Raw genomic sequence first — 85,612 nt, forward strand, 5'->3', positions numbered from 1 at the left:
CAGAAATCGCGCTTTATCATGCACTTGGAAAACTACCCGAGCCTCCGTCGACCCACAGTTTTTACTGACGAACCAAAGTTCTGTGAGGGCAACACTTAGGCGCTGGGCCAATCGCTATTGCCAGTGCGTTGCCGTCCTAAGACTGTTGCCTGAAAAAGCTGCTTTCTTTGGTTACTTTCTTTGCAGCAGCAAAGAAAGTAACTGCCGCCCCGCACAGGGGCGAGCTAATAGACCAAGGCAAAGCAAGTTCTATAGAAGCGTCAGGAACATCGGTCGGTGCAGCCCAGCTGCACCTTAATCGAGCGTCTTGCCGCGAGTCTCGGGCATCCGTGCATAGACCACAAAGCCGACCGCACACACCGCAGCGACATAGACCCACACGTACTGCGACAAGCCCGACGTCGACATGGCCGTCATGATGTAGGGCAGCGTGCCGCCGAACACCGCCGCCGATATCGCGTACGGCAACGCCACGCCGGTCGCGCGCACGTGCGCCGGGAACTGCTCGGCCATCACGGTCGCGCAGGTCGCCGCGAAGCCCGACGAGAGCAGCATGCCGATCGTGACGATGGCGGTCGCGGTCCAGAAGTCGCTGGAGAGGAAGTGCAGTGCAGGCCACGCGAAGAGCGCGGAGCCGCCCGCGAACACCAGCAGCACCGGCTTGCGTCCGATGCGGTCCGACAGCATCCCGATCAGCGGAATCGCAACGAGCGATGCGACGATCGAAATGACGCTAGCGCTGAACGCATCGCGCAATGCGATGCCCGTACGCAGGTGAGCGAAGGTCGGGAACAGCACGAGCCAGAGATAGACGCAGAGATTGCCAGCCATAGCGATGCCGATCACGCGCAGCGCTGCACGCCGGTGATCGCGCAGGATCACGAGCAACGGATGGCCGCCCTGCCGGTGCGACGCGGCAGTGCGCTTGAACGCATCGGTCTCGGCGACGGAGAGGCGCACCCACAGCGCGACGAAGCCCATCAGCCCGGCCACTGCGAACGCAATGCGCCAGCCCCAGCTCGCCATGTCCGGCGCGGCGATAGTCGAGGTCAGGATGTAGCCGATCAACGCGGCGACGAGCACGCCCGCATTCACGGCGAAGTGCTGCCATGAGCCGGCGAAACCACGCCGCGATGGCGCCGCCGATTCGATCAGGAACGTCGAGGCCGAGCCGAACTCGCCACCCGCTGCGAAACCCTGCACGAGCCGCGCGAGCACCAGGATCAGCGGCGCCGCGATGCCGATCGTCGCGTAGCCGGGACACATCGCGATGACGAGCGAGCTGCCCGCCATCAGCGCCACCGACAGCGCGAGGCCGTTCTTGCGGCCGTGCCGGTCCGCGTAGGCGCCAAGCAATGCACCGCCGATCGGCCGCATCACGAAGCCAACCGCGAACACGGCGAACGCGGAGAGCAGCGAGACACGGTCGTTGTGAGCGGGAAAGAAGTGGCGCGAGAAGAGGGACGCGAAGGTCGCGTAAATGATCCAGTCGGTGAATTCGACGATGGTGCCGAGCGTCGCCGCGACGATGGCTTTTCGCTGCGCTCGCGTGAGCGGTGTCGCCGATGCCTCGACGATGCCTTCAAGGGTGCTTTCCATTGCTGTCTCCGGTATGTGTTTGTCATGCATGAGGCGGTGTGCGTGCTCCGGCGCGAATACACGCGCAGATGAAGCGAAGCTCGTTGCATGAACGCATCGTAGGTAGGCACACGGCCCGCGCGCAAACGACTTTTTCTGCGTTCTCGATTGATTTTTTATGCGGTCATCGCGCGGCGCGTTCCTGCACTAGGGCGCGTTCCTTCGATTGAGCACAGGTCAATCGAACGCGTCGAAAAAGTCGTTTGAGCGGCGGGCAAGGGCGCCCTAGCATCGAAGCGTCCAAGTCATTCATTCCACCGGGAAACGCCATGAACACGTCCGAACAGCATCGTTCCGCCGAAGTCGCCATCGTCACAGGGGGCGCAAAAGGCATCGGCCTGGGCATCGCCGCGGCGCTCGCGCGCACGGGCCGCCGCATCGCACTGTTCGATCTGGACCGCGCGAGCCTCGACGAAGCCTGCAGCACGCTCGCCGCGGCGGGCAGCGAGGTCGTTGGCCTGGCGGTCGACGTGACGAAGAGCGACTCCGTCAATCAGGCGGTGGCGGCGGTCGTCGAGCGCTTTGGCCGCGCGGACCTGCTCGTGAACAACGCGGGGATCGTGCGCGACAAGCGCATCACGAAGATGAGCGACGAGGACTGGGAGGCCGTCATCGACGTGAACCTGAAATCGCAGTTCCTGTGCTGCCGCGCGGTGCTCGCACACATGAGCGAGGCGCGCTACGGGCGCATCGTGAACATCTCGTCGCGTGCGTGGCTCGGCGGCGCCGGGCAGTCGAACTATTCGGCGGCGAAGGGCGGCGTGGTGAGCCTCACGCGCAGCCTGGCGCTGGAATGGGCGAGCGCCGGCGTCACGGTCAACGCGATTGCGCCGGGCATCGTCGACACGCCGCTCTTTCGCGCATTCGACGACGCTCTTCAGGAGCGGCTCAAGAAATCCGTGCCGGTGCAGCGCATCGGCACGCCCGAGGACATCGCGCAGGCCGTGCTGTTCTTCGCGCAGCGGGAGGCGTCGTACATCACCGGGCAGACGCTCTATGTGTGCGGCGGCCGGTCGCTGTCCTCGGCAAGCGTTTGAGGGAGACGACGATGACCATCCACTACGCGGTATCGAATCACATTGCCACCATCGCGCTCGATCGTCCGGAAGCGCTCAACGCGCTCGATCTGGACAGCCTGCGCGAACTGCGCGCCGCACTCTCGGCGGCCCGCGACGATGACGACGTGCGCGTGATCGTGCTCACGGGCGCGGGACACAAGTCATTCTGCGTCGGCGCGGATCTGAAGAACACGCTGCCGCCCGCGACGAGCTTCAGTTCGTCGTTCGTCAAATCGATCGATCGCGCGGCGGCCGAGGGCGTCTATGTCCGGATGATGGACCTGAGTTCGCTGCGCATTTTCAAGCCGGTCATCGGCGCGATCAACGGCTATTGCCTCGGCGGCGGACTGGAACTGGCGCTGCAGTGCGACTTGCGGATCGCGTCGGGCAACGCGGTATTCGGATTGCCGGAGGCCGTCGTGGCGAGCATTCCGGCCGTGTGCGGTATTCAGGCGCTGCAGAAAGCCGTGCCTTCGGCCATCGCGATGAAGATGCTCCTCAGCGGCAGCAGGATCGACGCGGCCTACGCGGAGCGCATCGGTCTGATCTCCGACGTGACCGAGCCAGAAGCGCTGATGGACAAGGCGCTCGAACTGGCGGCGGCAATCGCGGCGAACGGCCCGCTCGCGGTGCAGATGATCAAGAAGATCGCGGAAACGAGCAGCAACGTGCCGCTCACGCAGGCGATCGAATTCACCGAGCTTGCCTGGGGTGCGATGCGCGAATCGGAAGACCGGGTCGAAGGACGCAAGGCGTTCGCGGAGAAGCGCAAGCCGCATTTCAAGGGGCGTTGAAGCGACCGGCGAAAAGCGTCACGAACGCTGGTCGCAGGTCGAGAGCAGCCAGGTGCGGAACGCCGCGAACTCGGGATTCGCGAGATGGGCGGGCGGATAGACGAGGTAGTAAGTGTACGTGCCCAGATCCAGGACGAAGGAAAAGGGCATCACGAGCGTGCCGGCCGCAAGCTGGTCGGCGACCAGCACGCGTTGCGCGATGGCGATGCCGTGTCCCTGCGTCGCGGCGAAATACGCGAGGATCGAGCTTTCGTAGCTTAGGCCAGAGAGCGGATTGACGCCGCGCACGCCCGCGGCATCGAGCCATTTCGCCCAGTCTTCGCGGCGCGCGAGCGAATGCAGCAGGGACACCTTGCGCAGGCTTTCGGGCGTCGCATCGTTGAGATCGGGATGGGCGCGCAGGAACTCGGGGCTGCACACCGGCACGAGTTCGTTCGGCACGAGCCGGTCCGCGCCCACATCGGACGAGGGCGCGTGCGAAAGCCGGATCGCGGCGTCGACGTGGTCCACGTTGAAGTCCACCGGTTGCAGCGAGGTCGTCAGGCTCACTTCGATGTCGGGATGATCGCGATGAAACGTCGAGAGCCGCGGCAGCAGCCAGTTCATGGAAAAGGTGGTGTAGGCGCGGATTTTCAGCGTGCGGCGGCGGCGCGCCTCGGTGAGATTGATGGTCGCGGTGCGCATCGTTTCGAAGCCGCGCACGATGTCCGTCAGATAGCGCTCGCCCATCGGCGTCAGCGTGATCGCCCGATGTCCGCGCTCGAAGAGCATAACGCCGAGCTGGTCCTCCAGCAACTTGATCTGCCGGCTGACGGCAGCGGGCGTGACGTTCAGCTCGTCAGCCGCGAGCTGAACGCTCAAGAGACGCCCGCAGACTTCGAAGGCGCGCAGCGCGTTGAGGGACGGGAGCGTTCGCATTCGAAAATGGTAGCACGGGCGTCGTGCGCCGCGACCGGGAAACGAACAGGATGCTCCGCCGGCGTCGCTTGAGCAAAACTCAATCGAGTGCCGAGGAAATGTCGTTTGTCCGGCGCTGCCTTGCGACGTATCGTTGATTCAAGGGTCGGGCGCAACGAGCAGCGTGAGTAACGCGAGCGTGGCGCATCCCGCGATACTCAAGGAGACGGCAATGCTGGACGGTGTGCGAATTCTCGCGTGGGGTGCACGCAGTGCGGTGAAACTGAGCGCGACGCTCTTCGAACGGTCCGGCGCCGAGGTCCACGTCACCGATGCAGCGCACATCGGCGATTTCGGCTACGACGCGATCGTCGTTTCATCGGATGTGGGCACGGCGGCGCAGCGAGGCGTCATCGCCGAACTGAAGGCGGCGGGTGAGCACGTGATCTGCGACATCACCGCGACCGGCGCACAAGGATCGCGCGCCGGCGTGCGCTGGTCCGATGCAGAGATTCAGGCGATGACCGGCCTCATGGACACGACCGGATTCGCAAGCGGCCAGCCGGTGCGCATCGGCGTGCCGTTCACGGAGATGTCGGCGGCGATGTATGCGTGCGCTGGGGTCGCATCGGCGATTCGCGTTGCGCGGCTGCGCGGCATCCGGCAGAACATCGACGTGACGCTGTTCGGCTGCGCGGCGAGCGCGCTGACCACGTTCCTGCCGGCCGCGTTCACGCAGGGCACGGCGGGACGCGTCGGCAACCGGCATCCGGCCTGCGCGCCCTGGAACGCCTACCGGACGCTCGACGGCTGGATACTCATCTGCACGAGCACCGAAGAGCAATGGCGCAAGATCAGGAGCGTCGCCGGCGTGCCGCAACTGGACGACGGGCGCTTCGCCACCCTTGCCGACCGGGTTCGCCATGTCGATGAACTCGACCGCCTGATCGAAGCATGGACCACGACGCTCACCACCGAAGCATGCACGCGTCTTTGCGAGCGAATCGGCGTGGCGGCCGGGCCGATCGTCGGCGTAGCGGACCTGTCGCGCGAGGCCAACTTTCGCCTGCGCCACGCGTTCGCGGCGAAGCAGATCGAGGCGCATGGCATCGGGCGCGACACCTATCGCGACGTTTCCGTGTTCCGGACGCAACCGCTGACGGCCGATGCAGCGGGCGCGCTTCCCGCTGTGTCGTCGAACGTCGAGCGTGACGACGATGCCGGACCGCTCGCCGGTGTAAAGGTCGTCGAGATCGGCCAGTACACGACGGCGCCGCTCGTCGGCAAGCATCTCGCCGCGCTCGGTGCTCAGGTCGTCAAGATCGAGCCCCCCGATGGCGAGATCGCGCGGGCGTGGGTGCCGGGTCAGGGCGGCACGAGCTATTTCTTCGCGCTCAACAACACGGACAAGCAGACCCTCTCGCTCGACCTCAGGCACGAGCGCGACCGCGCGTATCTGCGCACGCTGCTCGCCTCGGCGGACGTGCTCGTCGAAAACCTTCGGCCCGGCGCGGTTGCGAAGCTCGGCTTTGATCGCGCAGCGCTCGCTGCGATCAACCCGAAGCTGATCTATTGCTCCATCTCGGGCTTCGGCACCGAGTCTGCATATCCGGGCCGTCCCGCATTCGACACCGTGATCCAGGCGATGGGCGGACTCATGGACCTCACCCGCAGCGAGGGCGAGCCGGTGAAGCTCGGCGCATCCGGCGCGGACATTCTCGGCGGACAGGCCGCGCTCTTCGCCATCGTCGCGAGCCTCGTCGAGGCATCGCGTGAAGCGGGATCGTTCATAGAGATTTCGATGCAGGACGTCGCCGCGTGGTGTGCGCTCTTTGCGACGGGCAATCCGGAGCCGCAAGGCGTAGCCGTCGCATGCGCGGATGGTCACGTCTGGCTGGAATGCGACAGTCATCACGCACCAGAATCATTGAAGGCGCACGCGATGGAAGCGAAGTGCAGCGCTCTCACGAGACAGCGCGCCGTCGCGAGCCTGCGTGCAGCGGGGGTACGCGCGGTGGCGGTCGCGCGGGTGAACGAACTGGTCGAAGACGGCGACTTTCTCGCCGATGTGCTGAGCGTCGCACGCGATGCGAACGGTGCGTTCTGGCCCGTCCTCAAGGTTCCCTACCGGCTCTCGCGCACGCCCGCCCGGGTTCGCGCGGTGCCGGGCGCGCCCGAGTGCGTGTGCGCGCCGGCGGTTGTTACGCCGCAGTAGTTGCAGGCTCCTTTGCGGAGTCCCTTTCACTGACCGAACTGAAGGAGACATCGATCATGTCCCAATCGAATACTGGCAAGGTGTGGTTCATCACGGGTGCCTCGCGCGGCTTCGGCGCGCTCGTCGCAAAACAGGCGCTCGACCGGGGCGATCGCGTTGTCGCGACGGCGCGCAAGCCGCAGACAGTGACCGAGCGCCTCGGCGAACAGCCGAACCTGCTCGCGGTGAAACTCGACGTCACGAACGAGGCCGACGCGCAGCAGGCCGTGCAGCACGCGGTCGAGCGCTTCGGACGCATCGATGTGCTCGTCAACAACGCGGGCTATGGGTTGCTCGGCGCCGTCGAGGAATCGAGCGACAGCGAAGTGCGAGCGGTCTTCGGTACGAACGTGTTCGGTCTCTTGAACGTGACACGTGCCGTGCTGCCGCAGATGCGCGCGCAACGCAGCGGTCACGTGATCAACATTTCGTCGATCGGCGGCTATTCGTCGTATCAGGGCTGGGGCGTCTACGGCGCGACGAAGTTCGCCGTGGAAGGCCTGAGTGAAGCGCTGTCTCGCGAGCTGGCGCCACTCGGCATCTTCGCGACGGTTGTCGAGCCGGGCTTCTTCCGTACGGATTTCCTCAACGACAATTCGCTGGTCTCGACGAAACTGCATATCGACGACTACGCAGAAACCGTGGGCGCGATGCGGGATTTCGCGGCCGGTGCGAACCATCAGCAGCCGGGCGATCCGGCGCGGCTCGCGGCGGCGATGATGAAACTCGCCGACAGCCCGAAGCCGCCCGTGCGTCTGCCGCTCGGCACCGACACAATTGCGCGTATCGAGGAAAAGAACCGTTTTGTCGATGCCGAACTGAAGGCATGGCACGACGTCGCGATCTCTACCGATCACGCGTGAGCGGCACGGGACCGGTGGCCGGGGCGTCCGACGCCCACTCGCACGCTCCGCCGCGCTATGATTCGGCTAATCGATCCAACGCGACCAACTGGCCATGCCCAAGCAAGACAAGCAGCAAGAGGGGACCCGCATCACCGATTCGTCCGATGACGACGCGGGCGCGTCCGCATCGACCTACCTCGTGCCGGGGCTCGAACGCGGCTTGCGCATCCTCGCTGAATTCTCCGCGCGCGAGCCCGTGCTCGGCGCGCCGGAATTGTCGAAGCGTATCGGCATTCCGCGCACGACGACGTTTCGCCTGCTGCAGACGCTCGAAGCGCTCGGTTTTCTCGAACGCGTGAACGGCGACCGCAACTTCCGGCTGGGCGTCGCGGTGTTGCGGCTCGGCTTCGAATATCTGAGCTCGCTCGAACTCACCGACTTCGGCACGCCCGTGCTCCAACGCCTGCGCGCTGTAACCGGCCTCACCACGCATCTGCTGATCCGCGATCAACGCGATGTCGTGTTCGTCGCGAAGGCGCAGAGTCACGAGCCGATGTTCAGCTCGGTGAAGGTTCACGTCGGCACTCGGCTGCCCGCGCACGCGACGGTGCACGGCCATGTGCTGATGGGCGACCTCACGCTCGACGCGCTGCGCCAGCTTTATCCCGAAGGCAAGCTCGAACAGTTCACCGAGCGCACGCCATCGACGGTCGAGGAACTGGATCTGCGCGTGCGCGAATGCGCGGCGGCTGGCTTCGGACTGAGCGAGGCATCGTTCGAACGCGGTATCTCCGTCGTGACCGCGCCGGTGCGCGACGGCGCGGGCGCGATCGTCGCGGCGATCACGGCGACCGTGCCGCGTTCCGAGATCGGCGCGACGGAGGACGAGAAAAACCGGCTGATCGAAGCGGTGTGCGGCGCGGCGATCGAACTCTCGGCGCGCCTCAATCATCGCCCGGACGCCGACGATCCGACCGCCCGCCTCGCGCGCCGTCACGCGGCCGCCGCGCACTAAAGCCCGGCCCCCGCTCAGAACGAGTGGTGGATGCCCGCGAGCACGATCACCTGATTGGCCGTGCTCGACACCCCGGCCGTGAAGAACGCGCCCTTCGCGCCCGAGCTGCCGTGCTCGTAGAGCGCGTTCACATAGAGCTGCGTCGACTTCGAGAGCAGGTAGATATCGCCGATCTCGAACTGCGTCCAGCGCTTGCCTTCGAGGGTTGTCGTGGCCGCGCCGCCCGCAATCCAGTTCGTCGGGATCACCTTCCAGGTCGCGCCGACGTCTTAGCTCTGGAACGTATCGGAGAAGCCGTTCGATTCGAGCTTCACACGCGTATAGAGCCCATGCACGAGCACGTTGCCGATCTCGTATGAGAGGCCTGCGCCCATGTTCTGCAGCTTGTCGGCGACGTAGGTCGCGGCCGGCTGGCCCTGGAACGTGGTGATGCCGGTCGTCGCGATCGCCGGCGTGCGGTTGTGCTCGTTGGAATAGGTCGCGGCCGCCCTGAATGGACCATTCGCATAGCTCACACCGAAGCCGAGCGTCTTGCCGAACGAAAAGTTCGTCGTGTTGCCGAGTCCCATCATCGCGCCGAACGTGAACCCGCCGAAGCTCGCCGAACGGAACTTGGCGGAGTTGTCGTAGGGCACGACGCCGGTGTCCGCCAGCGCGTCGATGTTGCCCGGGTGGAACGCGTACCAGCTCGCGGCCTGATAGGCCGTCGATAGCGGACCGAGCATGTCGAAGCTAAAGGGCGTCTGATGGCCGAAGGTCACCGTGCCGATATCGTCGTGGCTCAGGCCCACGTACGCCTGCCGGTTCCATAGCACGCCGCTCTTCGCCATCATGCCGGTGTTCGTATAGAACCCGTTCTCCAGTTGCGCGACGGTCTTCAGCTTCCCGCCCAGATCCTCAACGATCCGCAGACCCCAGCGGTCGGGCTGCATGTTGCCCTGTTCCTCGATCCACTTCGGATGGCCGCCCGCGTTGTTGATGTACGCGATGCCGGCATCCAGACTGCCGTACAGCGTCACGCTGCTTTGCGCCCACGCGCCCGATGCGACTGCGGCTCCGATCAGCCCGGCTGCAATGATGTGCTTCACCCTTCGCTCTCCTAACCGTGTGGTACATGAGCGGGACCGTTTCCCGCCGCTGTCTTGCTCTTCTGTTCGCTTGCCGGGACCACTTCCGTCCGCAGCGGCAGTCGTCTCTTCGTCTGTTCCATATATGGATCGACGTACTGCCTATGGAAAAGTATAGTGAGTTTGCAGCAGGAAAAAATAAAGTTTTGAGACGGGAAAACGGGAGGCCTTGAGGCCTGCGGTGGGCGCGCAATATGCGTCACTGCCTTATTGGTAAAGCCTTTGGGTGCACTTTGCCGGTACCTGTTGGTGTCGATGGCGGACATTTTTGGGACGTCGCGTCGGTGTTTTCACCTATCGGGCAAGTTTTTATTTTCTCCCGGCAAAACGGCTCCTATAATGACCATACATAAACTATCGTTCCTTATGTGGAACATAGTCGAACCAGAGAAAGGGTGAAAGATGTCTGAACAATGGCGCTGCGCCGGACATGCCGGTGACCTGTCGGAAGACGCTCCGATCGAGTTCAAGCTCGGTGACGGAGTGGAAGTCGGGATCTACAAGGTGGGCGACGAGGTATATGGGCTCGAGAACGTCTGTCCGCACGCGTATGCGCTGCTGACGCAGGGCTTCGTCGATGGCGACACGGTCGAGTGCCCGCTGCACGAAGCCGTGTTCCACATCCCGACAGGCAAATGCCTGAAAGAGCCCGGTGGCCGCGACCTGAAGATGTATTCGGTGCGGCTCGCCGGTGAAGAAATCCAGATCAAGGTGGAATGACATGAGAGAGGTCGTCGTGAACTTCAATCCCTTCCTCAAGCCGTGGCTCGCGCCGCAGCCGAACAACGTCGCCGGCAAGGGCGTGATCGAGAAGCCGGGCGAAACCGAAAACTTCATCTGGCAGACGCGCCGTGCCGAGCCGACGCAGTACGAGAACGACTTCGGCGATGCGCTCGAACAGGTGTTCGAAGCGGGCGCGCTGGAGCTGGAGCAGGTCGTCGAAGGCCTGAACCGCATCGGCTTTCGCACGCCCGAGGGCAGCGCGTGGACGTCCGACCGGCTCGCGACGGAACTGCGCACGCTTGCCGAATGAACGCGGCCACATCAACGAAAACGCATTCGGAGTTTGTTCATGACGTCCCCCACTATGAATACCGCCCCGGCCGATGAAGTGCAGGCCTATCTCGACCGCGGTCTGCGCAACTACTGGTATCCCGTCGCGCCGAGCTGGCAGGTCGCGAATGCGCCGATCGGCCTGACGCGTCTGGGCGACCAGATCGTGCTGTGGCGCGATCAGGAAGGCAAAGTCCACGCGCTCGAAGACCGCTGCCCGCATCGCGGCGCGCGCCTGTCGCTCGGCTGGAATCTCGGCGGCAGCGTCGCATGCTGGTATCACGGCATCGAAGTCGATGGCAGCGGTACCGTGCAGAAAGTGCCGGCGGTGTCGGCCTGTCCGCTCGAAGGGCAGAAGTGCGTGAAGTCGTATCCGGTCGAAGAGCGCGCGGGCGCGATCTTCCTCTGGTTCGGCGACGACGCGAACAAGGAACCGGCGCCGCTCGTGCTGCCGGTAGAACTCGCCGGCGACGAATACGCGAGCTTTCTCTGCATGTCGCACTGGAAGTGCAATTACCAGTACGCGATCGACAACGTGATGGACCCGATGCACGGCGCGTATCTGCATGCCACCTCGCATTCGATGGCAGAAGGCGACAAGCAGGCCGACATGCGAGTGCGCAAGACCGATACGGGTCTGATGTTCGAAAAGGTCGGCCAGCGCGACGTCAACTTCGACTGGGTCGAACTGGGCGAGACAGGGTGCCTCTGGATGCGCCTCGCGATTCCGTACAAGAAGAAGTTTGGTCCGGGCGGCAACTTCGGGATCATCGGCTTTGCGGTTCCCGTCGATGAAGACAACTGCCAGGTCTACTTCTGGCGCACGCGCAAGGTTTCGGGCTGGCAGCGCGATGCATGGCGCTTCATGTACCGCAACCGGCTGGAAGGCCTGCACTGGGCCGTGCTCGAACAGGACCGCTACGTTCTGGAAAGCATGGCGCCGCATGCGCGCGATCACGAATTCCTCTATCAGCACGACGTCGGCATGACGCGCGTGCGCCGCATGCTCAAGCAGCGCGGCCAGCAGCATCTCGCGGCGCTGGCAGCGCACCGAGAGGAACAAGCCAGGGCCAAGGCGCAAGCGGAGCAATCCCATGCATGACGCGCTTGCAGGCCGACGCGTATTTGTGACGGGCGGGGCGCGCGGACTCGGCGTCGCGTTCGTGACGACGTTAGCCGGGCGCGGCGCGAAGGTCGCATTCGGCGACGTGCTCGAAGCCGAAGGCCGCGCGCTTGCCGCGACGCTCACCGAAGCGGGCCATGCCGCGCATTTCATCCCGCTCGATCTCGCCGATCCGGCCAGCATCGAAGCGTGCATCGCGATGAGCGTGGAGAAGCTCGGCGGCCTCGACGGGCTCATCAACAACGCGGCGATCACCAACTCGGGCGGCAAGTTCGCCGACGAGCTGACCACCGAAACGTGGGACGCCGTGATGAACGTGAACGTGCGCGGCACCTGGCTCGCGAGCACGGCGGCCATGCCGCATCTGCGCGACTCGGGGCGCGGCGCGATCGTCAACATCGCCTCCGATACCGCTTTGTGGGGCGCACCGAAGCTGCTCGCCTACGTGGCGAGCAAGGGTGCGGTGATCGCGATGACGCGTTCGCTCGCGCGCGAGTTCGGCGCGTACGGCGTGACGGTCAATGCGATCGCGCCCGGCCTCACCGAAGTGGAAGCGACGGCGTATGTCCCGGCCGAGCGCCACGAGTACTACCTGAAGGGCCGCGCGCTCAACCGCGCGCAGGTTCCCGACGACGTGAACGGCCCGGTGCTGTTCCTGTTGTCCGATGCGGCGCGCTTCGTGACCGGCCAGTTGTTGCCGGTCAACGGCGGCTTCGTGATGAATTGAATTTGTCTGGCTGACTAGGAGAAACAGATGGCGGATGCAGATATCGAACGCAAGTCGTGGGATCAACCCGCAGGCGCGAGCTTCGCGCAGTGGATGGAATCGCGCGTCGCGCGGCTCGAAACCCGCAAGTACGACTGGGACGCACTGAAGTTCCAGGCCGACTACGATCCGAAATATCGCCGCGCGCAGATGCGCTATGTCGGCACGGGCGGCACCGGCGTCGCGAAGGATGTGAACACGGTCCCGGCCGGCGGCTTCACGTTCTCGACGATGGTCATCCCCGCCGGCAACATCGGCCCGAGCCACATCCACATGGATGTCGAAGAGATCTTCTTCGTGATTCGCGGAAAGATGAAGGTGATCCTCGAGAAAGACGGCGACACGTGGGAGACGATCGTCGGCGAGCGCGACCTGATTTCCGTGCCGCCGGGCGTGTATCGCACGGAAGTGAACATCGGCGAGGAAGACGCGCTGATGTGCGTGATGCTCGGCGCACCGAAGCCGGTCACGCCGACGTATCCGCCCGATTCGCCCCTCGCCAGGCTCAAGCGCTAAGCCATGTCCACGCCTACGCTCACTCACGCCGACGCGCTCGCCTCGTTCCCCGAAGCGCGCATCGACACTGCGCATCGCACGATCGGTTATCGCGAGGCAGGTGCAGCGCATCTGCGCACCATGCCGGTCGTGCTGCTGCACGGGATCGGGTCAACCGCGGCTTCGTGGGTGCGGCAGATGGAATCGCTCGGCGCGACACGGCGCGTGCTCGCATGGGACGCGCCGGGGTATGGCGCATCGAGTCCGGTCGAACCGGTGTCGCCGGCTGCATCGGACTACGCGGCAGCGCTCGTCGACTGGCTCGATGCGCTCGATCTCGAACGCTGCTTGATCGTCGGGCATTCGCTCGGCGCAATCGTCGCGGGCGCGTTCGCGGCGGAGCATGCATCGCGCGTCGCGGGCCTGATGCTCGTGTCGCCGGCGGGCGGATACGGCGCGGCATCGATCGAGGTGCGCGAAGAGAAGCGCGATGCACGTCTCGCGATGCTTGCCGAACTCGGTCCGCGAGGACTCGCGGATAAGCGCAGCGCCAACATGCTCTCGGCGCACGCAAGCGAAGATGCCCGAGCCTGGGTGCGCTGGAACATGGCGCGCATCGTCCCGGCCGGCTACGCGCAGGCGACCCATCTGCTAGCGAACGCGGATCTCGCGTCGGACCTGGCGCGCTATCGCGGACGCATCGCGGTGGCCGTCGGCGCCGACGACACGATCACGCCGCCCGCCGCGTGCGAGCGCATTGCAGAAGCCGCGCGTGTGAGCCTGCGGGTGATCCCGCATGCGGGACACGCGGGCTACGTCGAATCACCCGCCGCCTACACGACGCTGATCGAAGCGTTCTGCCGGGCGAGCGGAGCACCACGGAGCATTTGAATGACACCCGACACGATCAGCGCGACATCCGACGATGCCGATAAAGCCGACACGAACTACATGGTGCCGGGCCTCGAACGCGGTCTGAAAATCCTGACCGAGTTTTCGCCGCGCGAGCCGGTGCTCGGCGCGCCCGAGTTGTCGAAGCGCCTGAAGATTCCTCGCACGACGGTGTTTCGCCTCTTGCAGACGCTCGAATCGCTGGGCTTTCTGGAGCGCGCCGACAAGGACCGCAATTACCGGCTCGGCGTCGCGGTGCTGCGGCTCGGCTTCGAGTACCTGAGTTCGCTGGAACTCACCGACCTTGGGCTGCCAATCATCGAAGGACTGCGCGATTCGACCGGACTCACGAGCCACATTCTGATTCGTGATGGCCGCGATGTCGTATTCGTCGCGAAGGCGCAGAGCCACGCGCCGATCTTCAGTTCGGTGAAGGTGAACGTCGGCACGCGCCTGCCCGCGCATGCGACGACTCACGGCCACGTGCTGATGGGCGATCTCACGCTCGATGAACTTCGCGCGTTGTATCCCGAGAAGCCTCTGGAACGCTTCACGAAGCTCACGCCGGAAACGGTCGAGGAACTCTACGAGCGCGTGCGCGAGGACGCCGAGCGTGGCTATGCGATCAGCCAGTCGTCGTTCGAACGTGGCATTTCGGTCGTCACGGCGCCGGTGCGCAACGACACGGGACGCATCGTCGCCGTCATCACGACGACGATCCCGCGCCCCGAGATCGACGCGACGCTCTTCGACAGCGGTCTCGTCGACAAGGTGCGCCATGCGGCGGCCGAACTCTCGCGGCGCCTGAACTACCGGCCCGCCGCGGAAAGCAAATACATGAAGTCCTTGGGGTTGCAATGATCCAGATCGATCTCTCAGGCCAGATGGCGGTGGTGACGGGCGGCTCGTCCGGCATCGGTCTCGCAACGGCCGAACTGTTTCTGCGCGCGGGCGCATCGGTCGCGATATGCGGTCGCGACGCGGGACGGCTCGAAGCGGCAGAGGCCGCGCTGAAGGCGAAGTTTCCAGAGGCGCAACTGCTCGCCGCGCGCTGCGACGTGCTCGATGCCGACGATGTCGCCGCATTTGCCGCGCAGGTGCAGAAGCGCTTTGGCCGCACCGACATGCTGGTGAACAACGCAGGCCAGGGCCGCGTCTCGACCTTCGCCGATACCACCGACGACGCCTGGCGCGAGGAACTGGAGCTGAAGTACTTCAGCGTCATCCGCCCGACGCGCGCATTCCTGCCGATGCTGCGCGAATCGCAAACGCCGTCGATCGTCTGCGTGAATTCGCTGCTTGCGTTGCAGCCCGAGCCGCACATGGTCGCGACCTCGTCGGCGCGCGCGGGCACGCTGAGCCTAGTGAAGTCGCTGGCGGTGGAACTCGCGCCCGAGCGCATCCGCGTGAACTCGATTCTGATCGGCATCGTCGAGTCGGGGCAATGGCGGCGGCGCTTCGAGACGCAGGCGGCGCCCGGCCAGAGCTGGGAAGACTGGACCAGCGAACTCGCACGCAAGAAAAACATTCCGCTCGGCCGCTTCGGACGTCCCGAAGAAGCGGCGCAGGCGCTTTTTTATCTGGCCACGAGCCTGTCGTCCTACACGACCGGCAGCCATATCGATGTCTCTGGAGGCGTTGCTCGACATGTCTAACACCACCACCGTCGGCGAACTGATCGCCGCCTTCCTCGAACAATGCGGCGTGCGCACGGCGTTCGGCGTGATCTCGATCCACAACATGCCGATCCTCGACGCGATCGGCCGGCGCGGCAACATCCGCTATGTCGGCGCGCGCGGCGAAGCGGGCGCGCTCAACATGGCCGACGGCCTCGCCCGTGTCTCGGGCGGTCTCGGCGTCGCGTTCACGTCGACGGGCACGGCCGCGGGCAACGCGGCAGGCGCGATGGTCGAGGCACTGACCGCCGGCACCGCGCTCCTGCACGTCACCGGGCAGATCGAAACCGAATACCTCGATCAGGACCTCGCCTACATCCACGAAGCGCCGGATCAACTGTCGATGCTCTCGTCGATATCGAAGGCCGCGTTCCGCGTGCGCTCGGTCGAGACCGCGCTGCCGACGATCCGCGAAGCCGTGCGCGCTGCGCAAGCCGCGCCGAGCGGTCCGGTGAGCGTCGAGATTCCGATCGACATTCAGGCGGCGCAAATCGAATGGCCCGCCGATCTGGCCGCGCCGCACGTCACGCGCCTCACGCACGACAGCGCGCGCATCGAGCAGCTTGCCGAAGCGTTGGCGCGTGCGAAGCGGCCGCTCCTGTGGCTTGGCGGCGGCACGCGTCATGCGCGTTCGGCGGTCGAGCGGCTCGTCGCGCTCGGCTTCGGCGTGGTGACGAGCGTGCAGGGACGCGGCGTGCTGCCGGAAGACCATCCGGCGACGCTCGGCGCGTTCAACGTGCATCCGTCGGTGGAAAGCTTCTACAAGACCTGCGATGCGATGCTCGTGGTCGGCTCGCGTTTGCGCGGCAACGAGACGCTGAAGTACAAGCTCGCGCTGCCGCAGCCTTTGTATCGCATCGACGCCGACGCTCTCGCGGACAGCCGCGGCTATCGCAACGAACTCTTCGTGCATGGCGACGCGGCATCGGCCCTCGATGAACTTGCGACGCGCCTCGAAGGGCGCCTGAAGGTCGACCCGAAGTTCGCGGGCGATCTCGCCGCAGCGCGCGAGACGGCCGGCGCCGATGTCGCGAAGGGACTCGGGCCGTACAAGCGCCTCGTCGAAGCGCTGCAGCGCGCGGTGGGCCGCGACTACAACTGGGTGCGTGACGTCACGATTTCGAACAGCACGTGGGGCAATCGCCTGCTGAAGGTGTTCCAGCCGCGCGCGGGCGTGCATGCGCTCGGCGGCGGCATCGGGCAGGGCATGCAGATGGCGATTGGCGCGGCGCTCGCGCATTCGGCTGCGAAGACCGTATGTCTCGTCGGCGATGGCGGGTTGATGGTGAACGTCGGCGAACTCGTCACCGCCGTGCAGGAAAAGGCCAACGTGATGATCGTGCTGATGAACGATCAATGCTACGGCGTGATCCGCAACATTCAGGACGCGCAATATGGCGGCCGCCGCATGTTCGTCGACCTGCACCAGCCGGATTTCGCGCAGTTCTGCGCAAGCTTCGGCCTTGCGCACCGGCGCATCGCGTCGCTCGATCACGCCGACGACATCATCCGCGAAGGTCTCGCGGTGGATGGCCCGGTGCTCGTCGAAGTGGACATGCTGTCGGTCGGCTCGTTCGCGACCGCGTTCGCCGGTCCGCCCGTCAAGAAGGAAGAACCGAAGGAGCCGGAATATGCATAACGGACAGCATCGGCCGCATGCGGCGATCGACGTCGCAATGATCGGCTTCGGCGCGATCGGCTCGGCGGTGTATCGCGCGGTCGCGGCCGATCCGCAGGTTCACGTCTCGCATGTGATCGTGCCGGAGCGCTACATGGCGCAGGTGCGCGCGACTGTCGGCGCGGAAGTGGACGTCGTGTCGTCGGTGGCGGCGCTGTCGAGCCATCCGCAGTTCGCGCTCGAATGCGCGGGCCACAGTGCGCTCGTCGATCACGTTGTGCCGCTCCTCAAGTCGGGCACCGACTGCGCGGTGGCATCCATCGGCGCGCTCTCCGACATGAGCCTGCTCGACGCGCTCTCGAACGCAGCGGGCGAAGGCGCGGCCACGCTCACGCTGCTGTCGGGCGCGATCGGCGGTGTCGACGCGCTTGCCGCAGCGAAAGAAGGCGGCCTGGACGAAGTGCTGTACACGGGCCGAAAGCCGCCGACCGGCTGGCTCGGCACGCCTGCGGAAGACGTGTGCGACCTGCGCGCGCTGACCGAAGCGCGCGTGATCTTCGAAGGCAGTGCGCGCGATGCGGCACGGCTCTATCCGAAGAACGCCAACGTCGCGGCGACCATCGCGCTCGCGGGCCTCGGCCTCGATGAAACCATCGTGCGCCTGATCGCCGACCCGGCTGTCGAGCGCAACGTGCACCGGATCGTCGCGCGCGGCGCGTTCGGCGAGATGTCGCTGGAAATGAGCGGCAAGCCGTTGCCCGACAACCCGAAGACCTCCGCATTGACCGCGTTCAGCGCGATCCGGGCGCTGCGCAATCGCGCCGCGCGCTGCGTGATCTGAACCAAGCTGAGCATTGAAGGAACCTGAGAGATGAATCAACCCGAATCCAGTCTGCTCGCATCGAGCGACATCTTCATCGGCGGCGAGTGGCGTGTGGGCAAGGGCACGCCGTACGCGAGCCTCTATCCCGCCGATCAGTCGATCAACGCCGAGATTACCGCGGCCAACGCCGATGACGCGCGCGAAGCCGTCGAAGCCGCCGATGCCGCGTGGCGCAAGCCGAACTGGTCGGGGTTGAAGCCGCATCAGCGCGCGGCCGTGCTTCATCGCATCGCGGACCTGATCGGCTCGCGTCACGAAGCGCTCGCGCAACTGCAGCGGCGCGACAACGGCAAGCCCATCAGCGAAACCCGCGGACTCGTCACGAGCGCGGCGAACACGTTCCGCTATTTCGCGGCGTGCGTCGAGACCTTCGAGGAGACGCTGACGCCCTCGCGCGGCGACTTCATGACGATGAGCGTGCACGAACCGCTCGGCGTTGTCGCGGCGATCACGCCGTGGAATTCGCCGATTGCATCGGACGCGCAGAAGCTCGCGCCCGCGCTTGCCGCCGGCAACGCGGTCGTGCTGAAGCCCGCCGAAGTGACGCCGCTTGCGTCGCTCGCACTCGCTCGCATCTGTGAGGAAGCGGGCGTGCCGCGCGGCGTGATCAGCGTGCTGCCGGGCAAGGGCTCGATCGTCGGCGATGCGCTCGTGCGTCATCCGCTCGTCAGGAAGATTGCGTTCACGGGCGGTACCGAAGTAGGGCGCGGCATCGCGCGGTTAGCGGCTGACAAGTTGATGCCGGTGTCGCTGGAACTCGGCGGCAAGTCGCCGACCATCGTCTTCGCCGATGCCGATCTCGATCATGCGGTGAACGGCGTGCTGTACGGCATCTTCAGTTCGTCGGGCGAATCGTGCATCGCGGGCTCGCGGCTCTTCGTGCAGCGTTCGGTCTACAAGGAGTTTGTGTCGCGTCTCGCGGATGGCGCGCGCAAGCTGCGCGTCGGCGATCCGTCGCGCGAAGACACGCAGATGGGGCCGCTAATCACGGGACAGCATCGCGAATCGGTGGAGCGCTATGTCGCGCTCGGTCTCGAAGAAGGCGGCAAGCTCCTGTGCGGCGGCGAACGTCCGACCGGCGACGGCCGCGAGCAGGGCTTCTTCTATCTGCCGACGATCCTCGACGGCCTCACCAACGACGCGCGCATCTGCCAGGAAGAGATCTTCGGACCGGTGCTGGTCGTGCTGCCTTTCGACGACGAAGCGTCGCTGCTGAAGGAAGCGAACGACAGCGTGTTCGGCCTCGCCGCCGGCATCTGGACCGCCGACTACAAGCGCGCCTGGCGCATCGGCCGCGCGCTCGAAACGGGCACGGTCTGGATCAACACGTACAAGCAGTTTTCGATTTCGACGCCTTTCGGCGGCTGGAAGGACAGCGGCATGGGCCGCGAGAAGGGGCGCCTCGGCATCTGCGAGTACATGCAGCAAAAGAGCATGTACTGGGGCCTCAATGACGCGCCGCTGCCGTGGGCGAACTGAAGGAGCATTCATGACGATTCTGGGCATTGAACAGATTACCTACGGCGTGACCGACCTCGCGACCTGCCGGCGCTTCTTCGCCGACTGGGGCCTGACGGAAGTCGCGCATGACGAGACGCAAGCGCGCTTCGAGTCGCTCAACGGCTGTACGATCCTCGCCGTCGATGCGAACGATCCGTCGCTGCCGCCCGCTTTCGAACCAGGTCCGACCTTGCGTGAAGTGACATGGGGCGTGGCGACGCGCGCGGAACTCGATGCGCTGCGCGGGCGCTTCGCGGGCCAGCCGGGCCACTTCGAGAACGACGAGGCCGTCGGCTGCATCGATCCGAACGGCATGGCGATCCGCGTCGAAGTGACAAGAAAGCGTGCCATCGACGTGAAGGGTTCGCCTTCGAACGTCTGGGGCCAGACGCTTCGCATCGATACGCCGAGCCCCGTGTACGAACGTGCGCAGCCGGTTGAAGTGGGACATGTGGTGTTCTTCACGAACTGCGTCGCGGAGCAGGAGAAGTTCTATCACGACCTGCTCGGCTTCGAGACCTCCGACCGCTATCCGGGCCGAGGCGCATTCATGCGCTGCGCACCGCACGGCGGCCATCACGACCTGTTCCTGCTGCAACTGCCGGACGGCAAGCGCGGCCTGAACCACGTCGCGTTCACCGTGCGGGACATCCATGAAGTGTTCGGCGGCGGCCTGCACATCAGCCGCTGCGGGTGGACGACGCAACTCGGGCCGGGCCGGCATCCGGTGTCGTCGGCGTACTTCTGGTACTTCCAGAATCCGGCGGGCGGCCTGATCGAGTACTACGCGGACGAGGACATCCTCACGCCGGACTGGCAGCCGCGCGACTTCGAACCGGGTCCGACCGTGTTCGCGGAATGGGCGGTCGATGGTGGGCTCGATGGCAATACGCGGCGGCAGAAGAACGCCAGGGCGCCGGAGGGCAAGTTCATGACGGAGCGTAAAAATGACTGATGAACGCGTTGAGGATGCGCCGCGCACGATCGTCGTGATCGGTGGCGGACAGGCGGCGGGATGGATCGTGAAGACCTTGCGCAAGGAAGGTTTCGACGGGCGCCTCGTGATGATCGCCGACGAGATCCATCTGCCTTACGAGCGTCCGCCGCTGTCCAAGGCCGTGCTGTCCGGCGATGCCGATATCGACACCGTGCGCCTCGTCACGACCGACGACTTCGATGCGCTGAACGTCGAAGCATGGCAGCCGGATCGCGCGGTATCGATCGATCGCGAGGCGCGCATTGTGCGCACCGCAAGCGGCCGCGAGGTGCAGTACGACCGCCTAGTGATCGCGACGGGCGGCGCCGCGCGCCGCCTGCCCGATTCGCTCGTCAGGACTTCGCACGTCACTTATCTGCGTACGCTCGACGATGCGGTCGCGCTCGGTTCGCGGCTTCGTCAAAGCCGCCGTGTGCTCGTGATCGGCGGCGGCTGGATCGGGCTCGAAGTGGCGGCGACCGCGCGCAAGCTCGGCGTGGACGTGACGGTCGTCGAAGGTGCGCCGCGTCTTTGCGGGCGCTCGGTGCCGCAGGGCGTGTCGGATTTCCTGCTTGATCTGCATCGCTCGAACGGCGTCGATGTGCGTCTCGACGCTTCGCTCGTCGCGCTGACCGATCACGGCGACGGCGTGCGCGCCACCTTCGCGGACGGCACGACGCTCGACGCCGACTTCGCGGTCGCGGGCATCGGCCTCACGCCGCACACGGACATCGTCGAAGCAGCGGGCATCGAAGTGAACGACGGCATCGTCGTCGACGAATTCGGCGCGACCGCCGACCCGTACGTGTTCGCATGCGGCGATGTCGCGAATCACCCGAACGCGTGGCTGAAGCGCCGCGTGCGACTCGAATCGTGGGCGAACGCTCAGAACCAGGCGATCGCGACCGCCAAGGCCTTGATGGGCGTGCGCGCGCCGTATGCGGAGATTCCGTGGTTCTGGTCGGATCAGTACGACGTGAACCTGCAGATTCTCGGCGACATTCCCGCGGGCATCGAGCCGGCCGTGCGCGGCGACTTGCAGGCGCGGCGCGCGACGCTCTTCTTCATCGAGCACGACATGATTCGCGGCGTCATCGCGATCAATTCGCCGCGCGACCTGAAGCTCGCGCGCAAATGGATGGGCCAGGGGCGCGCGGTGGATGTCGCGACGCTCGTCGACGCGGGCAAGGCGCTCGCGTAACTCTATGCAGCAGACAGGCACACGACAGGGAACAGGCATGAGAACTATCGGCAACACCATCGCGGAGCAGGGCGGCGCCAGTGTCTCGGGCACGGTGACCCGTGGCTCGATCATCGCGCGCATCGAGCGCCTGCCGGCCAACGCCATGCAGGTGCGCGCGCGGCTCCTGATCGGCGCGGCGACCTTCTTCGACGGCTTCGACGTCATCACCATCGCAGCCACGCTGCCGCTCCTGATCCAGAAGTGGGGATTGACGCCGGGGCAGGTCGGCTTCCTGATCGCGTCGGGCTCGATCGGGCAACTGATCGGCGCGTTCCTGTTTCCGTCGCTTGCCGAACGCTACGGCCGCGTGCGGGCGATTGCGTGGAGCTCGGGCATCATCGGTCTGACGAGCATCGCGTGCGGCTTCGCGCCGAGCTTCGCGGTGTTCGTCGCGCTTCGCATCGTGCAGGGTCTCGGGCTCGGCGGCGAATTGCCGGTGGCCGCGACCTACATCAACGAGATCACGCGCGCTCACGGACGCGGGCGCTTCGTGCTGCTCTACGAGATCGTGTTCCCGATCGGCCTGCTTGCATCGAATGCGCTCGGCGCGTGGATCGTGCCGCGCTTCGGCTGGGAAGCGATGTACTTCATCGGCGGCGTGCCGCTCGTGCTGTTCTTCATGCTGCGCGTGCTCGTGCCCGAGTCGCCGCGCTGGCTCGGCGAGCGCGAGCGCATGACCGAAGCGGATCGCGCGCTCCGCGCGTTCGAAGCGAGCGTGAAGGGCCCGTTGCCGCCCGTCGGCAGCATCGCCGAATTCGAAGCGATGGTGCATCGCCATCCGAAGCGCCGCACGCTCGACCTGTTCGGCCGCGCCTACATCAAGCGCACGGTGGCGGTGGCGTTCCTGTGGATGACTTGCGGCGTGATCCAGTACGGCCTCTCGACGTGGCTCCCGACGATCTACAAGACCGTCTATCACGCGCCGCTGCAACTCGCGCTGAACCTGGCCGTCGCGGCATCGGTGCTAGGCGTGATCGGTTCGCTGACCTGCGCGCTGATCGTCGACAAGGTTGGCCGCAAGCCGGTGATCAACTGGTCGTTCGTGCTGTGCGCGATGTCGCTCGTGCTGGCCGGCGTGTTCCATGCGCAGTCGGTGTATGTCGTCGCGACGTTCTGCGCGCTGGCGCTGGGCTTCATGGCGTGCGGCTTCATCACTGCCTACGTCTATACGCCCGAGCTTTACCCAACGAGCATCCGTGCCTTCGGCTGCGGACTCGGCGGCGCATGGCTCAAGGTAGCGGCGATCTTCGCGCCGGCGCTCGTCGGCAAGACGCTGGTCGGCGGCAATCTGGACGTGGCGTTCTACACGCTCGCCGCCGTGCCGATGCTGGCCGCCGTCGCGGTGCATTTCCTCGGCATCGAGACGAAGGGCAAGGTGCTGGAACAACTCGAAGCGTAAATGAAAAGCGGGGCGCATCGTCGATGCGCCCCGCTTGAGCATTTGCGTCCTTCAGAGGATCACATAGATCTTGCGCATCGTCTCTTCGACTTCCCACAAGCCTTCTGTATTCGCTTCGAAGAACAGCGTATCACCGCCCTTGAAGTGGATCGTCTCTTCGCCGTCGGGCGTAAAGCGGCCTCGTCCGGCGAGCATGTGCATCACTTCCGCCTGCTTCACCGCGCGACGATAGGTGCCCGGCGTGCATTCGAACACGCCGGTGTCGATGGAATCGTTGCCCGGTATCACGCGCTGCACGCCCGACACCCTGATCTCCGGCGTGCCGGGAAGCCCGGCCGTGCCCCAGTCCTCCAGTCCCTGCAATTCGATGCTCTGCCTGATCTGCTGTACTTTCATGTCGCTCGTCTAGGAATGGTGATGAGTGGATTAGCGTGAAGCCGCGATGCGCTGTTCGATCCTGCCGAGCCGCACGACCGTCACGCCCGGGCGCAATTGCCTGAGCGACGGCATCACGAGCATGCAGTCGTCGTAGGGCGTAGAAACCGCTTCGCCATTCGACCAGCCGATCACGCTGCCCGCCTTGTCGAAGACTTCGAGGCCGGTGTATTCGCCAGCGAACCTGAAGTCCATGCTGTCCGCGACGACCGGCTCCGTCACGCGCACCACGAGCATTTCGTCGGGCAGCGGAGCGAACCAGTCTTGCGGCAGATCGTCCGCATCGACCACGCCCGAGAGCGCGAGAAAACGCGCGGTGACATCGCGTGCGACATCGACGGCGCTCGCTTCCCAGTGCTGCCCGCATTCGATCAGGAGCGCGTTCTTCGGACTCGACGGATCGCCGAAACCTTCGTAATCGCGCATGCGGCGGCCTTCCGGATGGCCTTCGTCGCAGATGACCGTCGCGGGCGTGCCGAGCTTCGCGGCCAGTTCGATGCCCTTCGCGAGCGGTCCCGCGACGATCAGCGGCGCGCTCTTCTCGTGCATCGAATGCAGGTCGAGCAGCAGGTCGACCGTATCGATCACGGGACGCATCGCGCGCGCGCGTTCGAGTTCACTCGAAACGCGCGAGGTGTCGTCGAGCGTCTTCGCTGTCCACACGCGATTGAAGTCCTGATCGACGAAGCGCGCGGCATCGGGCTTCGTCGCATCGAAGCTCCCGTACGCCGCCACGTTCGCGAACGCGAGCGTGAGCCGGCCGCGCCGCGGTCGCAGCTTCGCGCGCAGAAGTGCATCGACGACGATCGCGCCGCACACTTCGTTGCCATGCGTGAGCGCGTTGATCATCACATGCGGGCCGGCCACGCCCGAGTCGAACGTGTGCACGTACGCGATGCCGGAGTCGCTCGCTTCGTGGGCGCCGATGTCCGGGAACGCGATCTCGATCGGATAGGCTTGGCTGCTCATTCCAGTCCGCCCTGGCAGAGATACTTGATCGACAGGTAATCGTCGAGGCCGTACTTCGAGCCTTCGCGGCCGTAGCCCGATTCCTTCACGCCGCCGAAGGGCGCGGCCTCGCTTGCGAGCGCGCCTTCGTTGATGCCGACGATGCCCGCTTCGAGCTGCCGTGCGACCCGGTCGATGCGGCGCACGTCGTTGCTGTAGAAATACGACGCAAGGCCGAACGGTGTGTCGTTGGCTGCGCGGATCGCTTGCTCTTCGTCGTCGAAGCGAAAGAGCGGCACCACCGGGCCGAAGGTTTCCTCGCAGCTCAGTTGCATGTCGCTTGTTGCGTCAGCGAGGACGGTCGGCGCGTAGTAGTTCGGTCCGAGCGTGGTCAGTCGCTTGCCGCCGGCGACCACTCGTGCGCCCTTGTTCACGGCGTCGTCGACGTGGCGCGCGATCTTGTCGATCGCGCGGGCGTTGATCATCGGGCCGATCTGCGCGTCGGGGTCGGTGGCGGGCGCGACTTTCAGCGCCGCGACGCGTGTGGCGAGCAGGTCCGCGAACTTCTCATACACGCCCGACTGCACGTACACGCGATTCGGGCACACGCAGGTCTGCCCGCCGTTGCGGAACTTCGATGCGAGCAGGCCCGCCACGGCGGCGTCGAGATCGGCGTCGTCGAAGACGATGAAGGGCGCGTTGCCTCCGAGTTCCAGCGAAAGCTTCTTGAGCGTTTCCGCCGATTCGCGCGCGAGATACTTGCCGACCGGCGTCGAACCGGTGAAGGTGATCTTGCGCACGCGGCCGTCGTGCAGCCAGTCCGCAACCGCTGGCACCGCGTTCTCGCGCGATGCCGAGATCAGGTTCAGCACGCCCGGCGGCACGCCCGCTTCATGCGCGAGCAGCACGAGCGCGAGCGCGGTGAGCGGCGTGTCCTCGGCGGGCTTGCCAACCACCGTGCAGCCAGCCGCGAGCGCAGGCGCGATCTTGCGCGCGATCATCGCGAGCGGAAAATTCCACGGCGTGATCGCCGCGACGATGCCGATCGGTTCCTTGATCGCGCTCATCCGCTTGCCGCGCTGCTGCTGCGGGATGATGTCGCCGTAGATGCGCGTCGCTTCATCCGCGAACCACGCGACATACGATGCGCCGTACAGCACTTCGCCGCGTCCTTCCGCGAACGGCTTGCCCTGTTCGAGCGAGATCAGCCGGCCGAGCGCGTCGGCGTTGTCCAGCATCAGCGCGTGCCAGCGATGCAGCACGGCCGCGCGCTCTTTCGGTAGCGCATCGCGCCATGCGGGGAAGGCGCGCGCGGCGGCGTCGGTGGCGGCGCGGGCATCGGCTTCGCCGCTGTCGGCGACATCGGCGATCACTTCGCCTGTTGCCGGGTTCGTCACGCCGAAGCGCTTGCCGCTTGCGGCGGCGACCCATTTGCCGTCGATGAAATTGTCTGCGCGGATCAGGTCTTTCAGTTCGAACTTGGTTGTCATCGCCATGCTCCTTGAATCACGCGAGCCGTTCGGCAATGGCCTTGCCGACGTCGGTCGTGCTGGCGCGGCCGCCGAGGTCGCCGGTATGCGGACCTTCCTTCAGCACCGCTTCGATCGCGGCGAGGATCGCGTCGTGCGCTTCGCGCTCCGGGCCCCGGCCGTTGCCGAGGAAATCGAGCATCATGCCCGCCGACCAGATCATCGCGATTGGATTGGCGATGTTCTTGCCCGAGATGTCCGGCGCCGAGCCGTGCACCGGCTCGAAGAGCGACGGGAACGTGCGTTCGGGATTCAGGTTGCCCGAAGGCGCGATGCCGATCGTGCCGGTGCAGGCGGGGCCGAGGTCGGAAAGAATGTCGCCGAAGAGGTTGGTCGCGACCACGACGTCGAAGCGGTCCGGATTCAGCACGAAGCGCGCACAGAGAATGTCGATGTGCTGCTTGTCCCACTTCACGTCCGGATGCAGCGCGGCGACTTCGGCGGCACGCGCATCCCACCAAGGCATGCTGATCGAGATGCCGTTGCTCTTCGTCGCGACCGTGATCTTCTTCTCGCGACGCTCGGCCAGATCGAATGCGAACTTCAGCACGCGCTCGGAGCCCTTGCGCGTGAAGATCGACTGCTGCGTCACGAACTCGCGATCCGTGCCCTCGAACATCGTGCCGCCCACCGACGAATACTCGCCTTCGGTGTTCTCGCGCACGATCATCATGTCGATGTCGCCCGCCTTGCGGCCCGCGAGCGGCGAAGGCACGCCGTCGAAGAGACGCGCCGGGCGCAGGTTGATGTACTGGTCGAATTCGCGGCGGAACTTGAGCAGCGAGCCCCAGAGCGAGATGTGATCGGGCACCGTGTCGGGCCAGCCGACCGCGCCGAACAGGATCGCATCCGCGCCTTCGAGTTGCGCCTTCCAGTCGTCGGGCATCATCTGGCCGTGCTTCGCGTAGTAATCGCAGCTCGCCCACTCGATGTGCTGGTATTCCAGCGCGATGCCGAAGCGCTTGCCGACAGCGTCGAGCGCGCGCAGCCCTTGGGGCATCACTTCACGGCCGATGCCGTCTCCGGGAATTACGGCGATGCGATACGTTTTGCTGGTCATGCGGGTCTCCTGATCGAAATGTCGATAACGATTAGTTTATTCCTGCTGGATCGTCATAAAATTCGGCTTTTGGTTAAGCCACTATGCACGAATCGTGAAGAAAGCGCCGAACCCCACGCCGAACCTCGACGACCTGCGCGTGTTCTGCCTCGTCGCCCGCAAGGCCAGCTTCAGCGCGGCGGCGGACGCGCTCGCGGTATCGGCGGCGTATGTCAGCAAGCGCGTGAGCGTGCTCGAAGCCGATCTCGGCACGCGCCTCTTGCATCGCTCGACACGCCGCGTCGCGATCACCGAGGCGGGTGAGCGCGTCTACGCGTGGGCCGAGAAGATTCTGGACGACGTCGACCAGCTCGTCGAGGACGTTTCGACTACCCGGCGGCTTCCGCGCGGCACGCTTTCCGTGTCGAGCAGCTTCGGCTTCGGGCGGCATGTGGTCGCGCCGGCGCTCTCGCGCCTGACCGAGCGCTATCCGCAACTGAGCGTGCGGTTCGAACTGTTCGACCGCATCGTCGATGTGGCGGGCGAGGGCTTCGATCTCGATGTGCGCATCGGCGACGAGATCGCGCCGCATCTGATCGCGAAGCGCCTTGCGTCAAATTACCGGGTCCTGTGCGCATCGCCCGCTTATCTGGAGCGGCACGGCGCGCCGCGTGCGCTTGCCGATCTCGCGGCGCATCCGTGCCTTGCAATCAAGGAACGCGATCATCCGTTCGGCGTGTGGCGGCTTTCCGTGCGCGCCGAAACCACTTCGATCCGCGTGACGGGGCCGCTCTCGACCAATCACGGCGAAGTGGCCGTGCAATGGGCGGTGGAGGGGCGCGGCATCGTGCTGCGTTCGATGTGGGACGTGCGGCCATTGCTTGCGAACGGCACGCTCGTGCAGGTGCTGCCGGAGGCGACGCAGAGCGCGAACGTGTGGGCCGTCTATCCGGAGCGGCTCGCGACGTCGGCGAAGGTGAGGGTGTGCGTGGATTTCCTGAGCGAGGAGTTCGCGCGCTGGCCCGGCTGAAGCGGGCACATCGCGCGATTCAGGGATGATGCTGCGAGAAGAGCGTTTCGAGCGGATAGTGCGACTTCACGAACGGCGACTTGATGATCACGTAGCTGAAGTACTTTTCGATGCCGATATCGCGTTCGAGCAGCCCTTCGATGATGCTCTGATAGTGGCTCACGCTGCGCGTCACGAACTTGAGCAGGTAATCGTAGCCGCCGCTCGCGAGATGACACTCGACGATCTCGTCGATATCCTTGATCGCGTTGACGAACTTGATGAAGTCTTCGCGGCGATGATCGGCGAGCGTCACTTCGGTGAAGACGATCTGCACGTCGCCGAGCTTTTCGAGCGCGATCTGCGCGCCGTAGCCGATGATATAGCCCGCCTTCTCCAGGCGCTTCACGCGGATGAGGCAGGGGCTCGGCGACAGACCGACGGCATCGGCAAGCTCGACGTTGGTGATGCGGCCTTTCTTTTGCAATTGCGAAAGGATCCGCAGGTCGATACGGTCAAGCTTGCTGTCGTTGCTCATTGTGTTGGATCGTAGGGCATCTTTGAAAAACGTCCGCCGATCTTATCACGCGATTTTTCTCACGCAGCCGCGCGTGCGGGCGCCTTGCCTGCGGCGTTGAGCGCGGCGCGCACGTCGGCTTGCGCGAGCACGTCGTCGAGCGTCTTTTCGAGGCGTTCGAACAGCATGTCGAATTCGCTTTCCGTATAGCAGAGCGCGGGCGCGAAGCCGAGGATGTTGTCGTTGAAGGCGCGGAACACGAGCCGGTTCTGATAGGCGGCGGTCGCGATGCGCTCGGAGAGCTTGAGCGACGGATCGAAGCCCGCCTTGTTCTCCTTGTCCGCGACGAGTTCGAGCGCGCCGAGCAGGCCGCGATGCCGCGAATCGCCGACGAGCGGATGCGCCGTGAGCGCGTCGAGCCCGAGAGCAAAGCGCGGCGCGCGTGCCTGGCCGTTGGCGAGCAGGCAGCCCTCGTGATAGAGGCGCATCACTTCGAGGCCGATTGCGGCGCTGACCGGATGCGCCGAATACGTGTGCCCGTGACCGATCGCGGCGGCCGGATCTCCGCCATCGGCGATGCCCTGGTAGATCGCGTCGGACATGAGGACGGCGCCCATCGGCGCGTAGCCTGCGGTAAGACCCTTCGCGACGGTCATCAGGTCCGGCTCGACGCCTTCGCCTTCGCAGGCGAAGAGCGGGCCGGTGCGCCCGAAGCCCGTGATGACTTCATCGGCGACGAAGAGAATGTCGAGCTTGCGGCAGGCTTCGCGCATCGCTTTCAGCCAGCCGGCCGGCGGCACGATGACGCCGCCCGAGCCCTGGATCGGCTCGCAGAAGAAGGCCGCGACGTTTTCCGCGCCGAGCGCGGCCACCTTTGCTTCGAGCGCGGCGACGGAGGCGGCGATCAGGGCGTTGTCATCGGCGAAGGTGTTGCGGTACGCATAGGGCGACGCGATGTGATGCTGATGGGGCAGCGGCAGGTCGAAGTGGCGGTGGAAGGCGGGCAGCGCGGTGAGCCCGGCACCGATCGACGACGAGCCGTGATAGCCGCGTTCGAGCGCGATGATGTGCTTCTTCGACGGGCGGCCGGTCGCGTTGAAATAGTGCGTGATGAAGCGCAGCGCGGAATCGACCGCATCGGAGCCGCCCAGCGTGAAGTAGACGTGCTGCAACGAAGCGGGTGCTTTTTCGACGAGCTTCGCGGCCAGTTCGATGGCCGGTTCCGAGCCGAAGTGGAAATAGCTGGTGGCGTAGGGGAGCCGCGTCATCTGCTCGGTGGCGGCCTTGACGATGCTCTCGTGGCCGTAGCCCGTATTGACGCACCAGAGGCCCGAAAAGGCGTCGAGCAGTTCGTTGCCGTCGATGTCGCGCAGGAACACGCCGTGGGCCGATTCGAGCACGGTGACACCGCGGGCTTCGTGGGCGCGGTAGCTGACTACCGGGTGGATCAGGTGCTTGCGGTCGGCTTCGATAAGCGATTGGGTCGACATGGACGGTCCTCGGACGGGGTGGGTTTTTTACCATTCCATGGTACGGGGTTGCTTCGCTCGCGCGTGGTGGTAAAAAAATGGCCAAACCGTTTGGACGATGCGTTTTTTCTTGCTCTACAGCATTTTGTGCTGGGGGGCGGGGGTGGGGTGTTGTTGAACACCGTCTGATGGTTCTGCGCTTCTATGGAACTTGCTTTGTTAGTGGTCTATTAGCACTGCCCCTGTCCGGGGCGGGACTTACTTTCTTTGCTGCTGCAAAGAAAGTAAGCAAAGAAAGCAGCTAGGAGGCCAACGGTATTAGGACGTGACCACACCAGCAGTACCGAGTGGCCCAGCGCCTAAGTGTCGCCCCCAAAGGACCACCGGGCTTGGCGCGCGCACGCACTGACACCCCTCGCAGTCCAACAGAGTGGTAAGCACTGCGTTCCGGTCCGTCCACGCTTCGCTCGGACGACGGGCACAACGAGAACCAGTGGATCGCAATCTCGACCGCGAAGCTCAACTGCGCGGCTGGATGTACCTCTTGTCCAGCGAAGCGAAAACGGATGAATGACTGCTGTGCCAATTTGTTGGCTGTGCTATGACACAGTGCGTGCCGCGCGCCAAGCCCCTTAAGTTCTTTGAGGACGACACTTAGGCGGTATGTCCACTCAGTCCTTCAAAAGCGTTGCCGTCCTAAGACTGCTGCATGAAAAGCTGCTTTCTTTGCTTACTTTGTTTGCAGAAGCAAAGAAAGTAAGTCCCGCCCCGGACAGGGGCAGAGCAAATAGACCACAAAGAAAGCAAGTTCAATAGAAGCGCAAAACCATCCGACGGTGTTATCCCGCGAGCGGACGCAAGAACCCACGTCTATTCAATACCCGCGCGAGCGATCAACCTGTCCAATCATGTTCAACCCCGCCCGATGCCGTCGAATATTCTCAAGCACGACATCGACGGCAGTCTCGGGCCGGGTGGCGCTGGCGATATGGGGCGTGATGCGCACGCGCGGATGCGTCCACAAAGGATGGTCAGCAGGCAAAGGCTCCGGCTCGGTAACATCGAGAATCGCGCTATCGAGATGCCCGCTCGCAAGCGCCGCAAGCAAATCCTCCTGATTCAGATGCGGCCCGCGCCCGACGTTGACAACAGAAGCGCCCTTCGGCAAGGAAGAAAAAACCCGCGCATTCAACATCCCGCGCGTAGCGTCCGTCAGCGGCAGAAGACAGATCAGCACGTCCGTGCGCCCGAGAAACGCATCGAGTGAATCGATACCCGCAAAACACTCGACGCCATCGATCGCCCGCCCCGAGCGGCTCCATCCCGCGCAGGGAAACCCAAACAGACGCAGCCGTTCAAGAACCGCCGTCCCCAGTACGCCAAGCCCGAGCACGCCGATACGCCGTGAAGCCGCTGCGCGCACCGGCATTTCGCGCCACTCGCGCTTCTGCTGAAACCCGGCGTAGTCGAAGAGATCGCGGTGAATCGTGAGCACCGCCTGCGTCACATACTCGACCATCCCCTCGACAATGCCCGGTTCGATCATCCGCACCACCGGCACATGCGCCGGCACGCCCGACAGGTCGAACTGATCGATGCCCGCGCCCACCGAAAAGATCACCTGGAGATTCGGCAGCGTGCGCGTCGGATCGTCGGGCGGCATCCACGCGGCAAGATAACGGACCGATGCGGGATCGCCGACGTCCGGCCACAGCCGAAAACCCAGTTCCGGCGCCTTCTGTGCAAAGAGCCGCGCCCATTGTTCGCCGCGCGCGGGATCGGCTTTATAGAGGAACGTCATGGTTCAACAGACCGCCTGGTTGATGATGCCGAATTGTCTGACTTCACGATCGACCGCAAGCACGCCGTTCTTCGCCATCTTCACCACCGTGTCGACGCGCGCGAGCCCGAGTCCTTCCAGCCACTCCGAAAGTCCGCTGTCACCGGGTGTGTCGATACGCACGAACACGCCCGCGTTGAGCGCCAGCCAGTGGCTGATAAGCGCTTTCGCGCGGCTCGAATCGGCGGAGTCGGGCGCGACCACCGGCCCGATCGCATAACCGCGTCCGAAGCGGCGGAACAGCGCGAAGCCGAGAAGTTCGCCGTCACGGTCGAGCGCGATGCTGCCCGCCACGTCGAGCAGCGCGGGCAACAATGCGCTGCGATCCAGCCCGCTCGCGCGCGAAGCCAGTTCGATCAGGCGCGGCGCGTCGTTCGCGCCGATCGGGCGCAGCCGCTCGCCGGGCGGCAGCGAAACCAGCGGCGGCTGGAACGCGGCGCCCTGATGCTGATGGATCGTGCCGATCTCGCGAAAGCCGAGCCTCTCGTAGAGCGGCTTGCCGGCGGGCGTCGCGTGCAGGATGGTCGTGCGCTCGCCGAGTTCTTCGAGCAGCAGTTCCATCAGCCGCCGTCCGATCCCGGCTCCCTGCCGCGCGGGCGACACGATCACCATGCCGAGCGACGCCGTATCGCGCCCGTACTTCCAGCAGAGCGCCGTGCCGACTACCCCGCTCGCATCCTCGGCGACGAAACCCTTGCCCGCGTCGACGACGAAACGCCAGTCGTCCGCGCGATGCGGCCAGTTCAGTTCGGTCGTGAGCGCATGCGCGGCGCCGATGTCGTCGGCGGTGAACGGTCTGTACGTGGGCGCTTCGGGTTGCGCTTGCTTCTCTCTCAGGTCGGACACGCCGGCCTCCTTTGTCTAAAGACTCACGCCGTCACTCTCGCATTGCAGTGCAGCGTTGACTAGGACGATCTTTCTATCGCATCCGCGTTCGCCGTGCACGATGCGAATCGATGCAAAACATGAAGTCGGCGGGTCCACAACGAGCGCGTTGTGCTGAATCCCCCTTTTTGTCAGCGACATATGCCGGCCCCGCAGGCCTACGATTTGAGGCATCACACGACACGAGTCAAGGACCCACGCAATGGACAGTTTCGATCCGGCCAGCATCGTCGTGCGCGGCGGGCATTTCATCGGCGGCGAGTATGTGGACGATGATGCGGCGCGCATCGATGTCGCGCGGCCTTCGGATGGCGTCGTCTACGCATCGGTGCCGATCGCCGACGCCGCCATGATCGACCGGGCAGTGGAGAACGCCTGGACGGCGTATCGAACGAGCGGCTGGCCAGGCATGGCGCCGCGCGAACGCGCGCGCATCCTGCGGCGCTTAGCCGACCTCGTCGCCGCCGATGCCGGGACGCTCGCGCCGCTCGAAGCGCTCGGCTCGACGCGGCCGGTCCGCGATGCATTCGCCTGGGACGTCCCGTACACGGCCGAGGGTATCCGGTTCTACGCGGAGTTCGCCGACAAGCTTGGCGGCGAGGTGATCGCGACCAGTCACGATCACCTCGGCATGACGATCGCGGAGCCTTATGGCGTGATCGGTGCCATCGCTCCGTGGAATTTTCCGCTTGTGATGGCGTCGTGGAAGATCGCGCCCGCGCTCGCAGCAGGCAATGCGGTCGTGCTGAAACCCTCGGAGATGACGCCGTTCTCGGTGCTGCGCCTGGCCGAACTGGCGGTCGAGGCGGGCGTGCCGAAGGGCATCTTCAACGTCGTGCAGGGCGACGGTCGCACGACCGGGGACGCGCTCGTGCGCCATCCGCGCATCGGCAAGGTCACTTTCACCGGATCGACAAAAACGGGTGCCGCGATCATGGCCGCGTGCGCCCAGACCGGCACGAAGCCCGTCACGCTCGAACTTGGCGGCAAGAGCCCGCAACTCGTCTTTGCCGATGCGCCGCGTCTCGACGATGTCGCGCGCCGCATCGCGGGCGCGATCGCGGGCAATGCGGGGCAGGTGTGCAACGCGGGCTCACGGTTGATCGTCGAACGCTCGGTCGCGGACGATCTCACGGCGCGCATTCGCCGTATCTTCGCCGAACTCACGCCGGGCACGACCTGGACGCCCGGCACGACGCTGCCGCCGATCATCTCCGAGCCGCAGGCAGCGCGCATCGAGGCCATCGTGGAAAGGACAGTCGCGAGCGGCGCGCATCTCCAGTGCGGCGGCACGCGCGCCGACGGCAGAGCGCCCGGCGCCTTCTATTCCCCGACGATCCTTTCGAATGTGACTGCGCAATCCGAAGCGGTGCGCGAGGAAGTGTTCGGCCCGGTCCTGACGGTTCAGACCTTCGATACCGAAGAAGAAGCGCTCGCCCTCGCGCAGCATCCCGACTACGGGCTCGCGGCGGGCGTGCATACGGCTGACATCGGGCGGGCGCTGCGGCTCGTGCGCGGCATCGAGGCGGGCACCGTGTGGGTGAACCGCTACGGACGCACCAGCGACTTCATGATCCCGACCGGCGGCTACAAACGCTCGGGCATTGGCAAGGACCTCGGTCGGCAGGCGTATGAGGCGAATCTGCGCTTCAAGAGCGTGCTGATCGACCTGCAGTCTTAAGCGCCCGATGCACTGATCGTGGCCACCGCAGACTCTGCTGTGAAGCCCCCTCAAAACGCAGCGATTGTGTTTTTGAGCGCCCCTAATCAGCGACACCCCCGGTTTTTGCGCTGTTTAAATCTTCAACAGGAATGAGCTTCCCTGTTTTCGCCACTGAACTCCGCGGGAGTTCACATCAACGATAGGACCATCATCATGATCGATTTCGAGCCGAAGTACATCACGTTCGACTGCTACGGCACGCTCACCAAGTTCCGCATGGCCGACATGACGCGCGAGATGTACGCGGACCGCCTGCAGGGCGCGGATATGGAGAAGTTCGTCGCGTTCTTCTCGGGCTATCGCCGCGACGAGGTGCTCGGCGCCTGGAAGCCGTATCGCGACGTCATTGTGAACGCGGTGCGCCGCACGTGCGAGCGCATGGGCGTGGAGTTCAACGAAGCCGAAGCCGAGAAGTACTACACGGCCGTGCCGACCTGGGGCCCGCATCCGGACGTGCCGGAAGGCCTGTCGCGCCTCGCGAAGAAGTACAAGCTCGCGATTCTGTCGAATGCGTCGGACAATCAGATCCAGAGCAACGTCGACAAGCTCGGCGCGCCTTTCCACAAGGTCTTCACCGCGCAACAGGCGCAGTCGTACAAGCCGCGCATGCAGGGCTTCGAGTACATGTTCGACCAGCTGGACTGCAACCCGGAAGACGTGCTGCACGTGTCGTCGAGCCTGCGCTACGACCTGATGACCGCGCACGACATGGGCGTGAAGCACAAGGCGTTCGTCAAGCGCGGGCACGAGCCGTCAACGCCGTACTACGACTATTACGAAGTCGACGACATCGGCGGCCTCGCGACGCTGCTCGGCCTGTAAGACGCCCACCGCCCGAGGATACCCGATGAAGCTCGATTCCTATTGGCTCGACACCGCGCCCATTTGTTCGTTCGCGAGCGAGGGGCTGGTCGAAGGTCATGCCGACGTCGCCGTGATCGGCGGCGGCTTCACCGGCCTTTCGGCGGCGCTCGCACTCGCCAAGCGCGGCGCGTCGGTCGTCGTGCTCGATGCGGGGCGTCTTGCGGGCGGCGCGTCGGGCCGCAATGGCGGGCAGTGCAACACGGGCGTCGCGCAGGACTATGCGGCGCTTTACGCGCAACTCGGCGCCGAGCGGGCGCGCGGCTGTTATCGCGCGTATGCGTCGGCGGTCGAAACGGTCGAGCGGTTGATCCGCGAAGAAGCGATCGATTGCGACTACCTGGCCTCGGGCAAGCTCAAGCTCGCTTCGAAGCCGCATCACTTCGAACATCTGGAGAAGACCGCCGAGCTGATCCGGCGCGAAGTCGATCCCGACATCGAACTGATAGGACGCGACCGGATAGCGAGCGAAGTCGGCTCGGACCGTTTCCACGGCGGCCTGTTGCAGAAGCACGGCGGGCAGATGCACATGGGCAAGTTCGGCGTCGGCCTCGCCAACGCGGCCGCACGCTACGGCGCGCGGCTTTTCGAACATGCCGAAGTCACGTCGATCGAGAAGGACGGCGGCGCTTATCGCATCGCTTCCGCGCGCGGCGAACTGCGCGCGCAGCAGGTGCTGATCGCGACCGGGCCGTCGCGGCATGGCCCGTTCGGCTGGTATCGCAGGAGGCTCGCGCCGGTCGGTTCGTTCATCGTCGTGACCGAGCCGCTGCCGCCGGCCGAACTCGCGCGTCTCTTGCCGAAGCGCCGTTCGTACACGACGAGCCGTTTGATGCACAACTATTTTCGCGTGACGCCGGATACGCGGCTGCTCTTCGGCGGACGCGCGCGCTTTACCGCGTCCGAGCGCCCCTCCGACGAGAAGAGCGGCCGCATCCTGCAGGCGAATCTCGCACAGATGTTCCCGAGTCTCGCGAGCGCCCGCATCGACTACTGCTGGGGCGGCCTCGTCGACATCACGGCGGACCGCCTGCCGCGCGCGGGCCAGCATGACGGCCTCTACTTTTCGATGGGTTACAGCGGCCACGGCACACAAATGGCCACGCACATGGGCCAGATGATGGCCGAGGTGATCGGCGGCAACGGCGAGGCGAATCCTTGGCGCGAGTTCGACTGGCCCGCGATTCCCGGACATACCGGCAAGCCCTGGTTCCTGCCGCTCGTCGGCACGTACTACCGCATCAAAGATGTTTTCTATTGATTGACCGACTGACCTAAAGACCCGATCGCAGATTCAGAACTGCGCACCCCACGCCACCCTCACGCGGAGATGTTTCCATGACCAAGGACAAATCGCTGGACGCTGTTGCCAACGCTGGCATCCGTCTCGAAGAGCTGACTCGCCGCGGGGCCTCGCGCCGCGACGTCCTGCGCGCGCTGGCCGCGGGCGGCCTGATGTCGATGACCGGTGCGGGCCTCCTCGCCGCGAGCGGCGCCGCGCTCGCCCAGGATGCGAAGCCGAAGCAGGGCGGCCGGATCCGCGTCGCAACGCAGTCCGCGTCCGCGGCCGATACGCTCGATCCGGCAAAGGGCGCGCTCGGCACCGACTACGTGCGCGCCAACATGTTCTACAACGGCCTGACCGAACTCGATTCGCATCTCGGCGCGCGGATGGCGCTTGCCGAGTCGCTCGAAACGAAGGATGCGACCGTGTGGGTCGTGAAGCTCCGAAGCGGCGTGCAATTCCACGACGGCAAGTCGCTCACGCCCGCCGACGTCGTCTATTCGATCATGCGCCACAAGGACCCGGCGACGGCATCGAAGGCGAAGACGCTCGCGGACCAGGTGAAGGAAGTGAAGGCCACCGGCCCGAACGAAGTGACGATCACGCTCGAAGGCGCGAACGCCGACCTGCCGGTGATCCTCGCGACGTCGCACTTCCTCATCATCAAGGACGGCACCAAGGACTTCAAGACGGCCATCGGCACGGGCCCGTTCAAGGTCAAGGAATTCTCGCCGGGCGTGCGCACGGTCGGTGTGAGAAACGAGAAGTACTGGAAGCCGGGCATGCCGCATCTGGACGAGATCGAACTGATCGGCATCGGCGACGAACCCGCGCGCGTGAACGCGCTCCTCTCCGGCGACGTGCAATTGATCAACGCGGTGAGCCCGCGCTCGACCGAGCGCATCAAGGGCACGAGCGGCTACACGATCCTGGAGACGAAGACGGGCACCTACACCGACCTCATCGTGCGCGACGAGGGCGGCATCACCGGCACCGAGGATTTCCGCCGCGGCATGATGTACCTGATGGACCGCGAGCAGATCCGCCGCGCGGTGTTCCGCGGCTATGGCGCGATCGGCAACGACCAGCCGATCGATCCGACCAACAAGTACTACATGGCGGGCCTGCCGCAACGCGGCTTCGATCCCGACAAGGCCAAGTTCCACTTCCAGAAGGCCAAGCTCGGCAGCGCGCCGGTGCAGATCGTGGCGTCGCCGGCGGCGGACGGCTCCATCGAAATGGCGATGTTGCTGCAACAGGTCGCGCCGCAGGCGGGCCTCAACCTGCAGGTGACGCGCGTTCCAGCCGACGGCTACTGGTCGAATCACTGGATGAAGCATCCGCTCGGCTTCGGGTCGGTGAATGGACGCCCGAGCGCGGACGTGATCTTCACGCAGTTCTTCAAGTCCGACGCGCCCTGGAACGAGGCGAACTGGAAGAGCCCGCAGTTCGACCAGATGCTGGTCGCCGCGCGCGGCGAGCCGGACGACGCGAAGCGCAAGAAGATCTACGGCGACATGCAGGTGCTCGTGAACCAGACGGGCGGCGTCGGCATTCCGCTGTTCCAGAGCTCGATCGATGCGCATACGACCAAGCTGAAGGGCCTCGGTTCGGTTCCGCTCGCGGGCCTGATGGGCTTCGCGTTCGCGGAGAACGTCTGGCTCGAAGCCTGAGGCTTTCCCTCGCACGAAGTACGAAGCACGCCGCGTCGATGCGGCGTGCGCCCCCAACCCAGGAGGCGATACCGATGAAAGCACACGCGCAACGACTCATCGCCGCGCGCCTCGGACTCGCGCTGCTCACGCTGCTGCTGGTGTCGGCGGTGGTGTTCGCGATCACCGGCCTGCTTCCCGGCGACGCCGCGCAGCAGGCGCTCGGCCAGGCGGCCACGCCGGAAGCCGTGGCTGCGCTGCGGCATCAGTTCGGGCTCGACCAGCCCGCGCTCTCGCGCTACTTCCAGTGGCTCTTTCATATCGTGAGCGGCAACTTCGGCACCTCGCTGTCGAACAACCTGCCGGTCAGCGAACTGATTGCCACGCGCCTGCCGAATTCGCTCGTGCTCGCCGGACTGACCGCGCTCGTCTCCGTGCCGATCGCGCTCGTGATCGGCATCTCGTCGGCGATGTTCCGCGGCTCGCTCCTCGACCGCGCGCTCAACGTGCTCACGCTCTCGACGGTTGCCGTGCCCGAGTTCCTGATCGCGACCGTCGCGGTGCTGATCTTCGCGGTGAAGCTGCGCTGGCTGCCGGCGCTGTCGTATCTGTCGGAGGTGTCGTCGTTCGGGGCGCTCCTGCGCATCTACGCGATGCCCGTGATGACGCTGTGCTGCGTGATCGTCGCGCAGATGGCGCGCATGACGCGCGCCGCCGTGCTCGACCAGCTGAACGCGTCGTATGTGGAGATGGCGCTGCTCAAGGGCGCCTCGCCGATGCGCATCGTGCTGCGCCACGTGCTGCCGAACACCATCGGTCCGATTGCCAACGCGGTTGCGCTCTCGCTGTCGTATCTGTTCGGCGGCGTGGTGATCGTCGAGTCGATCTTCAACTATCCGGGGCTCGCGAGCCTGATGGTCGATGCCGTCACCAACCGCGACATGCCGCTCGTGCAGGGCTGCGTGATGGTGTTCTGCGTCGCGTACCTGACGCTCGTGCTGATTGCCGACCTGTGCCAAATCGTATCCAACCCGAGGCTGCGTCAACGATGATCCGACCCGCCACCACTCCCCACGCCACCACCGTTCTATACGCGGTCTCGGAAAACGAAGCCGACGTGGCCGCGCCCGCGCTGCAGGAACCGCTGCCCGAAGTGATCGCCGTGCGGCCCGGCGTGCTGCGCCGCCTGACGCACCGCTTCTCCGTGCTCGGCCTGATCGGCCTCGTGATCGTCGTGTTCTGGCTCGTCGTCGCGTTCATCGGGCCGCTCGTCGCGCCGTACAAGGGCGGCGTGCTGACCTCGACGGAAATCTTCGGCACCTACAGCGCCGCCTATCCGCTCGGCACCGATTACCTGGGCCGCGACATGCTGAGCCGCATTCTCTACGGCACGCGCTATACGGTCGGGCTGGCGCTCGCGGCGGCCGTCCTCGCGAGTTGCATCGGCATCTTCTTCGGGCTGGTTGCGGCCGTGTCGGGCCGCTGGGTCGACGAGATCCTGAGCCGCCTCTTCGACGCGCTGATCTCGATTCCGAGCAAGGTGCTCGCGCTCGTCGTGATCGCCGCGTTCGGCTCGTCGATTCCGATGCTCACGATGGTGGCCGCGCTCGCCTACATTCCCGGCGCGTTCCGTATCTCGCGCTCGCTCGCGGTCAACCTGATGACGCTCGAATACGTGCAGGTGGCGCGGGCGCGCGGCGAAGGGCTGTTCTACATCGCGGGCGTCGAAGTGCTGCCGAACATGATCCACCCGATGCTCGCGGACTTTGGCCTGCGCTTCGTGTTCATCGTGCTGCTGTTGAGCGGCCTCAGCTTCCTGGGGCTCGGCGTGCAGCCGCCGAACGCCGACTGGGGCTCGCTCGTGCGCGAGAACATCGGCGGCCTCGCGGAAGGCGCGCCCGCCGTGCTGATGCCGGCCGTGGCGATTGCAACGCTGACCATCGGCGTGAATCTCTTGATCGACAATCTGCGCCGCAAGAGCGGGCGCGGGGGAGCCGCATGATGAACATGATCGAAGTGAAGGGCCTGCGCGTGACTGGCGGCGTGGCGCCGGACGCGGTCGTCGAGATCGTGAAGGGCGTCGATTTCACGGTGAAGAAAGGCGAAGTGCTCGCGCTGATCGGCGAATCGGGTTCGGGCAAGACGACCATCGCGCTGTCGCTGCTCGGCCATGCACGCTCGGGTTGCTCGATTTCGGGCGGCTCGGTGCGCGTCGGCGAACTCGACGTGCTCTCGCTCGACGAGCGCGGCCGGCGCGCGCTGCGTGCGCGCACCGTCGCGTATGTGGCGCAGAGCGCCTCTGCCGGCTTCAACCCGGCGCGCACGATCATGGATCAGGTGACCGAGCCCGCGCTCCTGCACAAACTGACGACGCCCGCCGCCGCGCGCGAGAAGGCCATCGGCCTGTTTCGCTCGCTCGCGCTGCCGGCGCCGGAGACGATCGGCGCGCGCTATCCGCATCAGGTGTCGGGCGGGCAATTGCAGCGCCTGATGGCGGCGATGGCCCTGATCACCGATCCGGCCGTCGTCGTGTTCGACGAACCGACGACCGCGCTCGATGTCACCACGCAGATCGAAGTGCTCGCGGCGTTCAAGAAGGTGATCCGCGAACTCGGCACGACAGCGGTGTATGTGTCGCACGATCTCGCGGTGGTCGCGCAGATGGCGGACCGCATCGTCGTGCTGAACGGCGGCACGGTGCGCGAGAATGGCACGACGGCGCAAGTGCTCGATGCCCCCGCCGATGCCTACACGCGTCAGCTGCTGGCGGCCACGCGCCGTCCCGAGCCCGAAGCCGTGGCGGTGTCGAAGGACACGGTGCCGCCGCTCCTCGAAATCCGCGGGCTGAGTGCGGGCTACGGGCGCATCGACAGCAAGGGCGTGCCCGCCGTGCGCGTGCTTGACGACGTCAGCCTGAAGATCGCGCGCGGCAGCACGCTCGGCGTGATCGGCGAATCGGGCTCGGGCAAGACGACACTTGCGCGCGTGGTCGCGGGTCTCGTCGATCGCGCGCGCGGCGACGTGCTGCTCGATGGCAAGCCGCTGCCCGCGCAGTTGTCGAAACGCACGCTCGATCAGTACCGGCGCATCCAGATCGTGTTCCAGAACGCCGATACCGCGCTGAACCCGAGCCGCACGATCGCCGACATCCTCGCGCGGCCGATGAACTTCTATCACGGCCTGCGGGGCAACGCCGCGCAAAAGCGCATGCTCGAACTGCTCGATCTGGTCAAGCTGCCCGCATCGATTGCGAAGCGTCAGCCGGGCGGCCTGTCGGGCGGACAGAAGCAGCGCGTGAATCTCGCACGCGCGCTCGCCGCCGATCCGGCGCTCATCCTTTGCGACGAGGTGACGTCGGCGCTCGATACGGTCGTCGGCGCGGCGATCCTCGAACTGCTCGCCGAATTGCGCCGCGAGCTGGGCGTGTCGTACATGTTCATCAGCCACGACATCTCGACGGTGCGCGCGATCTGCGACGAAGTCATCGTGCTCTATGCCGGCCAGCGTGTGGAAGCGGGCCAGCGCGACGTGCTCGCCGCGCCGCCGTATCACCCGTACACGGGGCTGCTCGTCGATTCGGTGCCCGCGCTGCAGCCGGGCTGGCTCGACGCGCGCCGCGAGATCGCGGGCGCCGTGCTCCCGCCGATGGGCGCAAGCAGCGGTCTCGGCGAACTGTGCAGTTTCCGCGCGCGCTGTCCGGTGCGCATCGACGGCAAGTGCAACGTCACGCCGCCATCGATGAAGAAGCTGCCTTCGGGCGCAGAGATCCTGTGCCATCACTCCGGCGCGGAACTGAACCGCATGCAGACAGCCGATCCGGTGGCCGCATGAGCGGACGCTTCGTGCGGGTAGCGGAACAGGGCCGCAAGACCTTTGCGATCCAGATCGATGGCGTGATGGCGCAGGCCGCCGAGGGCGACACGCTGATGGTCGCGCTCCTCACCGCGCAGGACGCCTTGCGTGATTCCGAATTCGGCGATGGCCGCCGGGCCGGCTTTTGCCTGATGGGCGCGTGCCAGGACTGCTGGGTGTGGACGGCCGACGGCAGCCGCATGCGTGCCTGCACGACGCCGGCCGCGCCCGGCATGTCGATCGTGACGCGGCTTTCTGCTGCCGGGGAGGGTGTATGGCCGCGCGGGTAGTCGTGATCGGGGCGGGGCCCGCGGGCGTGCGCGCGGCCCAGGCGCTCGTGGAGGCGGGGCTGACGCCGGTCGTCATCGACGAAGGGCGGCGTGACGGCGGGCAGATCTATCGACGGCAGCCGGACGGCTTCTCGCGTTCGTACGAAACGCTCTACGGCACGGAAGCCGGGCGCGCTGCGGCGTTGCATCGCGACTTCGACGCGCTCAAAGGCCGCATCGACTATCGGGCGGATACGCTCGTCTGGAACATTGGCGCGAAGCACTTGCATCTCGTCAGCGGCACGCAGTACAGCGAACTCGCCTTCGATGCGCTGATCGTCTGCAGCGGCGCGACCGACCGCCTGATGCCCGTGCCCGGCTGGCACCTCGCCGGCACCTATAGCCTCGGCGGCGCGCAGGTCGCGCTGAAGTCGCAGGGCTGCGCGATCGGGAAGCGTGTCGTGATGATGGGCAGCGGTCCGTTGCTGTACCTCGTCGCCGCACAGTACGTGAAGGCGGGCGCGACGGTCGCGGCGGTCCTCGATACTTCTACCGCGATGCAACGTCTGCGCGCGTTGCCGCAGTTGCTCGCAATTCCTGCCGCCTTGAAGAAGGGCATCGCGCTGATCGGCGTATTGAAGCGCTCGCGCGTGCCGGTCCACCGCGGTGTGACGCCGGTGCGCATCGACGGGACGACGGAACATGGTGTCGCGGGCGTGCAGGTTGCGCTCGCCAACGGCTCGAAGCTCGACATTGCGTGCGACGCCGTCGCGCTCGGTTATCACCTGCGTCCCGAAACGCAGCTCGCGGATCTCGCTGGCTGCGAGTTCACTTTCGACGACGCCGCGCAGCAGTGGCTGCCGCAGATCGACGAAGACGGCCGGAGCAGCGTGAAGGGCGTGTATCTCGCAGGCGACGGCGCACGCGTGCGCGGCGCCGATGCGGCCGAACGCTCCGGCCGTCTGGCGGCGCTGTCCGCGCTTGCCGACCTCGGCATCCGGGCCGCAAGCCCCGCAACCTTGCGCGCCGACCTCGCGCGCTTCACGCGCTTCGCCGCCGGCTTGCGCGCAGCGTTTCCGTGGCCTGCGCGCTTCGCGGCGAGCCTGCCGGACGACACCATGGTGTGCCGCTGCGAAGCGATCACGGCCGGAGAACTGAGGCGCGTCGTGCGCGAGACGGGCGCTGCCGAAGCAAATCGCGCGAAGGCGTTCTCGCGCGTCGGCATGGGACGCTGCCAAGGGCGTTTCTGCGCCCACGCCGGCGCCGAAGTGATCGCGGCGGAGGCGCGTGTGCCATTGTCGTCGGTCGGTCGCTTGCGCGGACAGGCGCCCGTCAAGCCGATGCCGGTGGCCATCGAGGAGCAGGCAACGGAGGAGAGCACGCAATGAGCGAGCAGGCCGATGTGATCGTGATCGGCGGCGGCATCATGGGAGCGTCGACGGCGTTCTTCCTGAGGCGCCGCAAGCGTTCCGTGATCCTGCTCGAGCGCGGCCTGACGGGTCAGCAGGCGAGCGGCGTCAACTTCGGCGGCATTCGCCGGCAGGGACGCGCGCTGCCGCAACTCGCGATGGCAAATCGCGCGCTCGATACGTGGCGGCGCTCGAAGGAACTGTTGAAAGAAAACGTCGAGTTCCTCGCGTCGAGCCATACGCGCGTCTGCTATCACGCCCACGACGCCGAATACTTCGATCGCTACGCCGCCGACGCCCGCGCCTATGGCCTCGACCTCGAAGTGCTGCATGGCGCCGCGATGTTCGAGCGTTTTCCGTTTCTCGGACGCGAGGTGCTGGCCGCATCGATCTCGCCGCTCGACGGCCACGCGAACCCGCGCCTTGCCGCGCCAGCGTTCGCGCGCGCGGCCGCGCGGCTCGGTGCGCGCATCGTCGAGAATACGGAGATCGTGCGCGTGGAGAAGGAGGGTGGCGGCTTTCGCGTCGAGAGTTCGGCGGGCGACGTCTATCGCGCGGCGCAGCTCGTGATCTGCGCGGGCGCGTGGGCGAGCGCGCTTACGCGGCAGTTCGGCGAGCCGGTGCCACTCGTCGCGCGCGGGCCGCAGATGGCGGTTACCGAGCCGGTGCCGTACGTGTTCAGGTCGTCGATGGGCGTGTACACGTCGGTGAAGGCGGAGAGCATCTATTTCCGGCAGATTCCGCGCGGCAACATCATCCTGGGCGGCGGGCCGCCCGGTCCCGCCGATGCCGCCACGCGCCGCGCGTCGGTGCTGCCGCACAACACGGTGGGCCAGCTTGCGCAGTTGCGCCGCCTCGTGCCCGCGATGGCGCCGCTCAACGTGATCCGCGTGTGGAGCGGTGTTGAGAGCTATCTGCCGGACTCGGAGCCAGTGATCGGTCCCAGTTCGAAGGTCGACGGCCTGTTCTATGCGTTCGGCTTCAGCGGTTCGGGCTTTCAGATCGGGCCGGGCGTGGGCGAGACGCTGGCCGAACTCGTCGATACCGGTGCGACGCCGATCCCGCTCGATTCGTTTTCCATCCGGCGTTTTGCCGTCGCGCCGTCTACTCCGGTGCTTTCGACATGATTCCCACCAAGACAGCGGCACCGCTCGACGATGTCCTCGCGTTCATCGAAGCGCATTTCGACGAGCCGGTGCGGCTTGCGCAGCTTGCAGAGCTTTCGGCGCTTTCGGTATCGCGGTTTGCGACCGTGTTCCGGCAGCAGATTGGGTTGTCGCCGTATCGGTATCTGTGCGGCGTGCGGATCCGGCGCGCGCAGACGCTCTTGCTCGCAGGCGTGCCGGGGTCGGTGGTCGCGGCCGAGGTCGGGTTCTTCGACCAGAGTCATTTCGCAAGGCACTTCAAGCGGTTTTGCGGGATGACGCCGAGTTCGTTCTTGCAGAGCGCGGGGCGGTAGGGCTGGGGCGAGCCGCGGTCGCACCGTTTGATTTTGACGTGCTTCTATGGAACTTGTATTTTTATTGGTCTATTAGCTCTGCCCCTGTGCGGGGCGGCAGTCACTTTCTTTGCTGCTGCAAAGCGAGGAATCGACCGTAAAACCTTATCAGGCGGGGTTTTCACGGAAAAATACCCTCTTTCACCCCCATTTCTACCCCCCTGATGAACTTGTTGGGAATATGCGAAAAACCCGCTGCCCGAAAATTCCGAAAATGTACGCGAGAGTGCGCGCGCAGTCATTTTGAGCATCCTCGCGGCAGGACTGTGTCCCGGACGCTAGCGCCACGCGAATAAAGCAGCTTCCCTTGCCCATTCCTCGCATCCGTATTCATGTCGATAGCGGTTTCTTCGCCATTGTGAACCCACGTCATCATAACGCCGTTCATATTCCCGCCGACCGGCCAAGGATAGTGGTAGACCTTTATCACGGGCTGTCCGTACTGCCGTAGAAATCGTGCGAGAGTAGCGGTGTAATCTGCATCGAAGTCAATTATCCGCAAGTAAGACGTTACGCCCCGCGACGGGCATACGACAAAGGTTCCGTCTACGGACGGTCCGATTCGATTCAAGAAACGATAGGTATGGTCCGATTCATCGCCTGACATGATTAGGCCACGTCTCTCCGCGATTGCACGCAACTCGCTCAAGGACATCCCTGAACGAATTCCATCAACATCAAATGAATAACTAGGCCCCGAAAGAAAGGAAAGCGAAACCGCGCATACTGCGAACGCTGCTCTCATCTTGTCACCTTGGAGAATTCGATTCGCGTACGTTGCGTCCGCCACGCGCGCGTCGCGAAATTATTCCATTCCAACTTTCCGCAAGAATCTTTCAGCAGGTGCCTGGTTGAGCCAATCCGCGCCGGGTCGGGGTAGCGGGCGAAGCGGGAATGGCCCGACAAGGGTCCACTCGGCGAACTAGAAACCGCTCGTGAAGGTGGGTGCAGATGGTAGGGCCACCGCACCCTTCCAGCGGCTTCTGCGCGAGGTTTTGTGCACGACTGTTCGTGGCATGGCTCGCAGCCGACCCAGAGCGGAAGTTGTTCAGTTGAAATAGCAGACATTCAACATCCCCTAGAAGGAAAGGTTGAGCATCGATCTATTGAATGTGGTTGTCAGCAAAGAATCTCTCCCAAACACCAATGACCTCCGAAACAAGATCTTCTGCTGCGATTTTGGAGCCATCTTTCATTTGGATCTTCAGCCGCCAAGGTGGTTGTGATGTAGGTGCAATTCCTTGTTCGCCCGCCTGTTCCGATACCTCCGCTATATGGAGCCGGCTGGTTTGCGCGGTAGGTGAAATATTGACGTTGGCAACTATGGGAGGATGCTCCCGATACGGACCGCGCTCCAAGGTAAGGATCAAGTGCTTACTGGCGTTGCAGAGATCGCGACATGCCCCGAGCGAATCCGAACCATTGAGTAGGGCGGTAACTGTTCCCTTCAACTCAGGGCGAAATGCCTTGACCCAGTCCAGAAGATGGTAGGCACTGATTGCAAAATTGAACAGCGAGTCGCGAACCGCCGATTGATCGCAAATGCTCAGCGCTTGAGTTAAGGCCTCGCCGTCGCGCCTCGCCTTGTCGAGCAGCTCTACGGGACTGCCGTAGATAGCACTAAGAAGTTTCATGTCGACCCCAATGTAGGTTCACGTGGCAGGCATGTTGTTGCCGGAATTGACCGGCGCTGGAATAGGCTCATTATTTTGAATCACATTTCTCTGCTTAGAACGGCAGCCAATCAAGCTGCGAACATCGCCTCACCCTCTGCATCGTGTCCGTGGTGCATGCGTTCATGCATTGCATAGGATTGGGCTTGTTCTGACATGTCGCCATGCATTGGGTTGCTTCCGTCAAAGCTCGCTGCGAATCGTCCTTCCCTTGAGCCATAGCGGCAAGCAATGCTGTTGAATCAAGATAGGGCATGCGAGGCACGAGATAGCGCTGTAATCGGGCAAGGTTTTGCTGCGCGTCAGCGGCGAGCTTTTTTATCGCCTGATCAACCTGGGAATTAGAAGGCGGTTCTGTCATTGCGTTCTGGTAGATATCGACCTGGTTTCTCACGATCGGCACGCAATACGCCGCCCGAAGATCGACATCGTTCGGCGGCTGCAGTTGTTGCTGCGCGAAGCCATGAATGGGTATCTGGGCGAAGAGGAGAACCGCGAGCTTTTTCTTTAGAGATTTCATTCTTACTCTTCAAAAAAAGGCGAGTGTCCCTGTTAGAGCACACCCGCCTTTGCGTCATTCCGTGCTGTCGCTTTTGACGATCCGGCGCAGCGTGTCGCCTTCGACATACCGCCAGTTGATTGCGCCGTCTGGCATCGACTCATCAGGCGCGTCATACACGCCAGCGAAGCCCAAGCCATTTTCGTCGATGAACAGCAGCAGAAGCCTGCCATCCACTCGTGAACGCATCAAGCGAGCATGATCAAAATCACACGCGTCAGGCTGAGTCTGAAGAAAGTGCCACACGGTTACATCGCATATTTTCACCGCTTCTTCTTGGCTCAGGCCACAGCCCGTTTCCAACACAAGTTGATACCCCTTCGAGGGATTCACCATCGCTTCTCTCCATTGAGGGTTGAAGTAATGGCGAACGGCGGGCGCTATGTTCCGGGCTATAAGCGTGCCGTGCGCCCGCACCCCAAATCGAATGATCCAAGTGTACGTAACGCCCATACCACTCCGCGATCCGGTGCATCGAGAGCGCGCTTGCCATCAGCGCGAGAGCGACGCATTGAAGCCTTCCGGCCAGAACACCGGGTAAATGATGGGCCGTTTTGCGTGTTCAGAGGAACCGGGTATACCCGCGGAAAACGCTTCACGCCCTTGCCGCGCTTGCGCACATCCTTCTCAAGCCAGAACGGCGAATCGGTCATCGGCGTGGCACGTAGGCGCGCACGAAGTTCTCATCGGTGGTCGGTCCCGCGACGGCGGGCACCGGCTCGGGCATCGCGGGCGGCTCAGTCACCTTCAGTTCGCGCAAGCGGTCGGTGACAAGCTCGCCGCAGGCTTCTTCAAGCGGCATGTTCTCGCTCTTCGCGTAGCTTTCGAGCAAGCGCCGGGTGCCCGGTGTGAGCCATGCGATTGTGGGATGCGAAGCCATCGACCATCTCCCGTGAAGAGGATGAAGGGTGCGCGGTAACTCGCGGTGCCGCGCCACCGCCGCACGCTGCGTGTTGACCGTCACGAAGTGTGCGGTGCCGACTGATGGAACGCGCTTAACCGAACATCATCCGGCCCGAAGCTGGTTTCAAGCCCACGGCTTCTTCGAGGTCGGCGCGGCGTTGGCCTTCGTCGCGGCGGTGTCGCAGCGCATCCGCGAAGACGGCGTGAGGCGAAGCTTCATCCCCACTGCGCACAGCACCGCCGCGCTCGTGCTCATCACGAACACCGCCGGATGCGTCACCCGGCGCCCGCGCGGGCCGTCGATCACCGCACCATCGCGGGCAATTTCCGCCGCCGCGCTTTCCAAGTTAGCGCTCGCGCACACGAAGGCCCGCAACAGCGGCATATCACGCGCAGTGAAGAAGTCGGCGGGCAGCGAGCCAACCACTTCGCGCCACGTGCGCCGGGCGGCCGGTGACAGCCCGGGCGGTGCCGCAAGCGGTGCCCGTGCCACCAGTTGCAGTGGTGGGGCTTCGAGTTCGGACGCCGATTGGCGTCCACGATGGCGAGCGGGCATAGTCGAACTCCTTGGCTTCGGTACCACTGGCTTCGAGCCAGATTGCGGCCCGGTTCGAGCCGAGGTAGTGGCACCTTCAATCGTGCCGATTATGCGCCAATTTGAGGGGCCAATTCATGCAAATAGTGCGGCCCACTTTTAGGGCTTTTGAGAAGCGGAGGGGCTCACGGGGTTCCCAAAAGCCGTCTTGCTTCTTAGGGTATACCCGCCCCTGTCTCTTCCCCCGATTATTTGAACCGCGGGTGCGTATCGTCCATCGGCAAGCCGCTCGCGTCGCACCAAAGTCTTCGCTTGCCTTGCTCTTCGAGTGTCTTCTTCGCGTGGCACGTAGTGCATAAGCTTTGCAAGTTGTCTTCGTAATCGGTGCCACCGTGAGCGAGCGGCACGCGGTGATCAACTTCGGTGGCTTCCGTGAGTAAGCCTTGCGCTTCGCAATGCGCGCACAACGGGAAGCGCCGAAGTTGACGCTCGCGGATAGCGGACCATGCACGGCCGCGTGTGCGGTTGGTGTACTTGCTCATCTAGTCCACCCCTGCAATGAAGAAGCGATTCGAGTCCTCTCAACCGTAGGCGAAGCGCATCAGTTGCGCTGCCGTCCAGCCGTGGAAGCGCATGCGCTCGTCGTCCGCAAGCAAAGCATCGAGGCTTCGGAAATAGGCGATGCAGTGCGCCGCGTTGTCTCTGTCGAAGGCAGTGCCATAGCGTGCGGCAACAGTGGCTTCGGCCGCGCTCTTCGTTGCTTCGTAGAGTTCGCGGGCTTGGAGTTTTGTCGTGAAGTAGTCCATGCCCGCGCATAACGGCATCACGTCCGGAAACTTGAGCGGTCATCGATACAGACCGGGGCGCGTGGTGAAGATGCTCGTGCCGGTGCTCGCGGCGTACTCCTTCTTCGCCTTGGCACTGTCGGTGATGCGTCCGACCACCAGACCACCGGGCAGCATGAAGAGCGCGGCATCGACACCGGGCGCGAACTCACGCAGCACCACGGCATTGCGATCCAGTGCGAGCCCGCACTTGAGTGCATCGCGTAGTTGGTGGGTGAGGTCGGTGCGCGCGGCCTTGATGATGTCGAGTGAGTCGAGTGTGGCCGGTTGCAGAATCACGATGCGTTCGCCCGCAACAGGTGGTGCTTTGGATAGCTTGCTCATCGTGCGTCTCCTTGTTGGCGCAATAGGCGGATGGTGTGCGTGGCATCGTCTTCGTCATCCTGATCATCGGGCGGTGGTGGTCGCGGATGGTCATCGAGCGCGGCATCAACGAAGACGGCAAAGCTTGGGAACACGGGCGCGCAGTGATGCCGGGTGAGCACGGTGCGCACGGCAGCATCAAACACGGTGCTGGCGTGCACGGCACTGAGCGATGAGCTGCCATGCTTGCGCCATGCGCTCACGTGTTGCTCGGCAAGCGCCATCGCCTCTTCGAGCATGGTGGTGCGCTCGGCATCGTCGGCGGGTAACAGCAAGTCGGTGTGCATGATATGTCTCCGGGTCACTTGCCACGCGCGACGGCAGCCGCCGGGAATACACCACCGAGCACCACCGCCGCGCCGGGTCGTGCGGTCCAGTTGACATACGCAATCGAGCGCGCGCCGATCAGGTTTTCTTGCCACAGGTTCAGCCATTCGGAACCGCCGCCTTCGATTTGCATTTCCACCGCCGCTTCGGTGCTCGGATCAATGTCGATCACGGGGCCAGCCACCGCGACGCTCGAAGGATCGAGCAGGATCAGGGTGTTAGCGGGCACGCCTTGATTCGCGATGGCAGGTAAGCCCGCTAAGCGGCTCACGCCACCCGTCATGAGGTCCGCCGCGCCGATGCCAGCGCCCATCATGCCGAAGGCGAAGGCCAAGCCGGGATTCATCAGCCACACCGCCGAAGCCAGATCGCCATCGAAGGCTTCGATCATCTCAGCCATATCGCCGCTCAGGTCCGCCGCCGAGCTTCCCGAACTTGCGATCACGGTGGCATCGGCGGTGACGCTCGCGGGCTTCTCGCCGGGCACACCCGCGTTCGCCGGGTCCGCGAAGGCTTTGGCTATCTCGGCGTTATTCCCCGCCGACAGTCCGCGCGCAATCGCAAGATCAGCGACCGGGCCGAACGTGCGCATCTGCTCGATGGGCGCGAAATAGAGCGATCCCACCTTGAGCACATCGAGCGAATGCAGCGACAGGCCGCCACCAGACACCGGCAGCGGCGTGCCTTCGCCCACCCATGCGCCGGTAGCGCCCGAGTCTTGCAGCAGGAAGCGGGAATTGAAGCCAACCTGAAGAAGCCCGCCACTCGCCGCGTTGATTTGCCCGAGCAAGTTGCTGCGCGGAGACACGCCGAGCAAGCCGGTGCTCGCGAGACGCGCGGTGCTGTCGTCAACGATTGAGCCGGTGCCGTCGATGTCACGCTGCACCAGCCGATATGGGATTGAGTTCGCGCCGTGGTTCGCTTCGATAAAGGCGCGGGCGCTGAGAAAATCGCCTTTGCTCAGCGCGACGGCGCGCGCCATCCGCGCATACGCCAAGGGCACTTCATCCGCGATCAGGTTTGCCATGTTGGTGCTCCATTGAGGGGTTAAGGTGAGCGCTCAGCATCGCGCGGGCATCGAGCGCGCACCAGAGGTTGAAACGGTCTCAAACCGGGTGAAACGGCTTCGAGCGGCCCGGCGCTTTCAATCGCGGCGCGTCACGTTCTCATCGATCATGGCGTCATAGCCAGTCTCAACGAAGAGCGCGCACGAAGCGAGGTCGTAGAGATACGAGCGCCCAAGACGGCGCACCCTGAGCAGCGGAGATAACCGGCCTTCGGCACGTTGCACCGCGAGCGCTTCGGTGCCGCGATAGCCCACAGCGCGAGTCGCGGCTTCTTCGGATATTTCGCCGCCCGGTGTCACGTCGATGCCTTCCTTGCGGCACCACGCACGCAAGGTGCTCAGGCGGCGCGTCACGCGCTCATCGAGGTCGGCGGTCATGGTGTCGTCACCTTCGACACCTTTGCGCCGTCCGTCGATGACTTCACGTGGATCACCTTGCGGCCGGTCGCGGTGCGTTGCTGATCGGCTTGCCGGGTGGCGGTGGCGGCTCGCAAGGCTTCCAGCGCGGCATCATGCGCGAGGTTTGCCCGGTAGGCTTGGACAAGCGCATCGTCGGCATGAAGCGGCTCCTTCGGCCAGTAACGCCCGCACAGGTCATCGTGAAACACCACCGGCCACACGCCGCGCACGTTGCCGTGCCCTTCCCCACAAGCCGGATCAAGCCAGGGCGGATCGTGGCGGCAGAAGAATTCCCCGTCCAGATTCACGGCGGTGGCATAGCGACAAGTTGCGCAGTTCGCGAGGTCTTCCAAGCGCGGCCCGAGCGGCAGCGGCTCACCGAGCACGAATACTTCGGATTCCGGTTTATTCATGGCGTAGCTCGATCAGAAGGCATCATCGAGGGTGTCATCGAGCAACAGCGCCTTCCTGTGCGGCGCGAAGCTTGGCGGTCACGAAGCGGTGCTTGCCGTCGCGCGAAGTGCGTTCGACCGCCACGCCGTAGAGTTTTCCAGCGAGCAAGGTGGTGATCATGAACGGTCTCCTTTCGAGCGCTTTACCGAGCGCGCGCAGAGCAAGCCAGTGACCATCGACGCGAACTCGCATATCGACTCGCGTGCATTGGGATCGCGGTCGGTCGCATACACGGTGAAGGCTTCGGCAAGCATGCCGATGTTAACGCGCGGATCGGCCGCCCATTGCTTAATCACGGCGGGCACGGCGGTGCGCTTGATGACGCCGAGCGCGCGCAGATAGGACGCCATCGACTTGGTGCGCTCGCGTACTTCCAACGGGGTGAGTGCGTCACCTTGCGATAGCAAAGCGCTTTTCTTGCTGCGCTGCACAGTGGGCGCTTTCTTCGTCCGTTCGCGCTCATTGTTATCGTCGGGCAGAGAAGCCGCCGACGCCGAAGGCGGCACCTCACGCGCGCGCGTGTTCAGCGGTGCGTGGCTATGCCGCTCCTGCCCCGTGTGCTTTAACCGCGTACTTTTACCGTGTATGTGGCTCACTGGTGAGCCCATTAGAGATGAGCAAATGAGCCCTTTACCGTTAGGCAAATGAGCCCATTTCACGCCGTTAATAGGCTCATCAGTGAGCCCATTTCCGGTCACTGTAATAGGCTCAGCAGTGAGCCCATTAGAAGGCTCGTCGTGGTCATCCGGAAGGCTCCTTTGGGCGAGTCGTTCCTTCATTTTATTGCGCAGTGCGGCAAGCGGCGGAACGTGGAATTCATAAGCGTGAATGCGCCCGGTCTTGCCGACCCGCTTCCCGGTATCGATCAAGATGCCGAGCTTGCGAAGGGTCGCAAAGTGACGCTTCACTTGCGCGCGACTGAAGCCGGTGCGCGCACACAGGTGGTCGATTGATGGAAAGAGCTTGTCGTCTTTTCGGTCTCGGACCATATCGGCCAGCACGAAGGCGAGCGGCCATGCCGGGCCGAGTTCCGGCATCAGCGCGACAGAGGCAAGGGTGGTGAAGGTCACGGCGTGCCCCGCTCGGTCTTCACCACGTGGGGAAGGTGCTCACTGGCGCGCGAGCGGGTGCGGCGGTACGATAGCGACTGCATCGCGGTCTTTCTCCAAATCTGTAGAACGCGAAGGCAACATCGAGCGGCCCGGAATACTCCTCCGGTGCCGCTTTTTTATTGCCTTCGTCCGGGCCGCATCGGCCTTAGCTCTCATCGGATTTGATCAAGACTCGCTCGCCGCTCGTTGAACATGTCGGCAAGGGTTAAGAGGCGGCGGCTCTGCGGCCACTCGCTTGTGTTGAGGATTACGCAGCGTCATCAGCGCCTTCGCGCTTTGCTCGTTTTGCTTCCTGTGCGCGCCGCGCTTTCATCCTGAGATAAGCATCGAAGTCTTCTTCGAGCCATGCCTCATTACCCACGAGCTTGAATGAGGTCGGGAAGTCCGGGTCGGAGTTTGCCAAGCGGCGCGCGGTGGTGCGTGAGCGTCCGATCTTGCTTGCGATGCCGTTAATGTTGATCACACGCAGGGGTTTGACTGCCTCCGCAGGAAGGTCCGGCTCTTGGATATTTCGCGGTCGGCCCGGTCCACGCTTCGCTTCGATTTGCTCGCTCATGGCGCTCCCTGCATCGCTTTGATTCGAATTGCTTAGCGAAATAATGTGCGAAAATCGGATACTTTTCAAGGTCACATTCCCGCCATGCAGAGACTTCGAAGAGAAGGATTTTTCGCGAACGGCGAGCGGGATTCGTTTGCGAAGTATGTGCAGATGCGTGGCATTGATGTGCATAGTGATGCACAGCGATGCAACTTGTGGCAGAAGATTCAGCAGCCGTGCGGGAAGCTTTTTCTCGTTCGTGTGAAGCGGCGCTCATTTATTTTTATTTCAATGAGCGGCCGTCTTCACATCGCATGCGCGGCTTCGAGCGGTTCGCGAAACACAGTGCCGAGCGGCAGCACCTTGGCGGCGGGTTCGCGCAAGTAATCGGCCCACGCTTGCATCAGCATCACGCGCGCATCGAAGTGCCGGGTGCGCTCATATGCCTTTTGCACCGCACCGCGCTTGTCATGCGCGAGCACGCTCTCAGCGATGTCGGCATCCACCTTGAGACGTTCAGTGAGGAAGGTGCGCAGCGATGAGCGCATTCCGTGGGTGGTCACGGTGCCGAGCGCATAGCCAAGCTTGCGCAACAGGCCCGCGAGGTCCGCATCCCAATGCGCGCGGCCGGTGCCCGAAGGAAACACCAGCGCTTCGGCACCACGTGCGCCCGGCAGCGCTTCGAGCAAGGCGAGCGCAGCATCACAGAGCGGCACATCGTGAGCGCGCTTGGTGGCCTTTCGGCCCTTCATGCGCGCGGCCGGGATGCGCCACACCTTCGCATCGGCGTCGATCTCGCCCCACACCCCGCCGCTCGCTTCGCCCGCGCGCACACCGGTAAGCACGAGAAATTCCATCAACCGGGCGAGGTTGCCATCGACGGCGCGCAACTTCGCCATGAAGCCGGGCATCTCGCGCCATGCGAGCGCGGCGCGGTGCTCGATGGCTTCGCCCACGGCGGGCATCAGGTTTTCAAGGTGCCCGGACCAGCGCGCCGGGTTCTCGCCTTCGCGATAGCCCGCGCTCTTCGCCCAATCGAGCACGCTCTCGATGCGTTGGCGCAGCAAGGTCGCGGTGGCGTGCTTCTTCGTCCAGATCGGCTCAAGCACTTTGAGCACGTGAGTGGTGTCAATCTCGCTCACGTCGAGGCGGCCGATGATCGGGTTTGCGTGCAATTCGAACCCGCGCCGCCATGCGTGTGTGTTGGCGTCGCTCCACCCGCTCTTTTGCAAGTCGATGTACTTCGTCGCCGCCTCCGCGACGGCGAGTCGCTTGGCAAGCGCGGCGCGCGCCACCTTGCGGGCGTGTTGCTTCTGTCCGAGCGGATCGATGCCGCTTGCCTTGAGCTTGCGGGCATCGGCGGCTTTTTCGCGTGCTTGCGCGAGCGTGATGGCCGGGAAGGGGCCAAGACCCATCTCGCGCTTGCGCCCGTGCAAGCCGTAGCAATAGAGCCAGCTTTTGGAGCCGGACGGCGTGACTTGTAGAATCAAGCCCGCGCCGTCTGGGTGATAGCCCGGCTCTGTGAGAGACTTGATGGCGGAAGCAGTGAGGCGGTGGATACTACGCATGAGGATTCTCCGAGGCGGCGTCACTTCACCCCCCTTTCTACCCCCCTCAAAGCGTGAGGCGGTTTGAATCGGTTTGAAGCGATCTGAAGCGATCTGAAGCGATCTGAAGCGGAGAATTGTACTAAATTCGTTGATCCATAAGGGTTTATCGGGCGTCTCGCCGCTTCACGCTTGGATCGAGTGTAGGCTTACTTTCTTTCTGCTGCAAAGAAAGTAACCAAAGAAAGCAGCTTTTTCAGGCAACAGTCTTAGGACGGCAACGCACTGGCAATACCGATTGGCCCAGCGCCTAAGTGTCGCCCTCAAAGGACCATAGGGGCTTGGTGCGCGGCACGCACTGTGAAATCGCACAGTGAACAAGTTGGCACAGCGGTCATTCATCCGTTTTCGCTTCGCTGGACGAGAGGTACATCAGTCGCACGGTTGAGGTTCGCGGTCGAGGTTGCAATCCACTGGTTTTCGGTTGTGCCGTTCGTCCAAGCGAAGCGCGGACGGACCGGAACGAAGTGCATACCACTCTGTTGGAGTGCGAGAGGTGTCAGTGCGTGCGCGCGCCAAGCCCAGTGGTCCTTTGAGGGCGACACTTAGGCGCTGGGCCAGTTAGTGATGCGAGGGCGGTGACGTTTTGTGACTGCTGCCTGAAAAAGCTGCTTTCTTTGCTTACTTTCTTTGCAGCAGCAAAGAAAGTAAGTCCCGCCCCGGACAGGGGCAGAGCTAATAGACCAAAAAGAAAGCAAGTTCCACAGAAGCCCAAAGCGCATCACAACGGCTTGACCACGTCCACGACAAGCCCATTCTCCGCGAGCGCCTCGCGCAGCCCCAACCCCGGATACGCGCGATCGACGATCGCCATATCCGCGCGCGTCTCCTCGATGATCCAGTCTCGCAGATCGGCGACGACCGGCCGCAGCGGCCGGTTCTCCGGCCACACGAGGCAGCAGCGCCGGTTCGTCACGACGACTTCCTGCTCCGCGGGCAGCAAGGCGCCCTGGGAAAGCCAGTGCGACACCACATTGAGCCAGCCAAGCGCGATGCCCTGCCCGAGCAGCGCCGCCTGCACGACGATCGCGTAGTCGTTGAAACTCAGCATGCCCGCCGAGTGCCGTCCGTGCCCGGCGAACGTGGCGAAGCGCTCGTGCCAGCCGCGCTCGCCGTCGTCCATGACGATCACCGTATCGCCCTGCTCGCGGCCCGCCGCAGTCCCCGACGTCTCGTGATAACGCTGGTTGCAGACCGGCAGCAGCGTCTCCGGCATCACGAGCACGCCGTTGTCGCCGATTTCGTCCTCGCGCATGAAGCGCATGCCGAGATCGACATCGACGAGCGGTCCGCCGATGCGCCCCGAAATCAGCTGGAACCGCAGATCGACCGACGGAAACGCCTGGTTCAGCCGGCTCATGCGCGGCATCAGCCAGTGCGTGGTGAACGCGGTGGACACCGAAAGCGTGACCGATTCCACGCCCGTCGCGCGTGCCTCGATCTCGCGGATCGCGCTTTCTATCCCGTTGAAGCCTTCGGAAATTTTCCGGTAGAGAATCCTGCCGTTCTCGGTCAGTTCGATGCCGCCGCGCACGCGCTCGAACAAACGCACGCCCAGATGGTCTTCCATGCGTGACAGCATTCGGCTCACGGCGGGCTGGCTGACATACAGTTCCTGTGCGGCGCGCGTGAAGTTCCCGCAGCGCGCAGCGGCCTCGAAGACGAAGAGCGCATTGGCGCTCGGCAGTTTTTTGCGAAGGTTCGGCATGACCTGATGTTATGCCTGATCCAACAATTTGGGAATTGCCGCCAAAAAAGAGGCGGCCTATATTTTCTTCAACGCAGGCTTTTCAGCGAGACAAAGACGCAATGGACGCACGAGCGAAAACAGGTGTTTCGATCCGATCGGCAGCGAAGCGTTACGGCCCGGTCGTGGCCCTCGACGACGTTTCGCTCGACATCGCCCCCGGCGAATTCGTGTCGCTGCTCGGGCCCTCGGGATCGGGCAAGACCACGCTGCTCGGCATCCTCGGCGGCTTCGTGCAGCCGAGTTCCGGCGCGGTCTGGGTCGGCGAGCGCGACATTACATTTGCGCCGCCGCACAAGCGCGACATCGGCATCGTGTTCCAGAACTACGCGCTGTTCCCGCACATGACCGTCGGGGAGAACGTCGCGTTTCCGCTGCGCGCTCGCCGTCAGCCGAAATCGACGTGGGCGAAGAAAGTCGCCGATGCGCTCGCGATGGTCGAACTGTCGGGCTACGAAAACCGCGGCATCGGCCAGCTTTCCGGCGGCCAGCGCCAGCGCGTGGCGCTCGCCCGCGCGATGGTCTTCGAGCCGCAACTGATCCTGATGGACGAGCCGCTTTCCGCGCTCGACAAGCAGTTGCGCGAAACCATGCAGATCGAATTGCGGCGCCTGCATCGCAAGCTCGGCGCGACGATCGTCTATGTCACGCACGACCAGCGCGAGGCGCTCACGATGAGCGACCGCGTCGCCGTGCTGAAGAACGGCCGGCTCGTGCAGATCGACACGCCCGAGCGTCTGTACGACCGTCCGTGCGATGCGTTCGTCGCGAGTTTCATCGGCGAGGCGACGCTGCTTCACGTGACGCGCGCCGGCGACGATGCCGTGCGTCTCGGCGATACCGTCTTGCGCACCGCGCATCCGCTGCCGCGCGGCGACAAGCTGCTGCTCGCGGTGCAGACGGAAAAACTCGTGATCGACAGCGGCGACGCGACGAACGGCGTGAACCGTCTTTCATGCCGCGTCACCGAGGTGCTGTATCAGGGCGAGAGCCTGCGCGTGTTCGCCGCGCTCGCCGACGGCACGCCGATCAGTCTCAGGCAGCCGGGCAGCCACGACGCACGCCGGCGCATTCCGGAACCGGGCGCGCAGATGAGCGTCGCGCTCGATCCGCAGGACACGATCGTCGTGCCCGCCTGAATCCTTTCCGTATTTTTAGCCGCCCGCGCTTCGGGCATTCCTCTCCCGATTCATAGCAAACTGCACAAGGATGATTTCATGAAGCTCACCGATTTCAAGGTCCTGACGTTCGACGTCGTCGGCACGCTGATCGACTTCGAGCGCGGCGTGCTCGCCTCCGTGCGCCGTCTCGGCGGCGCGGCGGCGAAGGACCTGACCGACGACCAGATCTTCGAGCCGTACATGCGCGGCCGCGCCACGTATCCGGGCCGTTCGAGCCACGAAATGGCGAACGTCTATCTGTCGCTTGCGAAGGAACTCGGTCTGCCCGACGATCCGCAATCGGCCGCCGCCTTCCAGCGCGACGTGCTCGAATGGCCGGCGTTCGCGGATTCGGTCGCGGCCCTGAAGCGCCTGCGCAAGCACTATCGCCTGGTCGCAATGACGAATGCGGATCGCGTGGCATTGTCGGCGTATGCGCACACGCTCGGCGATCCGTTCGACGACACCGTTTGCTGCGACGAAACCGGCGTCGCCAAGCCCGATCCGCAATTCTTCGCGTATAACCGCGGCCGTCAGGCGGCGTTCGGCTACAAGTTCGGCGAGATCCTGCACACGGCGCAGAGCCAGTATCACGACATCGGCATCGCGACGCAGCTCGGCTACGCGACCTGCTGGATCCAGCGCCGTCAGAACCAGAAGGGCTTCGGCGCGACGCCGGTCCCCGAGGCCGTCACGACACCGACCTTCAAGTTCGCGACGCTCGCCGCGCTCGCGGATGCAGTCGAAGCCGAAGCGCGCCAGGCCGCCTGATCCATGCTCGCGCCGACGACACCCGGAAGGCCGCAACCCGATTCGCTCTGGCGCGCGCTCGCGGCGGATGCTCCCTTGAGTCCGGGCGCACCGCTCGCGCGCGATCTCGCCGTCGAGGTTGCTGTGATCGGCGCGGGTTATTCGGGCCTCGCCGCCGCGTATGCGCTGCAAAAGCGCGGCGTCGAATGCGTGGTGCTCGATGCGAACCCGGTCGGCTGGGGCGCGAGCGGGCGCAACGGCGGCGTGGTGTCGTCGAAATTCAGGCTGTCGTTTCCCACGATCCACAAGCTGCACGGCCTCGATACCGCGAAGCGCATGCACCGGCTCGCGCACGAGGGCGTGCGGGTGGTCGAATCGTTCGTCGATGAATTCAGGATCGACCGCGCGCGCTTCGAACATACGGGCAGCCTGCGCTGCGCGCATACGGAACGCGCGCTGGACGCGATCTGCGCCGAGGCCGACTGGGTGCGCACGACGCTCAACGATACGTCGATGACCGTGCAGTCGCGCGCCGAAGTCGAGCGCGAGACCGGCTCGAAGGGCTTCGTCGGCGGCGTGCTGAGCGCGGATGCGGGCACGATCCTGCCGCTCGAATACGTGCGAGGGCTCGCGCGCGGCATGACGGCGCGCGGCGTGCCGATCTACGAATCGACGCCGGTGCTGAAGATGCATCGCGCGGCGGGCGATGCGCATGTAACGCTCGTCACGCCGGGGGGCACGGTGCGGGCGAAGCAGGTGATCGTCGCGACCAATGCGTATTCGGATCTCACCTCGGCAACGTCGCCCTATCAGCGTGAACTCGTGCCGTTCCGCAGCGCGATGATCGCGACCGAGTGCCTTCCCGCCGATCTCGACGCGCGCCTGATGGTCGAGCGCCGCAGTTACACCGAGACGCGGCGCATGATGAAGTGGTTCCGGAAAGTGGACGGGCGCATGCTGTTCGGCGGACGCGACGCGTTCGGCAAGGAAGGGCAGATGACCGGCTTCGATGCGTTGCAGCGCGCAATGGTGTCGCTCTTTCCCGATCTCGCGGACGTGCGCATCGAGTATCGCTGGTCGGGTTATGTCGGCATGACGTTCAATTCGCTGCCGCACGTCGGACGCAGCGACGATGCCACGACCTTTTGTCTGGGGTATAACGGTGCGGGCGTCGCGATGGCGAGCCTGCTCGGCCAGCATGCCGCGGCGCTCGCACTCGGCGAGACGCCCGAGCTTTCGCTGCTCGGCGCGCCGGGCCTGCGGCCTGTGCCGTTCCATTCACTGCGCGCGCCGGGCGTGAGGCTCGTTGCCGCGTGGTATCAGATTCTCGACGCCATAGGTGCGTGACCCATGCTCTCAGGTGCATCATGACGACTGCCAAGCGGATTCTCGAAGGACCCACACTGATGCAGGCCACCGAGTCCGATCCCGGACTGCGCTACCAGCGCCGCGAGGATCGCACGATGCTTCTTTTGATGACGCCGGCGCTCCTCGTGATCGTCGTGCTGCTCGTCGTGCCGCTCGCGTGGCTGTCGTGGCAGTCGATCTATCACGACGGCTTCACGCTCGAGAACTATCGGCGCATGTTCACGGGCGCCTATCTTGACACGTTCCTGCTGACCTTCAAGCTGAGCATCATCGTGACGGTCATCACGCTGCTGCTCGGCTATCCGGTCGCGTACTTCGCTGCCTCGCTGCCACCGAAGCTGAGCGCACTCGTGCTCGGCATGGTGATCCTGCCGTTCTGGACGAGCGTCCTCGTGCGCACCTACGCGTGGCTCGTGCTGCTGCAGCGCACCGGCATGATCAACAAGTCGCTGCTGGCGATGGGCCTGATCGACCTGCCGGTTCAGCTCGCCTACAACCAGTTCGGCACGATCATCGCGATGGTGCACATCCTGTTGCCGTTCATGGTCCTGCCTCTCTATTCGGCGATGCAGAAAATCCCCTCGAATCTCTCGCAGGCGGGCGCGAGCCTCGGCGGCTCGCCGCTGCATGTGTTCATGCGCGTGTTCCTGCCGCTGTCGATGAGCGGCGTGTTCGCGGGCGTCACGCTCGTGTTCGTGCTGTGCCTCGGCTTCTACATCACGCCCGAACTGATGGGCGGCGGCAAGTCGATCATGGTGTCGATGGTGGTGAGCCGTAACGTCGAGATTTACAACAGCTGGGGCGCGGCGAGCGCGGTGAGCGTCGTCCTCCTGATCTGCGTATTCGCGATCTTCTATGCCGCGAGCCGCGTCGTGCCGCTCGAAAAGACCCTGGGGGCGAAATGAAGCGCTTCTCGTTCGGACGCATCGTCCTCGGCGCGACGGTCGCGCTGATTCTCCTCTTCCTGATGCTGCCGGTGCTGATCGTCGTGCCGCTGTCGTTCTCCGACACGCGCTTCATGACCTTCCCGCCGCCCGCGTATTCGCTGCGCTGGTATCACTCGTTCTTCGACAACCCCGCGTGGATCGATGCAGCGCGCACGACGCTCACCGCTTCCGTGTGCGCCGCGCTGATCGCGACGCCGCTCGGGGTCGCCGCCGCCTACGCGATCCAGAACGGCACGCACTGGATCATGCGCTATCTGCGCACGCTCCTGATGCTGCCGCTGATGGTGCCGATCATCATCGTCGCGGTGGGCGTGTTCTTCGTGTATTCGCAGGCGGGCTACGTGAACACGCTCGGCGGCCTGATTCTCGCCGATACGATGCTCGGCCTGCCGTATGTCCTGATTTCGGTCGGCGCGGATTTGCGCACCTTCGATCGCACGCAGGAGATGGTCGCGCGCAGTCTCGGCATGAACCGCTTTCGCAGCTTCATGACGGTCACGCTGCCGCAGATCAAGGCGAGCGTGATTTCCGGTGCGGTGTTCGTGTTCATTCAGGCGCTGGATGAAACGGTCGTCGCGCTGTTCGTCTCGGGCGGCTCGAACCAGACGCTCACGCGCCGCATGTTCGTGACGCTGCGCGACGAAATCGACCCGACCATCGCCGCGATCAGCACGATGCTGACCGCGCTGACGCTGTGCCTCGTGATGATCGTCGTCGTGAGCCGGCGTTCTTCGTCGGCGGCGCGCGCCTGAAACCTTCTGAGTGAAACCCTTTCGCATGAACAATGCACTGAAGTTCTATATCGACGGCGCATGGGTCGAGCCGTCCGGCACGGCGCGCCTGCCCGTCATCGATCCCTGCACGGAAGAAGCCCTCGCCGAAGTGGCGATGGGCACGCCCGCCGACGTCGATCGCGCGGTGACGGCGGCGCGGCGCGCGTTCGCGTCGTTCTCGCAGACGACGCCCGATGAGCGCCTGGCGCTGATCCGACGCATTCTCGACGTCTTCATGGAGCGCCACGACGAACTCGGCGAAACGATCTCGCGCGAGATCGGCGCGCCGCGTGCGCTCGCGCATGCATGGCAGGCGGGCATCGGGCGGCGGCATCTGGAAGAACTGATCCGCACCTGCGAGTCGTTCCAGTGGCAGCGCAGCAAGGGCACGACGCTCGTCAATCACGAGCCGGTCGGTGTCGTCGCGCTGATCACGCCGTGGAACTGGCCGATCAACCAGATCGTCTGCAAGGTCGCGCCCGCGATCGCGGCGGGCTGCACGATGGTGCTCAAGCCGAGCGAAGTGTCGCCGCTGAACGCCGTGCTGTTCGCGGAGATACTCGATGCGGCGGGTGTGCCGCCCGGCGTCTTCAATCTCGTCAACGGCGACGGACCGACCGTCGGCGCGGCGCTCGCGGCGCACCCCGGAGTCGACATGGTGTCGTTCACCGGATCGACGCGCGCGGGTATCGAGATCGCGAAGCTCGCGGCGCCGACCGTCAAGCGCGTGCATCAGGAACTGGGCGGCAAGTCGGCGAACATCCTGCTCGACGACGTCGATTTCGAAGCGGCCGTGACCGCGGGCGTCAACTCGTGCTTCGGCAACAGCGGCCAGTCGTGCAATGCGCCCACGCGCATGCTCGTGCCCGAGGCGCGTCACGAAGAAGCGGTGTCGATAGCGCGTCGCGCGGCCGAGGCGCATCGCGTCGGTCCGGCTAACGACGAGCGCACGACGATGGGTCCTGTCGTCAGCGAACTGCAGTTCGAGCGCGTGGAGCGGCTGATCGGCATCGGCATCGACGAAGGCGCGCAGGTTGTGGCGGGCGGTCTCGGGCGTCCGGCGGGTTTGGAGCGCGGCTATTACGTGCGGCCGACGGTGTTCGCCGGCGTGCGCCCTTCGATGACCATCGCGCGCGACGAGATCTTCGGCCCGGTGCTCGCGATCATGCCGTATCGCGACGAGGAAGATGCGATCGCGATCGCCAACGATACGCCGTTCGGGCTTGCGGCCTATGTGCAGTCCGCCGATCTGGAGCGCGCCCGGCGTGTGGCGCTCAGGTTGCGCGCGGGCAGCGTCTATCTGAACTATCCGTCATGGGATGCGGGCGCGCCGTTCGGCGGGTACAAGCAGTCGGGCAATGGACGTGAATACGGCGAGTGGGGCCTGGAGGCGTTTCTGGAAGTGAAGGGCATTGTGGGGTTCGGGGGCTGAACGCCGCTTCACCCGCGTCCCCGAAGCATGTCCGCGATGCGCTCCGCGATCATGATGGTCGGCACATTCGTGTTCGCGCACGGGATCGACGGCATCAGCGACGCATCGCACACGTAGAGCCCGTCAACGCCAAGCACCGCGCCGCGCGCGTCGCAGACGGCGAGCGGATCGTCCACGGCGCCCATGCGGCAGGTTCCGGACGGATGCCACGTGCCGCCCACCGAACGCGTGACAAAGCGCGTGAGTTCGCCATCGTCGGCGAGCAGTTGACCCAGCGTTATACCCTGCGTCACCACGCGCCTTACGAGCCACCCGCGTAACGGTCCGGCAATATCCAGCAGCGCGGCAAGCGTGCCGCGCTGAAACGCGTTCCACACTCCCGGCACGGCAACGCTTGCGACCCGCGGCGAATAGCTCGACGGCAACACTGTTCCGCGATGGCGCGCCATCAGCGGATCGGCGAGCGTCTGCGCCCCGAAACGCAGCGCGAGCTTCAGGCGGTCGAGATCGCGGGCATCGGAGAGCATGTTGAAGTCGACAGCGGGCTCGTCCTGCGGATTCGCCGACGTGAGCCTGACACGCCCGCGCGAGTACGACTTGTTCACCCAGAAGAAGATCGTCCCCAACCGGTAGCCGACGGAATGCCAGCCCGAGCGCGAAAGAATCGCGCCGTGCATGTCGCCGGGTACGGTGCCGGGCAGGCCCGAAGAAAAGCGCACGATGGCCTGTTCGTGATGCTCGTCGGGGAAGGGCGTGCGGGCTGCAAGCGGCAGGAATGCGGAGACGGCAATCGACGGATGCTCCATCAGGTTGCCGCCGACGCCGGCACGATCCGCAATCACTTCGATGCCGAGCGCGGCGAGATCGGCGGCCGGGCCGATGCCGCTTCGCATCAGGAGCGCCGGACTATGGATCGCGCCCGCGCAGACGATCACCTTCGCAGCACGCAATTCTTCGCGATTTGCCAGAAGCGCGCCAACCGCGCGCTTGCCATCGAACAGCACGCGCCCGACGATCGTGTCCGTGAGGATCGTGAGATTGGTCCGGGCGCGCACGGTGTCGTCGAGATAGCAGACCGAGGTCGGAATGCGTTCGCCCGTTTCGCTCACGCCGATCGCGCCGATGAACGTGCCGTCTTCCCACGCGCCGTTCTGATCGTCCCGCCGGGTATGACCGCGTGCGTCGAGCGTGCCGAGCACCGCGCGCACGAACGGCGAGACGCGCGTCCAGCTCGGGCGCTGCACGCGCAGCGGACCGCTCGTGCCATGCAGTTCGCCGCCGAAGTCGCAATCGGTTTCGAGCTTGCGGAAATACGGCAGGCACGCGGTCCAGTTCCAGCCGTGGGCGCCGAGCGCGTGCCATTCGTCGTAGTCGGCGGGGGCGCCGCGGTTGGACATCAGCGCGTTGATCGCCGAGCCGCCGCCGAGCACGCGCGCCTGCTCGTAGCGGTGCATCGCTGCCGTCGCGCTCATGCGCGCCGTCAGCCGCTGCCAGATGTTGGCGGTGTCGAGATATGCGCGGCCGGGATAGCGGCTGCGTATGGCCGCGGGCATGTCGGCCTGCGAAATGTTGCGGCCGGCTTCCACGAGGCACACGGTCTTGCCGGCGTCTTCGGACAGGCGAGCGGCGAGCACGCAACCCGCCGAGCCGCCGCCGAGAATCAGATAGTCGATCACGTTCGAAGAATGCGACTGCGCGATGGTGCGTGCGGGAATGGACATCCGCGCGAACCGGCCGGTCCGCGCGGAAAGAGAGGAGTTGCGCGTTACTGCATGAACTTGAGCCAGCGCGCCTTCGCCTGGACGCCGGCGTCCGAGGCCCACCAGTCTTCCGACATCAGCGCCTGCTTCGCTGCGTTGTCGGGCGAGCTCGGCAGTTCGCTTGCGCGCTTCGCGTCGATCTTGCCGGTCTTGAACGCCGCCGGATTGCCCGGGCCGTAGTCGATATAGAGCGGCAGGTTCGCCTGCAATTCCGGCGACACGGCCGTGTTGACGAACTTGATCGCCTCCGGCAGATTCGGCGCGTTCTTCAGTACGCACAGTTGCGTGTTCTGCAGGATGCCGTCGTTGAACGTGAAGTCGACGTCGGGATTGTCCTTGCGCACGGCGCTCGCGCGGCCGTTCCAGATCATCGTCATGTCGACTTCGCCGTCGTGCAGCAATTGCGCCGACTGTCCGCCCGAAGTCCACCAGACCGTCACGTCCGGCTTGATCTGCTGAAGCTTCTTGAACGCACGGTCGACGTCGAGCGGATAGAGCTTGTCGCGCGGCACGCCATCGGCGAGGAGCGCGGCTTCGAGCACCGTCATCGGGTCGTTGCGCAGCGCGCGCGTGCCGGGGAAGTCCTTCACGTTCCAGAAATCGGCCCAGCTCTTCGGCACTTTCTTCAGCGTCTTCTTGTTGTAGCCGATGACGGTCGAATAGAACTCGTAGGCCACCGAATACGGTGTGCGGTACTTCTCGGGCATCGCGGCCGCATTCGGGATCTTCGAAAAGTCGAGCTTTTCGAGCAGGCCCTCACGGCCGCCGCGCAGACAGTTGGACGTCGGCGTGTCGACCACGTCCCAGATCGGCTTGCCGGTGGCGGCCTGCGCCTTGATCTGCGGCCACGCGTCCGGAATGCTTTCCTGGTTGATGGTGATGCCGAGCTGCTTGGCGGCGGGGTCGAGGATGGCCTTGGTCTGCGCTTCCTGATACGTGCCGCCCTGCGAGACGAAGGTAATTTTCCCGGCGGCAAAGGCGGGCGCGAGACTCGCGGCGCCCAGAATCAGAAGAGCGGCAAGCGGGCGCAACGTTGGCTTTTTGATCACGACTTTGTCCTCGAGACGGTTATGCGAAAGAGATCGTCGATGTAATGCGGTGTTCGTCGCGGCGCGTCGCCGGTGGCGAAAGCGGCGGCGTGGGGAAGGCGCACAGCGGAGCCTCGGCCCTTTCGATGATGCGCCTTCAGCAAAAAATATAGTGAGTCAATTTCGCCGCGACAACGCCCGAATTGTTGGAGCGCCCATGACATCAGGTTATGACGGGGCGATGAAGCGGGACTGAATGGTATCGCGAGCGGCGACCGATTCAAAATGACGCCATGAATCGACGAGGAAGGAGGGTGTGGCGGGAAAGGTGGAACGTGGCCGTTCCACCCGCAAAGCGTGGGAGGCGTTTCGTCAGGCGGAGGCGTCGAGGCCCATCAGCGCGCGGACATGTGCCGCCGTGCCGGTGGCGAGTCCTTCGAGACTGTAGCCGCCTTCCAGGATCGACACGATGCGTCCACCCGCCGCCGCATCGGCGATGCTCATCAGTTCGCGCGTGATCCAATGGAAGTCGTCGTCTTCGAGGCGCAGGCCCGCGAGCGGGTCCAGCCGGTGCGCATCGAAGCCGGCCGAGATGACGATCAACTGCGGAGCGAATTCGCGGATCGCCGGCATCATTTCTGCGCCGATCCGGGTACGGAACAGTTCCGAATCGCAGCCGCGCGGCAACGGCACATTGACGATGTTGTGGTCGACACCTGTCTCGGACGCGGCGCCCGTGCCCGGATAGAGCGGCGACTGGTGGCTCGACGCATAGAGCAGCTGGGGCCGGCTGAAGAACGCCGCCTGCGTGCCGTTGCCATGATGGACGTCGAAATCGACTACTGCGACGCGTTCCAGTCCGTGCACGTCATGCGCATAGGCGGCCGCGATCGCCGCCTGGTTGAAGATGCAGAAGCCCATCGCGCGTGCGGGTTCCGCGTGATGGCCGCACGGGCGCGTTGCGCAGAACACGTTGCGCGCCTCTTCGTTCATCACGGCATCGACGCCGGCGCACGCCGCGCCGACGCAGCGCATCACGGCCTCCCACGAACCAGGCGACATGACTGTATCGCCGGCGTCGAGCGGCACATAGCCTTGCTTCGGCGCGCTGTCCGCGATGTCGTCGATAAAGTCGCGCTCGTGAATCAATGCCAGCTGGTCGAGTGTGCCCATCGGCGCTTCGCGCCATTCCAGCGACGAAAACGCCGGCGAGCGCAGCGCGCCGAGCACGGCCTTCAAACGTTCCGGCGACTCTGGATGGTTCGGCCCCGGACGGTGTTCGAGACAGGCAGCGTGGGAATAAACAAGAGTGGTGTTCATGGTGGTCGCCTATCGCAGCCGGTGCACGATCCGGCTGTCATCGCTTTCTCGTCGTTTGCACGGACGGGTTGCGTCCGCGCGCGCCGCGACACGCCAGTCGTTGCGCGCCGCACGGTCGAGCTTAGCGTCCGGCGCGTGGCGGGGATAGTTACACAAACTTTGGAACAGCATAGACGATCTCTTATGCGAGACCGCGCATGCAATGCCGGCCAGCGTCAGCCGATATCGGCCGATGCGTCGAATTGGATCTCCGCCTGCACCCACTTCGGTGCGCCGCCATCGATGCTCTGCTCCGACAGCGCGCTCGCCTTGACGCCGAGCAGCCGGATGCTGCGGTCGAGCGTGACGCGCTTCAGGCATTCGGTCGCGGCGCGCCGGATCGATGCGCCGTCGGCGACGCCGCGCTCCAGCGTGTGGTCGCGCGTGACCGTGTGGAAGTCGCTGAAGCGCACCTTGATGCTGATGCACGCGGACGTGAGATTGCGCCGTTCGAGGTCCTCGGCGAGCCGCATGCAGAGCGCGGTGAAACGCTCCGATAGTTCGGCGCGGTCGCGGCGCGGATGCAGGTCCCGCGAGAAGGTCGTCTCGCGGGACTTCGAGCGCGGCACCGATTCGGTCTCGATCTCGCGCTCGTCGATGCCGGCCGAGATCCGCGTGAGCCAGCTCGCATAGCTCAGGCCGAAGTGTTCTTGAAGGAACGCGGGATCGGCCGCGGCGATGTCGCCGACGGTGTGGATGCCGAGTGCCGCGAGCCTGTCGTTTGCCTTCGGGCCGATGCCGTTCACCTTCTTCGCGGCGAGCGGCCAGATGCGCGGTTCGAGGTCGTCCATCGAGAGGATGGTCAGGCCGTCCGGCTTGTCGAGTTCCGAGCCGATCTTCGCGAGCAGCTTGTTCGGCGCGACCGCGATCGAGCACGTGAGCCCGGTTGCATCGGCGACCACGCGCTTGATGCGCTGCGCGAGCGTGCGCGTCTCGCCGGGAACGTCGGTCAGATCGATGTAGATTTCGTCGATGCCGCGGTTCTCGATGCGCGGCGCGACGCTCGCCACCGCGTCCTTGAAAAGCTCCGAGTAGTGGCGGTACGAGTCGAAGTTGCTCGGCAACAGAATCGCGTCGGGGGCGAGCTGCGCCGCCTTCATCATGCCCATCGCCGAGAAGACGCCGAGCTTGCGGGCCTCGTAGGTCGACGTCGTCACGACGCCGCGGCCCGTGTATTCGCGCAGCCGCACGAAGTGGCGCGTGCCGTTTTCGTCGACGGTCGGCGTGGCGCGGTGCCCGCCGCCGACGACGACGGCCTGTCCGCGCAACTCGGGATAGCGCAGCAATTCGACCGACGCGAAGAAGGCGTCCATGTCGAGATGCGCGATGCGGCGAGTCGGGGCGCTCATGTCCGGATGTGCCGCGATGCTATTGCGCGACGCTCGGCAGGTTCGCGCACGAACGCTGGAAATACGCGGTCGGCACGTTCGGCACGTCCTCGGCAAGCCGGTCCAGTTCCTCGCGGATCGAGGTCAGATAGTGGCCGTCGCGCGCATCGGCGTCGCCCGCATGGATCGCTTCCAGCTTGCGACGCACCGCGCCATAACGGGCGCCCGCCGCGCGATGCTGCTCGGCGCGTTCCTCATAGCGCAGGAAGGTCTGGAGCGCGGCGAGGACGGCCGCCACGATGCTCGTCAGCCCGACGACCGCCCGCAGGAACGACGACACGGCTGTTGCGACCAGCGAAAGAAACGCCGACGTGCCGATGAGCGAGGTGATCGTGATGACCGCAATGCCGAGCCAGCGGCCGCGCCGGTGCAGGCGGTCGGCCATGTCGTAATGGCTCGCCTGCGACTCGCGCGCGCGGCGGATCCACTTCAGCAGCAATTCGGCTTCGTCGATGGGCGGGTGATAGTCGGTCGATTGGGTCATGTCTTGATACGCGATGCAACCTGTGCGCGGACCGGCGGTCCTGCAGGATAGATATGGTATCAACACCGGCGCAATCGTGACGAGCCCGGCTCGTCAGGCAATGCCGCAAGATCCAATCTCGCGGCATCAAGATGCAACGCGAGCGTCACGCCCGCGCCCGGGTTTCCTTCGACGCACGCATGTCGGGCCGCCAGCCGAGCTCGCGCCGCGCCTTGTCGCTCGACACTTCCGCGCGATCCTCGGCGATGTTGTAGATGCCGCCCGGCGAGTGCGCGAGCGCGAGCAGCGCCGCGTGCGCCGCCGCTTCGACGTGCAGCGGACTCGCGCCCGCCGTGCGGTCCGTGCCGGTTCCCGGTCCGTACAGGTGCCCGTATCGCAGCACCGTGCCGACGATGGGCGCCGCGTTCAGAACCTGCCGTTCGAGCGCGGCCACGCCTCGCACGCTGATCGCGCGTGAGCCTTCGGCGTCGAGGTCGAGCGGATCGGTTTCGGCATACGGTTGCTTCCCCGGCCGGTAAGCCCACGCGATGCTCTGCGCGACGAGCCGCTCGCAGCCCGCCGCGTGCGCCCGCTGCGACCAGATTGCGCGTGCCTTCGTCGCGCACGCGCGCGTTGTTCACCAGTGCTTGCGCCATCTTCGAAGGATCGAGGCCCGGCGGCAGGTCGGTCAGCTGATGGACGACGCCGGAGGGCGCGATGCGTGCGAGCGCCGCGGCGAGTGCATCGCGATCGAACACGTCGACGACGACGGGCACCGCGCCCGCCGCTTCGAGCGAGGCGGCGCGCTCGGGACGGCGCGTGCCGCCGTAGACGGTGTAGCCGGCATCGATGAGAAGCGGCACGAGCGCCGTGCCGATGACGCCGGTCGCGCCGGCGAGAAAGACTTTGCGGTTCATCCGGGAGCTCCGTGTTTTCTGTCTGGCACTCAGGTGCGTGCTAGGTGCGTGCCGTCAGAATACGGAGCGCAGTGGCTGCCGGAAATAACCAATTCATGGCGATCCGAGCGGACCAGTGACTGCGTTTCAGCTCCAGTCGTCCATGTCGTGCTTGATGCTATGGCGGTTTGCAATCAGCGTATCGACGCTCGGCTCGTTGTTCATCGCGCGCTGGATCGCCAGCTTGGTCGCCTCGTAGTTCGTTCGATACATGTCCTTCTTGTCGAGATTCGCGTCTGTCACGCAACGCGGATCGATCCACACGAGGCTGATGATGCACAGGTCATTTGCCTGTTCCTTCGGCAGGATGCCCTCGATCAGGCAATCGACAACGGCGTCCGCCGTTGCCGACTGCACCACGCCGCCGAACAGTTCGATCGTCGCCATGTCCTTGAGCGTGACCTTCGGGACGATCATCGTCGCGGGGCGCACCATCTGGTTGCAGGCGCGAATCGCGAACATCGCCGTATGTCCCTTGCTCTGCGCCATCATGTTGGCGAATGCGTGACCGACCGGCCCGTCGACGCGGCCGATCAGGATCTCCGGCATGGCGTCGGTCGCCTGTCCGGGCGCGGCGAAAACGGTGGCTTCGCCAGCGCGGAATGTCAGATCGTTACTCATGGATGGCTCCTTTGTCCTTCACGTGTTGCTTCAGTGACCCGATGATCGAAGGGGCAAAGGATGCAAGGACAATGCCAATGACGCATGCAGCGCTCAAGACGGCAGTTTGCGGCTTCGCATGGTCAGTGCGCCGCTTGGCAGGCGACAGGGACGCGGAACATAGTGTCAGCCTGCCGTGACACATTGGCCGGGCCAGACGTGCGCCGGCGCTCGCCGCCGACGCTTCCTGCTTCGCGATGCTCAGACCGGATTCGCGTCGACGAATCGCTTGAACGCTGAGTAAGCCGGATTCCGCGTGGTGCCATCCGGACGGATCAGGCCGTAGTTGTCGTCGATGATGCAGTACATCATGATGCACTGGATGTTGTACTTGTCCTTGATCGACTTGTACTGCGTGAGTGCGCTCGTCACGTACTCCGCCGCCGACTCCGGCGAATCCTGCGATCCGGACCAGCCCCATTCGGTCAGCCAGATCGGCACGCCGAACGAATCCTTGAGGATCTGGAGCACGTCGATCGATCCGGTTCTGCCGGCGCGCTGAATGTCGTACGAGCTCTTGTACCAGTGATAGGTCGTGAAGTCCCAGCGCAGGGAACTCGCACCGCCGGCGCCGTTTTCCGTGCCGTTCGGCGAGACGCCGTTCCAGAGCATCTGGAGCGCGCGATAGGCCATCGGAATGCCGACGTTCACGCCAACCTGGATCGAGGGATCGACGGCCTTCACGCCGTCGATCATGCCGCGAATCACGCCCCGGAACGAACCCCAGTAAGCAGGGTTCCAGTCGGCCGCACTGCTGCCGTCGCCATTCATCTTGAGTTGCACATCGAGTTCGTTGCCGCATTCGATGTAGTTGACGAGGCCCTTGAGCGGCTTCGTGCAATCGACGCCCAGCTTGTAGCCGAGCGAATAGGCGGCGGACTCGGAACTCGTATAGTCCCAACCGGCGGACTGCGCGTTGAGCACCGGGAGGATCGATACGCCGCCTGCCTTGAACACACCCGTCAGAAGCCGGGCAAGCGTCTCGGACATGCCGTCGCTTGCCGTGTCCGCACGGTACATCGTGCATCCCAGATCCCTGAGTTGCGCCAGTTGCACAGCGGCGGACAGCGTGCTGTAGATGCCTTCGTTCCAGGCGATGTGGCCGTTCATGCCGTAGAACAACTTCTGGCCGGTGGCCGCCGCCGTCGCATCGGCGCTGGTCGTCGCGCTCGCCACTTCGCCGTAGGCGGATAGCGCAACACTACCGGCTCCCGCCGCCATAAGCGAAAGAAATTTCCGACGCGGCAAGCGAGCGCCGGGTTCAATTTCGATATCTGGGAATTGTTGCTCGTCTGGATAAGGGTTTCGTTTGGACATAGGTAAATGGTCAAGGGTGTGATCAGGCGAAAAAAGTATAGTCGGAGGTATATGCCTGATCCTGTAACGCGAGGTAACAAGGAGATCGTTAAGGAAAATGTTCTTGAGTCGTATGAGATGACTCCCGGACTTTGCTTTTTATCGACGTATATGGAATGTATGACCTCGATCACGTGCGCTCAGCGGGTCGGATAGGCCCAAATTTCCCGGAAAAAACAAAAATAAAATGCCGCGAGGCTTGCTAAAGGCCAGACTTACCGTCATGACATTGTTAGTCGGTAATTATTTGCGCTTTAAGGCCGTTGTGTCCTCTTTAATCTCGGATAGGGCGTCTTAAGCGGCGGGTTAAATGCCGGCCTTGCCATTCAGACGGAGGCTTAAGCGGGCGTTCAACGTTCCGTTAGCGTTAGCGTTAGCGCTAAGGCGAAATGCGTCGGCTTTTATAGGGATGCATATGCTTGGCTAAAGCCGCCAGTGCCAACTAAATCAAGTTAGCAATGCAACGACTTTTCAGGCAGTGGCAGTGACCATGGGTGCCGCTGCGCGTTGCGCATTAAAGCCCGGTCGCCGATCACGGTGCAGGTCGTGGTCGAGAACACGGGCAAGACGAATGGCGCCGAGGTGCCGCAGGTGTACGTCGGGCTGCCTGCTGCGGGTCAGCCGCCGAAGCGTGTCGTCGCATTCGAGAAGGTTTGGCTCAACCCGGGCGAAAAGAAAATCGTGCAACTCACGATCGATCCGACTTCGGCCAGCCATCCGCTGAGCACGTGGGCTAGCGACGCCCAGCAATGGACGTCCGTGGGCGGGCAGTATCAGGTGCTGGTCGGCAATTCATCGCAGAATCCGGCCCTCAGCGGATCGCTCAGCATCAGTCACTGAAGTCGGAGGCGCGCAGGAGACGGGGCGAGTCTTGACCAGCTTGCCTCGTCGACGGTGAAGGTCGACTTGTACTCAGGCGCCAAAAAGTTCGCTGCGTGCTGCGCTGAGGATCGACGCGATCGCCGGATGACTGATGCGACGCTCGATCGATATGGAAAAGAATTCCTCGACGATCGTGTCGATATGCCCGACTGCAGTAAGAAGATGCTCGCGCTTCAGTTGGGCTGCGAGCACCGTGGGTGCGAACAGCACGCCGCGCCCTTCGCGTCCGAAGGCGATGGCAAGCGCGCTGTCGTCGAATTCGCCGACGATGCGCGGCGACACTCCCTGTGCCTTCAGCCAGTGATCCAGCTTGCGACGCACGGCAGACTCGGTACCGGGCAGCAGCACCGGCATGCCTTCCAGCGATGCCGGGAAATCGCGCTCCGCGCGTTTGGCAAGCGACTTCGGCGCGAAGCAACTGAGCGTCGAGCGGCCGAGCAGGTGATTGAACGCCTTGACGTTCACGCCCGGCGGAATCGGCGCATCGGCGACGATCATGTCGAGGCGATGCACGGCCAGTTGCCCGAGCAGCGCATGCAGGTTGCCCTCATGGCAAATCAGCCGTAGCGATTCCGAGCGATTGAGCGCCGGTTCAAGCAACCGATAGGCGACCGCTTTCGGCACGGAATCCGCCAGTCCCACCCGTAGCTGCGTCTGCGCGAGCGCCTGATCGCGCTTCACCGCGCTTTCGAGTTCGGCTCCGAGCGAAAAAATTTCGTCGGCGTAGTCGAGCGCCAGACGGCCCGCCTCCGTCACTTCGAGATTGCGCCCGCTCTTTCTGAAGAGCTTCTTGTCGAGCGCCTCTTCCAGCAGCTTGATCTGTCCGCTCAGCGTTTGCGGCGTGATATGCAATTGCGCCCCCGCGCGCGCGAGGCTCCCGGCCCGCGCCGATACCCAGAAGTAATACAGATGCTTGAAGTTCACGACGCCCTCTCCTCATGGACACGAACCATTCGGTTTTATCGAATTAAACCGACAGAAAATACGAGTTTTATATCACACGCTTCTTCGCTACATTGATGGCTATGGTAGGCCATATGAAAGGAACCATCGACATGAAGTGTCCCGTCTGCAAGACACCCGATTTGCTGATGAGCGAGCGCGAAGGAATCGAGATCGACTACTGCGCGACGTGCCGCGGCGTCTGGCTGGATCGCGGCGAACTCGACAAACTGCTGGCCCGGGTCGAGGAGAACGCCTTGGCGGAAAGCCGCCGGCATGCCCCGCGCGAGCGCGGCGATTACGCGGAACGCGAGCGCCGTGCCGAATGGGGCACGCGGGACGAGGCGTACGACGGCCACCGCGACCGGCGTCATACGCACAGGAAGAAGAAATCACTGCTTGGGGAATTGTTCGATTTTGGCTGAGGATCGACCCTGAGCCGAACCGAGCGATTGAGATTGTTTTGCTGCATCCCGACTGCCGGCATGTGCCTGGCGGCGGGTCATCGATACGGAGCTGTGCAATGGCAACTGTTATGCAACTGCTGAATGCTAAAACCGATGTGTCGATTCATACGATCGACGTCGGCGCGAGTGTCTACGAAGCCATCGCGATGATGTCTAGGCATGGCATCGGTGCGTTGATCGTCACGGAAGGTTCGGCGGTTCGCGGCATCGTCACCGAGCGCGATTATGCGAGGAAGGTCGTGCTGAAGGAGAGGTCGTCGAAGAGCACCTTCGTATCCGAAATCATGTCGCGTGCCCTGCGCTATGTGCGGCCGGGACAAACCGCCGACGAGTGCATGGCGCTGATGAACGAGCATCGCATTCGCCATTTGCCGGTGATCGACGGCGGCCAGCTGGTCGGCATGGTGTCGATCGGCGATCTGGTGAAGAACCTCATCGACGAGCAGCAGTTCGCCATCGACCAGCTGGAACGCTACGTGAGCGGTGGCAGCCACGATCCAGGCACGTCCACGCTTACCCGGCGCGCGTCGTTGCCGGATGCGTTTGCGACCGGCTTGTCGTAATGGCGCGCGTGACGGACCGCTCATCGAGCCGGTCCGTCACGCGGCTTCGCGCTCGCTCGACCACGACCACAGTTCCTCGGAGGAAAGCGCCATCGAGAACAGGAAACCCTGCAGCTCGTCGCAGCCGACGCCGCGCAGAATCTGCGCCTGATAGTCGGTCTCGACACCTTCGGCCACCACGCGCAGCCCGAGCTCATGCCCAAGCTCGATGATCGCCTTGACGATCGCAAGATCGGCAGGCGCGTCGAGCATGTCGTGCACGAACGCGCGATCGATCTTCAGCCGGTCGAGCGGAAAGCGGTTCAGATAGCTCAGGCTCGAATAACCGGTGCCGAAATCGTCGAGGGACAATCGTACGCCCAGCGCGCGAATCGCCCGGAGCGCGTCGACGTAGTTCTCGGCGCTGTCCATCAGCACGGTTTCCGTGATCTCGAGTTCGAGGCTTTGCGGCGGCACGCGATACTTCGCAAGTCTGCGCGTGAGCACGGCGAGCAGATCAGGATCGCGTAACTGGATAGCCGAGAGATTCACCGACACGCGGATGTCCAGCGATTCCGTCTCGCGCCAGTGCATGATCTGGCGGCACGCTTCGTCGATGACCCATGCGCCGATCGGGATGATGAGCCGCGTCTCCTCGGCGACCGGAATGAACTGCACGGGCGATACGGCACCCAGCTGCGCGCTGTTCCAGCGCAGCAGCCCTTCGACGCTCACGAGTTCTCCGGTGTGCGCATCGAGGCAGGGCTGGTACGCGAGCCGCAGTTCGTCGCGCTCGATCGCCGTGCGCAAACACGCTTCGAGCGCGAGGCGGTATCGCGCGTGCTCGGCCATGTCGGCGGAGAAGAACTTGACGAGATTGCGCCCGGCGGCCTTCGCCTGGTACATGGCGGCATCCGCGTTCTGCATCAGCGTATCGATGCCGTCGCCGTCGTCCGGATAGAGCGCGACGCCGACGCTGCACGACACCTGTAGCGTCACGCCGCCGATCTCGTGCGGTTCGCGCAAAAGCGGAACCAGCCGCTCGTCGATCGTGCGCGTGACATCGCTCGCGTTGGTCACGCCGTTCAGGATCGCCGTGAATTCGTCGCCGCCGAGACGGCTGACCGTATCGTTGCTGCGAACCGCCTTCAGGAGCCGCCGCGAAACCGAACGCAGCAAGCCGTCGCCGACGTGATGGCCGAGCGAATCGTTGATGTTCTTGAAGCGGTCGAGATCGATGAACAGCACGGCGACTCGCTTCTTCGTGCGCTCCGCTTGACCGATGGCGACGCCGAGCCGCGTCGCAAACAGTGCGCGGTTCGGCAGTTCGGTCAGCACGTCGTGTTCGGCGAGGAACTGGATGCGCGCTTCGCTCTTCTTGCGGTCCGTGATGTCGATCAGCGTGCAGATATAGTGCGAGACGTTGCCGCGCTTGTCGCGCACGGCGCTGATCATGAGCCACGCGGGATAATCGCCGCCTTCGCGACGGCGCACCTGTGCTTCGCCGTGCCATGTGCTCGTGCGGTCGATGCGGATCGAGAGTCCCGGAATCGTGCCGCCGTGCGCGCGGTCCGGGTTGCGTTCGTCCTCGTCGCCGCCGACGATGAACGACGCCCGCTTGCCGGCAACGTCGTCGGTGCGATAGCCGGTCGCGCGATAGAACGACGGGTTCGCCGTGACGAGCCGCCCCTCGGCGTCGAGGATCACGATCGCTTCCGACGACGCTTCGAAGACCTTGCCCCATAGCTCCAGCCGCTGCTCCATCAACTTGATCTGGTTGATCGGCGTGAAGGCGGTGAGGATCGCATCGCGCCCCTGGAAGTTGAGGCGGCGCGCGGAGAGCATCGCCCAGCTCGGCTGGGACGTGGCTTTCCAGTGGACTTCGAATTCGTCGATTGCATCGTGATCGGAGAGCTGCTGGAAAAAGCGCGCGCGCGTCGAAGAGTCGAGGCTGTACGCCCACGGGTCCATCGCGCAGCCGTTGAGCCAGAAGAGTCCCGGCTTGTTCGCGTGCAGCACTTCATGGCCCGGAATCGCGGTGACGACCATCGGCACCGGCGTCGCCTCGACGAGCGCGTATTGTGCGGCGGATGCGCGCGCGGTTGCCGCGAGTTCCTTCTGCACGTCGCGTTCGCGATCGAGCTGTTCGAGCATGTCGTTGAAACCGCGCACAAGCTGGCCGATTTCGTCCTGGCTGTGCCACGTCGCGCGCTGCGTGTGGTCGCCGGTGCGCCGCACGGTGTCCATCACGCGCGCGAGTTTCTTCAGCGGATACGAGATCTGCTGCGCGACGAAGTACACCATCGCGAGGATCGTGCACAGCAGGAAGAGGGCAGTGCCGAGATGCAGCCACATCCGCGAGAAGAGGCCGTGCACGCGCGCGTGCAGCAGGGTGTCGAGATGTTCGCCGGTGTTGCGCCATGCATCGTCGACGCTGACGACCAGCGCCTGCTGCGCCGTATCGACGATGTTGAGCAGCGCCGCATCCGGAGGCTCGCTGCGGTCGACGACGATGCGCGCCGCATGCCGGAACGCTTCGAGCGCGGTGCGCATGCGCTCAACGGACGGCGCGAGCGCCAGTTCGAGCGCATGATTCGCAGCGCCGCCTTCGACGAAGTCCGAGCGCAGGCCCTGCAGCACCGCGTCGAGCTGGCCTTCGAGCACGAGATAGCGCGTGCGCACTTGCTCGCGCGAATATGCGCGGCTTGCGCCTTCGTGCAACTGCCGGCCGATGCCGTTCACTGCATCGAGCAGTGCGGGGTAGCGCAGGATCGACTGCGACATCGCGTAGTAACTGTCGAGGTCAGGATCAAGGATCAGGTTCGACTGGTTGCCCACTCGTGTAATCAGTTCGCGGCACGCTTCGAGCGCGACTTTCGCGCTGGCCGCGTCGGGCTCGCGCTGGCGGCTCAGGACGTCGAGCGCCGCACGTACATGCTGGTTGAGCGCCGCGCTTTCCATGTGCTCGCCGTATCGCGCTTCGGCGCTGACCAGGTTCGCGTCGATTTGCGCGATACGCGCCGGATGCGGCTGCTGCCCCGCGCCTGCGAGCGCGACGTCCACCAGCGCTTCGCGCGCCGTGCGCACATACGCGTTGCCCACGATCTCCTTGTTCGAGAAGTCGATCGCGAGATACTTCTCGTGGATCAGAATGCCGCTGATATAGATCACCGCGCTCAGGTCGAGCAGATAGATGAGCAGCAGCTTCCTGCCGACCCGAAGGCGTGCAAGCAGGCGGAAGAACGGGTTGTTCTTCATGGGGAGCGTCGCCGCCAGGTGAGCGGCGAGACGGTGACAGTACGCGTCAAGTTCGACCTCGCTGATGAGCCGTGCGGCCGCCTTCGAAGGAAAGGCAACGCCATCGGATAACACGGCTATCGGCAGAAGATCATCGACATTTAGCGTTTGATTGATTTTCCCTATGGGGGTGCACGTTTGTGCTGTTTGGGTGCAGGGATTGATTCAAGATGGGTCAGGCTGCATGTGCGACTCCGCATGCAGCCCGTTCCTTCAATCTGCCTTGTTCACCAGCTCGCGCGGCTGACGCAGGGCAAGCACCGCGCCCAGGACCAGCGCGCCTGCCACGCAATAGATCCCCGCGTTCGTGCTGTGCGTCACGTCCTTCATCCAGCCGATGATCGACGCGCTGACGAAGCCCGCCAGATTGCCGATCGAATTGATCATGCCGATCGCTGCCGCCGCCGAGCCTCCCGCGAGGATCGCGCTCGGGTAGGTCCAGAAGACTGGCATCGTCGCGAGCATGCCGGCCGTGCCGACCGTCAGTGCAACCATCGCGAGCGGGATGTTGCCGCTCAGTTGCGTGCTGGCGAAAAGACCAGCGCCCGCGAGCACGGCCGGCACCGCGAAGTGCCAGCGCCGCTCGCCGGTGCGGTCCGCGCTGCGCGCCACGAAGAACATGCTCGCGACCGCGCACAGATACGGGATAGCGGTCAGGAGGCCCACGTCGAGCGCACTCTTAACGCCGGTCGCCTTGACGAGCGTCGGCAGGTAGAAGCTGATGCCGTAGAGACCCATCATGCAGCAGAAGTAGATGGCGGCCATCTTCCAGACGCGTGCATCGGTGAATACGCCCGAAAGCGTTCCGTGCGTCTTTCCGATGTTGTCGCGCTCGATGTTTGCCGCCAGCACGTCCTTTTCTTCGTCGGTGAGCCAGCTCGCCGCGCGGATGCCGTTCGGCAAGTAGCAGAGCGTCACGACGCCGAGTACCGCGGAAGGAATCGCTTCGAGCAGGAAGAGCCACTGCCAGTTCGACCAGCCGCCCACGCCCTGGAATGCGTTCATGATCCAGCCGGACACCGGCCCGCCCACCACGCCCGCGATCGGAATGCCCATCATGAAGAGCGCATTCATGCGGCCGCGCCGTTCGGCCGGAAACCAGTAGGTCAGATACAGCACGATGCCCGGAAAGAAGCCCGCCTCCGCGACGCCGAGCAGGAATCGCATGACGTAGAACGCGGTCGGCGTCTTCACGAACAGCGACGCTGCCGAGATTACCGCCCAGGTGATCATGATCCGCGCGATCCAGACCCGCGCGCCCACGCGATGCATGATGATGTTGCTCGGCACTTCGAACAGGAAATAGCCGATGAAGAAGATGCCCGCGCCGAGGCCGTACACGGTCTCACTGAACGCGAGGTCGTTGAGCATCTGCAGCTTGGCGAAGCCGACGTTCACGCGGTCGAGATACGCCGCGACATAACACAGGAACAGGAACGGCAGGAGCCGAACGGTGGCTTTGGCATAGGCGCGGGATTCGACCGTGGCGCGGTCGAGTGCGGCGTGGTTGGTTTTGGCGATGATGTCCATGTCTCCAGTCTCTCTTTTCGATGCAACAAGGGATGCCGCAGCGCACGGCGTGCGCCGCGCGGCGAAGTAGGAAGGCTCCGTTGAACTCCTGCAAGGAAGGGCTGGCGACGGTGGCGTATCGTTACTCCGCGCCGGTCGTGTGCGCCGTTCAGGCGATCGCTTCGTCCACGATTTCGATCCAGTGGCGCACCGGTGTGCGCCCGCCCGCGCCAAGATGCGTCTGGCAGCCGATGTTGGCCGTAGCGATCACATCGGGCCGGCCGCTTTCGAGCGCGTCGAGCTTGTTGTCGCGCAGCTTGCGGGCGAGCTCGGGCTGGGTGAACGAATAGGTGCCGGCTGAGCCGCAGCACAGATGCGCATCGGGGACCGGCGCGAGATCGAAGCCGAGCCTGCCGAGCACGCCCTCCACCGAGCCGCCGAGCTTTTGCGCGTGCTGCAGCGTGCACGGACAGTGGAAGGCGACGCGCTGGTCGGCGCGGATCTGCAACTGGTCGAGCGGCGCATGGGCGAGGACTTCGCCCAGGTCGCGCGCGATCTCGCTGATGCGACGGGCCTTGTCCGCGTAGAGCGCATCGTCGCGCAACAGATGGCCGTATTCCTTGACGAACGCACCGCAGCCGCTCGCGGTCTGGATGATTGCTTCCGCGCCCGCTTCGATCTTCGGCCACCATGCATCGATGTTGCGGCGCGCGCGCGCAAGTCCCGCTTCCTGCGCGTTCAGGTGATAGTCGGTCGCGCCGCAGCAGCCGGCTTCCGGCGCCGCCTCGATGCTGATGCCGAGCCGGTCCAGCACACGCGCGGTGGCTGCATTCGTGTTCGGCGAGAGCGAGCGCTGTGCGCAGCCTTCGAGCATCAGCATGCGGCGTGCATGACGCGCAACGGGCCGCTCACCGGCGACCGGTGCGCGCTCGGGAATCTTCGCGCCAAGCGCGAGAGGAAGCACGGGCCGCATCATTCGCCCGACCTTCAGCAGCGCGCCGAAGGTCTTGGCACGCGGGATCACGTGGCGCAGGCCCGCGCGCAATGCGCGCTGGGCGACGGGCCGCTCGACCCGGCGCTCCAGCATCTCGCGGCCGATGTCGAGCAGTGCGTGATAGGTCACGCCCGACGGACAAGTCGTCTCGCAGTTCCGGCAGGTGAGGCAACGGTCGAGATGCAGTTGGGTCTTGTCGGTGACCGGCTCGCCTTCGAGCATCTGCTTGATCAGATAGATGCGTCCGCGCGGGCCGTCGAGTTCGTTGCCGAGCAACTGATACGTCGGGCACGTCGCGTTGCAGAAGCCGCAGTGCACACACGAGCGCAGGATGTCTTCGGCTTCCTTCGCGCGCGGCAGTGTTTTCGCTTCGTCGCTGAGATTCGTTTGCATGTTCGTGATCGGCTCGGTAGTGGATCAATACTCGGCGTACATGCGCCCGGGATTGAAGATGCCGTGCGGATCGAGGCGTTGCTTCAATTGCCGGTGAAAGCGCATCAGCGGCGAGTCGAGCGGATGAAACGGTTCGATGCCTGGCGTTCGCGTGAAGCAGGTCGCATGGCCGCCGGCCGCGCTCGCGATCTGGCGAATCGTGGCGGCGGCCGCATCGCTTTTGAGCCATCGTTGCGCGCCGCCCCAGTCGAGCAGCACGGCGCCCGGCAACGCGGCGAGCGGCGTATCGTTCGGCAGCGAGAGGCGCCAGAGCGGCCGCGGATCGTCGAAGAAGGCGAGGCGCTGTTCGCGCAACGAGGTCCAGAACTCGGGGTCGAGGTGCTCGCCGCCGATGCGCTCGAGCGCGGCGCGTACCGAACCCGTTCCGCCTTCGAGACGCACATGCAGCTTGCCGTCGAGATGGCATGCAGCGCTCACGGGCAGCGACGCCTTGCGCCATGCCGACAGTTCGCGCATTGCTTCGCCCGCTTCCATCGCGAGCGTGAGGCATTGTGCTTCGCGCGGCTTCGGCAGCACTTTCAGCGAGACTTCGGTGATGAGCCCGAGGCAACCGAAGCTGCCGCCGATGAGACGCGACACGTCGTAGCCCGCCACGTTCTTCATGACCTGCCCGCCGAAGCGCAGATGCTTCGCTTCGCCCGTGATGATGCGGCAGCCAAGGATGAAGTCGCGCACCGAACCCGCCCACGGCCGGCGCGGACCCGACAGGCCGCTCGCGACCGCGCCGCCGACGGTCGCCGTGCCGCCGAAGGTCGGTGGCTCGCAGGGCAGCATCTGGCCGGCTTCGTCGAGGATCGCGTTGATCTCGGCGAGCGGCGTGCCGGCGCGAGCGGTGATCACGAGCTCGCTCGGGTCATAGCTCACGATCCCCCGATGCGAGCGCGTGTCGATAACCTGAGCGTCGACGGTGCGGCCAAGAAACGCCTTGCTGTTGCCGCCGCGAATCGAGAGCGGCTCGTTGTCGGCGAGCGCGCGCTGAACCTGCTCGACGAGGCGCGCGCTGTCGTCGATGGAAATGAGGTCGCGTCGCATCAGAAGCGCTCCAGTTCGGGGAAGGGCAGGGCGCCGTGATGCACGTGCATCGAGCCGAACTCGGCGCAGCGATGGAGCGTCGGCACGTTCTTGCCGGGATTGAGCAGGCCGGCGGGATCGAAGGCGGCCTTGACCGCGTGGAAGAACGTCAGTTCGTCACCGTTGAACTGCGCGCACATCTGGTTGATCTTCTCGCGGCCGACGCCGTGTTCCCCCGTGATGCTGCCGCCGACCTCGACGCACAGTTCGAGGATGCGCGCGCCGATCGTTTCGGCGCGCTCCATTTCGCCGGACGCGTTGGCATCGAAGAGGATCAGCGGATGCATGTTGCCGTCGCCGGCATGGAACACGTTCGCGACCCGCAGCCCGTATTGCGCCGAGAACTCCGCGATGCCGCGCAGCACCCGCGACAGTTCGCGGCGCGGAATCGTGCCGTCCATGCAGTAGTAGTCGGGCGAGATGCGGCCGACTGCGGGGAACGCATTCTTGCGGCCCGCCCAGAAGCGCTGGCGTTCGGCTTCATTCTTCGCGAGACGGATATCGGTCGCGCCCGCGGCGCGCAAGAGCGTCTCGACGCGCTCGCAGTCTTCCTGCACATCCGATTCCGCGCCATCGACTTCGCACAGCAGGAGCGCTTCGGCATCGACCGGGTAGCCCGCGTGAATGAAGTCCTCGGCCGCGCGGATCGCGAGGTTGTCCATCATTTCGAGGCCGCCGGGAATCACGCCCGCGCCGATGATCTGCGCGACCGCATCGCCGGCCTTTTCGATGTCGTCGAAGCTCGCGAGCAGCACTTTCGCGCTCTGCGGCTTCGTCAACAGCTTCACCGTGACTTCGACCACCACGCTGAGCATCCCTTCGGAGCCGGTGATGAGCGCGAGCAGATCGAAACCGGGGGAATCGAGCGCTTCCGAACCGAGCGTGAGCCGCTCGCCGTCGATCGTCACGATCTCGACCTTCAGGATATTGTGGACCGTCAGGCCGTATTTCAGGCAGTGCACACCGCCCGCATTCTCCGCGACATTGCCGCCGATTGAACACGCGATCTGCGACGACGGATCGGGTGCGTAATAGAGACCGTGGGGCGCGGCCGCCTGCGAGATCGCGAGGTTGCGCACGCCCGGTTGCACACGCGCGATGCAGGCTTCGGCATCCACTGCAAGGATGCGATTGAAGCGCGCCATCACGAGCAGGATGCCTTTTTCGAGCGGCAGCGCGCCGCCCGAAAGCCCGGTGCCCGCGCCTCGCGCGACGACCGGCACGCCGTGCGCATTCGCGTATTTCAGCAGCGCCTGAACTTCTTCGACGCTGCCGGGCAAGGCGACGAGCATCGGCGTGATGCGATATGCGGAAAGGCCGTCGCATTCGAACGGTCGCAGGTCTTCGTTCGTGTGCAGAAGCTGAAGGTCGGGAAGGAGGGCGTGCAGATCGCGCACGATCGCGGCTTTGTCGTGGTCGCGAAGCGGGCCGTCGAGCTTCTCGTCGTAGGCGTAGGTCATGCGTTGTCTCCAGTGGGTCCGCGGCTTCTTGTGAGCGTCGGATGCTGCGTGTTTTTTGAATTGTTCCGGGCCGAAACGGCGCTGTCGAATCGTTTCTCGGTGGTAATACCAGTTTTTACAGCACGGTTATCCGGTGAATTGCTACCGAACCGTCGACGCATATGGCTTTTGAACGAACAGAGACCTGCGGCCGTGTTACGATCGGACGGTGGTAATACCAGTGGTGGACGCCATGGAAGAGACAGGGCAGGAAGGGAAGCGGCAACTTGCCGACGTAGTCGTCGAGCGCATCGAGAAATTGATCGTCGATGGCGTGCTGAAACAGGGACAGACGCTGCCGTCGGAACGTCGCCTGACGGAAAAGCTGGGTGTGTCGCGGACTTCGCTTCGGGAAGGCCTCAAGATCCTGCGCGCGCGCGGACTGATCGAGACATCGCAGGGAAAAGGCTCGTTCATCGCCAAGCTGACGGCCGAGCCGGCCCAGACGCCGATGATGCATCTGCTCGGATCGCAACCGCGCACGCTCTACGATCTGCTCGAAGTGCGCGAGATGCTGGAAGCGGAATCGGCGCGGCTAGCGGCGCTGCGCGGCACGCCAGCCGACTACATTCTGATCACGCGCCGCTACGACGAAATGGTGGCCGCGCATCCGCAGGAAACCGACGCGTCGACCCACGCGCGGCTCGATCATGCGTTTCACCTCGCGATCTGCGAGGCCTCGCACAATCCGGTGCTCGTGCATACGCTTGCGACGCTGAACGATCTGATGCTGAGTTCGGTGTTTGCATCGGTGAACAACCTGTATCACCGCGAGGCGCAGAAGCGGATCATCGACCGGCAGCATGCGCGACTCTTTAACGCGGTGACGGGCAAGCTGCCGGAGCAGGCGCGACGCGCGGCGAGTCAGCACATCAAGAGCGTGCGGGAGAGTTTTACGGAGATCGAACAGGAGGAACAGCGGCTCGTCAGGTCGACGTTGCGGCTCGAAGGGGGGGGG

Annotated in this window: 81 protein-coding genes and 2 pseudogenes; 41 read left to right on the top strand and 42 right to left on the bottom strand. The window is 64.6% G+C overall.

The window, feature by feature from the left end; all coding sequences use genetic code 11:
• Positions 1-294: 294 nt before the first annotated feature.
• Positions 295-1,599, bottom strand: coding sequence for an MFS transporter (locus AWB81_RS18380; RefSeq protein ID WP_062637929.1), 1,305 nt, complete (start codon positions 1,597-1,599; stop codon positions 295-297).
• 308 nt (positions 1,600-1,907) lie between these two features.
• On the opposite strand from AWB81_RS18380, the gene AWB81_RS18385 reads away from it, so the two are divergent.
• On the top strand, positions 1,908-2,675 hold the full coding sequence (locus AWB81_RS18385; RefSeq protein WP_062637931.1) for an SDR family oxidoreductase: 768 nt from the start codon (positions 1,908-1,910) through the stop codon (positions 2,673-2,675).
• 11 nt (positions 2,676-2,686) lie between these two features.
• On the top strand, positions 2,687-3,490 hold the full coding sequence (locus AWB81_RS18390) for an enoyl-CoA hydratase/isomerase family protein (protein ID WP_062637933.1): 804 nt from the start codon (positions 2,687-2,689) through the stop codon (positions 3,488-3,490).
• A gap of 18 nt (positions 3,491-3,508) precedes the next feature.
• Here AWB81_RS18390 and gcvA read toward each other — a convergent pair whose 3' ends face one another.
• Positions 3,509-4,408 carry a transcriptional regulator GcvA gene (gene gcvA / locus AWB81_RS18395; RefSeq protein ID WP_062637935.1) on the bottom strand — a complete coding sequence of 300 codons (900 nt, stop codon included), beginning with the start codon at positions 4,406-4,408 and terminating at the stop codon, positions 3,509-3,511.
• Between the two features lie 211 nt (positions 4,409-4,619).
• Between gcvA and AWB81_RS18400 the strand changes: the two genes are divergently transcribed.
• The 3 genes from AWB81_RS18400 (at position 4,620) to AWB81_RS18410 (ending at position 8,501) form a co-directional block, all read left to right on the top strand.
• The gene (locus AWB81_RS18400; protein WP_062637938.1) at positions 4,620-6,602 is read left to right on the top strand and encodes a CaiB/BaiF CoA-transferase family protein; all 1,983 of its coding nucleotides are present in this window, start codon (positions 4,620-4,622) and stop codon (positions 6,600-6,602) included.
• Between the two features lie 56 nt (positions 6,603-6,658).
• Positions 6,659-7,504: an oxidoreductase gene (locus AWB81_RS18405; RefSeq protein WP_062637939.1), complete on the top strand. Its 846-nt coding sequence runs from the start codon at positions 6,659-6,661 to the stop codon at positions 7,502-7,504.
• A 94-nt stretch (positions 7,505-7,598) separates the two neighbouring features.
• Complete coding sequence (locus AWB81_RS18410) at positions 7,599-8,501, top strand: IclR family transcriptional regulator (protein WP_062637942.1); 903 nt, start codon at positions 7,599-7,601, stop codon at positions 8,499-8,501.
• 14 nt (positions 8,502-8,515) lie between these two features.
• Here the strand turns inward: AWB81_RS18410 and AWB81_RS18415 are convergent.
• Positions 8,516-9,589: pseudogene (locus AWB81_RS18415) on the bottom strand (porin).
• A 441-nt stretch (positions 9,590-10,030) separates the two neighbouring features.
• Between AWB81_RS18415 and AWB81_RS18420 the strand changes: the two are divergent.
• The 14 genes from AWB81_RS18420 to AWB81_RS18485 are packed head-to-tail and all read left to right on the top strand — an operon-like array spanning position 10,031 to position 23,251.
• Positions 10,031-10,348: a non-heme iron oxygenase ferredoxin subunit gene (locus AWB81_RS18420; RefSeq protein ID WP_062637943.1), complete on the top strand. Its 318-nt coding sequence runs from the start codon at positions 10,031-10,033 to the stop codon at positions 10,346-10,348.
• A 1-nt stretch (position 10,349) separates the two neighbouring features.
• Positions 10,350-10,661, top strand: coding sequence for a recombinase-like helix-turn-helix domain-containing protein (locus AWB81_RS18425; protein ID WP_062637945.1), 312 nt, complete (start codon positions 10,350-10,352; stop codon positions 10,659-10,661).
• 39 nt (positions 10,662-10,700) lie between these two features.
• Positions 10,701-11,783 (top strand): aromatic ring-hydroxylating dioxygenase subunit alpha, encoded by a 1,083-nt coding sequence (locus AWB81_RS18430; RefSeq protein WP_062637948.1) that lies wholly within the window; start codon positions 10,701-10,703, stop codon positions 11,781-11,783.
• Complete coding sequence (locus AWB81_RS18435) at positions 11,776-12,531, top strand: SDR family oxidoreductase (protein WP_062637950.1); 756 nt, start codon at positions 11,776-11,778, stop codon at positions 12,529-12,531. The genes AWB81_RS18430 and AWB81_RS18435 overlap by 8 nt, the downstream gene beginning before the upstream one ends.
• Positions 12,532-12,558: 27 nt before the next feature.
• Positions 12,559-13,086, top strand: coding sequence for a cupin domain-containing protein (locus tag AWB81_RS18440; RefSeq protein WP_062637951.1), 528 nt, complete (start codon positions 12,559-12,561; stop codon positions 13,084-13,086).
• A gap of 3 nt (positions 13,087-13,089) precedes the next feature.
• Positions 13,090-13,956 carry an alpha/beta fold hydrolase gene (locus tag AWB81_RS18445; protein ID WP_062637953.1) on the top strand — a complete coding sequence of 289 codons (867 nt, stop codon included), beginning with the start codon at positions 13,090-13,092 and terminating at the stop codon, positions 13,954-13,956.
• Positions 13,957-14,817, top strand: a complete 861-nt coding sequence (locus AWB81_RS18450) for an IclR family transcriptional regulator (protein WP_062637955.1) — start codon at positions 13,957-13,959, stop codon at positions 14,815-14,817.
• Positions 14,814-15,611 carry an SDR family oxidoreductase gene (locus AWB81_RS18455; protein WP_062637958.1) on the top strand — a complete coding sequence of 266 codons (798 nt, stop codon included), beginning with the start codon at positions 14,814-14,816 and terminating at the stop codon, positions 15,609-15,611. The genes AWB81_RS18450 and AWB81_RS18455 overlap by 4 nt, the downstream gene beginning before the upstream one ends.
• Positions 15,604-17,271, top strand: coding sequence for a thiamine pyrophosphate-binding protein (locus AWB81_RS18460; protein WP_062638070.1), 1,668 nt, complete (start codon positions 15,604-15,606; stop codon positions 17,269-17,271). Before AWB81_RS18455 ends, AWB81_RS18460 begins: the two co-directional genes overlap by 8 nt.
• The gene (locus AWB81_RS18465) at positions 17,264-18,091 is read left to right on the top strand and encodes an aspartate dehydrogenase (protein ID WP_062637960.1); all 828 of its coding nucleotides are present in this window, start codon (positions 17,264-17,266) and stop codon (positions 18,089-18,091) included. The genes AWB81_RS18460 and AWB81_RS18465 overlap by 8 nt, the downstream gene beginning before the upstream one ends.
• Before the next feature lie 30 nt (positions 18,092-18,121).
• A complete protein-coding gene (locus AWB81_RS18470) occupies positions 18,122-19,612 on the top strand; it encodes an aldehyde dehydrogenase (protein ID WP_062637962.1) in 1,491 nt (496 codons plus the stop codon).
• A 10-nt stretch (positions 19,613-19,622) separates the two neighbouring features.
• Positions 19,623-20,588, top strand: coding sequence for a VOC family protein (locus tag AWB81_RS18475; protein WP_062637964.1), 966 nt, complete (start codon positions 19,623-19,625; stop codon positions 20,586-20,588).
• Positions 20,581-21,810, top strand: coding sequence for an NAD(P)/FAD-dependent oxidoreductase (locus AWB81_RS18480; protein WP_062637966.1), 1,230 nt, complete (start codon positions 20,581-20,583; stop codon positions 21,808-21,810). The genes AWB81_RS18475 and AWB81_RS18480 overlap by 8 nt, the downstream gene beginning before the upstream one ends.
• Before the next feature lie 37 nt (positions 21,811-21,847).
• A complete protein-coding gene (locus AWB81_RS18485; RefSeq protein WP_062637968.1) occupies positions 21,848-23,251 on the top strand; it encodes an MFS transporter in 1,404 nt (467 codons plus the stop codon).
• A gap of 51 nt (positions 23,252-23,302) precedes the next feature.
• Here the strand turns inward: AWB81_RS18485 and AWB81_RS18490 are convergent, their stop codons facing one another.
• From AWB81_RS18490 to AWB81_RS18505, 4 genes are read right to left on the bottom strand one after another with little or no spacing between them, the layout of a single operon-like run.
• The gene (locus AWB81_RS18490) at positions 23,303-23,647 is read right to left on the bottom strand and encodes a cupin domain-containing protein (RefSeq protein WP_062637970.1); all 345 of its coding nucleotides are present in this window, start codon (positions 23,645-23,647) and stop codon (positions 23,303-23,305) included.
• Positions 23,648-23,677: 30 nt separating this feature from the next.
• A complete protein-coding gene (locus tag AWB81_RS18495; protein WP_062637972.1) occupies positions 23,678-24,655 on the bottom strand; it encodes a M14 family metallopeptidase in 978 nt (325 codons plus the stop codon).
• Positions 24,652-26,124, bottom strand: coding sequence for an NAD-dependent succinate-semialdehyde dehydrogenase (locus tag AWB81_RS18500; RefSeq protein ID WP_062638071.1), 1,473 nt, complete (start codon positions 26,122-26,124; stop codon positions 24,652-24,654). Before AWB81_RS18500 ends, AWB81_RS18495 begins: the two co-directional genes overlap by 4 nt.
• Before the next feature lie 16 nt (positions 26,125-26,140).
• On the bottom strand, positions 26,141-27,223 hold the full coding sequence (locus AWB81_RS18505) for a tartrate dehydrogenase (RefSeq protein WP_062637974.1): 1,083 nt from the start codon (positions 27,221-27,223) through the stop codon (positions 26,141-26,143).
• A gap of 94 nt (positions 27,224-27,317) precedes the next feature.
• On the opposite strand from AWB81_RS18505, the gene AWB81_RS18510 reads away from it, so the two are divergent.
• The gene (locus tag AWB81_RS18510) at positions 27,318-28,232 is read left to right on the top strand and encodes a LysR substrate-binding domain-containing protein (protein WP_062637976.1); all 915 of its coding nucleotides are present in this window, start codon (positions 27,318-27,320) and stop codon (positions 28,230-28,232) included.
• A gap of 19 nt (positions 28,233-28,251) precedes the next feature.
• Here AWB81_RS18510 and AWB81_RS18515 read toward each other — a convergent pair whose 3' ends face one another.
• From AWB81_RS18515 to AWB81_RS18530, 4 genes are all read right to left on the bottom strand, one after another.
• Positions 28,252-28,749, bottom strand: coding sequence for an Lrp/AsnC family transcriptional regulator (locus tag AWB81_RS18515; protein WP_062637978.1), 498 nt, complete (start codon positions 28,747-28,749; stop codon positions 28,252-28,254).
• A gap of 59 nt (positions 28,750-28,808) precedes the next feature.
• Positions 28,809-30,218 carry an aspartate aminotransferase family protein gene (locus AWB81_RS18520; protein WP_062637980.1) on the bottom strand — a complete coding sequence of 470 codons (1,410 nt, stop codon included), beginning with the start codon at positions 30,216-30,218 and terminating at the stop codon, positions 28,809-28,811.
• A gap of 853 nt (positions 30,219-31,071) precedes the next feature.
• The gene (locus AWB81_RS18525) at positions 31,072-31,998 is read right to left on the bottom strand and encodes a 2-hydroxyacid dehydrogenase (RefSeq protein ID WP_062637982.1); all 927 of its coding nucleotides are present in this window, start codon (positions 31,996-31,998) and stop codon (positions 31,072-31,074) included.
• Between the two features lie 3 nt (positions 31,999-32,001).
• Entirely contained in the window at positions 32,002-32,883 is an 882-nt protein-coding gene (locus tag AWB81_RS18530; RefSeq protein WP_062637984.1) for a GNAT family N-acetyltransferase, read from the bottom strand.
• 241 nt (positions 32,884-33,124) lie between these two features.
• Between AWB81_RS18530 and AWB81_RS18535 the strand changes: the two genes are divergently transcribed.
• The 11 genes from AWB81_RS18535 to AWB81_RS18585 all read left to right on the top strand — a co-directional run bounded on the left by AWB81_RS18535 (position 33,125) and on the right by AWB81_RS18585 (position 45,432).
• Positions 33,125-34,603, top strand: coding sequence for an aldehyde dehydrogenase family protein (locus AWB81_RS18535; protein WP_062637986.1), 1,479 nt, complete (start codon positions 33,125-33,127; stop codon positions 34,601-34,603).
• Positions 34,604-34,798: 195 nt separating this feature from the next.
• A complete protein-coding gene (locus AWB81_RS18540) occupies positions 34,799-35,467 on the top strand; it encodes a haloacid dehalogenase type II (RefSeq protein WP_062637988.1) in 669 nt (222 codons plus the stop codon).
• Positions 35,468-35,492: 25 nt separating this feature from the next.
• On the top strand, positions 35,493-36,767 hold the full coding sequence (locus AWB81_RS18545; protein WP_062637990.1) for an NAD(P)/FAD-dependent oxidoreductase: 1,275 nt from the start codon (positions 35,493-35,495) through the stop codon (positions 36,765-36,767).
• A 77-nt stretch (positions 36,768-36,844) separates the two neighbouring features.
• A complete protein-coding gene (locus AWB81_RS18550) occupies positions 36,845-38,464 on the top strand; it encodes an ABC transporter substrate-binding protein (RefSeq protein WP_062637992.1) in 1,620 nt (539 codons plus the stop codon).
• Positions 38,465-38,538: 74 nt separating this feature from the next.
• On the top strand, positions 38,539-39,495 hold the full coding sequence (locus AWB81_RS18555) for an ABC transporter permease (RefSeq protein WP_062637994.1): 957 nt from the start codon (positions 38,539-38,541) through the stop codon (positions 39,493-39,495).
• Positions 39,492-40,445, top strand: coding sequence for an ABC transporter permease (locus AWB81_RS18560; RefSeq protein ID WP_062637996.1), 954 nt, complete (start codon positions 39,492-39,494; stop codon positions 40,443-40,445). Before AWB81_RS18555 ends, AWB81_RS18560 begins: the two co-directional genes overlap by 4 nt.
• A complete protein-coding gene (locus AWB81_RS18565; RefSeq protein WP_062638072.1) occupies positions 40,445-42,274 on the top strand; it encodes an ABC transporter ATP-binding protein in 1,830 nt (609 codons plus the stop codon). The genes AWB81_RS18560 and AWB81_RS18565 overlap by 1 nt, the downstream gene beginning before the upstream one ends.
• Entirely contained in the window at positions 42,271-42,585 is a 315-nt protein-coding gene (locus tag AWB81_RS18570; protein ID WP_062637998.1) for a (2Fe-2S)-binding protein, read from the top strand. Before AWB81_RS18565 ends, AWB81_RS18570 begins: the two co-directional genes overlap by 4 nt.
• Positions 42,570-43,952 (top strand): FAD/NAD(P)-dependent oxidoreductase, encoded by a 1,383-nt coding sequence (locus AWB81_RS18575; RefSeq protein ID WP_062638000.1) that lies wholly within the window; start codon positions 42,570-42,572, stop codon positions 43,950-43,952. The genes AWB81_RS18570 and AWB81_RS18575 overlap by 16 nt, the downstream gene beginning before the upstream one ends.
• The gene (locus AWB81_RS18580; RefSeq protein ID WP_062638002.1) at positions 43,949-45,100 is read left to right on the top strand and encodes an NAD(P)/FAD-dependent oxidoreductase; all 1,152 of its coding nucleotides are present in this window, start codon (positions 43,949-43,951) and stop codon (positions 45,098-45,100) included. The genes AWB81_RS18575 and AWB81_RS18580 overlap by 4 nt, the downstream gene beginning before the upstream one ends.
• Positions 45,097-45,432 carry a helix-turn-helix domain-containing protein gene (locus AWB81_RS18585; RefSeq protein ID WP_062638004.1) on the top strand — a complete coding sequence of 112 codons (336 nt, stop codon included), beginning with the start codon at positions 45,097-45,099 and terminating at the stop codon, positions 45,430-45,432. Before AWB81_RS18580 ends, AWB81_RS18585 begins: the two co-directional genes overlap by 4 nt.
• A gap of 1,142 nt (positions 45,433-46,574) precedes the next feature.
• On the opposite strand, the gene AWB81_RS18595 is transcribed toward AWB81_RS18585, so the two are convergent.
• The 17 genes from AWB81_RS18595 to AWB81_RS18675 all read right to left on the bottom strand — a co-directional run bounded on the left by AWB81_RS18595 (position 46,575) and on the right by AWB81_RS18675 (position 57,559).
• Positions 46,575-47,105, bottom strand: a complete 531-nt coding sequence (locus tag AWB81_RS18595) for a hypothetical protein (RefSeq protein ID WP_062638008.1) — start codon at positions 47,103-47,105, stop codon at positions 46,575-46,577.
• A gap of 94 nt (positions 47,106-47,199) precedes the next feature.
• Positions 47,200-47,664, bottom strand: a complete 465-nt coding sequence (locus AWB81_RS18600; RefSeq protein ID WP_062638010.1) for a hypothetical protein — start codon at positions 47,662-47,664, stop codon at positions 47,200-47,202.
• Positions 47,665-47,718: 54 nt separating this feature from the next.
• Positions 47,719-48,039, bottom strand: a complete 321-nt coding sequence (locus AWB81_RS18605) for a hypothetical protein (RefSeq protein WP_062638012.1) — start codon at positions 48,037-48,039, stop codon at positions 47,719-47,721.
• A gap of 313 nt (positions 48,040-48,352) precedes the next feature.
• On the bottom strand, positions 48,353-48,583 hold the full coding sequence (locus tag AWB81_RS18610) for a hypothetical protein (protein WP_062638013.1): 231 nt from the start codon (positions 48,581-48,583) through the stop codon (positions 48,353-48,355).
• A gap of 147 nt (positions 48,584-48,730) precedes the next feature.
• Entirely contained in the window at positions 48,731-49,162 is a 432-nt protein-coding gene (locus tag AWB81_RS18615; protein ID WP_062638015.1) for a phage terminase small subunit P27 family, read from the bottom strand.
• A gap of 227 nt (positions 49,163-49,389) precedes the next feature.
• Complete coding sequence (locus AWB81_RS48770; RefSeq protein ID WP_062638017.1) at positions 49,390-49,683, bottom strand: HNH endonuclease; 294 nt, start codon at positions 49,681-49,683, stop codon at positions 49,390-49,392.
• Between the two features lie 39 nt (positions 49,684-49,722).
• Positions 49,723-49,947: a hypothetical protein gene (locus AWB81_RS18625; protein ID WP_062638019.1), complete on the bottom strand. Its 225-nt coding sequence runs from the start codon at positions 49,945-49,947 to the stop codon at positions 49,723-49,725.
• Between the two features lie 39 nt (positions 49,948-49,986).
• Positions 49,987-50,310 (bottom strand): hypothetical protein, encoded by a 324-nt coding sequence (locus tag AWB81_RS18630; protein ID WP_062638021.1) that lies wholly within the window; start codon positions 50,308-50,310, stop codon positions 49,987-49,989.
• The gene (locus AWB81_RS18635; protein WP_062638023.1) at positions 50,307-50,636 is read right to left on the bottom strand and encodes a hypothetical protein; all 330 of its coding nucleotides are present in this window, start codon (positions 50,634-50,636) and stop codon (positions 50,307-50,309) included. The genes AWB81_RS18630 and AWB81_RS18635 overlap by 4 nt, the downstream gene beginning before the upstream one ends.
• 14 nt (positions 50,637-50,650) lie before the next feature.
• Positions 50,651-51,703 carry a hypothetical protein gene (locus tag AWB81_RS18640; RefSeq protein WP_062638025.1) on the bottom strand — a complete coding sequence of 351 codons (1,053 nt, stop codon included), beginning with the start codon at positions 51,701-51,703 and terminating at the stop codon, positions 50,651-50,653.
• 117 nt (positions 51,704-51,820) lie between these two features.
• On the bottom strand, positions 51,821-52,120 hold the full coding sequence (locus AWB81_RS18645) for a hypothetical protein (protein ID WP_062638027.1): 300 nt from the start codon (positions 52,118-52,120) through the stop codon (positions 51,821-51,823).
• Positions 52,117-52,554, bottom strand: coding sequence for a hypothetical protein (locus tag AWB81_RS46435; RefSeq protein WP_062638029.1), 438 nt, complete (start codon positions 52,552-52,554; stop codon positions 52,117-52,119). The genes AWB81_RS18645 and AWB81_RS46435 overlap by 4 nt, the downstream gene beginning before the upstream one ends.
• Positions 52,555-52,588: 34 nt before the next feature.
• Positions 52,589-52,714 (bottom strand): hypothetical protein, encoded by a 126-nt coding sequence (locus AWB81_RS48295; protein WP_268811754.1) that lies wholly within the window; start codon positions 52,712-52,714, stop codon positions 52,589-52,591.
• A complete protein-coding gene (locus tag AWB81_RS44745) occupies positions 52,711-53,664 on the bottom strand; it encodes a helix-turn-helix domain-containing protein (RefSeq protein ID WP_143753720.1) in 954 nt (317 codons plus the stop codon). Before AWB81_RS44745 ends, AWB81_RS48295 begins: the two co-directional genes overlap by 4 nt.
• Before the next feature lie 289 nt (positions 53,665-53,953).
• Positions 53,954-54,262 carry a hypothetical protein gene (locus tag AWB81_RS18665; protein ID WP_062638037.1) on the bottom strand — a complete coding sequence of 103 codons (309 nt, stop codon included), beginning with the start codon at positions 54,260-54,262 and terminating at the stop codon, positions 53,954-53,956.
• A 287-nt stretch (positions 54,263-54,549) separates the two neighbouring features.
• On the bottom strand, positions 54,550-55,812 hold the full coding sequence (locus AWB81_RS18670; RefSeq protein WP_062638039.1) for a tyrosine-type recombinase/integrase: 1,263 nt from the start codon (positions 55,810-55,812) through the stop codon (positions 54,550-54,552).
• Positions 55,813-56,572: 760 nt separating this feature from the next.
• Positions 56,573-57,559: a LysR family transcriptional regulator gene (locus AWB81_RS18675; RefSeq protein WP_062638041.1), complete on the bottom strand. Its 987-nt coding sequence runs from the start codon at positions 57,557-57,559 to the stop codon at positions 56,573-56,575.
• Positions 57,560-57,660: 101 nt separating this feature from the next.
• Here AWB81_RS18675 and AWB81_RS18680 point away from each other — a divergent pair, with 101 nt between their 5' ends.
• From AWB81_RS18680 to AWB81_RS18705, 6 genes are all read left to right on the top strand, one after another.
• The gene (locus AWB81_RS18680; protein WP_062638043.1) at positions 57,661-58,737 is read left to right on the top strand and encodes an ABC transporter ATP-binding protein; all 1,077 of its coding nucleotides are present in this window, start codon (positions 57,661-57,663) and stop codon (positions 58,735-58,737) included.
• A gap of 78 nt (positions 58,738-58,815) precedes the next feature.
• Entirely contained in the window at positions 58,816-59,529 is a 714-nt protein-coding gene (locus AWB81_RS18685) for an HAD-IA family hydrolase (RefSeq protein WP_062638046.1), read from the top strand.
• A 3-nt stretch (positions 59,530-59,532) separates the two neighbouring features.
• Positions 59,533-60,855 (top strand): NAD(P)/FAD-dependent oxidoreductase, encoded by a 1,323-nt coding sequence (locus tag AWB81_RS18690; protein ID WP_062638048.1) that lies wholly within the window; start codon positions 59,533-59,535, stop codon positions 60,853-60,855.
• A gap of 20 nt (positions 60,856-60,875) precedes the next feature.
• Complete coding sequence (locus tag AWB81_RS18695) at positions 60,876-61,781, top strand: ABC transporter permease (protein WP_062638050.1); 906 nt, start codon at positions 60,876-60,878, stop codon at positions 61,779-61,781.
• Positions 61,778-62,575, top strand: coding sequence for an ABC transporter permease (locus tag AWB81_RS18700; RefSeq protein WP_062638052.1), 798 nt, complete (start codon positions 61,778-61,780; stop codon positions 62,573-62,575). Before AWB81_RS18695 ends, AWB81_RS18700 begins: the two co-directional genes overlap by 4 nt.
• Positions 62,576-62,600: 25 nt before the next feature.
• The gene (locus AWB81_RS18705) at positions 62,601-64,028 is read left to right on the top strand and encodes an aldehyde dehydrogenase family protein (RefSeq protein ID WP_062638054.1); all 1,428 of its coding nucleotides are present in this window, start codon (positions 62,601-62,603) and stop codon (positions 64,026-64,028) included.
• Positions 64,029-64,036: 8 nt separating this feature from the next.
• On the opposite strand, the gene AWB81_RS18710 is transcribed toward AWB81_RS18705, so the two are convergent.
• From AWB81_RS18710 to AWB81_RS18745, 8 genes and pseudogenes are all read right to left on the bottom strand, one after another.
• Positions 64,037-65,704: a GMC family oxidoreductase gene (locus tag AWB81_RS18710; protein ID WP_062638073.1), complete on the bottom strand. Its 1,668-nt coding sequence runs from the start codon at positions 65,702-65,704 to the stop codon at positions 64,037-64,039.
• Between the two features lie 89 nt (positions 65,705-65,793).
• Positions 65,794-66,837 (bottom strand): ABC transporter substrate-binding protein, encoded by a 1,044-nt coding sequence (locus tag AWB81_RS18715; RefSeq protein ID WP_062638056.1) that lies wholly within the window; start codon positions 66,835-66,837, stop codon positions 65,794-65,796.
• Between the two features lie 351 nt (positions 66,838-67,188).
• Positions 67,189-68,136 (bottom strand): histone deacetylase family protein, encoded by a 948-nt coding sequence (locus AWB81_RS18720; RefSeq protein WP_062638058.1) that lies wholly within the window; start codon positions 68,134-68,136, stop codon positions 67,189-67,191.
• Between the two features lie 215 nt (positions 68,137-68,351).
• Positions 68,352-69,524: a DNA polymerase IV gene (dinB, locus tag AWB81_RS18725; protein WP_062638059.1), complete on the bottom strand. Its 1,173-nt coding sequence runs from the start codon at positions 69,522-69,524 to the stop codon at positions 68,352-68,354.
• A gap of 19 nt (positions 69,525-69,543) precedes the next feature.
• A complete protein-coding gene (locus tag AWB81_RS18730; RefSeq protein WP_062638060.1) occupies positions 69,544-70,047 on the bottom strand; it encodes an SLATT domain-containing protein in 504 nt (167 codons plus the stop codon).
• Between the two features lie 145 nt (positions 70,048-70,192).
• Positions 70,193-70,943: pseudogene (locus tag AWB81_RS18735) on the bottom strand (NAD-dependent epimerase/dehydratase family protein).
• A gap of 126 nt (positions 70,944-71,069) precedes the next feature.
• Positions 71,070-71,603: a formaldehyde-activating enzyme gene (gene fae, locus AWB81_RS18740; RefSeq protein ID WP_062638061.1), complete on the bottom strand. Its 534-nt coding sequence runs from the start codon at positions 71,601-71,603 to the stop codon at positions 71,070-71,072.
• 240 nt (positions 71,604-71,843) lie between these two features.
• Positions 71,844-72,890 (bottom strand): glycosyl hydrolase, encoded by a 1,047-nt coding sequence (locus tag AWB81_RS18745; RefSeq protein ID WP_235025833.1) that lies wholly within the window; start codon positions 72,888-72,890, stop codon positions 71,844-71,846.
• A 654-nt stretch (positions 72,891-73,544) separates the two neighbouring features.
• Between AWB81_RS18745 and AWB81_RS18750 the strand changes: the two genes are divergently transcribed.
• Complete coding sequence (locus AWB81_RS18750; RefSeq protein WP_200822516.1) at positions 73,545-73,838, top strand: fibronectin type III-like domain-contianing protein; 294 nt, start codon at positions 73,545-73,547, stop codon at positions 73,836-73,838.
• Positions 73,839-73,910: 72 nt separating this feature from the next.
• Here the strand turns inward: AWB81_RS18750 and nhaR are convergent, their stop codons facing one another.
• On the bottom strand, positions 73,911-74,804 hold the full coding sequence (nhaR, locus tag AWB81_RS18755; RefSeq protein ID WP_062638064.1) for a transcriptional activator NhaR: 894 nt from the start codon (positions 74,802-74,804) through the stop codon (positions 73,911-73,913).
• 131 nt (positions 74,805-74,935) lie between these two features.
• Here nhaR and AWB81_RS18760 point away from each other — a divergent pair, with 131 nt between their 5' ends.
• Together AWB81_RS18760 and AWB81_RS18765 are read left to right on the top strand one after the other, a co-directional pair.
• Entirely contained in the window at positions 74,936-75,247 is a 312-nt protein-coding gene (locus AWB81_RS18760; protein ID WP_062638074.1) for a TFIIB-type zinc ribbon-containing protein, read from the top strand.
• A gap of 98 nt (positions 75,248-75,345) precedes the next feature.
• Positions 75,346-75,852 carry a CBS domain-containing protein gene (locus tag AWB81_RS18765; RefSeq protein WP_062638065.1) on the top strand — a complete coding sequence of 169 codons (507 nt, stop codon included), beginning with the start codon at positions 75,346-75,348 and terminating at the stop codon, positions 75,850-75,852.
• A gap of 36 nt (positions 75,853-75,888) precedes the next feature.
• Here AWB81_RS18765 and AWB81_RS18770 read toward each other — a convergent pair whose 3' ends face one another.
• From AWB81_RS18770 to glcD, 5 genes are all read right to left on the bottom strand, one after another.
• Positions 75,889-79,089: a bifunctional diguanylate cyclase/phosphodiesterase gene (locus tag AWB81_RS18770; RefSeq protein WP_062638075.1), complete on the bottom strand. Its 3,201-nt coding sequence runs from the start codon at positions 79,087-79,089 to the stop codon at positions 75,889-75,891.
• 252 nt (positions 79,090-79,341) lie between these two features.
• Entirely contained in the window at positions 79,342-80,658 is a 1,317-nt protein-coding gene (locus tag AWB81_RS18775; RefSeq protein WP_062638066.1) for an MFS transporter, read from the bottom strand.
• A 148-nt stretch (positions 80,659-80,806) separates the two neighbouring features.
• A complete protein-coding gene (gene glcF / locus AWB81_RS18780) occupies positions 80,807-82,024 on the bottom strand; it encodes a glycolate oxidase subunit GlcF (protein WP_062638067.1) in 1,218 nt (405 codons plus the stop codon).
• A gap of 24 nt (positions 82,025-82,048) precedes the next feature.
• Positions 82,049-83,116 carry a glycolate oxidase subunit GlcE gene (glcE, locus tag AWB81_RS18785; RefSeq protein ID WP_062638068.1) on the bottom strand — a complete coding sequence of 356 codons (1,068 nt, stop codon included), beginning with the start codon at positions 83,114-83,116 and terminating at the stop codon, positions 82,049-82,051.
• A complete protein-coding gene (gene glcD, locus AWB81_RS18790; RefSeq protein WP_062638069.1) occupies positions 83,116-84,615 on the bottom strand; it encodes a glycolate oxidase subunit GlcD in 1,500 nt (499 codons plus the stop codon). Before glcD ends, glcE begins: the two co-directional genes overlap by 1 nt.
• A 232-nt stretch (positions 84,616-84,847) precedes the next feature.
• Between glcD and glcC the strand changes: the two genes are divergently transcribed.
• Positions 84,848-85,612, top strand: a 765-nt coding sequence (gene glcC / locus AWB81_RS18795) for a transcriptional regulator GlcC (RefSeq protein WP_087135059.1), incomplete at its 3' end; no start/stop codon positions are given.

Origin of the sequence: Caballeronia arationis (assembly GCF_001544975.2) — a bacterium.
GTDB classification, from domain to species: Bacteria; Pseudomonadota; Gammaproteobacteria; order Burkholderiales; family Burkholderiaceae; genus Caballeronia; species Caballeronia arationis.

Bases quoted from the DNA above. Each gene is read 5' to 3' on its own strand.
- AWB81_RS18515 (WP_062637978.1), bottom strand. From the start codon at position 28,749: ATGAGCAACGACAGCAAGCTTGACCGTATCGACCTGCGGATCCTTTCG.
- AWB81_RS18580 (WP_062638002.1), top strand. From the start codon at position 43,949: ATGAGCGAGCAGGCCGATGTGATCGTGATCGGCGGCGGCATCATGGGA.
- AWB81_RS18535 (WP_062637986.1), top strand. From the start codon at position 33,125: ATGGACAGTTTCGATCCGGCCAGCATCGTCGTGCGCGGCGGGCATTTC.
- AWB81_RS18425 (WP_062637945.1), top strand. From the start codon at position 10,350: ATGAGAGAGGTCGTCGTGAACTTCAATCCCTTCCTCAAGCCGTGGCTC.
- AWB81_RS18455 (WP_062637958.1), top strand. From the start codon at position 14,814: ATGATCCAGATCGATCTCTCAGGCCAGATGGCGGTGGTGACGGGCGGC.
- AWB81_RS18465 (WP_062637960.1), top strand. From the start codon at position 17,264: ATGCATAACGGACAGCATCGGCCGCATGCGGCGATCGACGTCGCAATG.
- AWB81_RS18405 (WP_062637939.1), top strand. From the start codon at position 6,659: ATGTCCCAATCGAATACTGGCAAGGTGTGGTTCATCACGGGTGCCTCG.
- AWB81_RS18430 (WP_062637948.1), top strand. From the start codon at position 10,701: ATGACGTCCCCCACTATGAATACCGCCCCGGCCGATGAAGTGCAGGCC.
- AWB81_RS18555 (WP_062637994.1), top strand. From the start codon at position 38,539: ATGAAAGCACACGCGCAACGACTCATCGCCGCGCGCCTCGGACTCGCG.
- AWB81_RS18575 (WP_062638000.1), top strand. From the start codon at position 42,570: ATGGCCGCGCGGGTAGTCGTGATCGGGGCGGGGCCCGCGGGCGTGCGC.
- AWB81_RS18495 (WP_062637972.1), bottom strand. From the start codon at position 24,655: ATGAGCAGCCAAGCCTATCCGATCGAGATCGCGTTCCCGGACATCGGC.
- AWB81_RS18695 (WP_062638050.1), top strand. From the start codon at position 60,876: ATGACGACTGCCAAGCGGATTCTCGAAGGACCCACACTGATGCAGGCC.
- AWB81_RS18480 (WP_062637966.1), top strand. From the start codon at position 20,581: ATGACTGATGAACGCGTTGAGGATGCGCCGCGCACGATCGTCGTGATC.
- glcD (WP_062638069.1), bottom strand. From the start codon at position 84,615: ATGACCTACGCCTACGACGAGAAGCTCGACGGCCCGCTTCGCGACCAC.
- glcF (WP_062638067.1), bottom strand. From the start codon at position 82,024: ATGCAAACGAATCTCAGCGACGAAGCGAAAACACTGCCGCGCGCGAAG.
- AWB81_RS18435 (WP_062637950.1), top strand. From the start codon at position 11,776: ATGCATGACGCGCTTGCAGGCCGACGCGTATTTGTGACGGGCGGGGCG.
- AWB81_RS18690 (WP_062638048.1), top strand. From the start codon at position 59,533: ATGCTCGCGCCGACGACACCCGGAAGGCCGCAACCCGATTCGCTCTGG.
- AWB81_RS18490 (WP_062637970.1), bottom strand. From the start codon at position 23,647: ATGAAAGTACAGCAGATCAGGCAGAGCATCGAATTGCAGGGACTGGAG.
- AWB81_RS18635 (WP_062638023.1), bottom strand. From the start codon at position 50,636: ATGCACACCGACTTGCTGTTACCCGCCGACGATGCCGAGCGCACCACC.
- AWB81_RS18600 (WP_062638010.1), bottom strand. From the start codon at position 47,664: ATGAAATCTCTAAAGAAAAAGCTCGCGGTTCTCCTCTTCGCCCAGATA.
- AWB81_RS18525 (WP_062637982.1), bottom strand. From the start codon at position 31,998: ATGACGTTCCTCTATAAAGCCGATCCCGCGCGCGGCGAACAATGGGCG.
- AWB81_RS18705 (WP_062638054.1), top strand. From the start codon at position 62,601: ATGAACAATGCACTGAAGTTCTATATCGACGGCGCATGGGTCGAGCCG.
- AWB81_RS18610 (WP_062638013.1), bottom strand. From the start codon at position 48,583: ATGGCTTCGCATCCCACAATCGCATGGCTCACACCGGGCACCCGGCGC.
- AWB81_RS18765 (WP_062638065.1), top strand. From the start codon at position 75,346: ATGGCAACTGTTATGCAACTGCTGAATGCTAAAACCGATGTGTCGATT.
- AWB81_RS18420 (WP_062637943.1), top strand. From the start codon at position 10,031: ATGTCTGAACAATGGCGCTGCGCCGGACATGCCGGTGACCTGTCGGAA.
- AWB81_RS46435 (WP_062638029.1), bottom strand. From the start codon at position 52,554: ATGAATAAACCGGAATCCGAAGTATTCGTGCTCGGTGAGCCGCTGCCG.
- AWB81_RS18470 (WP_062637962.1), top strand. From the start codon at position 18,122: ATGAATCAACCCGAATCCAGTCTGCTCGCATCGAGCGACATCTTCATC.
- AWB81_RS18605 (WP_062638012.1), bottom strand. From the start codon at position 48,039: ATGGTGAATCCCTCGAAGGGGTATCAACTTGTGTTGGAAACGGGCTGT.
- AWB81_RS18665 (WP_062638037.1), bottom strand. From the start codon at position 54,262: ATGAGCGAGCAAATCGAAGCGAAGCGTGGACCGGGCCGACCGCGAAAT.
- AWB81_RS18570 (WP_062637998.1), top strand. From the start codon at position 42,271: ATGAGCGGACGCTTCGTGCGGGTAGCGGAACAGGGCCGCAAGACCTTT.
- AWB81_RS18475 (WP_062637964.1), top strand. From the start codon at position 19,623: ATGACGATTCTGGGCATTGAACAGATTACCTACGGCGTGACCGACCTC.
- AWB81_RS18640 (WP_062638025.1), bottom strand. From the start codon at position 51,703: ATGGCAAACCTGATCGCGGATGAAGTGCCCTTGGCGTATGCGCGGATG.
- AWB81_RS18550 (WP_062637992.1), top strand. From the start codon at position 36,845: ATGACCAAGGACAAATCGCTGGACGCTGTTGCCAACGCTGGCATCCGT.
- AWB81_RS18685 (WP_062638046.1), top strand. From the start codon at position 58,816: ATGAAGCTCACCGATTTCAAGGTCCTGACGTTCGACGTCGTCGGCACG.
- dinB (WP_062638059.1), bottom strand. From the start codon at position 69,524: ATGAGCGCCCCGACTCGCCGCATCGCGCATCTCGACATGGACGCCTTC.
- AWB81_RS18630 (WP_062638021.1), bottom strand. From the start codon at position 50,310: ATGAGCAAGCTATCCAAAGCACCACCTGTTGCGGGCGAACGCATCGTG.
- AWB81_RS18730 (WP_062638060.1), bottom strand. From the start codon at position 70,047: ATGACCCAATCGACCGACTATCACCCGCCCATCGACGAAGCCGAATTG.
- AWB81_RS18460 (WP_062638070.1), top strand. From the start codon at position 15,604: ATGTCTAACACCACCACCGTCGGCGAACTGATCGCCGCCTTCCTCGAA.
- AWB81_RS18410 (WP_062637942.1), top strand. From the start codon at position 7,599: ATGCCCAAGCAAGACAAGCAGCAAGAGGGGACCCGCATCACCGATTCG.
- AWB81_RS18445 (WP_062637953.1), top strand. From the start codon at position 13,090: ATGTCCACGCCTACGCTCACTCACGCCGACGCGCTCGCCTCGTTCCCC.
- AWB81_RS18505 (WP_062637974.1), bottom strand. From the start codon at position 27,223: ATGACCAGCAAAACGTATCGCATCGCCGTAATTCCCGGAGACGGCATC.
- AWB81_RS18560 (WP_062637996.1), top strand. From the start codon at position 39,492: ATGATCCGACCCGCCACCACTCCCCACGCCACCACCGTTCTATACGCG.
- AWB81_RS18520 (WP_062637980.1), bottom strand. From the start codon at position 30,218: ATGTCGACCCAATCGCTTATCGAAGCCGACCGCAAGCACCTGATCCAC.
- AWB81_RS18390 (WP_062637933.1), top strand. From the start codon at position 2,687: ATGACCATCCACTACGCGGTATCGAATCACATTGCCACCATCGCGCTC.
- fae (WP_062638061.1), bottom strand. From the start codon at position 71,603: ATGAGTAACGATCTGACATTCCGCGCTGGCGAAGCCACCGTTTTCGCC.
- AWB81_RS18675 (WP_062638041.1), bottom strand. From the start codon at position 57,559: ATGCCGAACCTTCGCAAAAAACTGCCGAGCGCCAATGCGCTCTTCGTC.
- AWB81_RS18585 (WP_062638004.1), top strand. From the start codon at position 45,097: ATGATTCCCACCAAGACAGCGGCACCGCTCGACGATGTCCTCGCGTTC.
- AWB81_RS18615 (WP_062638015.1), bottom strand. From the start codon at position 49,162: ATGCCCGCTCGCCATCGTGGACGCCAATCGGCGTCCGAACTCGAAGCC.
- AWB81_RS18400 (WP_062637938.1), top strand. From the start codon at position 4,620: ATGCTGGACGGTGTGCGAATTCTCGCGTGGGGTGCACGCAGTGCGGTG.
- AWB81_RS18450 (WP_062637955.1), top strand. From the start codon at position 13,957: ATGACACCCGACACGATCAGCGCGACATCCGACGATGCCGATAAAGCC.
- AWB81_RS18500 (WP_062638071.1), bottom strand. From the start codon at position 26,124: ATGACAACCAAGTTCGAACTGAAAGACCTGATCCGCGCAGACAATTTC.
- AWB81_RS48295 (WP_268811754.1), bottom strand. From the start codon at position 52,714: ATGATCACCACCTTGCTCGCTGGAAAACTCTACGGCGTGGCGGTCGAA.
- AWB81_RS18760 (WP_062638074.1), top strand. From the start codon at position 74,936: ATGAAGTGTCCCGTCTGCAAGACACCCGATTTGCTGATGAGCGAGCGC.
- glcE (WP_062638068.1), bottom strand. From the start codon at position 83,116: ATGCGACGCGACCTCATTTCCATCGACGACAGCGCGCGCCTCGTCGAG.
- AWB81_RS18775 (WP_062638066.1), bottom strand. From the start codon at position 80,658: ATGGACATCATCGCCAAAACCAACCACGCCGCACTCGACCGCGCCACG.
- AWB81_RS18380 (WP_062637929.1), bottom strand. From the start codon at position 1,599: ATGGAAAGCACCCTTGAAGGCATCGTCGAGGCATCGGCGACACCGCTC.
- AWB81_RS18670 (WP_062638039.1), bottom strand. From the start codon at position 55,812: ATGCGTAGTATCCACCGCCTCACTGCTTCCGCCATCAAGTCTCTCACA.
- AWB81_RS18645 (WP_062638027.1), bottom strand. From the start codon at position 52,120: ATGACCGCCGACCTCGATGAGCGCGTGACGCGCCGCCTGAGCACCTTG.
- AWB81_RS18700 (WP_062638052.1), top strand. From the start codon at position 61,778: ATGAAGCGCTTCTCGTTCGGACGCATCGTCCTCGGCGCGACGGTCGCG.
- AWB81_RS18720 (WP_062638058.1), bottom strand. From the start codon at position 68,136: ATGAACACCACTCTTGTTTATTCCCACGCTGCCTGTCTCGAACACCGT.
- AWB81_RS18595 (WP_062638008.1), bottom strand. From the start codon at position 47,105: ATGAAACTTCTTAGTGCTATCTACGGCAGTCCCGTAGAGCTGCTCGAC.
- AWB81_RS18545 (WP_062637990.1), top strand. From the start codon at position 35,493: ATGAAGCTCGATTCCTATTGGCTCGACACCGCGCCCATTTGTTCGTTC.
- AWB81_RS18680 (WP_062638043.1), top strand. From the start codon at position 57,661: ATGGACGCACGAGCGAAAACAGGTGTTTCGATCCGATCGGCAGCGAAG.
- AWB81_RS18440 (WP_062637951.1), top strand. From the start codon at position 12,559: ATGGCGGATGCAGATATCGAACGCAAGTCGTGGGATCAACCCGCAGGC.
- AWB81_RS18625 (WP_062638019.1), bottom strand. From the start codon at position 49,947: ATGGACTACTTCACGACAAAACTCCAAGCCCGCGAACTCTACGAAGCA.
- AWB81_RS18385 (WP_062637931.1), top strand. From the start codon at position 1,908: ATGAACACGTCCGAACAGCATCGTTCCGCCGAAGTCGCCATCGTCACA.
- AWB81_RS18770 (WP_062638075.1), bottom strand. From the start codon at position 79,089: ATGAAGAACAACCCGTTCTTCCGCCTGCTTGCACGCCTTCGGGTCGGC.
- AWB81_RS18540 (WP_062637988.1), top strand. From the start codon at position 34,799: ATGATCGATTTCGAGCCGAAGTACATCACGTTCGACTGCTACGGCACG.
- AWB81_RS18485 (WP_062637968.1), top strand. From the start codon at position 21,848: ATGAGAACTATCGGCAACACCATCGCGGAGCAGGGCGGCGCCAGTGTC.
- gcvA (WP_062637935.1), bottom strand. From the start codon at position 4,408: ATGCGAACGCTCCCGTCCCTCAACGCGCTGCGCGCCTTCGAAGTCTGC.
- AWB81_RS48770 (WP_062638017.1), bottom strand. From the start codon at position 49,683: ATGAGCAAGTACACCAACCGCACACGCGGCCGTGCATGGTCCGCTATC.
- AWB81_RS18565 (WP_062638072.1), top strand. From the start codon at position 40,445: ATGAACATGATCGAAGTGAAGGGCCTGCGCGTGACTGGCGGCGTGGCG.